The organism is Microvirga sp. RSM25, from assembly GCF_044784385.1.
GTDB lineage: Bacteria > Pseudomonadota > Alphaproteobacteria > Rhizobiales > Beijerinckiaceae > Microvirga > Microvirga tunisiensis.
The window spans coordinates 2,735,624-2,850,966 of the sequence record NZ_CP173039.1; the positions used below are offsets into that span (position 1 = coordinate 2,735,624).

Annotated in this window: 92 protein-coding genes and 7 pseudogenes (1 of these 99 cut by a window edge); 41 read left to right on the plus strand and 58 right to left on the minus strand. The window is 61.7% G+C overall.

Annotated elements, in window-relative coordinates:
• On the plus strand, window positions 1–549 hold the 3' portion of the coding sequence (locus tag ACD578_RS13050) for a polyphosphate kinase 2 family protein (RefSeq protein WP_404285546.1). 276 nt of this gene lie to the left of the window's left edge; the window shows 549 of its 825 coding nt (coding positions 277–825); its start codon lies beyond the left edge, outside the window; it ends in the stop codon at window positions 547–549.
• A gap of 6 nt (window positions 550–555) precedes the next feature.
• Here the strand turns inward: ACD578_RS13050 and ACD578_RS13055 are convergent, their stop codons facing one another.
• Window positions 556–1,608 carry an ElyC/SanA/YdcF family protein gene (locus ACD578_RS13055; RefSeq protein WP_404285548.1) on the minus strand — a complete coding sequence of 351 codons (1,053 nt, stop codon included), beginning with the start codon at window positions 1,606–1,608 and terminating at the stop codon, window positions 556–558.
• A gap of 137 nt (window positions 1,609–1,745) precedes the next feature.
• Here ACD578_RS13055 and ACD578_RS13060 point away from each other — a divergent pair, with 137 nt between their 5' ends.
• A complete protein-coding gene (locus ACD578_RS13060; protein ID WP_404285550.1) occupies window positions 1,746–2,582 on the plus strand; it encodes a universal stress protein in 837 nt (278 codons plus the stop codon).
• 19 nt (window positions 2,583–2,601) lie between these two features.
• Entirely contained in the window at window positions 2,602–3,516 is a 915-nt protein-coding gene (locus tag ACD578_RS13065) for an SMP-30/gluconolactonase/LRE family protein (protein ID WP_404285552.1), read from the plus strand.
• A gap of 29 nt (window positions 3,517–3,545) precedes the next feature.
• Here the strand turns inward: ACD578_RS13065 and ACD578_RS13070 are convergent, their stop codons facing one another.
• Both ACD578_RS13070 and ACD578_RS13075 read right to left on the minus strand, forming a co-directional pair.
• Window positions 3,546–3,932 carry an ester cyclase gene (locus ACD578_RS13070; RefSeq protein ID WP_404285554.1) on the minus strand — a complete coding sequence of 129 codons (387 nt, stop codon included), beginning with the start codon at window positions 3,930–3,932 and terminating at the stop codon, window positions 3,546–3,548.
• A gap of 479 nt (window positions 3,933–4,411) precedes the next feature.
• Window positions 4,412–4,867 (minus strand): PaaI family thioesterase, encoded by a 456-nt coding sequence (locus tag ACD578_RS13075; protein WP_404285556.1) that lies wholly within the window; start codon window positions 4,865–4,867, stop codon window positions 4,412–4,414.
• 82 nt (window positions 4,868–4,949) lie between these two features.
• Between ACD578_RS13075 and ACD578_RS13080 the strand changes: the two genes are divergently transcribed.
• The 7 genes from ACD578_RS13080 (at window position 4,950) to greA (ending at window position 11,572) form a co-directional block, all read left to right on the plus strand.
• A complete protein-coding gene (locus tag ACD578_RS13080; RefSeq protein ID WP_404285558.1) occupies window positions 4,950–5,885 on the plus strand; it encodes a DMT family transporter in 936 nt (311 codons plus the stop codon).
• 326 nt (window positions 5,886–6,211) lie between these two features.
• Window positions 6,212–7,402 (plus strand): substrate-binding domain-containing protein, encoded by a 1,191-nt coding sequence (locus ACD578_RS13085; protein WP_404285560.1) that lies wholly within the window; start codon window positions 6,212–6,214, stop codon window positions 7,400–7,402.
• Between the two features lie 6 nt (window positions 7,403–7,408).
• On the plus strand, window positions 7,409–8,188 hold the full coding sequence (locus ACD578_RS13090) for an ABC transporter ATP-binding protein (protein WP_404285562.1): 780 nt from the start codon (window positions 7,409–7,411) through the stop codon (window positions 8,186–8,188).
• Window positions 8,181–8,906 carry an ABC transporter ATP-binding protein gene (locus ACD578_RS13095; RefSeq protein ID WP_404285564.1) on the plus strand — a complete coding sequence of 242 codons (726 nt, stop codon included), beginning with the start codon at window positions 8,181–8,183 and terminating at the stop codon, window positions 8,904–8,906. Before ACD578_RS13090 ends, ACD578_RS13095 begins: the two co-directional genes overlap by 8 nt.
• On the plus strand, window positions 8,903–9,925 hold the full coding sequence (locus ACD578_RS13100) for a branched-chain amino acid ABC transporter permease (RefSeq protein ID WP_404285566.1): 1,023 nt from the start codon (window positions 8,903–8,905) through the stop codon (window positions 9,923–9,925). Before ACD578_RS13095 ends, ACD578_RS13100 begins: the two co-directional genes overlap by 4 nt.
• Complete coding sequence (locus ACD578_RS13105; protein ID WP_404285568.1) at window positions 9,922–11,040, plus strand: branched-chain amino acid ABC transporter permease; 1,119 nt, start codon at window positions 9,922–9,924, stop codon at window positions 11,038–11,040. Before ACD578_RS13100 ends, ACD578_RS13105 begins: the two co-directional genes overlap by 4 nt.
• 64 nt (window positions 11,041–11,104) lie before the next feature.
• On the plus strand, window positions 11,105–11,572 hold the full coding sequence (greA, locus tag ACD578_RS13110; protein WP_152708899.1) for a transcription elongation factor GreA: 468 nt from the start codon (window positions 11,105–11,107) through the stop codon (window positions 11,570–11,572).
• A 149-nt stretch (window positions 11,573–11,721) separates the two neighbouring features.
• On the opposite strand, the gene ACD578_RS13115 is transcribed toward greA, so the two are convergent.
• The 9 genes from ACD578_RS13115 to ACD578_RS13155 form a co-directional block, all read right to left on the minus strand.
• Window positions 11,722–11,943 (minus strand): hypothetical protein, encoded by a 222-nt coding sequence (locus tag ACD578_RS13115; protein ID WP_404285570.1) that lies wholly within the window; start codon window positions 11,941–11,943, stop codon window positions 11,722–11,724.
• A 12-nt stretch (window positions 11,944–11,955) separates the two neighbouring features.
• Entirely contained in the window at window positions 11,956–12,348 is a 393-nt protein-coding gene (locus ACD578_RS13120) for a GFA family protein (RefSeq protein WP_404285572.1), read from the minus strand.
• A gap of 271 nt (window positions 12,349–12,619) precedes the next feature.
• On the minus strand, window positions 12,620–13,063 hold the full coding sequence (locus ACD578_RS13125) for a RidA family protein (RefSeq protein WP_404285574.1): 444 nt from the start codon (window positions 13,061–13,063) through the stop codon (window positions 12,620–12,622).
• A 14-nt stretch (window positions 13,064–13,077) separates the two neighbouring features.
• The gene (locus tag ACD578_RS13130) at window positions 13,078–14,286 is read right to left on the minus strand and encodes an acyl-CoA dehydrogenase family protein (protein WP_404285576.1); all 1,209 of its coding nucleotides are present in this window, start codon (window positions 14,284–14,286) and stop codon (window positions 13,078–13,080) included.
• A 1-nt stretch (window position 14,287) separates the two neighbouring features.
• Window positions 14,288–15,124, minus strand: a complete 837-nt coding sequence (locus ACD578_RS13135; protein ID WP_404285578.1) for an enoyl-CoA hydratase family protein — start codon at window positions 15,122–15,124, stop codon at window positions 14,288–14,290.
• Window positions 15,121–15,630, minus strand: a complete 510-nt coding sequence (locus ACD578_RS13140; protein ID WP_404285580.1) for a MarR family winged helix-turn-helix transcriptional regulator — start codon at window positions 15,628–15,630, stop codon at window positions 15,121–15,123. The genes ACD578_RS13135 and ACD578_RS13140 overlap by 4 nt, the downstream gene beginning before the upstream one ends.
• 2 nt (window positions 15,631–15,632) lie before the next feature.
• Entirely contained in the window at window positions 15,633–16,400 is a 768-nt protein-coding gene (locus ACD578_RS13145; RefSeq protein ID WP_404285582.1) for an SDR family NAD(P)-dependent oxidoreductase, read from the minus strand.
• Between the two features lies 1 nt (window position 16,401).
• Window positions 16,402–18,756, minus strand: coding sequence for a bifunctional salicylyl-CoA 5-hydroxylase/oxidoreductase (locus tag ACD578_RS13150; RefSeq protein ID WP_404285584.1), 2,355 nt, complete (start codon window positions 18,754–18,756; stop codon window positions 16,402–16,404).
• 102 nt (window positions 18,757–18,858) lie between these two features.
• Complete coding sequence (locus ACD578_RS13155; protein ID WP_404285586.1) at window positions 18,859–20,508, minus strand: benzoate-CoA ligase family protein; 1,650 nt, start codon at window positions 20,506–20,508, stop codon at window positions 18,859–18,861.
• Window positions 20,509–20,905: 397 nt separating this feature from the next.
• Between ACD578_RS13155 and ACD578_RS13160 the strand changes: the two genes are divergently transcribed.
• The 7 genes and pseudogenes from ACD578_RS13160 to ACD578_RS13190 all read left to right on the plus strand — a co-directional run bounded on the left by ACD578_RS13160 (window position 20,906) and on the right by ACD578_RS13190 (window position 27,121).
• Window positions 20,906–22,081: an ABC transporter substrate-binding protein gene (locus tag ACD578_RS13160; RefSeq protein ID WP_404293831.1), complete on the plus strand. Its 1,176-nt coding sequence runs from the start codon at window positions 20,906–20,908 to the stop codon at window positions 22,079–22,081.
• Window positions 22,082–22,217: 136 nt separating this feature from the next.
• Window positions 22,218–23,137 (plus strand): annotated as a pseudogene (locus ACD578_RS13165) (branched-chain amino acid ABC transporter permease).
• A 9-nt stretch (window positions 23,138–23,146) separates the two neighbouring features.
• On the plus strand, window positions 23,147–24,178 hold the full coding sequence (locus ACD578_RS13170) for a branched-chain amino acid ABC transporter permease (protein ID WP_404285588.1): 1,032 nt from the start codon (window positions 23,147–23,149) through the stop codon (window positions 24,176–24,178).
• Window positions 24,171–24,926: an ABC transporter ATP-binding protein gene (locus ACD578_RS13175; RefSeq protein WP_404285590.1), complete on the plus strand. Its 756-nt coding sequence runs from the start codon at window positions 24,171–24,173 to the stop codon at window positions 24,924–24,926. The genes ACD578_RS13170 and ACD578_RS13175 overlap by 8 nt, the downstream gene beginning before the upstream one ends.
• Window positions 24,926–25,624 carry an ABC transporter ATP-binding protein gene (locus tag ACD578_RS13180; RefSeq protein WP_404285592.1) on the plus strand — a complete coding sequence of 233 codons (699 nt, stop codon included), beginning with the start codon at window positions 24,926–24,928 and terminating at the stop codon, window positions 25,622–25,624. Before ACD578_RS13175 ends, ACD578_RS13180 begins: the two co-directional genes overlap by 1 nt.
• 11 nt (window positions 25,625–25,635) lie before the next feature.
• Window positions 25,636–26,457, plus strand: coding sequence for an alpha/beta hydrolase (locus ACD578_RS13185; protein WP_404285594.1), 822 nt, complete (start codon window positions 25,636–25,638; stop codon window positions 26,455–26,457).
• 106 nt (window positions 26,458–26,563) lie between these two features.
• Complete coding sequence (locus ACD578_RS13190; protein WP_404285596.1) at window positions 26,564–27,121, plus strand: histidine phosphatase family protein; 558 nt, start codon at window positions 26,564–26,566, stop codon at window positions 27,119–27,121.
• Window positions 27,122–27,124: 3 nt separating this feature from the next.
• On the opposite strand, the gene ACD578_RS13195 is transcribed toward ACD578_RS13190, so the two are convergent.
• The 3 genes from ACD578_RS13195 to ACD578_RS13205 all read right to left on the minus strand — a co-directional run bounded on the left by ACD578_RS13195 (window position 27,125) and on the right by ACD578_RS13205 (window position 30,790).
• On the minus strand, window positions 27,125–27,352 hold the full coding sequence (locus ACD578_RS13195; RefSeq protein WP_404285598.1) for a hypothetical protein: 228 nt from the start codon (window positions 27,350–27,352) through the stop codon (window positions 27,125–27,127).
• Between the two features lie 100 nt (window positions 27,353–27,452).
• On the minus strand, window positions 27,453–28,070 hold the full coding sequence (locus tag ACD578_RS13200) for a TRCF domain-containing protein (RefSeq protein ID WP_404285600.1): 618 nt from the start codon (window positions 28,068–28,070) through the stop codon (window positions 27,453–27,455).
• A 41-nt stretch (window positions 28,071–28,111) separates the two neighbouring features.
• Entirely contained in the window at window positions 28,112–30,790 is a 2,679-nt protein-coding gene (locus ACD578_RS13205) for a helicase-related protein (protein ID WP_404285602.1), read from the minus strand.
• 121 nt (window positions 30,791–30,911) lie between these two features.
• Here ACD578_RS13205 and ACD578_RS13210 point away from each other — a divergent pair, with 121 nt between their 5' ends.
• The gene (locus ACD578_RS13210) at window positions 30,912–32,297 is read left to right on the plus strand and encodes a murein L,D-transpeptidase (RefSeq protein WP_404285604.1); all 1,386 of its coding nucleotides are present in this window, start codon (window positions 30,912–30,914) and stop codon (window positions 32,295–32,297) included.
• Window positions 32,298–32,320: 23 nt separating this feature from the next.
• On the opposite strand, the gene ACD578_RS13215 is transcribed toward ACD578_RS13210, so the two are convergent.
• Window positions 32,321–32,695 (minus strand): hypothetical protein, encoded by a 375-nt coding sequence (locus ACD578_RS13215; protein WP_404285606.1) that lies wholly within the window; start codon window positions 32,693–32,695, stop codon window positions 32,321–32,323.
• Window positions 32,696–33,342: 647 nt separating this feature from the next.
• On the opposite strand from ACD578_RS13215, the gene ACD578_RS13220 reads away from it, so the two are divergent.
• Window positions 33,343–34,779 carry a protein adenylyltransferase SelO gene (locus tag ACD578_RS13220; protein WP_404285608.1) on the plus strand — a complete coding sequence of 479 codons (1,437 nt, stop codon included), beginning with the start codon at window positions 33,343–33,345 and terminating at the stop codon, window positions 34,777–34,779.
• A gap of 425 nt (window positions 34,780–35,204) precedes the next feature.
• Window positions 35,205–35,795, plus strand: coding sequence for a hypothetical protein (locus ACD578_RS13225; RefSeq protein ID WP_404285610.1), 591 nt, complete (start codon window positions 35,205–35,207; stop codon window positions 35,793–35,795).
• Between the two features lie 118 nt (window positions 35,796–35,913).
• Here the strand turns inward: ACD578_RS13225 and ACD578_RS13230 are convergent, their stop codons facing one another.
• From ACD578_RS13230 to glgA (ACD578_RS13290), 13 genes and pseudogenes are all read right to left on the minus strand, one after another.
• Window positions 35,914–36,483 carry a HupE/UreJ family protein gene (locus ACD578_RS13230; RefSeq protein ID WP_404285612.1) on the minus strand — a complete coding sequence of 190 codons (570 nt, stop codon included), beginning with the start codon at window positions 36,481–36,483 and terminating at the stop codon, window positions 35,914–35,916.
• Window positions 36,484–36,498: 15 nt separating this feature from the next.
• The gene (gene ureG / locus ACD578_RS13235; protein WP_404285614.1) at window positions 36,499–37,122 is read right to left on the minus strand and encodes an urease accessory protein UreG; all 624 of its coding nucleotides are present in this window, start codon (window positions 37,120–37,122) and stop codon (window positions 36,499–36,501) included.
• Window positions 37,119–37,819 (minus strand): annotated as a pseudogene (locus ACD578_RS13240) (urease accessory protein UreF). The gene ureG and the pseudogene ACD578_RS13240 overlap by 4 nt, the downstream one beginning before the upstream one ends.
• Entirely contained in the window at window positions 37,812–38,288 is a 477-nt protein-coding gene (locus ACD578_RS13245) for an urease accessory protein UreE (RefSeq protein ID WP_404285616.1), read from the minus strand. The pseudogene ACD578_RS13240 and the gene ACD578_RS13245 overlap by 8 nt, the downstream one beginning before the upstream one ends.
• Window position 38,289: 1 nt before the next feature.
• On the minus strand, window positions 38,290–40,017 hold the full coding sequence (gene ureC / locus ACD578_RS13250; protein ID WP_404285618.1) for an urease subunit alpha: 1,728 nt from the start codon (window positions 40,015–40,017) through the stop codon (window positions 38,290–38,292).
• On the minus strand, window positions 40,017–40,637 hold the full coding sequence (locus ACD578_RS13255) for an urease subunit gamma (protein ID WP_404285620.1): 621 nt from the start codon (window positions 40,635–40,637) through the stop codon (window positions 40,017–40,019). Before ACD578_RS13255 ends, ureC begins: the two co-directional genes overlap by 1 nt.
• A gap of 9 nt (window positions 40,638–40,646) precedes the next feature.
• Entirely contained in the window at window positions 40,647–41,360 is a 714-nt protein-coding gene (locus ACD578_RS13260) for an urease accessory protein UreD (RefSeq protein WP_338105265.1), read from the minus strand.
• Window positions 41,361–41,475: 115 nt separating this feature from the next.
• Entirely contained in the window at window positions 41,476–42,171 is a 696-nt protein-coding gene (urtE, locus tag ACD578_RS13265) for an urea ABC transporter ATP-binding subunit UrtE (RefSeq protein ID WP_152708922.1), read from the minus strand.
• A 2-nt stretch (window positions 42,172–42,173) separates the two neighbouring features.
• Window positions 42,174–42,926, minus strand: a complete 753-nt coding sequence (gene urtD / locus ACD578_RS13270) for an urea ABC transporter ATP-binding protein UrtD (RefSeq protein WP_404285622.1) — start codon at window positions 42,924–42,926, stop codon at window positions 42,174–42,176.
• 3 nt (window positions 42,927–42,929) lie between these two features.
• A complete protein-coding gene (gene urtC, locus ACD578_RS13275; protein WP_404285624.1) occupies window positions 42,930–44,066 on the minus strand; it encodes an urea ABC transporter permease subunit UrtC in 1,137 nt (378 codons plus the stop codon).
• Window positions 44,063–45,652 (minus strand): urea ABC transporter permease subunit UrtB, encoded by a 1,590-nt coding sequence (gene urtB, locus ACD578_RS13280; RefSeq protein ID WP_404285626.1) that lies wholly within the window; start codon window positions 45,650–45,652, stop codon window positions 44,063–44,065. Before urtB ends, urtC begins: the two co-directional genes overlap by 4 nt.
• Before the next feature lie 66 nt (window positions 45,653–45,718).
• On the minus strand, window positions 45,719–46,975 hold the full coding sequence (gene urtA, locus ACD578_RS13285; protein WP_404293833.1) for an urea ABC transporter substrate-binding protein: 1,257 nt from the start codon (window positions 46,973–46,975) through the stop codon (window positions 45,719–45,721).
• A gap of 312 nt (window positions 46,976–47,287) precedes the next feature.
• Window positions 47,288–48,814: a glycogen synthase GlgA gene (gene glgA, locus ACD578_RS13290; RefSeq protein WP_404285628.1), complete on the minus strand. Its 1,527-nt coding sequence runs from the start codon at window positions 48,812–48,814 to the stop codon at window positions 47,288–47,290.
• A 266-nt stretch (window positions 48,815–49,080) separates the two neighbouring features.
• On the opposite strand from glgA (ACD578_RS13290), the gene treZ reads away from it, so the two are divergent.
• From treZ to glgX, 4 genes and pseudogenes are all read left to right on the plus strand, one after another.
• Entirely contained in the window at window positions 49,081–50,901 is a 1,821-nt protein-coding gene (gene treZ, locus ACD578_RS13295) for a malto-oligosyltrehalose trehalohydrolase (protein WP_404285630.1), read from the plus strand.
• Window positions 50,898–55,747 (plus strand): annotated as a pseudogene (locus tag ACD578_RS13300) (malto-oligosyltrehalose synthase). Before treZ ends, ACD578_RS13300 begins: the two are co-directional and overlap by 4 nt.
• Window positions 55,748–55,884: 137 nt before the next feature.
• Window positions 55,885–58,149 carry a 1,4-alpha-glucan branching protein GlgB gene (glgB, locus tag ACD578_RS13305; protein ID WP_404285632.1) on the plus strand — a complete coding sequence of 755 codons (2,265 nt, stop codon included), beginning with the start codon at window positions 55,885–55,887 and terminating at the stop codon, window positions 58,147–58,149.
• An 80-nt stretch (window positions 58,150–58,229) separates the two neighbouring features.
• On the plus strand, window positions 58,230–60,437 hold the full coding sequence (gene glgX / locus ACD578_RS13310; protein WP_404285634.1) for a glycogen debranching protein GlgX: 2,208 nt from the start codon (window positions 58,230–58,232) through the stop codon (window positions 60,435–60,437).
• A gap of 270 nt (window positions 60,438–60,707) precedes the next feature.
• On the opposite strand, the gene glgA (ACD578_RS13315) is transcribed toward glgX, so the two are convergent.
• From glgA (ACD578_RS13315) to ACD578_RS13330, 4 genes are all read right to left on the minus strand, one after another.
• Window positions 60,708–62,165, minus strand: a complete 1,458-nt coding sequence (gene glgA, locus ACD578_RS13315; protein ID WP_404285636.1) for a glycogen synthase GlgA — start codon at window positions 62,163–62,165, stop codon at window positions 60,708–60,710.
• On the minus strand, window positions 62,162–63,445 hold the full coding sequence (gene glgC / locus ACD578_RS13320) for a glucose-1-phosphate adenylyltransferase (RefSeq protein ID WP_404285638.1): 1,284 nt from the start codon (window positions 63,443–63,445) through the stop codon (window positions 62,162–62,164). The genes glgA (ACD578_RS13315) and glgC overlap by 4 nt, the downstream gene beginning before the upstream one ends.
• A gap of 153 nt (window positions 63,446–63,598) precedes the next feature.
• Window positions 63,599–63,922, minus strand: a complete 324-nt coding sequence (locus ACD578_RS13325) for a DUF2934 domain-containing protein (protein WP_404285640.1) — start codon at window positions 63,920–63,922, stop codon at window positions 63,599–63,601.
• Window positions 63,923–64,133: 211 nt separating this feature from the next.
• Window positions 64,134–64,739, minus strand: a complete 606-nt coding sequence (locus tag ACD578_RS13330; protein WP_162002753.1) for a DedA family protein — start codon at window positions 64,737–64,739, stop codon at window positions 64,134–64,136.
• A gap of 152 nt (window positions 64,740–64,891) precedes the next feature.
• Here ACD578_RS13330 and ACD578_RS13335 point away from each other — a divergent pair, with 152 nt between their 5' ends.
• Window positions 64,892–66,397 carry a phospholipase D-like domain-containing protein gene (locus ACD578_RS13335; RefSeq protein WP_404285642.1) on the plus strand — a complete coding sequence of 502 codons (1,506 nt, stop codon included), beginning with the start codon at window positions 64,892–64,894 and terminating at the stop codon, window positions 66,395–66,397.
• A 2-nt stretch (window positions 66,398–66,399) separates the two neighbouring features.
• Here ACD578_RS13335 and ACD578_RS13340 read toward each other — a convergent pair whose 3' ends face one another.
• The 3 genes from ACD578_RS13340 to ACD578_RS13350 form a co-directional block, all read right to left on the minus strand.
• Window positions 66,400–67,344, minus strand: coding sequence for a UPF0104 family protein (locus ACD578_RS13340; protein WP_404285644.1), 945 nt, complete (start codon window positions 67,342–67,344; stop codon window positions 66,400–66,402).
• Window positions 67,345–67,449: 105 nt separating this feature from the next.
• Complete coding sequence (locus tag ACD578_RS13345) at window positions 67,450–68,217, minus strand: endonuclease/exonuclease/phosphatase family protein (protein WP_404285646.1); 768 nt, start codon at window positions 68,215–68,217, stop codon at window positions 67,450–67,452.
• Between the two features lie 119 nt (window positions 68,218–68,336).
• Entirely contained in the window at window positions 68,337–69,527 is a 1,191-nt protein-coding gene (locus ACD578_RS13350; RefSeq protein WP_404285648.1) for a glycosyltransferase family 61 protein, read from the minus strand.
• 184 nt (window positions 69,528–69,711) lie between these two features.
• On the opposite strand from ACD578_RS13350, the gene ACD578_RS13355 reads away from it, so the two are divergent.
• The 5 genes from ACD578_RS13355 to ACD578_RS13375 all read left to right on the plus strand — a co-directional run bounded on the left by ACD578_RS13355 (window position 69,712) and on the right by ACD578_RS13375 (window position 75,170).
• Entirely contained in the window at window positions 69,712–70,992 is a 1,281-nt protein-coding gene (locus tag ACD578_RS13355; RefSeq protein WP_404285650.1) for an O-antigen ligase family protein, read from the plus strand.
• A gap of 28 nt (window positions 70,993–71,020) precedes the next feature.
• On the plus strand, window positions 71,021–72,040 hold the full coding sequence (locus ACD578_RS13360) for a glycosyltransferase family 4 protein (RefSeq protein ID WP_404285652.1): 1,020 nt from the start codon (window positions 71,021–71,023) through the stop codon (window positions 72,038–72,040).
• A 380-nt stretch (window positions 72,041–72,420) separates the two neighbouring features.
• Window positions 72,421–73,668, plus strand: a complete 1,248-nt coding sequence (gene serA, locus ACD578_RS13365) for a phosphoglycerate dehydrogenase (protein WP_404285654.1) — start codon at window positions 72,421–72,423, stop codon at window positions 73,666–73,668.
• Between the two features lie 388 nt (window positions 73,669–74,056).
• Complete coding sequence (locus tag ACD578_RS13370; RefSeq protein ID WP_404285656.1) at window positions 74,057–74,362, plus strand: hypothetical protein; 306 nt, start codon at window positions 74,057–74,059, stop codon at window positions 74,360–74,362.
• Between the two features lie 205 nt (window positions 74,363–74,567).
• Window positions 74,568–75,170, plus strand: coding sequence for a hypothetical protein (locus ACD578_RS13375; protein ID WP_404285658.1), 603 nt, complete (start codon window positions 74,568–74,570; stop codon window positions 75,168–75,170).
• A 15-nt stretch (window positions 75,171–75,185) separates the two neighbouring features.
• On the opposite strand, the gene ACD578_RS13380 is transcribed toward ACD578_RS13375, so the two are convergent.
• From ACD578_RS13380 to ACD578_RS13395, 4 genes are read right to left on the minus strand one after another with little or no spacing between them, the layout of a single operon-like run.
• A complete protein-coding gene (locus ACD578_RS13380; protein WP_404285660.1) occupies window positions 75,186–76,145 on the minus strand; it encodes an ornithine cyclodeaminase family protein in 960 nt (319 codons plus the stop codon).
• Window positions 76,146–76,158: 13 nt separating this feature from the next.
• Entirely contained in the window at window positions 76,159–77,121 is a 963-nt protein-coding gene (locus ACD578_RS13385) for a pyridoxal-phosphate dependent enzyme (RefSeq protein WP_404285662.1), read from the minus strand.
• A complete protein-coding gene (locus ACD578_RS13390) occupies window positions 77,118–78,515 on the minus strand; it encodes a M20/M25/M40 family metallo-hydrolase (RefSeq protein WP_404285664.1) in 1,398 nt (465 codons plus the stop codon). The genes ACD578_RS13385 and ACD578_RS13390 overlap by 4 nt, the downstream gene beginning before the upstream one ends.
• Before the next feature lie 12 nt (window positions 78,516–78,527).
• On the minus strand, window positions 78,528–79,640 hold the full coding sequence (locus tag ACD578_RS13395; RefSeq protein WP_404285666.1) for an aminotransferase class I/II-fold pyridoxal phosphate-dependent enzyme: 1,113 nt from the start codon (window positions 79,638–79,640) through the stop codon (window positions 78,528–78,530).
• Between the two features lie 189 nt (window positions 79,641–79,829).
• On the opposite strand from ACD578_RS13395, the gene ACD578_RS13400 reads away from it, so the two are divergent.
• Both ACD578_RS13400 and ACD578_RS13405 read left to right on the plus strand, forming a co-directional pair.
• The gene (locus tag ACD578_RS13400) at window positions 79,830–80,945 is read left to right on the plus strand and encodes an aminotransferase class I/II-fold pyridoxal phosphate-dependent enzyme (RefSeq protein ID WP_404285668.1); all 1,116 of its coding nucleotides are present in this window, start codon (window positions 79,830–79,832) and stop codon (window positions 80,943–80,945) included.
• Window positions 80,942–81,583: a transcriptional regulator gene (locus ACD578_RS13405; RefSeq protein ID WP_404285670.1), complete on the plus strand. Its 642-nt coding sequence runs from the start codon at window positions 80,942–80,944 to the stop codon at window positions 81,581–81,583. The genes ACD578_RS13400 and ACD578_RS13405 overlap by 4 nt, the downstream gene beginning before the upstream one ends.
• On the opposite strand, the gene ACD578_RS13410 is transcribed toward ACD578_RS13405, so the two are convergent.
• The 4 genes and pseudogenes from ACD578_RS13410 to ACD578_RS13425 all read right to left on the minus strand — a co-directional run bounded on the left by ACD578_RS13410 (window position 81,574) and on the right by ACD578_RS13425 (window position 86,390).
• Entirely contained in the window at window positions 81,574–82,407 is an 834-nt protein-coding gene (locus tag ACD578_RS13410; RefSeq protein WP_404285672.1) for an inositol monophosphatase family protein, read from the minus strand. The genes ACD578_RS13405 and ACD578_RS13410 overlap by 10 nt on opposite strands.
• A gap of 32 nt (window positions 82,408–82,439) precedes the next feature.
• Window positions 82,440–83,275 (minus strand): annotated as a pseudogene (locus tag ACD578_RS13415) (aldo/keto reductase).
• Between the two features lie 106 nt (window positions 83,276–83,381).
• Window positions 83,382–84,362, minus strand: coding sequence for a S1C family serine protease (locus ACD578_RS13420; RefSeq protein WP_404285674.1), 981 nt, complete (start codon window positions 84,360–84,362; stop codon window positions 83,382–83,384).
• 693 nt (window positions 84,363–85,055) lie between these two features.
• A complete protein-coding gene (locus ACD578_RS13425; RefSeq protein ID WP_404285676.1) occupies window positions 85,056–86,390 on the minus strand; it encodes a protoglobin domain-containing protein in 1,335 nt (444 codons plus the stop codon).
• 290 nt (window positions 86,391–86,680) lie between these two features.
• Between ACD578_RS13425 and ACD578_RS13430 the strand changes: the two genes are divergently transcribed.
• Window positions 86,681–86,866: a hypothetical protein gene (locus ACD578_RS13430; RefSeq protein ID WP_404285678.1), complete on the plus strand. Its 186-nt coding sequence runs from the start codon at window positions 86,681–86,683 to the stop codon at window positions 86,864–86,866.
• A 548-nt stretch (window positions 86,867–87,414) separates the two neighbouring features.
• On the opposite strand, the gene denD is transcribed toward ACD578_RS13430, so the two are convergent.
• The 4 genes from denD to ACD578_RS13450 form a co-directional block, all read right to left on the minus strand.
• A complete protein-coding gene (gene denD / locus ACD578_RS13435; RefSeq protein ID WP_404285680.1) occupies window positions 87,415–88,395 on the minus strand; it encodes a D-erythronate dehydrogenase in 981 nt (326 codons plus the stop codon).
• A 125-nt stretch (window positions 88,396–88,520) separates the two neighbouring features.
• Window positions 88,521–89,531, minus strand: coding sequence for a TRAP transporter substrate-binding protein (locus ACD578_RS13440; RefSeq protein WP_404285682.1), 1,011 nt, complete (start codon window positions 89,529–89,531; stop codon window positions 88,521–88,523).
• A 34-nt stretch (window positions 89,532–89,565) separates the two neighbouring features.
• Window positions 89,566–90,849, minus strand: a complete 1,284-nt coding sequence (locus ACD578_RS13445; protein WP_404285684.1) for a TRAP transporter large permease subunit — start codon at window positions 90,847–90,849, stop codon at window positions 89,566–89,568.
• The gene (locus ACD578_RS13450) at window positions 90,846–91,388 is read right to left on the minus strand and encodes a TRAP transporter small permease (RefSeq protein ID WP_404285686.1); all 543 of its coding nucleotides are present in this window, start codon (window positions 91,386–91,388) and stop codon (window positions 90,846–90,848) included. The genes ACD578_RS13445 and ACD578_RS13450 overlap by 4 nt, the downstream gene beginning before the upstream one ends.
• A gap of 444 nt (window positions 91,389–91,832) precedes the next feature.
• Between ACD578_RS13450 and ACD578_RS13455 the strand changes: the two genes are divergently transcribed.
• From ACD578_RS13455 to ACD578_RS13465, 3 genes are all read left to right on the plus strand, one after another.
• Window positions 91,833–93,032 carry a mandelate racemase/muconate lactonizing enzyme family protein gene (locus tag ACD578_RS13455; protein WP_404285688.1) on the plus strand — a complete coding sequence of 400 codons (1,200 nt, stop codon included), beginning with the start codon at window positions 91,833–91,835 and terminating at the stop codon, window positions 93,030–93,032.
• 67 nt (window positions 93,033–93,099) lie between these two features.
• Window positions 93,100–94,476, plus strand: a complete 1,377-nt coding sequence (locus tag ACD578_RS13460; RefSeq protein ID WP_404285690.1) for an FAD-binding oxidoreductase — start codon at window positions 93,100–93,102, stop codon at window positions 94,474–94,476.
• Window positions 94,477–94,505: 29 nt separating this feature from the next.
• Window positions 94,506–95,282 carry an SDR family NAD(P)-dependent oxidoreductase gene (locus ACD578_RS13465; protein ID WP_404285692.1) on the plus strand — a complete coding sequence of 259 codons (777 nt, stop codon included), beginning with the start codon at window positions 94,506–94,508 and terminating at the stop codon, window positions 95,280–95,282.
• Window positions 95,283–95,767: 485 nt separating this feature from the next.
• Here ACD578_RS13465 and ACD578_RS13470 read toward each other — a convergent pair whose 3' ends face one another.
• The 9 genes and pseudogenes from ACD578_RS13470 to ACD578_RS13510 form a co-directional block, all read right to left on the minus strand.
• On the minus strand, window positions 95,768–96,655 hold the full coding sequence (locus tag ACD578_RS13470; protein WP_404293835.1) for an ATP-binding protein: 888 nt from the start codon (window positions 96,653–96,655) through the stop codon (window positions 95,768–95,770).
• A gap of 114 nt (window positions 96,656–96,769) precedes the next feature.
• Window positions 96,770–97,876 (minus strand): annotated as a pseudogene (locus tag ACD578_RS13475) (response regulator); the annotation flags it as partial.
• The gene (locus ACD578_RS13480; RefSeq protein ID WP_404285694.1) at window positions 97,873–103,722 is read right to left on the minus strand and encodes a HAMP domain-containing protein; all 5,850 of its coding nucleotides are present in this window, start codon (window positions 103,720–103,722) and stop codon (window positions 97,873–97,875) included. The gene ACD578_RS13480 and the pseudogene ACD578_RS13475, both read right to left, overlap by 4 nt.
• 409 nt (window positions 103,723–104,131) lie before the next feature.
• Complete coding sequence (locus ACD578_RS13485; protein ID WP_404285696.1) at window positions 104,132–104,470, minus strand: cupin domain-containing protein; 339 nt, start codon at window positions 104,468–104,470, stop codon at window positions 104,132–104,134.
• An 18-nt stretch (window positions 104,471–104,488) separates the two neighbouring features.
• Window positions 104,489–105,247, minus strand: coding sequence for a 2-dehydro-3-deoxy-D-gluconate 5-dehydrogenase KduD (gene kduD / locus ACD578_RS13490; RefSeq protein WP_404285698.1), 759 nt, complete (start codon window positions 105,245–105,247; stop codon window positions 104,489–104,491).
• A gap of 10 nt (window positions 105,248–105,257) precedes the next feature.
• On the minus strand, window positions 105,258–106,094 hold the full coding sequence (gene kduI / locus ACD578_RS13495; RefSeq protein ID WP_404293837.1) for a 5-dehydro-4-deoxy-D-glucuronate isomerase: 837 nt from the start codon (window positions 106,092–106,094) through the stop codon (window positions 105,258–105,260).
• A 24-nt stretch (window positions 106,095–106,118) separates the two neighbouring features.
• A pseudogene (locus ACD578_RS13500) lies at window positions 106,119–107,400 on the minus strand (TRAP transporter large permease).
• Window positions 107,401–107,404: 4 nt separating this feature from the next.
• The gene (locus ACD578_RS13505) at window positions 107,405–107,944 is read right to left on the minus strand and encodes a TRAP transporter small permease (RefSeq protein ID WP_404285700.1); all 540 of its coding nucleotides are present in this window, start codon (window positions 107,942–107,944) and stop codon (window positions 107,405–107,407) included.
• Window positions 107,945–108,017: 73 nt separating this feature from the next.
• Window positions 108,018–108,999, minus strand: a pseudogene (locus tag ACD578_RS13510) (TRAP transporter substrate-binding protein).
• Window positions 109,000–109,192: 193 nt separating this feature from the next.
• On the opposite strand from ACD578_RS13510, the gene ACD578_RS13515 reads away from it, so the two are divergent.
• Window positions 109,193–109,873 carry a GntR family transcriptional regulator gene (locus tag ACD578_RS13515; protein ID WP_404285702.1) on the plus strand — a complete coding sequence of 227 codons (681 nt, stop codon included), beginning with the start codon at window positions 109,193–109,195 and terminating at the stop codon, window positions 109,871–109,873.
• Between the two features lie 199 nt (window positions 109,874–110,072).
• Here the strand turns inward: ACD578_RS13515 and ACD578_RS13520 are convergent, their stop codons facing one another.
• Window positions 110,073–110,528 carry an Lrp/AsnC family transcriptional regulator gene (locus ACD578_RS13520; protein ID WP_404285704.1) on the minus strand — a complete coding sequence of 152 codons (456 nt, stop codon included), beginning with the start codon at window positions 110,526–110,528 and terminating at the stop codon, window positions 110,073–110,075.
• Between the two features lie 454 nt (window positions 110,529–110,982).
• On the opposite strand from ACD578_RS13520, the gene ACD578_RS13525 reads away from it, so the two are divergent.
• From ACD578_RS13525 to ACD578_RS13540, 4 genes are read left to right on the plus strand one after another with little or no spacing between them, the layout of a single operon-like run.
• On the plus strand, window positions 110,983–111,855 hold the full coding sequence (locus ACD578_RS13525; protein WP_404285706.1) for a MetQ/NlpA family ABC transporter substrate-binding protein: 873 nt from the start codon (window positions 110,983–110,985) through the stop codon (window positions 111,853–111,855).
• Window positions 111,856–111,886: 31 nt separating this feature from the next.
• Entirely contained in the window at window positions 111,887–113,287 is a 1,401-nt protein-coding gene (locus ACD578_RS13530) for an LLM class flavin-dependent oxidoreductase (RefSeq protein ID WP_404285708.1), read from the plus strand.
• A gap of 30 nt (window positions 113,288–113,317) precedes the next feature.
• On the plus strand, window positions 113,318–114,631 hold the full coding sequence (locus tag ACD578_RS13535; RefSeq protein ID WP_404285710.1) for an acyl-CoA dehydrogenase family protein: 1,314 nt from the start codon (window positions 113,318–113,320) through the stop codon (window positions 114,629–114,631).
• A gap of 21 nt (window positions 114,632–114,652) precedes the next feature.
• Window positions 114,653–115,306, plus strand: a complete 654-nt coding sequence (locus ACD578_RS13540) for a methionine ABC transporter permease (protein WP_152708830.1) — start codon at window positions 114,653–114,655, stop codon at window positions 115,304–115,306.
• The last annotated feature ends 37 nt before the right edge of the window (window positions 115,307–115,343 follow it).

A 115,343-nucleotide genomic window follows, 5' to 3' on the forward strand; every position in this document is an offset into this window, starting at 1 on the left:
GTGTCGGTCCATGCCTTCGGTCCGCCCTCGCGGCTCGAACTGGAGCACGATTATCTCTGGCGCGTCCATGCGGCCGCCCCCCGCCGCGGCACCATCGGCATCTTCAACCGATCCCATTACGAGGACGTTCTGATCGGCAAGGTGCACAAGCTTGCGCCTGAAAAGGTCGTCGAGCAGCGCTACGACCAGATCAATGCGTTCGAGAAGATGCTCGCCGAGAACGGCACGACCATTCTCAAATTCATGCTGCACATCTCGAAAGATGAACAGAAGGAGAGGCTTCAAGAGCGTCTTGACGACCCGGCGAAGCATTGGAAGTTCAACCCGGGCGACCTGGAAGACCGGGAGCACTGGGACGATTACCAGGACGCCTACGAGATCATGCTCAATCGCTGTTCGACCAAATGGGCGCCCTGGCACATCATTCCCGCCGACCGGAAATGGGTCCGCAATGCGGCGATTGCGACCATCGTCAAGGCGACCCTCGAGGAGATGGACCCGCAATATCCGGAAGTCTCCTGGAAGCCGGGAGACTTCAAGATCGAGTAAATCAGGCTACTGCTGGATGCCCGGATAGGCCCACAGCCCGGAGACGCGCATGAGATCGCGGTAGATCACCATCCTCTCGTCCTTCGGAACTTTCGCGGCCTCTTCGAGCGAAGGCGCATCGAGAGCCACGATCGGAAGGATCGGCGCGCTGATGTCGTATTGCCGGAAGGCGTCTTCGAGGAGCGTCCGGGCCCGGCGCATGTGGCTGGAGCTGGTCACCAGGATGACCGTGTCGGCGGTGTGGCGCTTCAGGAGATTGGCGACGTTCAGCACGTTGCCGACCGTGTCCTTCGATTTGTCCTCGATCAGGATGCGATCCCGGTCCACACCCCTCTCGACCAGCCACTTGGTCATGACGTCGCCCTCGGTGACGCCCGCCTGGGGCTGCCCCCCAGTGACCATGATCCGGGCCGTCGGGTTGGCATTCGCGGCCTTCAGCGCCATGTCCAGGCGGTCGAGGAGCGGCTTTTCCGCGGTGCCGTCCTTGGCGAGGGCATAGCCGAGGGCGACGATCATCACGCGGCCCGGAACACTCGGCACATCCACGTTCGGACGCTCGGCCATGATGGCCTCGGCACGGGCGAAACGCTGGCGATAGGCCTCCGCCCGCGCCCGGTCGAGACCGGCCAGGGCCTGATCCGTCAACGCGGCCTCGTCGGCATTCCCCTCGATCCGGGCGAGTGCCGCGAGCCAGGCTTGCGCATCGAAGGAAGCCGGGTTTTTGGCGAGGATATCCTCATAGGTCGCGCGGGCGCCGGCAAGGTTCTTCTGCAGGATCTGGGACGACGCGACGGCAAAGCGGAAATCGAGGCGCTCGGGCGCCAGGGAGGAGGCCTCAGCGAACGCTTTTTCCACCACATCGTAGCGGCCGTGCAGGGTGATGCCCTTGAAGACCTCGGCTTCCGCCTTCTTCACGTCCCCGCCGGACCAGTAATACTGCATGCCGGTATCCACGAGTGTCTTGATCCGGCTCGTGTTGCCGGGATCGAAGGCAAGCGCCGTGAACGATGCGGACAACGTGAGGAGAGTGGCTGCGCCGAAGGTCGCGATCTTACGCATTGAAGGCTCCATGATTTGCCGAGCCATTCAAGCTGGAGCCGGCGACGATCGGATGTCAAACCCATTTCCATCCACAGCCCGGGGTGAACTTTCGGATGGTCTTGCCGAGCGAGGGTTTAAGCGCGACAATAATCCTCATGAAAAGCATTCTTGTCCCGATTGAAGACCACGGCATCGTCGAGCCTCAGCTGCAAGTCGCCCTGCAACTCGCCCGGATGTTCGACAGCTATATCGAGGGGATTGCGATCACCCCCGATTATCCGGTGGTCCTGCCGGTGGACATCGCCATCGGCGTGCCCTCCCCCATCACGCCGGAGAACCGCCTCGAAATGGCCCGCGCCTGCCGCGAGCGGTTCGAGGCCTTCATGACGACGCAGCAGATTGCGCGCGCATCTGCGGGTCTTCCCGGCCTGAGTTCCGGCTGGCGGCAGGATGGCCTGATGGAGGACGCCTTCCTCGGCGCCTATGGCCGGGTTTTCGATCTCGTCGTAGTGGGACGACCCGATGGATCGAACGGTCAGACCCGCCTCTCCACCGTCGAGGCAGCCCTGTTCGAGACCGGCCGTCCCGTTCTCATCGCGCCGCCTGCGGTACCCCGGACCTTCGCCGAAACCGCCGTGATCGCCTGGAACCGGAGCACGGAAACGGCCCGCGCGGTCCTGGGGTCGATGCCCCTGCTCAAGAAGGCCCGGCGCATCGTCGTTCTCGAACTCGAAGATTGGGGCGTACCCGGCCCGTCCGGATCGGAGCTTGCGCGGCATCTGAGGATGCACGATCTGCCGGCAGAGGCAGTCACGGTGCCGGATCCGTCGAACAGGGCCGGCGAGACCATCCTGTCCGAAGCCCTTGCTCTCGGCTGCGATCTTCTCGTGAAGGGTGCCTATACCCAGAGCCGCCTGAGACAGATGTTCTTCGGCGGCGCCACCAGCCATATCTTAAGCAACACGACCATGCCCGTTCTGATGGCTCACTGACAGGACATACCGGTTTTTCATGTTCAGAGATGTCGCCGTTGTGCTCGACGATCGCTTCCAGCGTCTGTTCATCGGATCGGCGCGCCTGGAGAAACTAGCGGAAGGCTGCCGCTGGGCGGAAGGCCCTGCCTATTTCCCGTCCGGCCGTTACCTCGTCTGGAGCGACATCCCCAACGACCGCATGATGCGTTTCGACGAAACATCGAACACCGTCAGCGTCTTCCGCCATCCGGCCGGGTACTCCAATGGCAACACCGTCGACCGTCAGGGTCGCCTCGTCACCTGCGAGCACGGCAACAGGCGCGTGACCCGCACCGAGCACGACGGCTCGATCACCGTGCTCGCCAGCCACCATCAGGGCAAGCGCCTCAACTCTCCCAACGATGTGGTGGTGAAGTCCGACGGCTCGATCTGGTTCACGGACCCGGCCTATGGCATCGATTCCGACTACGAGGGGCACAAGGCGGACAGCGAGGTCGGCGCCTGCCATGTGTACCGCATCGATCCTCAGACGGGCGACGTCGCCATCGCGGCCGACGATTTCGTCCGCCCGAACGGGATTGCCTTCTCGCCCGACGAAACGCGCCTCTATGTCGCCGATACCGGCGCAACCCATGTCAAGGACGGACCGCGGCACATCCGGGTCTTCGATGTGGGAGAGAACGGCAGCCTCTCGGGCGGCAGGATCTTCGCCACCTGCACCCACGGCCTGTTCGACGGATTCAGGCTGGACGAGGCGGGACGGATTTGGACCAGCGCCGGAGACGGAGTCCATTGCTACGACCCCGACGGCACCCTGATCGGCAAGATCCTGGTGCCGGAGGGCGTGGCGAACGTCGTCTTCGGCGGGCCGAAGCGGAACCGGCTATACATCTGCGCCACCACATCGCTCTACGCGATCATGCTGCCGGTGAACGGGGCCAAGACGTTTTAGGGCATGGACCTGTTTGAGCCAGCAGATGACTAGATCTGAGCTTCGATGGCCGCCTTATCGATCACCGACCATACTCGCACGATCTTTTCATCCCGAAATTCATAGAAGACGTTCTCGGCGAAGCGAATCCGCTTCCCGTTGACGGGGAGATCAAGGAACGTTCCCTTCGGCGCACAATCGAAACCAAACCGGCTCGCAATGTAAGGCGGGTCGGACATCAGCAGCTGAATGTTGAAACGAAGGTCCGGAATTTCCTGAAAATCCCTCTCCAGCATCTCGCGATAGCCGCGCAACCCGATCCGACCACCGTTATAGTGGACGTCGTCATGAACGAACTGCTCCAACCTCGACCAGTCCTGCTTGTTCAAGCAGGCAATGTAGCCTCGGTAGAGGTCGGAAAGCTCGGTTTTGATCACGGCGATTGCCCCGTGCGTCGACAAGGTCCCTGCTGCAAAGCAGGACGAGATCCAATTTCGCAGTCGAGAAGGCGTGGTTCAAGGGGGAAGGAGGATCTGCCCCTATCATCAGCCGGGCAGGTGAACCTGGATCCCCTTCCCTCGCTCCGCTCGCCGGGGATGACATCCACGACGTCATGGCCGGGCTCGTCCCGGCCATCCACGTCGTCTTCAACTCGGTCCTTATCCTGAGGAGGACCGTTAGGTCCGTCTCGAAGGAGGATTCAGTGCTCTCTGGAACCTCCTTCGAGACGCCTGCTGACGCAGGCTCCTCAGGATGAGGCTTCAGTCAGGAAAGACGTGGATCACCGGCACAAGGCCGGTGATGACGTGAGAGGCGTCATGAAGGGTTGTGCGGAATGAAGGGGAAGTTTCACCCAATCGCTTCACCCTCATCCCAACCCGCTCTCATGAAGAGATCGGGAGACCGGCGCCTCACGTTAATCACTCACGCCGTCGCGCCCTTCCACAGCCATGAGAGTTGCCGTCAGCAGCGCGATCTGCTTCTCACGGCCCTCGTGCACGGCGAACACGTCGGTCTGTGCGAGCGTGAGCGTCCTCCCCGCCTTGATGACCCTACCCCGCGCCGTCATGCGCTCGCCGATCGCAGGCGCCATGAGGTTGATCTTGAACTCGGCGGTGAGAACGCCGGCGCCGGGCGGCATCAGGGTCAGGGCCGCATAGCCGGCCGCGGTATCCACGATGCTGGCCAGCGCACCCGCATGCACGAAGCCGTGTTGTTGCGACACCGCCCTGGAAGCAGGAAGCGAGATCTCGACCAGACCGGGTGAGACCCGGACCAGGGATGCACCCAGCGCCGCCATCAACCCCTGGGATGCAAAACTCGCCCGCACCCGCGCCTCGTAATCGGGATCCTTCGGTGCCGGATCGCTCATGGAGTGTCTCCCAATGTCTACGACCTAAGTCACCTCTCAAAAGCCTTGGAATCAAGTCCATTTTCCCTCATTGATCCGCCCTATGAAGCATTCCGGTTCGTCTTCCACCCCAAAGGTGCGCTCGGGCACGCTTGTCGGCATCGGCCTGATGCTGCTCGGCGTGTTCATGTTCGCCATGAACGACGTCATGGGAAAGTGGCTGGTCGCTACCTATTCCGTCGGTCAGGTCCTGCTCCTGCGCAGCGTCGCGGCCCTGGCGGTTCTGCTGCCCCTGATGCGCGGGCGGAAGGTGCCCTTCGCCATTCCGCCGCAGCCGGGGCTGCACGCGGTGCGGGTCACTCTCTCCACGCTGGAGGTCGCCTGCTTCTACTGGGCCGTCACCTATCTGCCGCTGGCCGACGTGATGACCTATTACCTGGCCGGTCCGATCTACGTGGCGGCTTTTGCGGCCTTCTGGCTCGGCGAAAAGATCGACAAGCCGCGCATCCTTGCCATCGGGGTCGGTTTCGTCGGTGTTCTCATCGCCCTGCGCCCGTCCACCGCCACCCTGTCCCTGCCGGCCCTCATCGCGCTCGCGGGAAGCCTGTTCTACTCGCTCCTGATGATCACCACCCGCAAGCTGCGGGAAACAGACGATGCGACGCTGGTGTTCGGCCAGATTCTCGGCACGCTGATCTTCGGCATCATCGCGGCGCCCCTCGCCTGGGTGACGCCGGGACCGCTCGATCTGGCGGGCCTGTTCCTGCTCGGCATCGTGTCCATGACAGCCCATGTCTGCGTTAACCGCTCGCTGAAGATCGCGCCGGCCTCGGTGGTCGCGCCCTATCAGTACACGCTGATCGTCTGGGCCATCGTGCTGGGCTACCTGTTCTTCGGCGATGTCGTGCAGTTCTGGACCCTGGTCGGCGCCGCCGTCATCTGCGGCGCCGGACTGGTTCTTCTGCTCCTGGAGCGCGAGGCTGCGCGGCGCGGTCGCGAGGCGAAGGACATCGAGACGCCGGTGCTACCGGAGGCGTGATCGAGACGGCTGCATCATGCAGCCTCCCTTCGATGTCCGGCCCGACAACCGGCGCATGCCCAAGCCCTGGCCTTGAGGCTCTCGCTGCGGATTTCACCCTCCACGTCATGGCCGGGCTTGTCCCGGCCATCCCGATCCCGTGAAGCGACGTGCTTTACGAATCGGGATCACCGGCACAAGGCCGGTGATGACGAAGAGGAGGTGAATTTCCGGCCGGACTCCGGGGAGGTCGGAGATCGACCAGCCCGCCTTTCATGGTCCGAGAGTCGAACTTGACATGCTGCACTGCGAAGTCGTCAATGACCCGATAAAACACGGGGAGTTCGATGCGCCTGAAGCTCACGATCGCTGCCGCCACGGCAGGTATTTTCTTTGCATCCGCGGCCTTTGCTCAAGACATCAAGATCGCCCTGATCACCGGCAAGACCGGACCGCTCGAGGCCTATGCCAAGCAGACCGAGGCCGGCTTCATGATGGGGCTGGAATATCTCACGAAGGGCACGATGGCGGTGGGCGGCCGCAGGATCAACGTCATCGTCAAGGACGACCAGCTCAAGGCCGATCTCGCCAAGACCCTGCTGGAGCAGGCCTACAACGACGACAACGTCGATCTCGCCATCGGCACCACGTCATCCGCAGCGGCGCTCGCGATGCTGCCGGTGGCCGAGGAGAACGGCAAGGTGCTGATCGTGGAGCCCGCCGTGGCCGATGCAATCACGGGTGAGAAGTGGAACCGCTTCATCTTCCGCACCTCGCGCAACTCGACCCAGGACGCCTATGGCGCGGCAGCGGCCGTTCCGGCGAACGGTGAGGTGTCCATCGCGACGCTCGCGCAGGACTACGCTTTCGGCAAGGACGGCGTCGCCGCGCTCAAGAATGCGCTTGCCGAGATCCGTCCGAACGCCAAGGTGGTGTTCGAGGAATATGCACCTCAGAACGCCACGGACTTCACCGCGTCCGCCCAGCGCATCTTCGATGCGCTCAAGGACAAGCCGGGCAAGAAGATCATCAACATCATCTGGGCCGGCCAGCATCCGCTGCCGAAGATCGCCGACCTGAAGCCCGAGCGCTTCGGCATCGAGATCGCGCCCGGCGGCAACATCCTGCCGGCGATGCAGATCTACAAGAACTATCCCGGCATGGAAGGCGCTGTGTATTACTATTATGCCTTCCCCAAGAACGCGATGAACGACTGGCTCGTGGCCGAGCACCAGAAGCGCTTCAACGCGCCGCCGGACTTCTTCACCGCAGGCGGTTTCGCGGCGGCCTCCGCCGCCGTCACGGCGATCCAGAAGGCGGGCGGCACCGACACCGAGAAGCTGATCACGGCCATGGAGGGCATGACCTTCGAGACGCCGAAGGGTCCGATGACCTTCCGCAAGGAAGACCATCAGGCCCTGCAGGACATGTATCACTTCAAGGTCAAGGCCAGCGGCAAGGACGCCAACGACCTGCTCGATCTCGTCGCCACCATCCCGGCCGACAAGATGCCGATCCCGGTTCGGAACAAGCGTTAGGCACACGTGACCCTATCGACGACAACGACGCCCGCGCTTGAAACGCGCGGGCTGACCATCCGCTTCGGCGGCCATGTGGCCGTCAACGACGTGTCGTGCCGGTTCACCCCCGGCACGCTCACGGCCATCGTCGGCCCGAACGGCGCCGGCAAGACCACGTATTTCAACCTCATCTCGGGCCAGCTTCGCGCCTCATCCGGGCAGGTCGTCGTCGACGGCGAGGACATCACGGGTCTGGCCCCGTCGGCCCGCACCCGGCGCGGTCTGGGACGCGCGTTTCAGCTCACCAACCTGTTTCCGCAACTGACCGCATTGGAGAACGTGCGTCTCGCGGTGCAGAGCCGCGCCGATGCGGGCTGGTCCCTGTTCAAGGTGTGGAACGCGCGCCGCGACCTGATCGAGAAGGCGGAGGGCATCCTGGAAAGGGTACGTCTCGCGGACAAGCGCCACGTCGCCCCGAAGGCGCTGTCGCATGGCGACCAGCGCAAGCTCGAGGTGGCGCTTCTGATCGCCATGGAGCCGAAGGTCTTCATGTTCGACGAGCCGACCGCCGGCATGAGCGTCGACGAGGTGCCGACCGTGCTCGAACTCATCCACGACATCAAGCAGCGCGGGGATGCGACCGTGCTTCTCGTCGAGCACAAGATGGACGTGGTGCGCTCGCTCTCCGACCGCATCATCGTGCTGCACAACGGCGCCCTCGTCGCCGATGGCGAGCCTGCCGAGGTCATCGCCTCGCCGGTGGTGCAGGAAGCCTATCTCGGCGTGGAGACCGCCCGTGACTGAGCCCCTCCTCCACCTGAGCGACGTGCATACCCATGTCGGCCCGTATCACATCCTCCATGGCGTGGACTTCGCGGTCCCGGCAGGCGAGCTCACCATGCTGCTCGGCCGCAACGGCGCCGGCAAGACGACGACTTTGCGCACGATCATGGGCCTGTGGCAGGCCTCCTCCGGCCGCATCCGTTTCGACGGCCGCGACATCACCAAGGCCCCCACGCCGGACATTGCGCGCTCCGGCATCGCCTACGTGCCGGAAGCGATGGGCATTTTCACCGACCTCACCGTGCGCGAGAACATCGTGCTCGCCGCGCGCAGCGGGCCGGTCGACAGGAACCGGCTCGAGTGGATCCTGGGGCTGTTCCCCGCCATCAAGCGCTTTTGGCACCTGCCGGCGGGTCATCTCTCCGGCGGGCAGAAGCAGATGCTTGCGATCGCCCGCGCCATCGCCGAACCGCGGCGCCTTCTGCTCATCGACGAGCCGACCAAGGGCCTTGCGCCCGTGATGGTGCGTTCCATGATCGAGGCCTTCAAGGCGCTGAAGGCTGCGGGCGAGACGATCCTGCTGGTGGAGCAGAATTTCTACGCCGCCTCGGCGCTCGGCGACAACGTGGTCGTCATGGATGACGGGCGCATCGTCCATTCCGGCATCATGAGCGAGCTGGTCGAGGACAACGCCCTGCAGCAGCGCCTGCTCGGCCTCTCTCTGGATGCGCACCAATGAGCGACATGACCGCCGAAACCTCAAGCCCGGCCGAGCTGCCGCGCGCCAAGACGGATTGGCTCCCGCTCCTCCTCGTTCCGGCGCTCGCCCTCCTGGCGCTGCCCTTCGTCGGCAGCCCCTCGACCTGGGTGACGCTCACGGTGGCGGGGCTTGCCATGGGCATGATGATCTTTCTCATGGCCTCGGGCCTCACGCTCGTCTTCGGCCTGATGGACATCATCAATTTCGGACACGGCGTCTTCATCTCGCTCGGCGCCTACGCGACGCTCCTCGTGCTCGGTCCGCTCGCCGGCTGGGCAACGGCGGATTCCCTGGGACTCAACCTCGCGCTTCTGCTGCTATGCATCCTGGTCGCGATGGCGGTGACCGGTGTCGTCGGCGCGGTCTTCGAGCGCGTCATCGTACGCCCGGTCTATGGCAGCCACCTGAAGCAGATCCTCGTTACCATGGGCGGGTTGATCGTGACCGAGCAGGCGATCCATGCGATCTGGGGCGCCTCGCCCATCCCGATCCCGCTGCCGCAATCCCTGCGCGGCGCCTTCGTGCTCGGCGACATCGTCATGGAGCGCTACCGCGTCGTGGCGGTCGCCATCGGCCTCCTGGTCTTTATCGGGATGCAGTTGCTCCTCAACCGCACCCGCATCGGCCTGCTGATCCGGGCCGGTGTCGAAAATCCCGAGATGGTCGAGGCCCTCGGCTACCGGATCCGCCGCCTCTTCGTCAGCGTCTTCATCGCCGGCTCGGCACTCGCCGGTCTCGGCGGCGTCATGTGGGCGTTCTATCGCCAGACGCTGACCGCCGGCATGGGCATGGAGGTGATGGTGCTGGTGTTCATCGTCATCATCATCGGCGGCCTCGGTTCCGTGGGCGGCTGCTTCGTCGGCTCGATCCTCGTCGCGCTGGTCGCCAATTATGTCGGCTTCATCGAGCCCAAGCTCGCTTTGATCTCCAACATCCTCGTCATGGCCCTCGTGCTGATCTGGCGTCCGCAGGGCCTGTTTCCGGTGGCCCGCCGATGAGCACATCACCCGCTCTCGCCCTTCCCTTCGACGAAACCCGCCGGCGCGGCGGCTTCCTGAGCGCGATCCTGTCGTCGGACATGCCGCGCTCGCGGGTGCTGAGCGTCATCCTGATCGCCATCCTGCTGCTCCTGGCCGCGACGCCGTTCCTGTTTTCCGGCAGCCAGCCGGTGAGCACGGCGGCGAAGATCTGCGTCTTCGTCGTGCTTGTCGCGAGCTACGACCTCCTGCTCGGCTATTCCGGCATCGTGTCCTTCGCCCACACCATGTTCTTCGGCATCGGTGGCTACGGCATCGCCATCGCGCTTGAACGCTTAGGACCGACCTGGAGCTCGGCCGGTATCGGGCTCGTGTCTGCGCTGATGCTGTCGGCACTGCTCGCCGTCGCCATCGGTCTCCTATCGCTGCGGGTGCGCGCCATCTTCTTCTCGATGATCACCCTTGCGGTGGCCTCCGCCGCCGCCGTTCTCGCTTCCCAATTGTCGGATGTGACGGGTGGCGAAGACGGATTGTCGTTTCAGCTGCCGCAGGCCCTGCGCCCTGCCTTCCGGCTCCTGTCCGAGCCTGTCTTCGGCACCGCCGTCAACGGGCGGCTGCTTGCCTACTACCTCGTGTTCTTCGTCTCGCTTCTCGCCTTCCTCGCCCTCTTGCGCATCGTGAACTCACCCTTCGGACGAGTGCTGCAGGCGATCCGCGAGAACGAGTTCCGCGCCGAGGCGCTCGGCTACCGCGTCGTCGCCTACCGCACGGCGGCTTCCGTCATCTCGGCCCTGGCCGCGACGGTCGCCGGCGCAATGATGGCGCTCTGGCTGCGTTATAACGGGCCGGACACCACGCTCTCCTTCTCGATCATGATCGACATTCTGCTCATGGTCGTGATCGGCGGCATGGGGACCATGTATGGTGCTGTCATCGGGGCCACGCTGTTCGTCCTGGCTCAGAGCTACCTGCAGGTGCTGATGGGCGCCGGGAGCGCGGCTTTGGCGGGCATTCCGCTTCTGCCCGATCTGATTCATCCGGATCGCTGGCTTCTGTGGCTCGGCGCGCTGTTCATCATCAGCGTCTATGCCTTTCCGGGCGGCATCGTCGGACGCCTGCGGCAAGCCAAGCAATAAAGGCTAAGCCCGGAAACCTTCGCGAACCTCGAACCGTTTCCTCTGAAAGAGCGGAGGAGACGTAATGAGCCGTGCCTTTGTTCGTGAAACCGAGGGTGGAGAAGCCTTCGAGGACCTTCCCGACCGGATGATCAGTCCGCATCATCTCGTGACGCCCTCGGGGCTGGCCCAGATGGAGGCGGAAATCGAGTCCTTGCAGAAGCGCCTCTCCGAGGCCCAATCCGCCGCCGACAAGGCCGAAGTGGCGCGCCTCACCCGCGACCTGCGCTACTGGTCCGCCCGCCGGGCATCCTCGGAGGTGGTGCCGCCTCCCACGGACGCCGCTCATGTCCGCTTCGGCGCGCGGGTCACTTTTGAGCGAGAAGACGGCCGGCGTCAGACCTACCGGATTGTCGGCGAGGACGAGGCCGACCCGGCCAAGGGAAGCCTGTCCTACGTCTCCCCCTTGGCTCAGGCGCTCATGGGCAAGGAAATCGGCGACGTGGTCCCGATCGGACAGACAACGGCCGAAATCGTCGAGATCGGCTTGTAAAAATTGGCTTGGTCCCAGCCGTCGTCACCGGCCTTGTGCCGGTGATCCCGATTGATTGAAGCACTGCGCCTTTCCCATTGGGATGGCCGGCACAAGGCCGGCCATGACATCGGAGGGTGCAATTCCCGACGGATGGAAAAACGAAGCGCCTACTCAGCGGCTCTCGCATAATACGCCCACTTGGCCTCGCACATCCGAAGGTCGGCGCGCTTGACGACGGCTTCCAGCCTCGCGGCCGGCTGGCTCGTCGCGGCACCCGGGGAGAAGCTGAGGGCCAGGCCGGTATAGAGCTGGTTGTCGACCTCGAGCATCTGGTTCGAGAGGTCGATCAAGGCATACATCTCGGTCACCTCGTAACGGCGCCTTCGCACCGTTCGTACGACCTACTCCTCAAAGCGATCCGTAGCGTCACGATCACGCTCGTATCGTCTCTCGAGCGGAAACGGCGGCAACCAGGACTCGCGACGGACGGTCCAGAGTTCGTAGGTTGGCATCAGTTGGTCAGGCGCATCCAGGGATCCCAGGTTCACTTCGATTTCGTCGGCGGTGCGTGCGAATACCGACGAGCCGCAGCGGGGACAGAAAAATCGCCCGGCATAGTCGCGTGTTTCGCCATCGATCGTCACCGCATCCTGAGGGAACACCGCGGAGGCGTGAAAAAGGGCCCCATGATGCTTGCGGCAGTCGAGACAGTGACAAAGGCCGACCCGATAGGGGAGTCCCGACGCCACAATTCGGACGTTGCCGCACAGGCAACCGCCCGTGAATCGGTCCATGCTGCGTCTCCCCTCAAATCAAGCGGTCGGAAGGTTTGCAACGAACCCCGTCGGGCGTCCACGATGCTCTACCCACTGGGCCACGACGGAGCCATTCCGGGACGCTGCGACGCTCGAGCATTTCGGTGATGGCTACCGCGAGGCGGGTCTTCCCGAGTGACGCACCGGTCAGGCAGAGTAGGAGGTGTCTGAGAAGCAGGCATTCTTGCAACACCGCCGATCTGTCGCATCGGGTTCGTCAGTTCTGCCCGCGCCCGGTGACGGCTCGTTGCTAGCCCTTGCCTGGAACGATGGCCGTCGCTTCGATCTCAATCCGAGCAGCCTTCTCAACGAGCCGCACGACCTGAACGAGAGCCATGGCGGGGTAATGCGCGCCGAACACGTCCCGATAGGCGCGGCCCAGTTCGCGAAGATTGGCGAGATACTCGTCGATATCGACCACATACCAGGTCAGGCGCACGAGATGCCGGGGTTCTGCGCCGCCTTCGGCCAGAATGGCGCGGATGTTCTCGAAGATCTGGCGGGCCTGCGCGACAAATCCGTCGGGGAACGATTCCTTCTCATCCCAGCCGACGATGCCGCCTGTCACCAGGACCCTGCCCTCGGCCATCATGCCGTTGGCATAGCCTTTGGGCGTTCGCCAATGCTTCGGGTTAAGGACCTCCGGTCCATCGTCGATGCCCGGCATGGGAGTGCCTTCCAGAGCGGCTGTCATTGTTGTTCCTCCCTTTATCGATTGGACGCTGTGTCGAGATCCCTGGAGCGCTGGCCCTCCAGCATCTTCACGAGCTCGCGCGCGATCACGACCTTCTGAACCTCGGTGGCGCCCTCGTAAATGCGCAGGGCTCGGATTTCCCGGTAAAGCTCTTCGACCTTCACGCCCTTGGTGACGCCAAGACCGCCGAAAATCTGCACGGCCTTGTCGATGACGCTCTGCGCCGCTTCCGTCGCATACATCTTCGCCATGGCAGCCTCGCGCGTCACGCGCGGCGCACCCTGGTCCTTGGTCCAGGCCGCGCGATAGACGAGAAGCGCGGCGCTGTCCACGCCCGTCGCCATGTCGGCGAGAGAGCCTTGCGTCATCTGCAGGTCGCTGAGAGGCGCACCGAAGAGCTTGCGCGAGGATGCATGCTGCAGCGCCTCGGCCAAGGCGCGCCGCGCCAGCCCAAGCGCAGCCGCTCCGACCGTCGAGCGGAACACGTCGAGCGTCGCCATGGCGACCTTGAAACCTTCCCCCGGACCGCCGATCCGCTTCGCAAGCGGCACGCGGCAACCCTCGAAACGCAGCGTTGCGAGCGGATGAGGCGCAATGACATCGATGCGTTTCTCGATGCTCAATCCAGGATTCTGCGCGTCGACCACGTAGGCGGACAACCCCTTCGCGCCGGGCGCCTCGCCCGAGCGGGCGAAGACCACATAATGATCCGCGATCCCGCCGTTGGAGATCCACGTCTTCACGCCATCGATCCGCACGTGATCCGGCCCGTCCGGCATGGCCGTGGTGCTCATGGCCGCCACATCCGACCCGGCTTCAGGCTCCGAGAGTGCGAAGGCCGCGATGGCATCTCCCCGCGCGACCGGCGGCAGGTACTGCTCCTTGATCGCGTCAGAACCGAACAGGGTGATCGGCCCCGTGCCGAGGCCCTGCATGGCAAAGGCGAAATCCGCCAAGCCCTCGTGAGAGGCAAGGGTTTCCCGTGCCAGGCACAAGGTGCGTACATCGAAGGACGGAGTGAGACCGCCATAGGCCTGCGGCACCACCGCCTTGAGCCATCCGCCTTCGCCCAGGCTGCGCACGAGGCGGCGGCACGAGGCATCCACGTCGTGATGATCGACGAGCGGCTTGACCTCCCTGGTGGCCCAAGCGTTCAGTTCACCGGCAAACTGCCGGTGGCGGTCCTCGAAGAATGGCCAGGAGAGAAAGCTTGCATCGATCACGTCAATCTCCCTTGAAGACCGGCTTCTCTTTCGCCGCGAAGGCGCGGTAGGCGCGGGCGAAATCCTCCGTCGTCATGCACAAAGCCTGCGCGACGGCCTCCGCCTCAATCGCCTCCTCCACCGACATGGCCCATTCCATGGCCATCATGCGCTTCGTCATGGTATTGGCGTAGGTCGGTCCGGTGCCGATTGTACGCGCGAGATTGCCGGCCTCGGTGAGAAGATCAGCGGCATCGACAAGGCGGCTGAAGAAGCCCCAGCGCTCGCCCTCCTCCGCGCTCATGAAGCGTCCGGTATAGAGCAGTTCCGACGCGCGTCCCTGGCCGATGATGCGCGGAAGAATGGCGCAGGCGCCCATGTCGCAGCCGGCGAGGCCGACCTTGTTGAACAGGAATGCCACCTTGGCGCCGGGCGCCGCGAGACGCAGATCGGACGCCATGGCCACGATGGCACCGGCTCCCGCGCAGATTCCGTCGACCGCCGCGACGATGGGCTGCGGCGCGGCGCGCATGGCCTTCACCAGTTCGCCCGTCATCCGTGTGAAGGCGGTCAGGCCCTTGGTATCCATCTCGACGAGCGGACCGATGATCTCGAACACATCGCCGCCGGACGAGAAGTTGCCGCCCGATCCCGCGATGACGATGGCCTTGACGTCGTCGTCCTTGGCGCAGGCATGAAAGAAATCGCTCAGCTCGCGGTAGCTCTCGAAGGTGAGCGGGTTCTTCTTGTCCGGACGGTTGAGGGTGACCGTCGCGACAGGACCATCGACCGACAGCAGGAAGTGGCGCGGCTCGTAGCTTGAAAGCGGAAGCGTGACGGAATTGGCAAACTGCGTCACTGGTCGTCTCCCATGATGGCCCGCCGGGCAGAAAGCTTGGTTTTCGCGAGCAGCCGCATGAGATCGTTGCGATCCTTGCCCGTGAGATCGCCGAAGAGCTCGGCGATCCAATGCTCATGCTCGCCCGCCATCGTCCGGAACTCGGCGCGGCCTTCCTCGGTCAGGCTGATCACCATGGCCCGCCGATCCGTCGGAGACACGGTTCGATCCACATGGCCCGAAGCAACGAGCCGGTCGACGAGACCGGTGAGATTGCCGTTCGATACCATCATCCGCTTCGAGAGATCGGACAGCATCATGCCGTCCGGCGCCTTGTCGAGCTGTGCCATCAGGTCGAAGCGGGGAAGCGTCACGTCGAAGCGCTCGCGCAGGCGGCGGCGCACCTCGCCTTCGATCAGCGTGGAGCAGGTGAGAAGACGCAGCCATAGGCGCAGCTCCTCCCGGTGATCCTCGGGCATCTCGACCGCCTTCGTCTCGGCGTCGAGGGGAATTGCGTGGTCGTCCATTGTCAAATTTCTCCACCAGCCACTACGATGGCCTGCCCCGTTACGGAGCGCGCGCCCTCGCCGCACAGCCAGAGCACGGCATCGGCAATCTCGGAAGGGTCGATCAACCGTCCCTGCGGGTTGTGCTTCACGAGTTCACCGAGGGCCTCGTCACGGGTTCTGTTCGTCTTGGCCATGATGCGCTCGAGGCTCTCGGCTACGAGATCGGTGTCTGTAAAGCCAGGGCAGACAGCATTGACCGTCACACCGGTCTTTGCCGTCTCAAGCGCGAGCGCGCGGATGAGGCCGATGACCGCATGTTTGGCAGCACAATAGGCACTCACATAGGGATATCCTTTGAGACCGGCGGTCGACGCCACGGCGACGATACGCCCGAACCCGCGCTCCGTCATGGTGCCCAGAACGGCCTGGGCCACGTTCGTGACCCCGAGAAGATTCACGTCCAGCATCTGCCGGAAGACCTCCGGGCCCGATTTCATGAACGGCGCGGAGGCGGCTGCTCCCGCATTGGCGATCATCAGGTCGACTGGGCCGTTGCGATCGACCGCGTCCCGAACGGCGCGTTGCACCGCCTGCGCATCCGTCACGTCGGCAACGGCAGCAGCGTGGGCAGCGCCCTGCCCGATCGCCTGCTCGAGCGATGCGGGACTGCGGCCAACAATGGTGACGGTCGCGCCGGCTGTCATGAGCGATGCCGCGATGGCGCGGCCAATCCCGCGACCGCCGCCGGTGACCAATGCATGCCGGCCATTGAGAGGTGTCATGGTCATGTCATTCCGCCGCGAGAGGCTTCTCGCTAGCCTCCATCTTCAACTCCGCCCGGGTCTTGGGCTTTGCCTTCACCTTGAGCTCTTCGAGATCCTGCCGGTCACGCACGGAGTTGCGGAAGACTTGTTCCTTTCCGGCCAGATACTGCGGCGGGCAGTGGATGTCCTTCGCGCCATACCAGGCGGCCGCCTTCATGGTGAAGAACGGATCGACCAGATGCGGCCGTCCGAGCGCGACGAGATCCGCCCGGCCCGCAGCGAGGATCGTGTTCACTTGGTCGGCCGCCGTGATGTTGCCGACGCACATGGTGGCGACCTGCGCTTCGTTGCGCACCTGATCGGAGAAGGGTGTCTGGAACATGCGCCCGTAGATCGGCCGCGCCTCGCGCACCGTCTGGCCCGTCGAGACATCAACGAGATCGACGCCATGCTCGGCGAAGGCACGCGCGATCTCGACCGCGTCGTCGCCCGTCACGCCGCCCTCGGCCCAATCGGTGGCGGAGATGCGCACCGACATGGGCTTGTGCGCGGGCCAGACCTCGCGCATGGCGTCGAACACCTCGAGCGGAAACCGCAGCCGGTTCTCGAGAGAGCCGCCATATTCATCCGTGCGGCGGTTGGTGAGCGGCGACAGGAAGCTCGCCATCAGGTAGCCGTGAGCGCAATGCAGCTCCAGCATGTCGAACCCGGCCCGTTCGCCACGCTTTGCTGCGTCGACGAACTGCGCCCTGATGAGATCCATGTCGGCGCGCGTCGCCTCGCGCGGCACCTGGCTGTCCGGAAAATAGGGAATCGCGGATGCGGAACAGATGTCCCACGCTTCTTCCTCCAGCGGCCGGTCCATGCCTTCCCACATGAGCTTGGTGGCGCCCTTGCGTCCGGAATGTCCGAGCTGAAGGCAGAACTTCGCTCCCGAATTGGCATGGATGAAATCGACGATCCGCTTCCAAGCGGCCTCCTGCTCGTCGTTCCACAGGCCCGTGCAGCCAAGCGTGATGCGGGCCTCCGGCGACACACAGGTCATTTCCGTAAAGATCAGCCCCGCACCGCCTGTCGCGCGTGCGCCGTAATGGACGAGATGGAAATCACCCGGCACTCCATCCTTCGCCGAATACATGTCCATCGGCGACACCACGACTCGGTTCGCAACAACCATCTCCCGCAGACGGAAGGGCTGGAACATGGGTGCGCTCGGATTCTCCACCGAGACGTCGAAACCCTGCTTGCGTACCTGGCTCGCAAAAGTCCTGTCGACGGCCGCCACGAAGTCGGGCGCGCGCAGGCGCAGGTTGTCGTAGGTGATCGCCTTGGCGCGGGTCATGACGCCGAAGGCGAACTGCACCGGATCGAAATCCCAGAAGCGCGCCACATGCTCGAACCAGACCAGGGACACGTCGGCCGCATGCTGGGTCTTCTCGACCTCCTCGCGCCGTCCGGTCTCATAAAGAGACAAAGCACCCGCGACGCTTGGATCGTGGCGGAAGGCGTCAAAGAGCGCGATGGCATCCTCCATCGCGAGCTTCGTGCCGGAGCCGATCGAGAAATGCGCCGAGGCCTTGGCGTCGCCCAGCAGCACCTTGTTGCCCATGACCCATCGCTTGCTGCGGATCATCGGGAAATTGCGCCAGATCGAGCGGTTGGTGAGGATGCGGTGCCCGCCCAGGAACCAGCCGAAGATCCTCTCCATGAGCGCCGCCGACTCGGCCTCGCTCATGTCGTTCAGCCCTGCCCGCTCGAAGGTCTCGGGATCGGTCTCGAAGACCCAGGTCGAGCGGTTCGCCTCATACTGATAGGCATGGGCAATGAAGGGCCCCCACTCCGTCTCCTGGAAGATGAAGGTGAAGGCGTCGAGCGGCTTGGTCGAGCCCATCCAGGTGAATTTGTTGGGCCGCAGGTCCACCTCAGGCTGGAAGTGATCCGCATAGCGCTCCCTGAAGCGGCTGTTGATTCCGTCGGCCACGACCACGAGATCAGCATCCGCGAACAGGTTCTCGTCATCCACATCGACTTCGTAACGCAGCCTGACGCCGAGCTCCTCCGCTCGGTCCTGGAGGATGAGGAGCAGCGTGCGGCGCGAGCAGCCGCAGAAGCCGTTCCCGCCGATCCGATGTTCGCTTCCTCGAAAATGGATTGCGATGTCGTCCCAGTAGGCGAATTCCCTGATGATCCTCTGATAGCTCGGCAGGTCGTATTTCTCGAAGTTGTCCAGGGTCGCATCGGAAAACACGACCCCGAAGCCGAACGTCTCGTCGGCGCGATTGCGCTCATAGACCGTGATATCGGATTCCGGCCGAAGCTTCTTCAGCAGGATCGCGAAATAGAGCCCAGCCGGGCCGCCGCCGATGATCGCCGTCTTCATGAGATTCCCACCCGAGAAAGTACGCTTATTATTTTAAGCTTAAAATAATTTCGGATCAACCTGTACAAGCCAATCCTCTGCCGAAACCTTATCGCCAAGCTGTCAGGCGCTCATCGCCTCCTGGTGGTTCTCGGCTTCCTGAGCGATCTGGCGCAGCGCGAAGCGCTGCAGCTTGCCGGTCTGGGTCCGCGGGAGGGCCTCCACGAACTCGATGAGGCGCGGATACTTGTACGGAGCGATCTCCGCCTTGACGTGATCCTGGAGCACCTTCGTCAGCTCCGCGTCTGGAATGTGGCCGGGATGCAGGACCACATAGGCCTTGACCACCGTTCCGCGCCCATCGTCCGGAGCCCCCACCACGCCGCATTCGGCAACGGCCGGATGCGTGAGAAGCGCGGCCTCGACCTCTGGGCCTGCGATGTTGTAGCCCGCGGAAATGATCATGTCGTCGGAGCGGGCCTGGTACCAGAAGTACCCGTCCTGATCCATGAGGTAGGTGTCACCTGTGATATTCCAGCCATTCTGCACGTACTTGCGCTGTCGCTCGTCCGCGAGATAGCGGCATCCGGTCGGCCCGCGCACGGCCAAGCGGCCGATGCTGCCGGGCGGGAGGTCGCGCCCTTCGTCGTCGACGACCTTCGCCTCGTAGCCCGGAACGGGCTTGCCCGTCGCGCCGGGGCGGATCTCGTCCTCGGTTGCGGCGATGAAGATGTGCAGCATTTCGGTTGCGCCGATTCCATCCATGAGCCGGATGTTCGTTGCGGCCTTCCAGACCTCGAACGTGCCCTTCGGCAACGGTTCGCCGGCCGAGACACATTTGCGCAAACTGGAGATGTCGTAGCCTTCGATCTTCGCCAGCATCGCGCGATAGGCGGTCGGCGCCGTGAAGCAGATGGTGGCCTTGTACTGCATGATGGCGGGCAAAAGATCGTCGGGCCCAGCCTTCTCCAGCAGCACGGTCGAAGCGCCGACGCGCATCGGAAACAGCACGATTCCGCCGAGCCCGAAGGTGAAGGCGAGCGGCGGCGAGCCGATAAAACGGTCGCTCGGCTCTGGCCGCAGCACGTTTCGGGCGTAGCCGTCGCAGATCGCCAGCATGTCGCGATGGAAATGCATGGTGCCCTTCGGCTCGCCCGTCGTACCGGAGGTGAAGCCGATCAGGCAGACATCGTCCGCCGCGGTATCGACCGCACCGAATTCCGGCGAGGCTTCGGCGATCAACGCCTCGAGGCTGTCGGGCTTGCCCGATCCCCAATACACCACATGCTGCAGATCCGGCGCCATCGTCCTGGCGCGCTCCATCTCCTCCGCAAGGCGATGGTCGCAGAAGGCGATCGTGATCTTCGCTTTCTTCAGCGGATAGGCAATCTCCTTGGCGCGCAGCAGCGGCATGGTGGCGACGACCACGCCACCGGCCTTCAGGACCGCCAGATAGGCCGCGACCATCATGGGATTGTTCGCAGAGCGCAGCAGAACGCGGTTGCCCGGCACGAAGCCGAGCTTCTGGACCAACACATTGCAGATGCGGTTCACCCGCTCCTGGAGCGCACGGTAGGTCAGCGTCTCGGTCGGGCTGATGATGCAGGGCTCCTCGCCCCGTCCCGCATCGACCCATCGATCGAGAAAGGCCACGGCGCAGTTGAGCCGCTCGGGATATTGAAGCTCGGGACGAGAGAACCGTAACTCTGGCCATTGATCCCGTGGCGGAAGATTGTCCCTCGCGAAGGTATCCACATGCGCCGTGTCCGCCATCGTCCGCTCCTCTGTTTTTGTGCGGCGCAAGAACAAAGCGCTATGAGTCTGGCTGGTCGGGCGGGGCCTACGCGAAGGCCGCTAGCGATAGCAAACCCCGGTTTCCTGCCTACCCGCCGCCAATCACGCGCTCGTCATTTCGCCTGCCTTCCTCTGCGAAACAATCCGCTTGAAGAACCTGAAAAATATTTTAATCTTAAAATAATCCTTGGCAATCCCAAAGATTGGGCAAAGGTTGGGGATGCCGGGAGGAAAGCTCCGATAAAGGGAGTGTTCGGCAGAAAAGTTTTGCGGCAGAGTATCGCCGACCTGTCCGTCGAGGCGTCTTAACGTCCCGCCGGGAACAATCACGCAGCACAGCAAATGTGCGCAGGGAACATCCACTCGGGAGACTATGATGAACGTGACGATCAAAACCCTTGGCCTTGCAGCGGCCTTCGGTCTGGCTGCGGCACCGGCCATGGCGCAGGAAAAACTGAAGGTCGGCCTGCTGCTGACCCTCTCCGGCCCGTCGGCCGTGCTGGGCCAGCACGCGCGGGACGGCTTTCAGCTTGCCGTGAAGGACCTCGGAGGCAAGCTCGGCGGGCGCGATGTCGAGGTGATCGTCGTCGACGACGAGTTGAAGCCAGACGTGGCGGTGACGAAGGTGAAGGGCCTTCTGGAGCGGGACAAGGTCGATTTCGTCGTCGGCCCGATCTTCTCCAACGTGGCGGTTGCCACGCACAAGCCCATCGTCGATGCCAAGACCTTCTACATCAGCGTGAACGCCGGTCCTTCGAACCTCGCCGGCAAGAGTTGCAGCCCGTATTTCTTCGCGACCTCCTATCAGAACGACCAGAACCATGAGGTTCTCGGCAAGGTGGCGCAGGACCGCGGCTACAAGAAGGTCTATCTGCTGGCGCCGAACTATCAGGCCGGCAAGGATGCGCTCGCCGGGTTCAAGCGCCACTACAAGGGCGAAATCGTCGAGGAATCGTACACCCCCCTCAACACGCTCGACTTCCAGTCCGAGCTTGCCAAGATCGCTTCGATGCAACCGGACGCGATTTTCACCTTCATGCCGGGCGGCATGGGCGTGAACCTGGTCAAGCAGTACCGTGCTGCGGGTCTTGCCGACCGTATTCCGTTCCTCTCCGCCTTCACCGTGGACGAGACGAACCTGCCCGCGCAGCAGGATGCCGCCATCGGCATGCTGAGCGGCTCGAACTGGGCTCCGAACATGAATACCCCGGAGAACAAGAAGTTCGTCGCGGCCTTCGAGGCCGCCTACAACACAGTGCCGGCTTCCTACGCCATGCATTCCTACGACGCGGCGCTGCTGATCGACTCGGCCCTCAAGGCGACCGGCGGCAAGACGGACGACAAGGAAGCGGTTCGTGCCGCCCTCAAGAAGGCGGAGTTCAAGTCGCTTCGCGGCGATTTCAAGTTCGGCGCCAACGGCTTCCCGGTCCAGGACTTCTATCTGGTGAAGGCCGCCAAGCGTCCTGACGGCAAGCTGGAGACGGAAATCGTCGAGAAGGTGTTCGACGATTACACGGATGCCTATGCCAAGGAATGCACCGCCACGAACTGAGGCGCTCTGCACATCCGATCGATCTGCCCCCGCGAGGGCAGATCGATCCGCATCTATGACATCATCATGGCGCTTTCGCATGGGAGCGCCCGAGCGGAGGCTCGATCGATGCAGGCCTGCTGCCAATGACGTGCCGATGAACGCAACACTCCTCTTCGTCCAGGCTCTGAACGGCCTTCAATTCGGCCTCATCCTTTTTCTCATCGCCGCCGGGCTGACCCTGGTGTTCGGGGTGATGGACTTCATCAATCTCGCTCACGGCGTTCAGTACATGGTCGGCGCCTATCTCGTGGCGGCATTCAGCACGTGGACCGGAAGCTTCGGCTGGGCGCTCCTCCTCGCCCTGCCCTCGGCGCTGGTCTTCGGCCTTCTACTCGAAGTGCTGGTCTTCAGACATCTCTATGACCGCGATCACCTCGATCAGGTGCTCGCTACGTTCGGCGTGATCCTGTTCCTGAACCAGGGCGTGAAGTTCGTCTGGGGCGCAGCCCCTTGAGCGTTCCCGTTCCCGAACTGCTCTCAGGATCCGTGGAGATCGCGAACGGCCTGCTCTATCCCGTCTATCGCCTTGCGATCATCGCGGCGGGGCTCGTGGTGGCCGCCCTGCTCTATGTTCTCGTCAACCACACGCGTGTCGGCATGCTGGTGCGCGCAGGAGCCAGCAATGCCTCCATGGTGTCGGCGCTCGGCGTCAACATCCAGAGGCTGTTCATGATCGTGTTCGGCTTCGGTGCCATGCTCGCAGGCTTTGCCGGCGCGATGGTGGCGCCGATCCTCTCGGTCGAGCCGGGCATGGGCGACAACATCCTGATCCTCGCTTTCGTGGTCATCGTGATCGGCGGCATCGGGTCGATCCGCGGCGCGTTTCTCGCGGCCCTCCTGATCGGACTGGTGGATACGGTGGGACGCACCTTCGCTCCGAACCTGCTGCGCCTCGTTCTCGATCCCGCGGCAGCGAGCCAGACCGGACGGGCCATCGCGCCGATGTTGATCTATATCTTCATGGCTGCGGTGCTGTTCTTCCGCCCCTCCGGCCTGTTTCCTGTGAAACGCTAGGGGCCGTTCATGACCGAACTCGCCGAAACGCCCTCCGCTCCCATGCCATCGCTCACCACACGGTTCGAGGTCGTTCCCATCGTCCTTTTCGCGGCCTTCGCGGCAGCACCGCTCTTCGCCATGGTCTCCGGCGCGGAGGGCTACGTCCTGTCTCTGCTCACGCGGGTCATGATCTTCGGCATAGCCGCCATGGCGCTCGACCTCATTCTCGGTTATGGAGCGCTTGTCAGCTTCGGCCATGCGGCCTTCCTCGGGCTCGGCGGCTATGCCGTCGGCGTCCTTGCCAGCCACGGCATCGAGGATGTGCTCGTGCAGATCCCCGTCGCACTCGCGGCGTCCGCCGTCTTCGCTCTCATCACAGGCGCGATCTCCCTGCGGACCAAGGGTGTATATTTCATCATGATCACCCTGGCCTTCGGGCAGATGCTGTACTTCCTTGCGACGTCGCTCGCGGCTTATGGCGGCGACGACGGCATGACCCTGTCGTCACGCAGTCTCCTTGCCGGCTCCAGCGTCCTGGAGAACGATTTTGCCTTCTATTGGGTATGCCTGCTCTGTCTTCTTGGAGCCTATGCGTTCTCCCGATCCGTCGTGGCATCCAGGTTCGGGCGTGTCCTGCGCGGAACCCGGGAAAACGCCATTCGCATGGAAGCCATCGGGTTTCAGCCCTTCCGCTTTCAGCTCGCGGCCTATGTGCTCAGCGGCATGATGGCAGGACTTGCGGGATGTCTGCTGGCCAACCAGGCGGAGTTCGTGAGCCCGGCCTTCATGACATGGCAGCGTTCCGGCGAACTGATCTTCATGGTCGTGCTCGGCGGGCTGGGTTCCCTGCATGGCGCCATCATCGGTGCAGCCGCCTTCCTGCTGCTGGAGGAGTTTCTGCCGGAAATCCTGCACGGCTTGAGCTTCTTCCTGAACGAGGCAACGCGCGCGCACCTCGCGGAGAACTGGAAGATGGTATTCGGTCCCCTTCTCATCCTGATCGTTCTGTTCGTCAGAGGCGGGATCATGGGCCTGCTGCGGAGGCCTCGCCATGGCTGAGCCTCTTCTCGAACTTCTCAACCTGCGGAAAACCTACGGCGCTCTCGTCGTCACCGACGACGTCAGCCTCTCCGTCCAGCCCGGCGAACTGCACGCCATCATCGGCCCGAACGGCGCGGGCAAGACGACCCTTATTCACCAGATCTCCGGCACCCTGGCTTCTGATTCCGGATCCATCCGGTTCGGCGGCGAGGACGTCACGCATTTCTCAATGCCGCAACGGGTCCGGCACGGGCTCGCGCGCTCTTTCCAGATCACCTCGATCCTTCCGGGCTTCTCCGCTCTGGCGAATGTCGCGCTTGCGGTTCAGGCGCGCTCAGGATCGAGCTTTCGCTTCTTCGGTAATGCCGCGCAGGAGAAGGCTCTGAACGAGCCTGCCATGGATTGTCTCGCTCAGGTCGGGCTCGCTGCTCGCGCTCATATCCCGGCTGGCCTGTTGTCGCACGGCGAGAAGCGTCAGCTCGAACTCGCGATCGGCCTTGCGACGGAGCCGAAGCTGCTGCTTCTCGACGAGCCTCTCGCCGGCACCGGCCACGATGAATCCCAGCGTGTTGTCGAGACCCTGCGGCGTCTGAAGGACCGCCTGACCATCGTGCTGATCGAGCACGATATGGATGCGGTCTTCTCCCTTGCGGATCGCGTGTCCGTTCTCGTCTATGGCCGCGTAATCGCCACCGACACGCCGGAACGGATCAGGGCCAATCCGGAAGTTCGTGCCGCCTATCTCGGCGACGAGGAGATAGTCTGATGCTCTCCGTCCGACAGCTCCAGGCATCCTATGGCGCAGCGCAGGTCCTCTTCGACATTTCGCTCGAGATCAACGCCGGCGAAGTGGTGACGCTGCTCGGCCGCAACGGCATGGGCAAGACCACCACCGTGCGTTCGATCATGGGCCTGCTCCGCCCCCGTGGCGGCGAAGTGCGCTTCGATGGCGCGGCCGTGACCGGCCTTGCGCCCTATCGCATTGCACAGACCGGCATCGGCCTCGTGCCGGAAGGCCGGCAGATTTTTCCGACGCTGACGGTGGAGGAAAATCTCGTTGCGACGGCCTCGGCCAGAACCGGCACTCGGCGCTGGACGCTTGATGCGGTCTACGATCTTTTCCCACGCCTGAAGGAACGCCGGAGCAATCTCGGCACGCAGCTTTCCGGAGGCGAACAGCAGATGCTGGCCATTGGCCGCGCGCTCATGACCAACCCGAAGCTGCTCATTCTCGATGAAGCCACGGAAGGGCTGGCGCCGTTGATCCGCGCCGAGATCTGGACATGCCTCAAGCGCCTCAAGGGCGAGCGCCAGTCGATCCTGGTGATCGACAAGAACATCGGCGCACTGGCGAGCTTCGCCGACCGTCACGTGATTATCGAGAAGGGCCGCTCGGTCTGGACGGGAACGAGCGATGAGCTCATGACCGATGCCAGCCTCAAGGACCGATACCTCCACGTTTAAGGATAATCGCGATGGCATCCGAAGAACTCGACCTGGAGGCCGAGTACAACAACCGGACCCGCGTTCCCGATCACCCCGTCCACATCGCGGGCTGGCAGCAGGATTCCGCTGCCTATCGAGAAAGTGCGCACTGCGAGCTGGAACTCGCCTATGGACCGGGCGAGCGCCATCGGCTTGACCTGTTCTACCCGCAGAGCGGCGATGGCGACGGCCCGATCGTGCTGTTCATCCATGGCGGCTACTGGCAGGCGCTCGACAAGTCGACCTCCAGCCATCTGGCCCGTGGCGCCAATGAGCGCGGGCTGACGGTCGCGATCCCCAGCTATACGCTCGCCCCTGCCGCCAAACTCGCCGACATCGTTTCCGAAATCGAGGCCGCCGCGAATTTCGTCATGCGGCGCACGCGCCGCCCGCTCGTCGTGAGCGGTCATTCGGCCGGCGGCCATCTGGCGGCGTGCCTGATGGCTCGCCCGGGCAGATTACAGATGCCTGTTCGCGCCGCCATGCCGGTCTCCGGCCTGTTCGACCTGCCTCCGCTGGTTCCGACTTCGATCAACAAGGCTCTCGGGCTCACCGTCGAGGAGGCGCACCGCCTGAGCCCCCTTGAGTGGAATCCGCCCACGAGTGGACATCTCATCGCGGTGGTCGGCGGGGCCGAAAGCAGCGAATTCCTGCGTCAGTCCCATGCCATCGTCGAGCGATGGAGCCAGGCCGGCGTTGCAACTCGCTGTCACGAGGTGCCCGGAGCGCATCACTTCAACGTCGTCGCCGGGCTTTCCACCCCTAGCGACCCGCTCGTGGACATGCTCGTGGAGTTGGCAGCCGAGGCTTGAAATCAAGCAGGATGCCTCCAGGAATCTGTGCCTTTATCGGACGTTGCGTCTCTCGGTGAGCGGGTGTTCTATAAGAGATAGCGGCATAAGGATCGGCAGGTGACGCATGCCTATCGCGCTGGCATTTCTGATCCTTGTGGCAATAGCCTGGCCTCAAGCCCTTCAGGCATCCGAGGAGGCATGGCAGGCTCTGCGGGACGGCGGCACGATTGCCCTGTTCCGGCATGCTCGCGCTCCAGGAACGGGCGACCCAGCCAACTTCCGGCTCGAAGATTGCGGGACGCAGCGCAACCTCTCGGCCGAGGGCCGTCGACAGGCGCAGGCCATCGGAGAGGCGTTCAGGGCTCGACGGATCTCCGTCGGGCGGGTGCTCTCAAGTCGCTGGTGCCGCGCGCTCGACTCCGCCCGCTTGGCCTTCGGCGACCGGACGGAGTCTTTCCCGCCGCTGGATTCGTTCTTCTCAGGACGGGACCAGGAACCGGCCCAGACGCAGGCCGTACGCCAGACCGTTCAGGACTGGCGCTCAAGCGGCGTCCTGGTGCTCGTCACGCACCAGGTCAACATCACGGCCCTCACCGGCGTCTTTCCTGGCGAGGGAGAAATGCTCGTGCTCCGGCCGAAGCCGGGCACCGGGTTCGATCTCATCGGACGGATTAAGCTCTAGAATTCAACTATCAGCCCTGAGCTGTTCGACCACGCCCTGGCTCATGTAGGGATGGCCAGCCTCGTTGAGGGCTCGATCCAACGCTTCGATGGCCACAAGGATCTTCGTGAGCTCCTCCGCCATCTCGACAGAGGGGAGCGGTGCCTCGGAAATCTGCCGCGCCATCTCCCTGCGTCGCTTCACAAGGTTTTCGCGTGCAGCGTTCAGTTCCTTGATTTCCTCGGACGTCATAGGCTCCTCACGATCAAGACGATTTCAATATTAAGTCCGTTGGGCCAAATCCGTTCACGGGCCATTTTCTTCAGGCAAATCATGACTACTGCGCGGGTGATCACAGTTCGAGAGAGTCCAGCAATTCCAGAATCCGCTTTTGACGCTCCTCTGCCTGCTCACTGGATACCGAGAAGACAAGGCGCTCCTTGCTCCAGTGTAGCATTCCCTGAGAAGCGTCGATCTTCCTTTGCAGAGAGAGCTTCTCCGCTGAGCCGGGTCGAAATGTCAGGGCGATCGCTTGCGGCCCTGCATCGATGCGGGAAATTCCGAGACGTCGGCAGAGTTGCCGCAGGTTTGCGAGCCTCAGAAGATTTTGAACAGGCTCGGGTATGGACCCGAAGCGATCCTCGATTTCCGCCTCCAGCTCATCGATTGCGTCATATAAGTCGAAACGAGCCAGGCGGGCATAGAGATTAATCCTCATCTCGGGCTCATTCACATAGTCTTCCGGAATTGTGCCGGCCAGTCCGATATTGAGCTCAGGTGTCCAGTCATCGCCGAGGGTCTCGCCACGCAATGCATGTTTGAGCATATGCTGGTAGAGGTCGGTGCCGATCAGCTTGACGTGGCCGGTCTGCTCCTCGCCCAGGAGCGCACCTGCCCCGCGCTGATCGAGATCCTGCGCGCTGATGGCAAATCCTGCTCCAAGCCGGTCAAGGGCCGTCAAGGTCCGCAAGCGCTTTTCCGTCGCATTCGGAAGTTCCTGGCCGGGCTCCGTCAGCAGATAGACCGCACCCCTGATGCGCCCGCGCCGCGCCCGACGCGCCCGCGAAGTTGGTGCAGTTGCGATAGTCCGAAACGGTCGGCGCGCCAGACCAGCATGGTGTTGGCACGGGGAACGTCCAGACCGCTCTCGATGATGTTGGTGGCCAGAAGGACATCCCCCTCGCCGTCGGCAAAGCGCACCATCACATCGTCCGTCTCGGCAGGAGCCATCTGCCCGTGAGCAACCATGATTTCCAGTTCCGGAACGAGCTTTGCGAGCCGGTCACGCATCGGCTCGATGTCCTCGACACGGGAGCAGACGACGAAGCTTTGGCCCCGGCGGCGCCGCTCGCGCATGAGCGCATCGCGGATGCTTGCAGGATCGAAAGGCGTCAGGAACGTGCGGATCGGCTGCCGGCGCGCTGGAGGCGTCGCGATGATGCTCAATTCCTGCAGGCCGACCAATGCCGATTGCAGCGTCCGTGGGATCGGCGTGGCGGTCAGGGTCAGTACATGGCCCCCAGCGGCCAGGTTCCTGAGTCTGGCCTTATGCGCCGCACCAAACCGCTGCTCCTCGTCAATCACGACAAGTCCGAGATCCTTGAAGGTCACGCCTTTTGCGGCGAGTGCATGAGTGCCGATGACGATGCGGATCGTGCCATCGGCCAATCCCTTCTTCACGGATCGGGCCTCGGCCGGTGTCACGAGCCGGGAGAGATGCGCAATCTCGATGCCGAGACCGGCAAAACGTCTCTGGAAGCTTCGTACATGCTGGCGTGCCAGAACGGTCGTCGGAGCGACAACGGCCACTTGCTTGCCGGAGAGCGCAGCCGCCGCGGCTGCGCGCAGAGCGACCTCCGTCTTGCCGAAGCCGACATCGCCGCAGATCAGGCGGTCCATCGGTCGCCCCGATGAGAGATCCTCGAGAACATCCTCGATGGCACGAATCTGATCCGCTGTCTCAGAAAAAGGGAAGCGGGCGACGAAGCGTTCATACTCGCGACTCGGTGGGACAAGCGGCTCCAGCTTCACCGCCTTGCGGGCCTCGACCATGCCCATCAAGTGTTTGGCTGTTTCCTCGATTTCTGTTTCGATCCTCTCACGTCGGACCGACCATGCATCGCCTTTCAGCTTATCCAGGAAAATGGAGTCCGACATTGCACCATAGCGCCAGACACGGTCCATCTCGGTTGCGGGAATCAGGAGCGTCGTGCCGGCCGCATAACCGAGTCTGATGGCATCGCCCACGCCGGCATCGCCGGCGGCTATGGTCTCCATGCCCTCGAGCAACCCGATGCCGTGATCGATATGGACGATGGCGTCGCCGATCTGGAACCCAGTATCCGTGAAGTTTGAAGCGGCAGAACTCACCTCCTTCTCGACGCCAGCGCTGATGCGGCTACCCAGGACGTCGGTGGCAGTGATCAGCGCGATGCCATCGCGCTCATCAATGAAGCCCTTCTTGAGATCGGCCTGCAACGCAAACCATCCCCCGGATGGGCCGTCAACGACATCGCTCCAGCTATCAACATTGTCAGGGCGCCCGATGGATTGAACTCGGCGCTTGAGCCTGTTCAGATCCGATCGGGCTGCCGCTGCCAGAGCGATCTTTCGACCGGCACCCGACTGAGTGCGAAGAAAATCCGCAAGGGCCTTGGAAGGCCTCGAGGCGATCACGAAATTCGGCACCGCGCTGAGCGGAGAATCACCCTTCGATGCGGCATGAATGAAGGTAAGACGGCGCTTCGACAGGATGTCAGCCCACTCGTCGTCCTGGATGAAAAGTCGCTCAGGTGACACGGCAGATGCTTTGGGGCCGCCTTGCGTGCGCAAACTCGCCCGACTTCCATAGGCGTCTGCGACCTGCTCCATCACAAGCTGCCGCCTCTCCTCGGACTTTGTGTCCACAACGACTGCCGCATCCGGCCAGTAATCGAAGACGGTATCCAGATGCGTGCAGTATTCTGGCAATTGATGCTCCATTCCGTCGAACCGCTCGATGGATGCATCGCTGTCTCCGGCCTCTTGCAGGATGACCTCCGAAGCCGGTCCAATCAGGAGATGTTCAAACTCCGTTTCGCTCAATTGGGAGATCGGATCATAGGAACGAATGGCCGTGATGGTTTGCCCGTCGTGCTCGGCCCGATAGGGCAAGGGGCTGTCGGCGGGGAAGAGATCGATCACCTGCCCTCGGATAGCGGCCTCGCCGGGCTCATCCACTCTCTCATCGAGGATGTAGCCGGCATGATGGAGGTAGCGCCTCAGGGTATCCGGAGAGAACTCTTCGCCTGTCCGGAGGCTGAAGACGGCGTTCCTCGCGACGGCGCGGGGCGGCACGCGCTGAAGGATCGCTGCAGCACTCGTTACCAGGAGCCGCGGAGTCGTGCTTGCTCCGCTCATGCGCCGGAGAACCGCCATGCGTCGCCCCATAGCCTCCCGCGAGGGCGAAGCACTGTCGTATGGAAGACAATCCCATGGAGGCATGAGGTAAACGGTGAGTTCGGGGGCCAACCCCTTCAATGCCTGCGCCAACTGCTCAGCCCAGCGTTCCCCTCCTGCAACATAGATGATTCCTGCCGGCCCTGCCTCCTTCACCTGTTCGAGCAGCCGCACGGCATGGAGCCCCAAGGAAGACGGCAAGGTAAGATCGATCCGCCTGATATCCTGGGAGGGGGCAGGCTTGGCGCGCATGGGGAACTCGTGTGACGGGGCTCGGGACCGAGGACAACGTTCAGGCGCTGCCGCAGTTGCAAGCACTCGACCGGCAGCCCTTTTCAGCATTTTGTAAACCAACGTCGCTCATAATCCGGACATGACCTATGGGAATGCAAAACGTCTCTGCTTCGGATTGGCTCTGCTCTCATGCTCCTCCCTCGGGAGCAGTTCGGGCGCCTTCGCAGCCGCCGAGAATATTTCCTCAGCCACTCCGGCACAGACTTTGCCGAGCATTCCGGCGCCTCCGACCGGGGGAACGAACCTGCGACCGAAAGCAGCAGCCACGGCACCCATCAAGCCTGTCGAGAAGGCGGCACCCGTGCCTGTGGTTTCGATTTCACAGGATCCACGCCCTACTCTGGACGCGAGCACCTTCATCAACACGATGCGGGCGGCCTGGACCTATAAGCGCATCGCCGAGACGGGAGGATGGCCTAGCCTGCCCGCAGGCACGGTGCTGAAGACGGGCGACAAGGGCCCTCTCGTCGAAATCCTTCGGCAACGCCTTGCCTCGGAGGGCGATCTTTCTGCCGATCTCGGCACAGGCACGAGCTTCGATGCCGAACTGGCAAATGCCGTCAGGCGTTTCCAGGCTCGTCACGGCCTGCCGGAATCGGGCGCTGTGCGGGCGCGAACCCTGGAAGCGCTGAACGTCCCGGCACTCACGCGCCACCGCCAGCTCACGGCTTCCGCTCAACGGCTGGCCGGCTCCACGTTTTCTTTCGGCGAACGCTATGTGGTCGTCAACATTCCATCCACCGCCGTCGAAGCGGTCGAACGCGGACAGGTGGCTCGCCGCTTTGTCGCCATCGCCGGCAAGATGGATCGTCCCTCGCCCGTTGTCGAAACGCGCGTCACCGCCGTCAACCTCAACCCAACTTGGACGGTACCTGTCTCTTTGATCAAGAAGGACATCATTCCCCATGTCCGGAAGGATCCCGGTTATCTGGAGAAGATGAAGATCCGCATTCTCGATGCGAAGGGACAGGAGGTCGATCCAAAGACGCTCGACTGGTCAACGCAGAATGCGGTGAACTACACGCTGCGCCAGGATCCCGGAGCGATCAATTCGCTCGGACAAATCCGCATCGACATGCCGAACAAGCATGCCGTTTACATGCACGACACGCCCAAGAAGCAGCTCTTCGCGCAGGATGCGCGCTTTCATTCTTCGGGCTGCGTTCGCGTGGCCGATGTGGCCGATTTTGCCGAATGGCTGCTGCGCGGGACCAATGGGCAGGGCGGACCATGGACGAGAGAAGGGATCGATACAGCCATCGCCAGCGCGACACGTCAGGACATCCGTCTCGACAAGCCTGTTCCTGTCGCGTGGGTCTATCTGACAGGCTATGCGACGGCAGACGGCGCCGTGCATTTCCGCGATGATGTCTATGGACTCGACATGCCGAGGAGCGATCCTCTGCCGGAGCCTCAAGTCGTGGACGTACCTGCAACGGCGTCGATCAAGCCCAAGCGTCTCTAAGACGGTGCCGGATCAACAACGCGTTAAGGACTTTTCCTGCGCAGCAAGCGTCCGGAGGATGGAATGGCTGTGCGGGCCTTGCGCCATTCGAAAGCGGCGTCCTGGAACATGTCGATGGCAGCAACGGCCTGAGCCCGCAACGCGGCGATCGAAGCAGGGTCGCGTTGGGCAAAGCGGTCCGTTGCCTGGGCCAGTTGACGGCAGCGTTCTTCGACGATGCGCCGCGCTTCCCTCAGCCGGTAGTTCGGTTCATCACAAGTCGTCATCTCATCGCAAAAACGAAGCACGTCCCGGGTCAGGTTCTCGCCCGAATAAAGGCCCGAATAATGATCGATCATGCTGCGGACGAAGCCCAGAGAGTCACGGATCTCTTGCCGTATAATGGTCTCGCTGCTCATCGCACCCTTCCCACAAAAGGAACCGCATCCCGACCTGCATCGGGGATGATGTGGTATGAACCGAAGAGTTCTAAAAAGGTGTTAGCCCGGCTTTCCTGCCTGAGGATCCGCGGGGACCTTGGGCGGAATTGGAAGAGGAGTATCGTTGTTTTGCGTGACCGTCACACGCGACGACCAGACTCTTTCAAGGAGAGGACCTGCAACGATCCCAGCGACGAACGCGAACGCAGCCACGATCAGACCGACCCGGCCGCAAAGGCTCAGCACATCCTTGAATGCCATAAACCTTCCTCCCGTCTGCTTTGTTTGAGGAATCCTAGGGGACCTCTTGGTCGCAGCCAATAGACCAAAGCACAGATTGTCGAAGCGACGACGGGTCGACGCTTGAACAACGAGGCCGAAAGCAAGGAAAAGGCAGAGCTTTTCGTCGCCGTCCTGACAGTGCACTATTTTTTGGCAGGATCGCGTGGTGGCTCAGATTCATCTCATATCGTAATGTTGTATAGATTTATCCGTCGGCCGATCGTGTCCCTCGCCTCCGAACCGAAGCCTTTCAACGACCTCGCCGGGATCGGATTGGTCTATCCCGGCAACTCTGAACATTTCGGTTGCATTGGAATTGAACACGAGTTCACGGGAAATCGGACATGCCCTACTCCGCCGTTTATCGCGCCTCGGCGCAGCATCAGGAACTCGGTTTGGATTTCTATGATGTTGTCCGTCCGGCGGAATTCCCGCAACACATTCTCCGCTACCGCAACCAGCGCTGGGCCGAGCGTGTAGGCCTCGGGTCGCTCACCGATGAGGAGTGGATCGACCATCTCGGACGCTTCGCGCCACTTCCAGGCAGTTTCGAACAGCCCCTCGCGCTGCGCTACCATGGCCATCAATTCCGAACCTACAATCCGCATCTAGGAGATGGGCGGGGCTTTCTTTTTGCCCAACTCCATGATGTGCAGGATGGCAGGCTTCTCGACCTCGGTACGAAAGGCAGCGGACAAACACCGTGGTCTCGCCATGCGGATGGCCGCCTGACCCTCAAGGGCGGCGTGAGGGAGATTCTTGCGACGGAAATGCTCGAGGCGCTCGGCGTCGAAACGTCAAAATCTTTCAGCCTGATCGAAACGGGCGAGGAACTCGAGCGCGGCGACGAACCCTCCCCTACGCGCTCGTCGGTTCTGGTGCGCCTCAGCCATTCCCACATTCGCATCGGAACCTTCCAGCGGTTGCTCTACCTGGATGAGACCGCCAATCTCCGCAAACTTCTCGATTACACCATTCGAACCTACATGCCGGAGACCTGGCGCGATGATGAAGCGGATCGCGCTCCGGCATTTCTGGAAGAGGTGTGCCGACGTGTGGCCCGCATGGGCGCGCAATGGATGGCAGCTGGGTTCGTCCACGGCGTCCTCAACACCGACAACATCAACGTCACTGGAGAAAGCTTCGATTATGGTCCGTGGCGTTTCCTGCCCGTCTATGAGCCCGGCTTCACCGCTGCCTATTTCGACGAGACGGGTCTTTATGCCTTCGGCCGGCAGCCCGACACGCTTTTGTGGAATCTGTTTCGTCTTGCAGAATGCCTGCTTCCCTTAGCCCAGCAGAGCAGTCTCGAGCAGGCGCTCACAATATTCGAGCCCGCTCTTCACCGGGAATTCCCAAGTGCCATTCTGCGCCGCCTGGGTCTGCAATCGAGAGGGTTTGAGCAGGATGGTGCGCTGGCCAAAGCATTATGGACTTTTCTCCACGAGAGCAAAGCCCCGTTCGAGCAAACGTTCTTCGACTGGTATGGCGGACTTCTGAGTGTGCATCGTGCAGAGCAAAGCCCCTCTGCAAACTTCTATGCGCAACCGTCCTTCCAACCCGTCCGTGCGGCTCTCGGAACCTTCGATCCTGCGCCCCAGTTGCAGCTCGACCACCCCTATTTTGCAGGCCCAACACCCTGCACCATGCTGATCGACGAGGTCGAGGCGCTCTGGGCTCCCATTGCCGCTGAGGATGACTGGTCAAGCTTTCAAGCCAAGCTTGCAGAGATCCGCAGCATGGCTGAAGCCTATGGAGCAGAGAAGCTCATCCAATCCTGATGAAAGCATACTGCCAGGCACTGCTGCTCGGATCAGCCGCTCTGACTTAAAGCTTCAACAAAGTTCCCATACTTAGGGACAGATTTTTTTGCCTATATAACGGAACGTTATTCCTAGACCTGCGTCTTTTAGCCAAGCGAGCTGCCTCAACGTAGCTCATCATCCGAATTGGCTTTATGTAGGTGAACACCATGATGCGTTCATACGCTCTTGCTTTGTCCAGCGCTGCCCTCTTCCTCGCACTTGGAACGCCGTCCGATGCTCAGAGCGTCAGGACCGGCCAGCAATGTGTGCCTGCAGTCGCCGATGCCTCCATGTACCGCAACTGCCGACTTCACATTGTGCAAGGTCAGGAAACCTGTCGCTGTGCCATTCGGCCCCAAGCACTTCGCAGAACGGATCGTATTGGAGATCAGAGTGATGCCGTGACCGGCTCCATCGGCAACCGACCTGTCAACCTCCAAGGCTCTGAGAGCCCGGCCCTTGGCGCAGCCGGTGCCGTCAGCAGTGGAACCGCTACTGGCAACACCGGAACTGTCAGCGGCAGTGTGGGTGCGAGCCGCGGCGGAGCCGTCGCTGAAAGCGGCACCACGGCAACCGGCAGCACCGGCGGCTCTCGCAGCGCCGGCAACGCGGGCAGCGTTGGTGGGTCGGTTGATAATGGCAGCGGCGCCGGTGGGACTGCCGGAACGGGCAACACAGGCTCTAGCGGCAGTGTCGGCAATAGCCAAGGCAACAATGGCAGCGGCGCCGGTGGGACTGCAGGAACGGGCAACACAGGCTCAAGCGGCAATGTCGGCAATGGCCAGGACAACAATGGTTCCGGCCGTGGGAATGGCAATGCCGGCGGCCATGGCAACAACGGGCACGGGAATGACGACGACGGCAACGACGCGTCCAACCCCGGCGGCTCCAACAATGGCGACGGCACGGATCAGGATGGTCCTGCCGGGAACGGCGGCGGTAATGGCAACGGCAATGGCGGTGGCCATGGAAACGGCGGCGGGAAACGCTGACCGCGCCTGATCCCGATGCCGAAAGGTCCTTGGCTGCGTCCGTGGCCAAGGACTTTCATGATGCGGCAACCTGACCGGTATCGAGTCAAAAACGCTTCCGGAGCAACGGCCCTTGCGTCTAACCGATCAAGAGAACAACGCCCGCGACCGCGACGGCGGCACCTGCTAGACGACCGGCATATGCTTGACGAGCAGCGGCCGCTCCGAGCACGATGCCCAGTCCGTGCAGAACCGCGCTCGCCAGCGTGAAGCCGAGGCTGTAGAGCGCGGCACCGGCTCCGGCCGGGATTTCAGCACCGTGAGCATAACCGTGGAAGATGGCGAAGACTCCAACAAGCGTCATCGCCGCTCCGACAGGCCATGCCCGACCCAGCGATACAACTGCACCAAGGACGATAATTGAGGCAGCAATTCCGAACTCGACAGCCGGAATCTCAATACTGGCCAAGCCCATCATCCCGCCAACGAGCATCATCCCGACAAAGCTTGCGGGAACGGCCCAGAGAGCCCGTCCGCCAAGCAGAGACGCGAAGAGACCGACGCCGACCATGGCAAGCGTATGATCGAGGCCTGTCAGAGGGTGTGTGAAACCGGCCAGGAAACCTGAGAATGCAGGTTGCCCCGTGTGAGCCAGAGCCGGTGTCGTTGCCGCTATTAGCATCGTGGCAAGAGCCGAGCGTTTGAACATCCTGGAATCCCCCTTTTAGGCCGCGGACGACAGGCCACCGGCCTGTTCGATGAACTGGGCGATGGCATCGACCCCGACGCCGTCGCGGACATTGCTGAACACGTATGGACGCTGGCCGCGCATGCGCTTGGTGTCTTCTTCCATGACCGCGAGATCGGCACCGACATAGGGCGCCAGATCGATCTTGTTGACCACGAGAAGATCGGAACGCGTGATGCCAGGGCCCCCTTTTCGCGGGATCTTCTCTCCGCCGGCCACGTCGATCACGTAGATCGTCAGATCGGCGAGCTCGGGCGAAAACGTCGCCGCCAGATTGTCGCCGCCGGATTCCACCAGCACGATGTCGAGGGCCGGAAAGCGCTTGCGCATGGTGGCGATGGCCGCAAGGTTGATGGAGGCGTCCTCGCGGATCGCCGTGTGCGGACATCCGCCGGTCTCCACGCCCATGATGCGCTCGACCGGCAACGCGCCGGCAACCGTCAGGAGGCGCGCGTCCTCCTTGGTGTAGATGTCGTTGGTGATCGCGCAGATGTCGTAGCGCTCGCGGAACGTCTTGCAGAGTGCTTCCATCAGCGCTGTCTTGCCGGAGCCGACTGGTCCGCCGATGCCGACGCGTAGGGGTCCCGTGTGACAAGTCATGAGCGGAAAAGCCTCGTATACTGGTTTTCATGATGGAAGGAGCCGAGATCGGCCCTGAAGGTCGAGCCACCGATATCGTCGAGCGTGAGAGACATTCCCTGGTGTGCGATGTCCTGAGCCGTGCCGGCCAATGCGGCGGACACGCGGATGCCCGCCGTCTGCCCGATGGGTGCCAGACGGATCGCAGCGGACACGAGCGTCTGCACAAGTCCGAAGAGATAGGCTTGCGATGTAATCGGCAGCGGAACGCCATGCGCTGCCGCGGCCATGCCGATAGCAACAGGAAAGGCAACATCCCCTTCGAGGGGGGCAGATGCGGCGACGGCCAGGCGGCAAGGGTCGCGTCGAGGAAGCTGCGTCCCTGCTGGCTGGTTTCGAGATAGAGCTCGGCGGAGGGCGACAAGGCGAGAGCGAGTTCGTTGACGGTTTCAAGGTCACTGCGATGACCCTGCTCAACGGCCCGGTAGGCGTGGCTCAGAAGAATGGCATCGTTGCGGCCGAGGCCGAGAGTGAGCAGATCGGTCAGCCATGCAACGAGGGTCGTTTCATCGCTGACATCGCCAGCCTCCACCGCCCATTCCAGGGCATGTGAATAGGCATAGCACCCGACAGGATAGGACGGCGAAAGCCAGGCGAAGAGCGGCAGGATTACCGAGTCTTGTCCCAAACCCTGCGCGTTCACGGAGGCGTCATCCATGATCATGTCCGTGGTGAGAGTGCCCGCCATGCTCGTGGTGATGATAGGCGCCGCGGACCGGACGGAAGGGACGCTCGACTATCTCGACCTTGGCGCCGAGCCCGAGCAACATGTCGACCAGCACATGATCGTACGCGATATAGATCGCCTCGCGCGTGATTTCCGCCGGCACGTGCCGGTTGCCGATATGCCAGGCGAGGGTCAGGAGCTCGAGCGGATCCTCCGTCTTGATCTCCACGAGCTTCTCCGGCGCAGCCCTCACTTCGACGAGCCAGCCGCTCTCCAGCCGGATGGCATCGCCATCCTCCAGCACGTCGGCCTTCTCGAGATCGAGCAGGAAGGAAGTGCCGCCATCGGCATTGAGCATGATGCGGCGGCGGTGTCGGTCGCCGTGATCGAGGGTGATGACGTCGACGATGCGGTCCTGCTCGACGGCTTCACGACGGATGATGGATGTGGCGCGGATCATGTCAGAACAGGAAGTAGCGTTGAGCCATGGGAAGGACCGTGGCGGGTTCGCAGACAAGCAGCTCACCGTCGGCACGAACGTCGTAGGTTTCGGGATCGACCTCGATCAGGGGTGTCGCATCGTTGTGCACCATGTCCTTCTTGCCGATTCCGCCGCGGACGTTCTCGACGGCAACAAGCCGCTTCTGGACACCGAGCTTCGCCGCCAACCCATTCTCCACCGCAGCCTTCGATACGAAGGTGAGTGAGGTCGTGGCGAGAGCCCGCCCGTAGGCGCCGAACATCGGCCGGTAATGCACCGGCTGCGGCGTCGGGATCGAGGCATTCGGATCGCCCATCAGGGCCGCCGCGATGGCGCCGCCCTTGAGCACGAGATCGGGCTTCACGCCAAAGAATGCCGGAGTCCAGACCACGAGATCGGCGAGCTTACCGACCTCGACCGAGCCGATATGCCTGGACACGCCGTGGGCGATGGCCGGATTGATCGTGTATTTCGCCACATAGCGACGGACACGGAAGTTGTCGTTGTCGCCAGTCTCGCCGGGAAGCGCGCCGCGCTGAACCTTCATCTTGTGAGCCGTCTGCCACGTGCGGATGATGACCTCGCCGACACGGCCCATGGCCTGGCTGTCGGAAGACATCATCGAGAGCGCGCCGATATCGTGCAGGATATCCTCGGCCGCAATGGTCTCCTTGCGGATGCGACTCTCGGCAAATGCGAGATCCTCCGGAATCGAGGGCGAGAGGTGGTGGCAGACCATGAGCATGTCGAGATGCTCGTCGATGGTGTTCACCGTATAGGGGCGCGTCGGGTTGGTGGAAGAGGGCAGCACATTGGGCAGGCCCGCCACCTTGATGATGTCCGGCGCATGCCCGCCGCCCGCTCCTTCCGTGTGGAAAGCGTGAATCGTACGGCCCTTGAAGGCTGCAATCGTATCCTCGACGAAACCGGACTCGTTAAGCGTGTCGGTGTGGATCATCACCTGCACGTCATAGGCGTCGGCGACGGAAAGGCAGCAGTCGATGGCCGCCGGTGTCGTGCCCCAATCCTCATGCAGCTTCAGCGCGCAGGCACCAGCCTGGATCATCTCTTCCAAAGCACCCGGCTTGGAGGCATTGCCCTTGCCGGTGAAGGCTAGATTCATCGGGAATGCGTCGGCCGCTTCGATCATGCGGGCGATGTGCCACGGTCCCGGCGTGCAGGTGGTGGCGAAGGTGCCGGTCGCCGGGCCCGTCCCACCGCCCAGCATCGTGGTGATGCCAGACATGAGCGCCTCCTCGATCTGCTGCGGGCAGATGAAGTGGATATGCGAGTCGAAGCCGCCGGCCGTGATGATCTTGCCCTCGCCTGCGATGATCTCCGTGCCCGGCCCGATGATGATGTCGACATTGGGCTGCACATCCGGATTGCCGGCCTTGCCGACGGCGACGATCAGCCCGCCTTTGATGCCGATGTCGGCCTTCACGATGCCCCAATGGTCGAGGATCACCGCATTGGTGATGACGGTGTCGACCGCGCCCTCGGCCCGGGTCGTCTGCGCCTGACCCATGCCGTCGCGGATGACCTTTCCGCCGCCGAACTTCACCTCCTCGCCATAGGTGGTGAAGTCCTTCTCCACCTCGATCACGAGAGCCGTATCGGCGAGACGAACGCGGTCGCCTTTCGTCGGGCCGAACATGTCGGCATAGCCGGAACGCGGGAGGGAAGCGGGCTTTCTTGCATTCGACATCACAGCGCTCCCATCACGCCTTGGCGGAACCCATAGACCTCGCGCCTGCCGGAAAGCGGAACGAGCACCACTTCGCGCGTGGAGCCGGGCTCGAAACGCACTGCCGTGCCGGGCGCGATGTCGAGCCGCATGCCACGAGCCTTCTCGCGGTCGAAGGACAAAGCCGGATTGGTCTCGAAGAAATGGTAGTGACTGCCGACCTGGATCGGACGGTCGCCCGTGTTGGCGACGGTCAGCACAATGCGCTCGGCGCCCTCGTTGAAAATGATCTCGCCCTCCTGCGCCATCACTTCGCCGGGCACGTCCTTGGATGCCGCGCCGCGGATCGGATGATGGACGGTGACGAGCTTGGTGCCATCGGGAAAGGTCGCCTCCACCTGCACATCGTGGATCATCTCGGCGATGCCTTCCATGACCTGATCGGCGGTAATGACATGCGCGCCCGCCTCCATCAGCTCTGCGACGGAGCGTCCGTCGCGCGCGCCTTCCACGACCGTATCGGTGATGAGGGCGATGGCTTCCGGATGATTGAGCTTCACGCCACGCTCCAGACGCCGGCGGGCGACCATGGCGGCCATGGCGATCAGAAGCTTGTCTTTTTCACGGGGAGTGAGTTGCATGGTTCGACCCTAGCTGAGCCAGACACGAGGCAGGGGCTCGCCACGAAAGGCGAGAAGAAACGGAACGGCAGCTTTGCGTAAAGACTCGATAGTCATGGCGCAGAAGCGCACGGCGAGAAGTCCGTTCCAGGCACTGGCTGCAGCATCGCAGCCATTGACGGTGGGAATGCACTCGCGCACCGCTTCGAGGCGAGCTTCGGCATCCGGCGACACATGGATGAATGTGGCGAGGACCCGGGCACCCTTCCCGACGCTGGGCTTCCGGAGGAGATCGGCAATCGATCCATCGAGCCGCAGCGTATCGGCATAGACGAGGCGCCCTCCACGCCGGATGCGCCAGCAATCCTCGAACAATCCCTCTGCGATGTTCTCGGCGCGAGCTTCCCGCCCGAACACGACGGCCTCGAACACGGTCAGGCTCGCATCGTCAGGCATCTCGGCAGCGAGATTTCGGCGCAGGCGTGACCTGTCGAACAAAATGGTTTCCTGAGGCAGCCAGTCGAGCCGTGTGCCGGCCTCCAGCCTGAGATCAACCGCCAGCTCCGCAACCGGTCCGTCCGAGCGATAAACCTTCTCGGCCGCAGGTGTCGCAACCGTTACAGCGGCGCCGGATCGCACCTCGATCCCGACTGAGAAGCGATCGCCGCACGCAATGCCCCCCGCCGTATTGACGAGAACGGCATCGAGCCCGCTCCCCTCGCCTTTCGGGAGCCTGATCCGCATGGATCCGCTCTCTTCGATCTGCATGGGCCGGGTACGTCCGCTCAAGCCCGCTGCGCTGAACGCAACACGACCGACGGCACGCTGACGCTGTGGAGACACGGACTGGGAGACACCATCAAATGGCCAAGCGCTGACGTACATCATCTCCCTCAAGCGCAGAGCGGTCGCCATGCTGCACGATCTCGCCGCGCTCCATCACCACGAACCGATCGGCCAAGTCGCGGGCGAAGTCGAAATATTGCTCGACCAGGAGGATGGCCATATCCTTTCGTTCGCGCAAGTAGGTAATCGCCCGTCCGATATCCTTGATGATGGAAGGCTGGATGCCTTCCGTCGGCTCGTCGAGCACGAGCAGGCGCGGACGGGTGACCAGCGCCCGCCCGATGGCCAATTGCTGCTGCTGCCCGCCGGAAAGATCGCCGCCGCGCCGGCCGAGCATGGATTTCAGTACAGGGAACAACTCGAAGACCTCATCGGGAATTTTCTTGTCGCCACGCTTCAGAGGGGCAAAGCCCGTCTCGAGGTTTTCCTTGACGGTGAGGAGGGGAAAGATCTCGCGGCCTTGCGGGACATAGGCGATTCCGAGCGCCGCCCGCTCGAAGGGCTTCAGGCGCGCGATGTCACGGCCCTCGAAGTGGATGCTCCCGCCCGCGATCGGCCGGTGCCCGGCGATGGCGCGCAGCAATGACGTCTTGCCAACGCCGTTCCGGCCGAGCACGCAGGTGACCTCGCCGGTCGAAGCAGTGACGGATATACCGCGCAGCGCCTGTGCGGCGCCGTAATACAGAGAGAGATTGTCGACCGAAAGCATCGTCATCGCCCCAGATAAACCTCGACCACGCGCTCGTTCGCACTCACCGCATCGAGCGTTCCCTCGGCGAGCACCGTGCCTTCATGAAGGCATGTGACCTTCACATCGAGATCGCGCACGAAGGTCATGTCATGCTCCACCACGACGACGGCCTGCGTCTTCGCGATGTCGCGCAGGAGATCGGCCGTGTCGGCAGTCTCCTGGTCCGTCATGCCTGCGGCAGGCTCATCGATCAGCAGGAGCTTGGGTTGCTGCGCCAGCAGCATGCCGATCTCGAGCCACTGCTTCTGACCGTGTGAGAGTTCCCCCGCCTTGCGGTGGCGATGCGCCGTCAGGCGCACCCGCTCCAGAAGCGCCTCGATCCGCTCACGCTCCCGAGCCGTGCGCCGCGACAGAAGCGTCGCGAAGGGAGAGCGGTTTTCCTTGAGGGCGAGGAGAATGTTGTCTTCGACGCTGTGCATCTCGAACACGGTCGGCGTCTGGAACTTGCGGCCGATCCCGAGTTCGGCGATCGCAGCTTCGTCGAGCGCCGTCAGATCGTGAGAGCCCTCGAAGAGCGCCGTGCCTTCGTTCGGGCGGGTCTTGCCGGTAATGACATCCATCATCGTGGTCTTGCCCGCCCCGTTAGGGCCGATGATGGCGCGCATCTCCGCATGATCGACCGCAAGCGACAGTGAATTCAAGGCCCGGAAGCCATCGAAGGACACGGAGACGTTGTCGAGGTAGAGAAGCGTCGGGGTAACGGGTGCGGTCATGACTTACTCCGCCGCCTGTGAGACCGGTTCGGACATGGGCCGGGACTTCAGCCGCTGCCCGGCATGCGCCCAGAGATCCTTGGCCGCGCCGAGGATGCCGCGGGGCATCAGGAGCGTGACGAAGACGAAGAGGCCGCCGAGCGCGAAGAGCCAGAATTCCGGCAGCATCCCGGTGAACCAGGTCTTGCCCGCATTGACCAGAAGCGCGCCGAGAATGGGGCCTGCCAGCGTTCCGCGACCGCCGACCGCCACCCAGATGACCACCTCGATGGAGTTGGCCGGTGCGAACTCGCTCGGGTTGATGATGCCGACCTGCGGGACGTAGAGTGCGCCTGCGACGCCGGCCAGCATGGCCGAGAGCGTGAAGACGGCAAGCTTGTAGTGCTCGACACGATAGCCGAGGAAACGCGTGCGGCTCTCCGCGTCGCGCACCGCCACGAGCACCTTGCCGAACTTGGAACTCACCACCCAGCGGCAGAGCAAGTAGCCCCCGGCAAGCGCCGCGACCGACAGGACGAACAGGACGATCCGCGTCGAGGCGGCCTGGATCGGGAAGCCCAGGATCTCCTTGAAGTCGGTCAATCCGTTATTGCCGCCGAAGCCCATGTCATTGCGGAAGAAGGCGAGCATCAGGGCGAATGTCATCGCCTGCGTGATGATGGAGAGGTAGACGCCCGTCACCCGCGAGCGGAAGGCGAACCAGCCGAAGACGAAAGCGAGGATGGCCGGCACAAGCAGCACCATGAGGGCTGCGAACGGGAACCAGTCGAAACCGTGCCAGAACCAGGGCAACTCCTTCCAGTTCAGGAACACCATGAAGTCGGGAAGGATCGGATCGGCGTAGACGCCGCGCGGCCCGACCTGGCGCATGAGATACATGCCCATGGCATAGCCGCCGAGCGCGAAGAAGGCGCCGTGTCCCAGAGAAAGAATGCCGCAGAAGCCCCAGATCAGATCGACCGAGAGCGCGAGCAGCGCGAAGGAGATATATTTGCCGAGCAGCGGCACAAGGTGATCCGACAGGTGGATCGGAGATCCCGGGTCTACCGCCACGTTCAGGACGGGCACCAGAATGGCGGTCGTCCCCAGCAGAAGGAGTACGATGATGCTCTGACGATCGAGCACGGATTGCGTCTTCATGCTTCGACCGCCCTGCCTTTGAGCGCGAAGAGACCGCGCGGACGCCTTTGGATGAACAGAATGATCGCGACGAGCAGCACGATCTTGCCGAGCACCGCGCCCGCATAGGGCTCGAGCAGCTTGTTGGCGACGCCGAGCGTCATGGCGCCCACCAGCGTACCCCAGAGATTGCCGACGCCGCCGAACACCACCACCATGAAGCTGTCGATGATGTATCCCTGCCCGAGATTGGGGCTGACATTGTCGATCTGCGAGAGCGCCACGCCGGCGATCCCGGCCACCCCCGACCCGAGCCCGAAGGCCAGCGCGTCGATCCGGTTCGTCCGGATGCCCATGGAGCCCGCCATGCGCCGGTTCTGCGTGACGGCGCGGACATAGAGGCCCAGCGACGTGTACCGCAGCACGAGAAGCAGGGTCGTGAAGACCGCAAAGGCGAAGACGACGATGGCGATGCGGTTATAGGTGAGGCTCAATCCGCCGAGCTCCAGCGCTCCGCTCATCCAGGCCGGCGTGCCGACCTCGCGATTGGTCGGGCCGAAGATCGTGCGCACGCCCTGCTGCAGGATGAGGGATATGCCCCAGGTGGCGAGAAGCGTCTCGAGCGGCCGCCCGTAGAGGAAGCGGATGACCGTGCGCTCGATCAGGATGCCGATCAGGCCCGCCACGAGGAACGCGAGCGGCAGCGCGATGAACAGGGAGGCGCCGAAGAGACCGGGTGCATGGGTGCGGATCAATTCCTGCACCAGGAAGGTCGTATAGGCCCCGATCATGACCATCTCGCCATGGGCCATGTTGATGACCCCCATGGTGCCGAAGGTGATCGACAGGCCGATGGCCGCCAGCAGCAGGACGGACCCGAGAGAGATCCCGTACCAGACGTTCTGAACGGCACTCCAGAGCGCCAGTCGCGAGCGAATGCCCTCGGCTGCTTTGGCGGCGGCGTCGGACACGTCGGCCGACGTTCCGGGCGGCAGCGAAGAGAGAAGCGCCAGAGCATCCTGATCGCCGCGGACATGCAGGTTTTCGATGGCTGCCAGCTTCTGCGACGATGAGGCATCCGGTGTGCTCAAAACGATCGCGGCACGAGCGCTCTCGAGAGCATTCCGCAAGCCGGTGTCGCTCTCCTGCGCGATGGCCTTCTCGAGTGCCGGAAGAGCTGCCGCATCGCGCGAGCGGAAAACCGCCCGGGCCGCATCGAGACGGATCGCGGCATCGGGGCTGAGCAAGGTCATGCTGCCGAGAGCCGCCTCGATGGCACGCCGGACACGGTTGTTCACCCGTACTGGCTTGGCGCCGGCGGGAGGCTCGATTGCCTGTCCGGTTGCCGCATCCACGAACTTGCCCGCAGGATCACGGATATAGACCTGCCCCGCAGCGATCATCAGTCGTCCGTCGCGCAGAGCTTCGACGAGGTTCAATGACTGCTCATTCCCACTGCCAGCTACGGCCCCGATGGCGGCCTCGGTGTCGGCATAGCTGTCAGCCGCGAACTTGGGCAGAGCGTCCTCATAAGGTCCCGCCACAGCGGGAGATGCTAGGCCGATCAGCAGAACGAAGGCCTTCAGAATGCTGCGCAAGCTGGTCATGCCATCAACTTTGAACAGAGGAGAAAGCGAGGACGGCCTTCACAGCCGTCCTCGAGCGTCAGGCGATCAGGCGCCGCACTTCTTCGTGACGGTGTTGTAGTTGCCGCACTTGAGATCCTTCCAGTCGGCGATCAGGTCCTTGGAACCGTCGAGGAACTTGGACCAGGCATCGCCCGGAACGAGCGCGTCGGTCTGCGACACGGTCTCGAACTGCCCGTCGTCCTTGATCTCGCCGATGAGAACCGGCTTGGTGATGTGGTGGTTCGGGAGCATCTTGGAGACGCCACCCGTCAGGTTCGGAACCTCGACGCCGACGATGGCATCGATCACCTTGTCCGGATCCGTGGTCCCGGCCTTCTCGACCGCCTTCACCCACATGTTGAAGCCGATCACGTGAGCTTCCATGGGATCGTTGGTCACGCGCTTGTCGTTCTTGGTGAAGGTCTTCCACTTCTCGATGAAAGCCTTGTTGTCGGGCGTGTCGACAGACTGAAAGTAGTTCCAGGCGGCCAGGTGTCCGACGAGAGGCTTCGTGTCGATACCCGCAAGCTCTTCCTCGCCGACGGAGAAGGCCACGACCGGAATGTCCGTTGCCTTCACGCCCTGGTTAGCGAGTTCCTTGTAGAACGGCACGTTGGCATCGCCGTTGATGGTGGAGACCACGGCCGTCTTCTTGCCGGCCGAGCCGAACTTCTTGATGTCCGCCACGATGGTCTGCCAATCGGAATGACCGAACGGCGTGTAGTTGATCATGATGTCCTCGGCCTTCACGCCCTTGGACTTCAGGTAAGCTTCGAGAATCTTGTTGGTCGTACGCGGATAGACGTAGTCGGTGCCGGCCAGAACCCAACGCTCGACCTTCTCTTCCTTGGCGAGATAATCGACGGCCGGGATGGCCTGCTGGTTCGGAGCAGCGCCCGTGTAGAACACGTTGCGCTCGCTCTCTTCACCCTCATACTGCACCGGATAGAAGAGAACGCTGTTGAGCTCCTTGAACACCGGCAGCACGGACTTGCGGGACACCGAAGTCCAGCACCCGAATACGGCCGAGACCTTGTTCTGACTGATCAGCTCGCGCGCCTTCTCGGCAAAGAGAGGCCAGTTGGAAGCTGGATCGACGACGACCGCTTCAAGCTTCTTGCCGAGCAGACCACCCTTCTTGTTCTGCTCCTCGATGAGCATCAGCATGACATCCTTCAGCGTCGTCTCGCTGATCGCCATCGTGCCGGACAAGGAGTGCAGAACACCGACCTTGATCGTCTCCTGCGCTTGCGCCGTTCCCATCACGGCGCCGGAAACCAGCGCGGCGGAGGCCAGCGCCATCAGGTGTCTGCGGGTCATATTCAACATCGACATGGATCCTCTCCCTTGGCTGCCCTGTTTCAGGTGCAGCGTCGGGTCATTACGCAAGAACCATGCCAAGCCCGGTCTTTCATTCTGCCTTAGAGCGACAAGCGTTCCCGACGACCAGTGGCAGGAACAGGGCCAGCGAACATTTGCCTTAAAAAGCAGCACAGGCCCAAGAATAGGGCTGCAACAATATGACCCTGGCGACTAACTTTCGACCTTTGTGGACGAAAAATGGGCTGAACCTGCGTTCAGCCCATTCTCGAAGTCATCACAGCGCAAGAAATGTCACGCGAGCGCCGTCTGGCACGCCCGCTGATAGACTTCCTGATATCGGGACGCGGATCGATCCCATCCGTGTGGCCGCTGCATCGCCGCTCGGCGCATGGCCGTGAGACGGGGACGTGAGCGGAACGTATCGAGGCCCCTCTTGATGGCATCCTTGAAGCGGTTGAGCGAAGGCTCGCCGAACAAGAAACCGTTGACGCCGTCCTCGATAGTGTCGGCAAGGCCGCCCGTCTTGTGCGCAATCGGCAAAGAACCGAATCTCTGCGCATACATCTGGCTCAGGCCGCAGGGCTCGAAGCGCGAAGGCATAAGCAGGAAGTCGCTGCCCGCATACATGCGTCGCGCGTCTCCTTCGTCATAACCGATCTTCACGCCGACGGAACCTGGATGACGATAGGCCAGCGCCTGAAGTTCGTTCTCGAAGCGGGGCTCGCCCTGGCCGATGACGGCAATCTGTCCACCCTGCGAGACGATGGTTTCCGCCGCCGAGATGGCAAGGTCGACACCCTTCTGATGCACAAGGCGAGACACCACGGCGAAAAGCGGTCCGTTCGATAGGGCGAGTCCGAAATTCTTGCGCACGTTATTGGCGTTGGCGCGCTTGCCCCGGCAGTTCTCCGCAGAGAACGGACTTACCAGATACGGATCCGTGCTCGGATCCCAGCTCTCGTCGATGCCATTGATGATGCCGTCCAACCGGCCCTGTTCCGCACAGGTCCGAAGCAACCCATCGAGGCCGCAGCCGAACTCCGGCCGGGTGATCTCATGGGCATAGGTGGAGCTGACCGTCGTGATGTGGGACGAGTAATAGATGCCCGCCTTCAGGAACGAGAGCTTGCCATAGAACTCGACGCCATTGATCTGGAAGGCGGCATCGGGAATCCCGAGATGGGACAGCCGGCTGCGATCGAAGTTTCCTTGGTAGGCAAGGTTGTGAATGGTCAGGATCGTCGGGATATGCTGCCCGCGCCATGCGAGATAAGCCGATGCCAGCCCCGACGGCCAATCGTTGAGATGCAAGAGATCGGCGCGCCAGAGATGATCACCGTTGCCGCAGGCGATGTCGGCGGCGGCAAGGCCGAGGCGCGCGAAGCGGATGTCGTTGTCGCTCCAATCCACGCCGAAGCCGTCGACATAAGGCGAGCCGTCGCGATCATAGAGTTCAGGGCAGAGCAGGACGTAAACCGTCAAGCCGTCCTGCGTCGTGCCACGCCCCAAGCCGCAGGCGGGAATCCCGAAGGAGGCCGGCAGGCGCGCGATTTCCTCCACCGGTCCGATCTGCGAGAGAACCTGGCGATAGCCCGGGATCAGAATGCGCACGTCGTAATGGTGACGGAGCGCACGCGGGAGCGCAGCGGAAACTTCACCAAGCCCCCCGGCCTTGATGTAATCGGCGATCTCGGAGGTGACGAAAAGGATGGATTGACGTCGTTTGACGGAAATGGACGGCTGGGCACTAGCCTGCAATTCGGCGTGCGCCACCGTCGGGAAAGCCACATTGGCTTCCAGTTGAATTGATTCCAGCATGTTCGCTCAGCGGCGCGATCCCCAGCAATCCCCAGCGACAGCCCGCGCCATAGGCAGTCGCGCTGTCTAACTCACTTCCCTGCGGAAAGGTTCCGCAGAAATTTCAGAAAATTTCTGACTAACTCAGACGGCTGGCGCTGCCATTCCGCAATTGCATGGCTACGGTTGCATCAGATCCGAGCTTGGCTGTTTTTTTGATCCATGCTGGAACATTGCCTCACCATTCTCGTTCGCAAGTGCTTTCCTTCAAGATTTCCGGGGATCCGATGCGGCGCGTTCACTCCATGCCCTTTGGGGCTGAGATAACCTCCGATGGTATTCGCTTTGCCTTGTGGGCGCCGACGGCGCGCGAGGTGAGCCTGATGCTCGATGGCGCCGAACGCCCGCTGACCGCAGATCGGGACGGGTGGTACCGCCATGTCTCACAGGAGGCGCGGGCCGGAAGCCGCTACGGCTACAAGATCGATGGCGACCTGGTCGTGCCCGATCCGGCGTCCCGCTTTCAGAGCGATGACGTTCACGATCTCAGTCTCGTGGTCGATCCGCAATCCTACGAATGGTCCAATGCTTCCTGGACGGGCCGCCCCTGGGAGGAAACGGTCCTTTACGAAGTCCATGTGGGAACAGCCACGCCGGAGGGCACCTATGTGGGCTTGATGGGCAAGCTTGACGGTTTGCGCGACCTTGGCATTACGGCGATCGAACTCATGCCGATCGGCGAGTTCCCGGGCCGGCGCAACTGGGGCTATGACGGCGTCCTGCCCTATGCGCCGGATGCAGCCTATGGCAGCCCGGAGGATCTCAAGCGTCTCGTCGAGCGCGCGCACGAGCTTGGCCTCATGGTATTCCTCGATGTGGTCTACAATCATTTCGGTCCGTCCGGAAACTATCTCCATGCCTATGCCAAGACCTTCTTCACCGAGCGCCACCCGACGCCGTGGGGGGCCGGGATCAACGTGGACGGCGAAGGCAGCCGCGCGGTGCGCGACTTCTTCTTCCACAATGCGCTCTATTGGCTGGAGGAATATCATTTGGACGGGCTGCGGTTCGATGCGGTCCATGCCATCACCGATGACGGCAAGCCTCACTTCATCGAGGAACTGGCGAGCCGCATCCGGCAGGCGATCCCCGACCGCCACATTCATCTCGTGCTCGAGAACGAGGCCAACCAGGCGCGCTGGCTTGATCGTGACGGCAATCGGGCGCCGAAGCTTCACACGGCGCAATGGGCGGACGACATCCACAATTCCTGGCACGCCCTCCTGACCGGCGAGAACGAGGGATATTACGAAGATTATGCCGACAAGCCGCTCCAACACCTCGGTCGGGCGCTCGCCGAAGGCTTCGCCTATCAGGGGGATCCATCGCCGCACAAGGACGGCATCGTTCGCGGAGAACCGTCGGGCCATCTGCCGCCTGCAGCTTTCGTGGCCTTCCTTCAGAATCACGATCAGGTCGGCAACCGCGCCTTCGGCGATCGCCTGTCTCATCTGATCCCACCGGAGCGACTCGCTCTCGCCCAGGCGATCTTTCTTCTCTCGCCACAGATCCCGCTGCTCTTCATGGGTGAGGAATGGGCGGCATCGACCCCGTTCCAGTTCTTCGTCGATTTCGAGAACGATCCCGATCTGGCGAAAGCCGTCCGGGACGGGCGGCGTGGCGAATTCAAGCGCTTCAAGGCCTTCACGGATCCGGAGATGTCGCAGAGGATCCCGGATCCAACGGATCGAAAGACGTTCGAGCAATCCAAGATCGACTGGTCGGAGATCGATCGGTCGCCCCATCGGGAGGTTCTGTCACAGACCCGTCATCTGCTGAATCTGCGGCGGACGGACATCGTTCCTCTTCTCAAGAGCCAATATCGGGGCTCGCATTATAATGTCTCGCCGGAGAACACACTCGACGTGACCTGGACCTTTACTGACGGCACCCTTCGCGTTCTTGCGAATTTCGGCGACAATCCAATGAGCTGGGACATCGAGGACGATGCCCGCGTGCTGTGGTCGAGCCAAGGCATCAAGGCGAATGGAAAAAATCTTCAACTTCCACCCTGGTCGGGTGTCATCGTGAAAGGACAATCGGCATGAGCAAGCTGGACGCTCTGTTGGAGCGCATGGCCGCCCTTGTCGGTATTTCCCCTGACTACACCGATGCTTTCGGCAGGAGCGTTCAGACAAGCTCGGCAACCCGGCAAGCGCTGCTGGCTGCACTCGGACTCGACATCTCGTCCGAGTCCGGCGCACGGGAGAGCCTCGCCCGCCTCGAGCGTCTGAAAAAGGGCCCGATCCCGGCTGTCATCACGGTCGATGCGGATAAACCCTGGACGATCGATTTCCGCGCTTCTCCCGGTCAGCCGGGATGGATCCTGATTGAAGAGGACGGCGCGGTCCATGAAGGGCGTCTCGCCGGGGACAACCGCGCCCTGGACCTCCCCGCCCTGCCGACAGGCTATCACCGGCTCCGGCTCGGCGATCAGGAGACGACCGTCATCGCGGCGCCACCCCGATGCTGGGAGCCCGAAGCCTTCCAAGGAGAGGCAAGGCTGTGGGGCGCGACGGCTCAGATCTACTCGCTCCGCTCGGAACGCGATTTCGGCATCGGCGACTATTCCGATGTGGCGCTCTTCGCCGAGAACGTCGGCCGCCTCGGCGGGGCGTTCCTCGGACTCAGCCCCGTTCACGCGCTCTTCGCGTCGGATCGCTCCAAGATATCGCCCTATTCCCCATCCTCGCGCCTGTTTCTCGAACCGATCTACATCGACCCGACATCGGTTGCAGGTTTCGCTGAGAGCGGCGCTCAAGCGCTTCTCGACGATCCAAGCATGCAGGAGCGTCTGGCACGGCTGCGAAGCGCTCAGCTCATCGATTATGCCGAGGTCTGGTCCATCAAGCGCCCGCTTCTGGAGGCCGTCTGGAGGCATTTCCAGGGCTCGGGAGACCACCACGCCTTCGAAGCCTTCCGGCGAGCCGGCGGCGAAGCCCTGGAAGCGCACGCCACTTTCGAGGCGCTCTTCGAGCATCTTCGGGAGCAGGGTCGGTTCTGGGTTGGAGAATGGCCGGAGGAGTATCGCTCCGTCCATTCCGTAGCGGTCAGGCGCTTCCGCTTGGACCATACCGAGCGCGTAACCTTCCATGGCTGGCTGCAATGGCTGGCGGACGCTCAACTGGGCGAGGCCGCCGAGCGGGCTCGTGCCGCCGGCCTCCCCGTCGGCCTTTATCGCGATCTCGCCGTGGGTGCCGATGGTGGTGGCTCCGAGATCTGGGCGACGCCGGAGCGCTATGCCCCGAAACTGTCCATCGGAGCGCCTCCGGATCCGCTTGGACCGCAGGGCCAGGATTGGGGTCTGCCGCCCTTCAACCCGCTCACCCTGGAGGAGCAGGGCCTTGCCGCTTTCCGCGATCTCGTCTCGGCCAATATGCGCCATGCGGGCGCCATCCGGATCGACCACGCGTTCCAGCTGCAACGCCTGTTTCTGATTCCCTCCGGGGCTCCCGCCTCCCAGGGCGCTTATGTCGATTACCCGTTCGAGGCGATGCTCGCGGTCCTGCGCGTGGAGAGTCACCGCGCCCGCTGCCTCGTGATCGCGGAGGATCTCGGCACGGCGCCGCAGGGCTTCTCCGATGCCATCATGGATTCCGGTGTCCTCAGCTATCGGGTGCTGCCCTTCGAGCGGGACGGATCGGCCTTCAAGACGCCGGAGCAATATCCCCGCTCGGCCCTGGCCGTCCTCACCACCCATGACCTGCCGACCTTCACCGGATGGTGGCGCGGCCTCGACATCGACCTGCGCCAGACGCTCGGCATCTTCGAGCCGGCACAGGCCGCCAGCGAGCGCATCGCGAGAGCCGCGCCGACAAACACCACCTGACGAAAGCTCTGGCTGAGGAAGGTCTCCTGCCCTCGTCTCAGATTCCGGAGACGCCGCCGCTTGAAGAAACCGTGCGCTATCTCGCCCGCACATCCTCGGTACTCACGGGCCTGCAGATCGAGGATGCTTCGGGCGAGCTGAACCAGCCCAACATGCCGGGCATGGATGTGGGACATCCCAACTGGCGCCGGCGCCTGTCGAACACGATTGAAACCATCACCTCGCCCGGAAGCCTGATGCTCAAGCTCTCCGTCGCTCTGGCAGAGGAAGGACGGGACGTCCGCTCCCGTCGAAATACCCTCGCCTCCCCGCCACCGCGGGCCACCTACCGACTTCAATTCCACAAGGACTTCACCTTCGACGATGCGGTGAAGATCGTGCCCTATCTGGCGAAGCTCGGCATCAGCCACGTCTATTCCTCGCCGATCCAGACGGCCGCGCCAGGTTCTACCCATGGTTATGACATCGTCGACCATTCAACTATCAACCCGGAACTCGGAGGCGAGGAAGGCTTCCGCCGCCTCTCGGAGGCCCTGAAGGAGCACGGCCTCAAGCTCCTGCTCGACATCGTGCCCAACCATATGGGCGTGGGCGGGAAGGACAATGGCTGGTGGCTCTCGGTGCTGGAATGGGGCCCGCTCTCACCCGTGGCCAAGGCTTTCGACATCGATTGGGAGCGCCCCGGCGCCGATGGCAAGCTGATCGTCCCATCCCTGGGCGGCCTCTACGGGGAAGTCCTGGAGAGAGGCGAACTCCAACTGAAATTCGATCCGGCGGAAGGCTCGTTCAGCGTCTGGCATTGGGAGCACCGCTTCCCGATCTGTCCGACGACCTACCCGATCGTACTCGATTTCGCGCTGGCCGCCCTCAATGATCAGGCAAAGTCTGGCGATCTACGCACCCTCACCGAGCGCCTGCGGGTGCTAGCGGATTGCATCTCTCCACCGGAAGAGGCGGAACAGATAAAGCGCGAACTCGCTCAAGCGGTCGCTGCTGCGCCAGCTTTACGGAAGGCCATCGACAGCGCCGTCGCGATCATCAATGGCGCTTCGAGCCGTCCAGAGAGCTTCAACACCCTGCACCGTCTCCTGGAAGCGCAGGCCTACCGCCTCTCTTACTGGCGCGTAGCATCGAGCGACATCAACTACCGCCGCTTCTTCGACGTCAACACCCTGGCCGGCATAAGGGTCGAGATCCCGGAGGTTTTCGAGAAGACGCACGAGCTCATTCTCCGTCTCGTGGATGAAGGCCTCGTCCACGGTTTGCGCATCGACCATATCGATGGCCTCGCCGACCCGGAGGGCTATACCCATGCCCTCCAGCAGAAGGTGGGACCGGGATTCTTTGTGGCGGTCGAGAAGATTCTGGAGCCGGGCGAGGGATTGCGTCCCTGGCCCGTTGCCGGAACATCGGGCTACGATGTGCTCAACCTGATCGACGGTGTGATGGTAAATGCGGAGGCAGGCGATACGTTCGAGCGCATCTATCGGGACGCCTCGCGCCTTGAGGGCGCCTATGACGCGTTGTTGAAACAGGCCAAGATCGAGATCACCGACAAGAATTTCGCCAGCGAGCTGGAGGTTTTGGTCTCGGACATCAAGAAAATCGCCGACGCCAACCGGCGAACGCGGGACTATACGGCTTTAACCCTGCGCCAGGCCCTTATCGAGATCATCGCGGCCCTTCCAGTCTATCGCAGCTATCTCCGCGACGCGGAACCGGCAGCAGAGGATGCGCGATTGATCGAGGAGACGATCCAGGCGGCGCAACAATCCAGCAGCCTGCCCGACCGCAGCGTGCACGATTTCATCGCCTCTGCCCTTCTCGGCAAGGTGGTCGGCGATCCGACCGATATCCGCCGCTTCCGACGGCGGTTTCAGCAGCTCACAGGTCCCGTCATGGCCAAGAGCCTGGAAGACACCCTGTTCTATCGCTATGGCCGCCTGATCGCGCTCAACGAAGTCGGCGGCGACCCGGGCCAGTTCGGTCTCTCGCCGGAAGCCTTTCACCAGGCGAATGCGGACCGCGCCCGCAACTGGCCGCACGCGATGATCGCCACCGCGACGCATGATACCAAACGCGGCGAGGATGCACGGGCCCGCCTGCTCGCCCTCTCGGAGATGCCGGAGGAATGGGTGCAGGCTCTCGATCTCTGGCGGGAGACTGCCGCCCCTCACCTGTCCGAAGTGAATGGCGCCCCCGCGCCCGACGCCAACGATCAGGTGATCCTGCTCCAGGCGCTTCTCGGTGCCTGGCCCCTGGAGCTTCTGGAAGGATCTGACCGTAAGCAGCTCACCGCTTTTCAGGAGCGCATGGAGGGCTACCTCACCAAGGCTCTCCGGGAAGCCAAGCGGCATACGAGCTGGGTTGCTCCGAACGAGGCCTATGAGGAAGCAGCCCTCAAGCTCCTGCATGCCCTGCTCGATCCGAAAAACCTTTTCCTTGATCGCTTCCAGCCCCTTGCCCGACGCCTCTCCTTTCTTGGCATGCTAAAGGGTCTCTCACGGACCATCCTGAAAATGACGCTGCCGGGCGTGCCTGACATCTATCAGGGCACCGAGTTCTGGGATTTTTCCCTCGTCGATCCGGACAACAGACGGCCCGTGGATTACAGAGCTCGCATCGAGGCTCTCGGCACGGATGAGCCTCCCGCGGGTCCGATGAGGAATTGGCCCGATGGGCGGATCAAGCAGCACATCCTCTCGCGGTTGCTTCATGATCGTGCCGCATCGCCCGCCCTCTATGCCGAGGGCGATTACCGGCCTTTGTCGATCGGAGGCGAGCGGGCGGCTCACCTGCTTGGCTACATCAGGCAGCATGGCGAAGGCGCTCTTGCCGTCATCGTGCCGCGTCACTGGCGCGATCTGACTGACAGGGACGGCCTGTCCCTCGATCAAGCAACTTGGAGAGAGACGACGGTTACCCTGCCCCATGGACGCTGGCGGAACGTACTGACAGGAGAGGATATTCTCATTGACTCGGAGCAACAAATGATTGCGGGGCTTGTGAGCACCCTCCCCTTTGCCGTCCTCAAGTGCGACGGAGACGGAGGCGCTGCGCGTTAACAAAGATTGTCGCAACAGTCTTTAGCGGGCCTCGCTGCTTCTGGTCCGAGCTAGGACCTGCTCCATAATGAAATCTCTAAAAGGATCGTAACGGATCGCCGGGGCATACCGCGCCGGTGGCGTCTATAGGACAGCATATGAAGGGGGATATCCGAATGGATCAGCGCCGTCGTGGATCGCAGAGCGCACCGCCGCGCCCGGCGGAGCCGCCACCGGTTGCCGAAATCGTCAATTCGGGCGATCCCTTCTCCGTCCTCGGCCCTCACGAGATTTCGCCCGGCCTGTGGGAGATCCGCGCCATCCTGCCGGATGCGGATGCCGTGACAGTGCTGGACCGTGATGGAGAGACCGTTCTCGGCGTGATGGAACGGACGCCTCCGGACGGCCTTCTCGTGGCCTCGTTCCGCGCCACGGCACGACCGGACTACAGGCTGCGGATCGAGAGGCAGGGCAACACCGAGATTCGACACGATGCCTACAGCTTCGGCACCTTCCTCTCCCACGACGATCTCATGCGGATCGGCGATCCCACGAGCGATGCCGTCTATACGAAGCTAGGCGCGCATTTTCTCGACTTAGGAGGGATCCAGGGCTTTCTCTTCACCGTCTGGGCGCCCAATGCCCGCCGGGTGAGCGTGGTAGGCGACTTCAATTCCTGGGACGGGCGGTGCCATCCTATGCGCCGCCGCCATGAAGGCGGGATCTGGGAGCTGTTCATCCCGGATGTCACGCCGGATCAGCGCTACAAGTTCGAGATCATCGGCCTTCATGGCAATCTTCTCGCCCTCAAGGCCGATCCCATCGCCTTTGCAGCGGAGCACCCGCCGGCAACAGCCTCCATTCTCAAGGGCACCCCGACATTCGACTGGCAGGACGCGGATTGGATGACCTCGCGGTCCACGCAGAACCACCGCAAGGCGGCGATGTCGATCTACGAGTGCCATCTCGGCTCCTGGGCCCGCGTTCCCGAGGAAGGCAATCGCTATCTGACCTATCGCGAATTGGCCGTGCGGCTCATTCCCTACGTGAAGAATCTCGGCTTCACGCATATCGAACTTCTGCCGATCACCGAATATCCGTTCGACGGCTCGTGGGGCTATCAGCCCATTTCACTTTATGCGCCGACGAGCCGTTTCGGTACGCCGGAGGATTTCGCGGCTTTCGTCGAGGCGGCGCACGCGGCCGGGATCGGCATCATTCTCGATTGGGTGCCGGCGCATTTCCCCAACGATCCGCACGGATTGTCCTATTTCGACGGGACGCATCTTTATGAACATGCCGATCCGCGCCTGGGTTTTCACCAGGATTGGGGCACCTACATCTATAATTTCGAACGCCAGGAGGTGATGAGCTTCCTCGTGGCGAATGCCCGCTTCTGGCTGGAGCGCTATCATCTCGACGGATTACGGGTCGATGCTGTCGCTTCCATGCTCTACCTCGATTATTCGCGCAAGTCGGGCGAATGGATTCCCAACCGCTACGGCGGCAACGAGAATCTCGGCGCCATCGACTTCATCCGCAAGATGAACGAGGTCGCCTATGCCACCTCGCCGGGCGCCGTCACCATCGCGGAAGAATCCACAGCCTGGCCGGGCGTATCGCAGCCGACCTATACGGGAGGTCTCGGCTTCGGATTCAAATGGAACATGGGCTGGATGCACGACACCCTTCGCTACATCAGCAAGGATTCAGTCTTCCGACGCTACCACCATCACGATCTGACCTTCGGTCTGCTCTACGCCTTTTCGGAAAACTTCATCCTGCCGCTGAGCCACGACGAGGTCGTTCACGGCAAGGGGTCTCTCCTCAATAAGATGCCGGGCGATCGGTGGCAGCGATTTGCCAATCTCCGCGCCTATTTCGGCTTCATGTGGGGACATCCCGGCAAGAAGCTCCTGTTCATGGGCGGCGAATTCGCCCAGGAGCGGGAATGGAATCACGATGAGAGCCTCGACTGGCATCTTCTTGACGATTCCTTCCACAAGGGCGTTCAGACTCTGATCGGAGACCTGAACCACGCTTACCAGTCCATTCCCGCCCTGCATGAACGCGACTGCGAGGCAAAGGGATTCGAGTGGCTCGTGGCCGACGATCGCGACAACAGCGTCATTGCCTGGGCGCGGCGCGGAGATGATGAAAAAGCCCTTGCCATTGTCGTGTCGAATTTCACGCCCGTTCCACGTGAAACATATCGCATCGGTGTTCCGCTGCCGGGCTTCTATCGCGAGGCGGTCAATACGGATGCCGTCCAATATGGCGGCAGCAACGTGGGCAATCTCGGCGGTGTGATGGCCGAGGACACGCCGAGTCACGGCCAGCCATGCTCGCTCACCGTCACGATCCCGCCGCTGGCGACGGTCATTCTTGTCCTCGACTCTGGCGGCTCTAGAGCGAACATATAGTTCCGCTTGCACGGGACTTCCCGCAAGCTCGTGCGTTGAACGAATGAACATTTTGCTCCGCTTGTTTTTTGAGATTCTAGATGAACGATAAAGTCGATACCCGTGAGTTCTCGGCAACTCAGATCGTTGCTCCGAACGTGAGGCGCACATCCCGAGTGCGCGAGGGTTTGCCTTACCCGCTCGGAGCGACCTGGGATGGGCTGGGCGTCAACTTCGCCATCTTCTCCGCCAATGCCACGAAGGTCGAACTCTGCCTGTTCGATCTCGAAGGCCGCAACGAACTGGAGCGGGTCGAGCTGCCGGAATACACGGATGAGGTCTGGCATGGCTATCTGCCGGATGCGCGGCCCGGCACGACCTACGGCTATCGCGTTTACGGTCCCTACGAGCCTAAGGACGGCCACCGCTTCAATCCTAACAAGCTCCTGCTTGATCCCTATGCTCGGCAGCTCATAGGCGATCTGGTCTGGAACCCGGCCCTGTTCGGCTACACCATCGGCTCACCGGATGCCGACCTGTCCTTCGACAAGCGAGACAGCGCGCGCTTCATGCCTAAGTGCCGTGTCGTGGAATCGGCCTTCACGTGGGGGCGCATGCGCCGGCCGCAGACTCCATGGGAGCGCACGATCTTCTATGAGACGCATCTTCGTGGCTTCACCATGCAGCACCCGGCAGTTCCCAGGGAGCTGCGCGGCACCTTCTCGGGGCTCATGCAGCATGAGGTGATCGAGTACATCAAGAACCTCGGCGTCACCGCCATCGAGCTGCTGCCTATCCATGCCTTCGTGGACGACAGCTACCTCATCGAAAAGGGGCTGCGAAACTACTGGGGCTACAACACGATCGGCTATTTCGCGCCGCAGCCGCGCTATCTCGCGACCCCCTTCGTAAACGAAGTGAAGGAGATGGTGAGCCATCTTCACGACGCCGGGATCGAGGTGATCCTGGACGTGGTCTACAACCACACGGCCGAAGGCAACGAGCTTGGGCCGACCCTGTCCTTCAAGGGGATCGACAACGCGTCCTATTACAGGCTTGCGCCGGACAAACGCTACTACATCAACGACACCGGCACCGGAAACACGGTCAATCTCAGCCATTCCCGCGTGCTGCAGATGGTGACGGACTCCTTGCGCTATTGGGCGCAGGAGATGCAGATCGACGGTTTCCGCTTCGATCTTGCAACCATTCTCGGCCGCGAACCGCATGGGTTCGACGAGGACGGGCGCTTTCTCGATACCTGCCGTCAGGATCCTGCGCTCAGTCAGGTCAAGCTCATCGCGGAGCCATGGGATTGCGGCCCCGGCGGCTATCAGGTCGGCCGCTTCTCGCCCGGATGGGCGGAATGGAACGACCGGTATCGCGACACGGTGCGGGCCTATTGGAAAGGCGAGGAAGGGAAACTGCCGGAGCTTGCTTCCCGCCTCACCGCATCGGCGGATATTTTCAACAAGCGCGGACGCAGGCCGTGGGCCTCCGTCAACTTCATCACCGCCCATGACGGCTTCACGTTGAACGATCTCGTCTCCTATAACGAGAAGCACAACGAGGCCAATGGAGAGGACAACAAGGACGGGCACGATCACAACCTGTCCTTCAACTACGGCGCGGAAGGCCCGACGGACGATCCGAAGATCCGCACGCTGCGGCTGCGCCAGATGCGCAACATGCTCGCCACGCTGCTCTTCTCGCAAGGAACGCCCATGTTGCTCGCGGGCGACGAGTTTGCGCGTACCCAAGAGGGCAACAACAATGCCTATTGCCAGGACAACGAGATATCCTGGATCGATTGGGAGGGCATCGACGAGGACGGCATCGAGCTTCTCGAATTCACCCGCAAGCTCATCCAGCTGCGTCAGGATCTTCCCATTCTACGCAGAGGCCGGTTCCTGTCGGGTGTCTACAACGAGGAACTCGACGTCAAGGATGTGACATGGCTCACGCCGGCCGGTGACGAGATGACGCCGGAGCAGTGGCAGGACCCGAATGCCCGTTGCATCAGCATCCTGCTCGACGGCCGCGCCCAACCGACCGGCATCCGCCGTCGCGGCACGGACGTGACCCTTCTGCTCATCCTGAATGCGCATCATGATGTGGTGAAGTGCACATTGCCGGAAGTGATCGGCGGCGAAGCCTGGATGTGCCACATCGACACCAATCAGCCCGATCTGGAGGCGCCCACCGAATTCCGGTTCGGCAAGGAATATACTGTGACCGCCCATTCCCTGCTTCTCTTCCAGCTGAAACCGGAGAAGCAGCGGAAACCGGAGAAGAGGAAAAGCGCCTGACGGGCGCATCGTGCAAAAACTGAATCCATCATTCACCGACGCAGGCCTTCGGCTGCGTACATTGGGCCAGGAGACGTTTCAGGACAGTTATCCCCCCTTCCCCGTCATGGCCGGGCTTGTCCCGGCCATCCCGATGCTGAAAAGAGCCGTGCTTTCCAATCGGGATCACCGGCACAAGACCGGTGATGACACAAATGGGCCGGAACGCCTTCAAACCTGGAGCATGATGGGGAGCGCACCCAAAAACTGGGGCCCTTTTTCTCCGATGCCCTAGGGCGAGCGAAGGGAGCGAAGGGAGCGATAGAGATTGGCGTATTGCCTCGCCGCGCGATGCCAGCTCACATCGGCTCCCATGCCATTCTCCTGCAGGCGCTGCCAGGCACTCTTGTCGCGCCACAGGTTCTTCGCCCGATCGAACGCATCCAGAGCCGCGCCGAGATTGACGGGTCCGAACTGGAAACCTGTCGCGGCACCGGTGGCGATGGCCATCTCGTTGGCGTCGATGATCGTGTCGGCCAGCCCGCCTACCCGCGCGACGATGGGGATGCTCCCATAACGCATGGCGCAGAGCTGAGTGAGGCCACAGGGCTCGAACCGCGAAGGCACGAGAAGCGCATCGCTTCCGCCTTGAATCTGGTGAGCCAGCGCTTCGTCATACCCGACGAAGCAGCCGACCTGACCGGGATAGACGATGCGCGCGGTTTGGAAGCTGTCCTCGAGCGCTTTGTCCCCCGCTCCGAGCAGCGCCAGTTGCGCTCCGTCCGCGAGCAGCCGCGAGAGGCCCGCAAGCACGAGGTCGAGGCCTTTCTGCTCCGACAGGCGACTGACGACACCGAACAGGAGCGCCTCGGGATCGGGTTTCAGCCCCAAGCGCTCCTGCAGCGCCCTCTTGTTGTCCGCCCGTGCCGCGAGGTTGTCGCGGTCATAAGGCCGCGCAAGATGCGCATCCGTCGAGGGATCCCACACCTTGTCATCGATGCCGTTGAGAATACCGGACACGATGTTCGAGCGAGCGCGCAGCAATCCGTCGAGTGCCATTCCGCCCTCGGGCGTCTGGATCTCCTTGGCATAGGTCGGGGACACGGTCGTGATGCGGTCCGCAAGCTGCAGGCCGGCCTTCAGAAAGCCGATCTGTCCGTAATATTCGACCCCGTCCACGGTGAAGACACTGGTGGGCAGGCCGAGCTCGAAGAGAAGATCGGCCGGGAAGATGCCCTGGAAAGCGATGTTGTGAATGGTGATGACCGTGCCGGGGCGCGGGCCGTCGGAGAGACTCAAATAAACCGGCACCAAGCCCGCCTGCCAGTCATGGGCATGAATGACATCGGGGACGAACCCTGGAGTCAGTCCCTGTCCGATATCGGCCGCAGCCCGCCCGAGCGCCGCAAAACGCCGGGCATTGTCTGGCCAGTCCCGGCCGTTCGACGCAAGATAGGGTGAACCAGAACGCTCGAAGAGATGGGGAGCATCGATGACGAAGAGGTCGAGGTCTCCTGCCCTGCCGGACAGAAGACGCGCCGTTCCGCCGAAGAAGCCGGGATATTGATGCAGGACTTCGGGGCGTTCCAGAGCCTTCAGCACGGCCGGATAGCCTGGCACGAGCGTGACGACCGTCACGCCCTCCTGCGCCAGCGCAGACGGCAGGGCTCCGGCCACATCGGCCAATCCGCCTGTCTTGATGATGGGAAAGACCTCTGACGTGACCGACAGGACGTTCAGAGGCGTCATTCTTCCAATCTCTCGATCATCGGCTTCGTGATGAGGCAGATGCCCTTGTCGGTGCGGCGGAACCGCTGGGCGTCCTTTTCGGGATCCTCACCGACCACCAACCCGTCCGGAATGCGCACGCCTCGGTCGATCACCACGTTCTTCAGCCGGGCGTTGCGGCCGATCTCGACGAAGGGAAGAATGACGGCCCCCTCCACATCGGCGTGGGAATGCAGATGCACGGCCGTGAACACGAGGGACCGGCGCAGGGCGGCACCGGAGACGATGCAGCCGCTCGAGACCAGCGAGTTGATGGCGTGTCCGCGCCGGCCTTCTTCATCGTGAACGAACTTCGCCGGCGGCCATGTCTCGGAGAAGGTCGAGATCGGCCAGTCTCGGTCATAGAGGTCGAGAGACGGAACGATCGCCGTGAGATCGATATTGGCCTCCCAATAGGCATCGACTGTGCCCACGTCCCGCCAATAGGCCTCCGCATCGCTGCCGCCGGCTTCGGCGCCCGAGCGGACGCAGGAGCGCGTGAAGCGGTGCGCGACCGCTTTTCCGTGCTGAACCAGATAGGGGATGATGTCCTTGCCGAAGTCCCGGTTCGAGCCGGGAGTTTCCGCGTCGCGCCGCAACTGCTCGAAGAGAAACCTCGTGTTGAAGACGTAGATGCCCATGCTCGCCAGCGCCATGTTTGGATTGTCGGGCATCCCGGGAGGATCGGCAGGCTTTTCGAGGAACGAGATGATGCGGTCCGTCTCGTCGACGGCCATCACGCCGAAGCCGGTCGCTTCCATGCGCGGCACCTCGAGACACCCGACGGTGACATCGGCTCCCATGTCCACGTGCTGCCGGAGCATGATCTCGTAGTCCATCTTGTAGACGTGGTCGCCTGCAAGAATGATGATGTATTCGGGGTCGATGCTCGAGATGATATCGATGTTCTGATACACCGCGTCGGCCGTGCCCTCGTACCACATGGTCTCGGACACGCGCTGGCTCGCCGGCAGAATGTCGAAGCTCTCGTTCCGCTCTGCCCGGAAGTAGTTCCAGCCGCGCTGGAGATGGCGAATGAGGCTATGCGCCTTATACTGAGTCGCTACTCCGATGCGCCTGATGCCGGAGTTCAATGCATTCGACAACGCGAAGTCGATGATCCGCGTGTTCCCGCCGAAATAAACCGCGGGCTTGGCACGGATATCCGTCAACTCCATCAATCGGCTGCCGCGGCCACCGGCCAGAACATATGCCATCGCATGGCGGGAGAGAGGTGCGTAGGAAACGCTGGAATTCGGCAAGACCGGGTCCTCACATCAACGGCAGCCACCTGCCCCGTTCTGTAGACGCTGAAACCGGCCGCAAGTTCGCGCTTATGTGTTCCGGCGTCAGTTTTGCTCCTGCCCCTTGAGCCTCCGGCCGCATGGGTCGAAGGCTCACGTCATAGCGTTCGATCAGGTCACGCGGGTCGAGCGCCTGCGCTTCGGAGCCTCGACCGGCGTCTCGCCTCCTTCAGGCGCGGCGACGGGGCTGCGTTTCTTGCGGGTCTTCGGCACCGCCGGGCTGGAGAGTGTTTCGTCCACCGTCATGCTCGTCATGCCCAAAGGCGCGGGATCGATGAGGGGTGCGGCCTGCGTGTCGGCATCCTGATCGCGTTTCCCAACGATCTCCCGCTCGGCCTGATACCAATATTCATCGGCTTGGCCTGGGAGGCTCCCGTGCCGCATCCAAAGCTCATATGCCCGCTCACGGATTCTTTCTTCGAGTTCCTTGTCCATGATCACCCTTCAATCGTGCTGCCATGCCTCGCCCAGACGATACGCCAAGTGAGCCGGTCTCACGTCCCGTCACAAGATTACGCGTTCGTCGGATATGAACTGTGTAAATTATTAGGCAGTTCCCGTGAATAGCAACGGCTGCACTCCGAATCTGCGGCAAATGTTTGCCCAGAGTTGAAGCGTTTCCAGATGAAGATTTCATCGACCTGGATCAGGAGGCCTCCGGTGCCTTGAAACGGATGACCCTGTACGCGTACCAGATCGCCAATCCGGCAAAGATCACGTTCGAAACCGGATTCAGCCATTCCGAGACCCGCTCGTATTGGCTCTGCAGCAGATACCCGGCACTGGTCAGCAGAAGCGTCCATAGAGCCGTTCCAAGCGAACTCCACAGAAGGAAGGTGGAGATCGGAATGCAGTTCACACCGGCTGGGACGGAGATGAGGGAGCGAATGGCCGGAATCAGGCGGCCCAGGAACAGCGCCATGATCTGATAGCGGGCAAAGAAGGCCCTGGCTTGCTCGACTTCATCGGGATGCAGCGTGAGCCAGCGCCCGTGCCGGCCGGCAAACCGCTTCAGGCGTTTCGGGCCGATCCAGCGGCCGATCAGGAACCAGAAATAGGCTCCCGCGAGCGAACCGATCGTCCCCGAAATCACCACTCCGGCGAAGCTGAGCGTTCCTTTGGCTGCCGAAAAGCCCGCCAGCGGCATGATCACCTCCGAGGGGATCGGAGGGAAGATATTCTCCAGGAGCATGAGGAGAGCAATGCCGACATATCCGGCCTTATCGATGAGGCTGACAATCCAGTCGAACACGAGGCTTCACCAAATCCCAAGGGATGAATTGCAGTCCACCGCACAGGCCTGGCTGGGGCTGGATCCACCGGGGCCAACGCTTTAACCCTGCTCTGTTTCCACCCGGAACCTTGGCTTCAGTCCCCGGTTGGTAAGATATTCCGTTTGAGAACATGGCTGACGTGCAACTTCTGGAAGAAACGACGAGCCGGCAAGCACCCGACATCGCCCGCCAGGCGGTGCGATCGCCTGCAGGCCCCATTCTGCATCCGGGGCGGAACTGCTGGCGCGTGGCTCAGGCCGACAGAGCAAGTGTTCTGATCGACGGGGCTCCCTACTTCGCCCATCTCGAAGCTGCTCTGCGGAAAGCCCAGCGCTCGATCCTCATCATCGGCTGGGATTTCGACGGCAGCATCCGCCTGCGCCCTGACGTCCCCGCCGAGGACTCGCCGCCGCTCGGCCCCCTGCTCCGCTCGCTCGTCGAGGAGCGGCCCGGTCTCGAAGTCAGGATCCTCGTGTGGAGCGTCGCCGTCGTCCATGCGCCGGGCGCGCCGGGTCCGCTGATCTTTGGGGCCGACTGGCAGAACCATCCGCGCCTGCAGCTCAAGCTCGACACACATCATCCGCTCTATGCGGCCCATCACCAGAAGATCGTGTGCATCGACGACAGCTTGGCCTTCGTCGGAGGCATGGACCTGACCGTCGAGCGCTGGGACACTCATCGCCATGCCTGTAACGACCTGACCCGGCTGAAGGACGATGGAAGCATCTACGAACCGGTTCACGATCTTCAGATGGCCGTGGACGGCGACGCTGCGCGGTCCATTGCCGAAGTGGGCTATGAACGCTGGAAGTTTGCGACGGGCGAGGAGCTCATGCCTTCTCCGAGCGGATCCGACCCTTGGCCGCCCAGCCTCGCGCCGGATTTTCGCAATGCGCCGATTGCCATCGCCCGCACCTATCCGGCCTGGGGAGAACAGCCTGCCGCCAACGAGGCGGCGGCCCTGACCTTCGACGCACTCTCGGCGGCGCGGAAGACGATCTACATCGAAGCGCAATACATGACGGCACCCTATGTGGGCAACGTTCTGGAACGGCACCTCGCCGATCCTGACGGCCCCGAAATCGTCGTCATCCAGACCCACGAGTCCCACGGCTGGGCCGAGGAGCTTGTCATGGGCACCAATCGCGACCGGCTGATCCGCCGCCTGCGCAAATCCGACCATCATGACCGGCTGCGGGTCTATTACCCCGTCATTCCCAATGGAGAGGGCGGGGAATGCCAGGTTCTGATCCACTCCAAGCTCATCATCGTCGATGACGTGTTCCTCCGCATCGGCTCCTCGAACCTGAACAACAGGTCGATCGGGCTCGACAGCGAATGCGATGCCGCCATCGAGGCCACGACGGAGGAGATGCGCCAAACCATCATCCGGCTTCGGGACCGCCTGATCGCGGAGCATCTGGAGGTCGATCCGGAGACATTCGGCAGGGCTATCGACGGCAACGGCGGGTCCGTCATCGCGGCCATCGAGCGGCTCAATACCGGCCTTCGTGGCCTTCGCCCGTTCGGGGCCATGTCGGACGACGGCCCGGATGTGCCGGCAACGGGCACGGGACTTCTGGATCCGCTCGAACCCTTCGAGCCTCTCTCACTGTTCCGGCGTCGCAAGGAGTGATCTCAGGCCTTCGCCTCCATTCCGGCACCGGCCTGGTAAGCGCTGCTCCTCCGGCGGTAGAACAGTTCCGTCACCGCAAGCAGGATACTTCCCAAGCCGAGCGGCACGAGGAAATAGACGAACCGGAACACCAGAAGAGGCCCGATCAGATCCTTCTGCGGCAGCAGATACATGACCACGCTTTCGATGACCCCCAGACCACCGGGAACGTGGCTGACGAGGGCCGTCGCGTTGGCGATCACATAGACGGACGCCACGCCCGGATAGGCCACCTCGGCAACGGCCGCGAGCGCCTGATGCAGGCAGGCCGCCACGAATGCGAAGTTGATGGAGCCGATCAGAACCTGTCCGATGGCAAGCCGAAGAGGCGGCATCTCGAGCGTCCATCGCCTGATCTTCAGAGGCCGCCGTACGAAGGCCGACAGGACCAGGTACGAGGCGGGAAGCCCAAGGCAGCCGATGCCCAAGGCGATGACGACCGGCTGCGTGAGCCCGGTGATCTCCACCGCCAGCCCGGTGCGCAGCAAAAGCGCCGCGCCACCCAGGACCAGGAGGCCGAGCCCGACGGTGATGCCGCAGAAGACGATCACCTTGGCGACTTCGCCCGTCTTCAATCCCCAGCGGTTGTAGAAACGGTAGCGGACCGCGCCGCTGCTCAAGGCGGCCAATCCGATGTTGTGACCAAGAGACAACGCGGTGAAGGAGGCCAAGGCCGCCTTCGGGTAAGGCAGCGACCGCTTCACATAGTGCAGGGCCAGATAATCGAAGAAAGTCAGGGACAGGTAGCTCGCAGCGGCGAACCCGGCAGCACCCAAGAGCCTTGGCATGGGCACGGCAGTGACGGCGGCGATCAGCTGGTCCAAGCTGTAGCGGCTCAGCGTGCGGTAGAGCAGGAAGACTGCAAGGCCGATGGCAGCCGCAGCAATCACATATTTCCAGTTCCGCATCGCTCTCCTCAATCCCATAGGGCGCGTTCGCTGCGAACGGCTCCGCTCCATGGAGCTAACGCGGTGGAGGGCCCAGCGATCCGCGACTCCTGACTCGCGCGCCTCCTATTCCTGTGCATGGGCAAGGCTGGGCCTATGCCCCTTGCCATGGGCGATCTGGAACTCGACGAGCAACGGCAGGTGATCCGAGGCGATACGGGCGAGAGGAGTCCGCACGGTTTCGACCCGCAGGACGCGGATCGAACGGCTGGCAAAAACATGGTCTATACGCAGGAATGGCAGGCGGGAAGGAAAGGTTGCCTTGGGTCTCGGAAGCCTGGTCTGCGCATCGCAAAGATGCGAGGCCAAGCGCTGATAGGCCCGAGACCGCGGCGTGGCGTTGAAATCTCCTACAAGGATCACCGGCTCCCGGCAGGCCGGATGGCCGAGCCAGTGCGGACCCAGCAGGGTGTCGATCTGGGCCAGCCGCTCGTGTCGGCGCAAACCCAGATGGGTATTGATCACCTGAACCTCGGTACCGCCGATCTGGACCGACGCCCAGAGGGCCCCTCTCGGCTCCAGGCTCGGCCTGCGGGCCCATCCCGGAAGCGCCTCCGCCTTGATCAGCTGCGACGGCCTGTGGGTCAGGATGGCGTTGCCGTATTCCTCCTCGAGAACCCGCAGGCTGGCATGGAAATGCACATGCATCCCGAGCGCCTGTGCGATCGCGTGGGCCTGATCGATCCCGCCCGTCCGGAGACGTCCCACGTCGAGTTCCTGAAGCGCGACCACATCCGGCTCATAAGCGGCGATTACATCCGCGATCCTTGAGGGGGAGAGCCGACCGTCCGTACCAAGGCAGCGGTGCACGTTGTAGGTCAGGATTCGCGGCACTAGGCCCCCTTCTCGTCATGCCTCGCCACGACGGCGTCTCAGCCTCTGGAGGGCACATCCAATACGGTTTGAAGCCAAACACACACCGGAGGGGCTTGGATCCCGCCAAGCCTGACAATTCAGCCCAGCAGGCTTTCCACCTGATCGAGCAGACGCGGCACGTCGACGGAAAAGGCCTGGTTGTGTCCCTCGTCCGACCCGAAGAACGGCTGATGGCTCAGATCATGCTCCGCCGAGAGGTGGAGCATGGAGGTCTTGCGGTGGTTGTTCGGGAACATTTCCAGCACCTTAGTACCAGGGGACGAGAAGATTATGTTGGTCATGCCGGCCCCATGAACGCCGACGACCACCTCCGCCCCTGAGAAGGCGGCAAGCTGTTCCGGATGATTGTCCCATTTCGATTCGAGAACCGCGAAACCCAGCCGCTTCAACCCCGCGATCACCTCGTCCTCATTGACGATCTGGCGCAGTTTGGTCCCGCGCCGGCTGATATAGAGGCGAGGCCCGATGCCTGTAGCTTGGAGGCGGCGCTCCCGATAGGCGGCGGCGAAAACCCGTCGGGCGGTCGGGATTGCTTCGGCCAAGCCGTAGATCCGCTCCAGGTTCGGGCATTGGTTCACCGCAACGAGCAGCCGATCGATCTGCAGGTTCTCGCGGGGCCCGACCTCCACAACCGAGAGATTGGCGCCCTCCTCCCGCAAGCCGTCGATGACGGCATCGATCAGGGGCGGCCTCTTCGATTTGGTGATGATCATTAGGGTCTCATCTCCCCAGGCCCTCAGCCGAGCGGCTTGGATGAGCGGCAGCAGATGCTCCAGGAACAGGTGCCAGTAGTTCCAGAAAGGTGGAACGACGATGGCCGGCTCGGCGATGCGGCGGCTGGAAAAGATGCCGGCGCCCGGATGGGCGAAATTCCAGTTTGAGCGCCCTGAAAGCTCGAAACCGATCTGACGCCATGTCTGGGGATCGACAGGCGTCAGCGTATGCCCCGGCACGATCACGTCCCGGACGATCCCGACGAACCGCCTTACCAGGAAGGGATCCCGATGCTGGATATGGGGCCTGACGATATCCCAGTTGTGGACGGCGAGAACGTCCAGGGCGGGCTTGTAGGCCGGATCGGCGAGCCTGATGCGATAATCGACGGACTCGCTGATTCGGTCGATCCGGTTGGGGAGCGGCGCGATATCCGGATAGAAGCCCAGCCAATGCCGCGAGATGGGCAGAGGAGCCGTGAGGTGGCGGAAAAGCGTATAGGCATGCGGCTTCAAATTCAGCGCTCGGGTAAGCTTCGATTTATGCCGTGCCATTGCTTCTCCACTCTATCGTCCGTATGGAGGCTCCTGTGAGCGCTCATAGTGCGAGCATGAAGCCATCGCAAACGGTTTCTGGATTCTGTTGCCTTCGTTCGCGTAGCGGCATAGAACTGTTGGATTATGAAACTATATTACAAAAATGGGGTCGATCTTGTCGGCCTGATGCCGCGGCTGTGCTATGAAAGCACGTTTTGAGCGCTTTTATCGGTCGCTTGCCGACCGAAGAGCTCATGCTCTCCTGATTTACGTCACCACGGCCACCATTCTTCTCGTCTCGATTGGCGGCATCGTCTCGTCCGCGACCATTGGACTGCTGGTCGTCCTAGGCATCCTCACGCTGGCATTCGATGCGAATGTCCGTGGCGCCTTGCTCGATCCCAAAAGGCTTATGCCTCTCATGGTCCTCATGGGAGGCGTCCTGGTATGGCAATGTCTCGGCATCGCCGTCCGAACCCCGACTGATAAGCAAGCCGCAACGGTCCTGGGCAGCGCCTTCGGAATCGCCATGCTTCTTCCCCTGCTTCTTGCAGCGCTGCAGCGCGACCCGGAATTCCGCAGCCGCCTTTTCGGGGCCCTCCTCGTTCTGGGCAGTATTGCTGCGGCGATCTCGCTGGCACGCTACGCCATCATCCTCGGACAGGACGGACGCTTCTCGATCAACGAGCTTTTGAGAGAGAGACTGGTGCCGATCGGACGGGCCAACCATCAGATCTTGGGCGCCGGCGGATTGACCGCCTGCTTCTTCGCGGGCTTAGCGATCTATCCTAAGGTCACTCTCCGGCAGAAGCGCCTGATCGTGGCAGGCTTGCTCCTGATCGCCATCACGGTGGCGCTCACTCAAAGCAGAGGTCCGATACTCGCCATAGGCCTGGCGCTGGTCGCAACCAGCATCCTCGAGTTGTTCCGGACCCCTGCGACGCGAGTCACAGCAGGGCTCGTGCTGGCTGCACTCTGCTTTGCCATTCCCGTGGTGTTCGTCCTGGCAGAGCCCTGGCTCAAGGCTTGGGCCTGTACCACCCATATCAGCATGTGCAGACCCTCTAACCGGCAGGATGTCTGGGGCCTTGTGTCTGAGATGATTCAGGAGCGGCTCTGGTTCGGCATCGGGCCGAGCTTCCGCTTTCCAGGAGGAGCCGTGTCTCATCCTCACAACGGCCTTCTTGGACTGACCTTCTATTTCGGCCTGCCAATGGCACTTCTGTTCCTCGGTATCATTGCTTTTACAGTGAAACAGGCCGCTGCTGCGCCGCCGAGTCCGAGCCGCACCTTCGCTCTCCTCGGAATCTTCTTCTCGATGAGCTTTGTGGCCACGGACCTTTCGAATCCGTTTGCCTTCGTGAACACCCTCTACCTTTACCTGTGGCTGCCGGTCTGGCTCGGCGCGCTCCTGGTTCTCGCCCCGCACGACGATCCCCCTGTGGCGGCAAGCCCAGGAAATTCCCCGAATCCATCGGTCTGAAGTCCGAAGTCAATAAGGCAATCCCTTTGTGCTGAAGATCGTCGTCGCCTGCCCCACCAAGGCTGAGTTCACCATAGAAGCCCTCACGGATTCCCGTCTCGGCGGACTGGAAACAGCCAATGTCGAACTCTCTCGTGCCCTTGCGGATCGAGGGCATCGGGTCATTCTGGCAACGCGGACCCCGGACACGTTCGAAAGAAGCGGCGTCACGACCGTTCCTCTCGCCACAATCGGGCAGCAGAGCTGCGACGTTCTGATCAGTTCCAACGACGCACGCATGTTCGATCATGCGAAGCCGGGAGCGAGGAAGCTGCTATGGCTGCATAATCCGCTGGCCTTCGAGAAATCCATCCGCAAACATCAGTTGCCGGCCTTCGTCAAGCATCGGCCCGAAGCGGTATTCGTCGGAACGTTCGCCGAAAAGGATATGACGTCTCTTTATCCCTTCCGGTCTCGAAACGTCATTCCACACGGGATCTCAGGCCTCTTCCTGAACAGGAATCTCGAACTCCCCCGCAGAAAGCATTTCGTCTGGGCCTCTCAGCGCCAACGCGGCCTCAAGGAGACTCTGGATACTTGGACACGCCACGTCGCCCCCAAGGTTGCCGATGCGAGCTTCCATATTTTCGGCAGCCTCGCCCAGGACCTCGGCCTGACGGATGCCCAGGCTGCCCAGAACCGGATCGTCTTTCATGGCTCCAAGCTCAAGAGTGAGCTTGCTGATTTCTATGCCACGGCCACGGCGATGATCTATCCCGGGGCCCTCGACGAGACCTTCTGCATCGCAGCTGCCGAGGCCCAGGCCATGGGCCTGCCGGTGATCACGCTGGGCATCGGCTCCCTCTCCGAAAGGGTTCAGCAGGGCGTCAACGGCATCGTCTGCAAGACTTATCGTGAGCTTGGCCTCCACGCCTGCCGGGTTGCCGATGATGAGGAACTCTGGAATCTGCTCCATAAAGGCGCGATCAGCACGGCCAAACTGCTCACATGGCAGAGGACGGCCAAGCTGTGGGAGGCTCTGATGCTGGACGGAATGGCGCCGCGTTGAAAATGGAACGGGAGCCGTGCGTACATCCGGCAACGGCTCCCGCCTCCTTGACCGGCTGCCGCTGCAACCGGATTGGCTCATCATACCCCAGACCCGCTCGGGAGGGGCACGGTGCATAGGGGGTATGAGGTCTTCTCCGATTGAGAGCTTCCTCCCCTCCGAGGCATAGGCTGAATGCATTGAAAGGGACTTCCGCGATCGCTCCGGCACGCCAGGGCATCGTGCGGAACGAGATCCGCGTCAGCGAAAAGCGGTCCCGGTTTTCCGCACGGGACGATGCTCATCTCAAGGGTTCAAGCATCGGATGGATCCCAAAAGTGGTTTCCACTTTTGGGTCCGATGCTCTATGGCATGCCCGCGCATGGCGAATTGGAGCTGACATGTCTGAGATGTTCTCTCTTCAGAAAGACAAGATCCGCGTTCTCTTGCTCGAGGGGGTGAACGACAGCGCTGTCGAACTGATCAGGGGCGCCGGCTATACAAACCTGACCTATCTCAAGACGGCCCTCGACGAGGATCGGCTGATCGAAGCGTTGCAAGGCGTCCATCTGCTGGGCATCCGCTCCCGGACGCAGCTGACGAGCAAGGTCTTGGAGGCCGCGAACAGACTGATCGCCGTCGGCTGCTTCAGCGTCGGCACCAACCAGGTCGACTTGGAAGCAGGCCGGCATGCGGGCATCCCCATCTTCAACGCTCCCTTTTCCAACACCCGAAGCGTGGCCGAACTCGTGATCGGCGAAATCGTCATGCTACTGCGGCGCACTTTTCCCAAATCCATGGGTGCTCATGCCGGGCAATGGGACAAATCTGCCGTCGACAGTCATGAGGTTCGCGGCAAGACCCTCGGCATCGTCGGCTACGGCAATATCGGCTCCCAGCTCTCATACCTGGCCGAGGCCATGGGCATGCGGGTCATCTTCTTCGATCAGACCGACAAGCTTCGGCACGGCAACACGGAGCCCGCCGACAGCCTGCACGCTCTGCTGAGCCAGAGCGATGTGGTCAGCCTGCATGTCCCTGAGACGCCAGCCACCCATGGCATGATCGGCAAAGCAGAGATCGCGGCGATGAAGAAGGGCGCCTATCTCATCAACAACAGCCGAGGCACGGTCGTCGATCTCGACGCGCTCGCTGAAGCTCTGAGAAGCGGCCATCTGCGCGGTGCCGCCGTGGACGTGTTCCCCGTCGAGCCCGCGTCGAACAAGGAGCCGTTCGTCACGCCGCTGCAGGGGCTTGCCAACGTTATTCTGACACCTCACATCGGTGGATCGACGGAAGAAGCGCAGGAGCGCATCGGCGCCGAGGTTGCGAAGAAGCTTGTCGAGTATTCCGATGTCGGCACGACGATCGGAGCTGTCAATTTTCCGCAGGTTCAGCTCTCATCCCGCGCCACCGGCACACGCTACATCCATGTGCATCGGAACGTGCCCGGCATTCTTGGTCGCCTCAACAATGCCTTCTCGCAACGCGGGCTCAACATCACGGGTCAGCATCTGCAGACGGATGGCGAGATCGGCTATGTCGTGATTGAGGCGGAAGGGCTGCCCGAACAGAGTCGGGAAACCCTCCGTGAGATCCGCGCCCTGGAAGGGACCATTCGGGCACGACTGCTCTATGCAAGAGGATAACCTGTCTCGTTCACCCAAGAGCTTCCTGAAGCATTTGCGCTAAAGTCATGGTACCGTCAGGTGCCTTCCTCTCCGAAGGGACAGAGTACAGGTTGGTGGGAGCAGACGTGGAAACGTGATTGTTGATGTTCAGGTGAAGTTGCGTCGTATCTTGCGGCAGACGGTGTCGAAACTCACCCGCGCGACAGGACTGCCCAGGATCACCGCGGATGAGTCCGAGGCCGTGCTTGGTCAACCGACTTCCACGAGGGCCGACGCTCATCCGGAGGAACCGGATCGCGTATTATCCGCACTGCACGCCGTCAGCGTGTCGCTCCGGCACCACGTCGCCGACGACTTTCATCCCCTTCCTCCCTCAAACATCGAAGACTTGGGACGCCCGACCGACATGAACGCTTCCGTGGATACGCTGGCCGAACAGATGCTGACTCTGGTGGAGATCGTTTCGGCCCAGGAAAGAGACATCAAGGCACTCAAGGAGCAATCCCGCCGGCTTGAAGAACACGATCAGGCCATCGCCGTCGCCTTCTCGACTTTTTTCCACGTTCTGTCGGCGGGCCGCGTCGCCAAGCTGAGCGAGATCGCCAATATCCTGAACAACATCATCAAGATTGCGGAACAGGAGGGCCGTCCGCCGGCGTCGATCAAGTTTCTCCAGGATCTCGCAGGCATGCTCCCGGACGATCCGCGCTGAGCAATGATTGAAAATTCTCTGTGACTTGGCAGACAATCTCGCTGGTCTGGCGGAAGTTGGCGCCAGGAGTAACCGTCCATTAACCACGCTCCTCCACCTTGAGGAAACCGCCACATTGGAGCTGCCGGACGTTTCGGCCTGAGCAATTCAGTTCATCCACACGGCCCACTCGTGACCGAAGCACCAGAGGCGAAGGAGGCTGTTGATGTCGACGGACAGGGCTGAGGCCGCGGTCGAAATTGCGATCGCCAAGCACGTTGCCAATTCCTTTCAACGGAACGGGCGAAACAAGGATGACGCGATTGTCGTCCAGGCTCGCAACTGCATCACAGACAGCTTTTCCCTCAGTGAGCTTCAGACCGAACAGGACAACCAGCCGCCTGCGCTCGTGGCGTTTTACCGCCGCATCGCCGCGGCATTCACTCCGATTGCACGAGAGCAGGAAACGCCGGAACGCGCATCGCGCCTGACCGATATCACGGGCTCTCTTGAGAACCTGCGCAGCGCTCTGCCCTCACTGGCGCAGAAGTCCAAGTTGGACCACGCCAAGGCTCATCTGCTGATCGAGCGGCAGCAACTGCTTGTGAAGAACGAGCTGGCGGAAGGGTTTGGGCGGATGGAAGCCTGGATCCTCTCCATCGCGTTTCTGGGTTTGGTTCTCCTGGGTGCACTCAGCATCCTCTGGGCCCTGCCCTTTCTCGGTCTCAGTATCTGCAGAGCCTGGTATCTCGACAAGCAATGCAAGCACCGCCTCAAGAAGATCATGGACATCGATGCTTTGGTCGACCGCATTGGGCGGGCCGCCTGATCGACGGTATCCGCATCACGGCTGCTTCAGAACGGCCGATGCGATCGCGATATCCTGAACGGCCAATCCTGAGAATGTCGAAACGGTAATCTGGTTTGGATTCACACGCCCCTGCGCCGTTCTCATGACGATTTCGCCGATCTCGATCACTCGATTCATGGCAATGCCATCGGAACCATAGGCGTGCCCCAACTCGCCGCGCGACCGGGCTTGGGCCCTGCTGTCCGTCACGACGATATCGGCCTTGCGGATGATCGTCTCATCGAGTTCCTGCTTGTCGGCACTGTCGGCGCCGATGGCAGTAACATGGGTGCCTGGGTGAAGATCGCTCCATTGCAGAAGCGGCGACGGGCTGGCGGTTGCAGTGACGATCAGCCGGCAGCGAGACGCAACCTCCGACGGCGATGACGCGATCTCGACGGAAAAGCCCTTGTCCCGCATCCGTCTCGCATAGGCCGACACACGCTCCGGACTGCGCCCCCAGACCACGATGTAGCGGCACGGACGGACCGATTGCAGCAGTTGCACCTGCAAGTCAGCCTGGATGCCGCAGCCGAGAACGCCGATCGCATCCGCTCTCTCGGGCGCAAGGTGCTTTGCGGCAACGGCGCCTGCCGCAGCCGTGCGCAGATCCGTCAATCGCCCCCGGTCGTTGAGCACCGCCGCGAGCTCGCCACTTTCCTTCCTGAAGACGAGAAGAAGACCGTCGCTGCTGCTGAGACCTCTTGCCGGATTGTTCCAGAACCCGGAGGCAATCTTGATCACATACGTATCTCCTCTGATCAGGTACCCGTATTTGATATGAACTTCGCCAGGCGGATCTACGAGGAGCAGCTCACCGGGCATCGGCACGACCGCCTCGCCACGGGAGAAGGCCGCGAATGCACCCTCCATCAGGCCAACGAGATCGAGATCTTTGACGCGTTCCTCGATCTGCGGAAGATCGAGAAAGGTGATTGGAGACGAAGTCACCATGATGCCTGCAAGCCTAACCGTTCAGGACAGAAAAGATTCTGCTGCGATCGAAATTGGCTCCGCAAAGAACCACGATGTTCTTCTGTCCTTTGCAACGCTCGGCAACCTTGAGAAACCCTGCCAGGGCAAGAGCCGCCGCGCCCTCGACGATCTGGTTCTCCTTGAAAGCCAGTTCCTTGAGGGCTTCAACAATCTCTGCCTCGGTGCATGTGACGACCTCATCGATGACGGAGAGTGCAAGCGGCAGCGTGATGCTGTCCTCGTCCATGCCTCCGGCAACACCGTCGGCGAGGGTGTCGAAATGCTCGGTTGCGACGACGCGCCCCGCCGTCAGGGAGGCGGCGAGAGCGGCCGAATTCCGAGCGGCCACACCGTAGATCCGCGTTCGCGGGCTGAAGCTCTTGAGTACGGATCCGATGCCGCCGATCAGACCGCCTCCGCCCATGGCAACGAAGACATTGTCGATGCTCTCGGCCTGTTCGAGCAGTTCCAGCCCGATGGTCCCCTGCCCGGCAACGATCTCGGGATCGTTATAGGGTGAGACATAGACGAGGCCGCGGGAGCTCGCCTGCTGCTGCGCGTAAAGCTCCGCCGCTCCGCTCTCGGCACCGTGCAGGATCACATTCACGTTGAAGGAGCGGATCCGCTCGAGTTTTGCCTGAGAAACGTTCTCAGGCAACACGACCGTCAAAGCCTGACCGATTGACGCCGCAGCCTGCGCCGATGCGATGCCATGGTTGCCGGACGATGCCGTGATGACGCCTCGGTCGAGCCCGAGCGATGTCATCTTGCTTGCAGCACCCCGGATCTTGAAGGAGCCGGTGAGTTGAAAGTTTTCGGCCTTGAAGGAAACGGAGGCCCCCGTCTCGCGGCCGATCTGGCGGGACGGCAACAAAGGCGTCTCGAAGATATGCTGGCGGATGCGCCGACGCGCCTGAACCGACCGTGCAGCAGCTTCAAGAACGATGCTGTTCATGGTGTCACTCCCTGTATCGGATCGGCTGAATCCAACTCAGCCTGCGGCCTCATTCCGGCCGCTCGCTCCGCAAGACGCCGAAAGAGCGCCGCGGAGCATTCGATCATCGTCTCGAACTGCTCGATGATGACGTTCTCATTCGGCGAATGGAGCATGGCGCCGTGATGGGTGAGACCGATGCCGACGATGTCCGCACCGAGTTGCTCGACGAAGGGATGCGCCGTGCCGGAGGCGGGCGAACTCGGCTGCACGATGACTTGCCGTCCGAAATGCTTCTCCAGAATCTCCTGGGCATCCTGAATGAACCAGTGATCCGTCGACGATCGGACAGGCTTCACATTGGCGTCATGAACGATGAGCTCGACATCTTCGAAGCCGTGCCGATCGAGATGAGCGCGAAGGAGGCCCACGACGTGCTGCGGATCCTGATCCGGCACGAGGCGGAAATCGATTTTGACTGAGCCATCGGCCGGAAGCACGGTCTTGGCCCCCTCGCCTGCATAACCGCCGAAAAAGCCGTTGACGTTCATGCACGGCTCAAAATTCATCGCCGCATAGAAACTGATCTCATCGATGCCGTGCAGAACCTTCTGTCCGCCGGTTGCCTCAACCAGGCTGTCGAACGAGAACGGAGGCTTGGCCGCGAGATTACGCTCATCCTGCGCAGGCTTCCGGATCGTGTCATAGAAACCATCGACCAGAACGCGGCCGGATCTGTCACGCAAGGAGGCCGTTGCGGCGGCAAGCCGCCACAGCGGATTGTCGAAGACCGCACCCAGACTCGAATGCAGATCGGCCCTGGCCGTGCGGCAGCGCAATTCGACGGCCATCACGCCCTTGAAGCCGCAGAGGACGATGGGGCGACCGTTCGAGTCGATCTCGCCATATTCCCACCAGCAGACATCGACCTTCTCATCCTGGAAGCGTGTCTTCAGGAATGCCTCGAGCGAAGGGCTGCCGATCTCCTCCTCGCCGTCGACGAGCCAGACAAGTCTGAAAGGCAGAGGCCCGGGATGTCGTTCTCGGAACAGACGCCAACCTTCGAGGCGGCTGATGAATTCCCCTTTGTCATCGGCAACGCCCCGTCCATACCATCGTCCATGGCGCTCGCTTAGTTCGAACGGAGGACTATGCCACAGGGAAATCGGATCCTCGGGCTGCACGTCGTAATGGTTGTACACCATGATGGTCAGGGGACCATGGCCGATCTCAGCCACGACGAATGGGCCAATGTCCCCAGCGCAGATCTCCGTCTGAAATCCAGCCGCAACGAGCAGGTCGCGAACGGCATGAGCGCACTCGGAAAGGCATTCCCCGCGCGCACTCACCGATGGAATGCTGACAAGGCGCCGGAGATCCTCCCTTGCCCGCACCGAGTGTTCAAGCGGCAGCATGGTCCATGCTCTCTAGGCCATGCCGTGGCGGGAAAGGAATGCGTCCAGGCGGGCCAATCCTTCCACCAGATGCTCGGTCTTCACACCGATGCCGAGGCGGACGTGATTTTCGATCCCAAACCAGCTTCCAGCAACCATGAAGACGCTTTCCTCTTCTCTCAGCTGGTTCGACAACTCCTCCGACGACATGTCGAAATCATAGCGAAGGAACGCCATGCCCCCGGCGGCGGGACGCTGCCAGGACCAGTGGTTCCGCTTCGCGACCCAGCGCTCCACGATATCGGCATTCTCGCTCAACAGGGCTCGCCCCCTTGCCAGAATGCGTTCGCGGTTCTTCGGCTCCATGACGGCAGCCCCGAGGATCTGGCTTATGATTCCGCTTCCGATCGTCGTGTAATCCTGCCGCTTGGCAGCCTCCTCGACCACGCCTTCAGGCCCGACAATCCAGCCGAGACGCAGTCCCGGGCACGCAAAGGACTTGGACAGGCTGCTGGTGACGATAACGCGGGGATACGCCCCATAGAAGGTCTCCGTCTCCGGCCCGTCGATCTCGCCGCCGCGATAGATCTCGTCGACCAGAAGCCAGGCACCTGATTTCTGCGCCGCGTCCAGAAGAGCCTCGCGGCTGCGGCGCGACAGGACTGCACCGGTCGGATTGCCGGGATTGGTGACCGAAATCAGCTTCACGCCGTCCATCGCCTTCTTGAGGGCGTCTGGATCGACCTGCCAGCCCTGATCGGCCAGCAAGGGAAGGCGCTGGATGGTCATGCCCAAGGCACGTCCGAGCCCGTCAACCTGCATGAAGTTGGGAACGGCGAAGAGCACCTTGTCCCCGGGATCGATCATCGCCATCAGCGTGATCATCGTCGCCTCCGATGAGCCGTTCGTCACCAGAACGTTGGAGGCAGAGGCTCCCGGATACCAACTCGCAATGGCGGCCCTGAGATCCGGGCGCCCGTCCGTCCAACCATAGCCAAGGGGCTGCCGCAGCAGCGCCTGGGCCTCGTCCCCCGGCAGGATCTCCTCGATGGTGCAGGGATGCACCCCGCTCTCCGTGAGATTGATTTCGACGCCGTTCTCGAACAGCGTCTGGTTTCGCTCCATCAGGAAAGTATCGAACTGCACCAAATGCTCCAATTCGGGATGGCGTTGAGGCAAGCATAGTGAAATTGCCGCTCCACGGCATCGTCATGGCAGCCGGCAGAGGCGGACCATGGCAGGTCTAGAATTAAACCGTCAAGTCCAACTTGGACTATGAAGTCCAATTTAGTGGTGTTAAAGACCGTACGCATTGCCTTCAGTGCAGGGATTACCATGAAGATCGAAGAATTCACGCTCGAGCGTATTCAGTCGCTCTATGAGAACACGGTTGAGTACAACCTGTCCGACAGCGGCGTGCACCCCTATTCCCTGCGCGAGCTTCTGACGCCCGAGCAGCAAAGCCAGGTGCTCGACGTGGAACTCGGCTATGGCTGGACCAACGGCCGCGTCGAGCTGCGGCAGGCGATCGCCAATCTTCACCCCGACCGCAATGCAGACCACGTGATCGTCACCAACGGCTCGGCCGAGGCGAACTTTCTGCTCGTGATGTCGCTTCTGGAGCCCGGCGACGAACTCGTGGTCTTCGTTCCGAATTACCTGCAGATCTGGGGCTGGGCCCGCGCCATTGGCGTGGATGTAAAGGAGGTCCTGCTCCGCGAGGAACTCGGGTGGACGCCCGATCTCGACGACGTGCGCAAGGCCATCTCGCACCGCACCAAGATGATGACGATCTGCAATCCCAACAACCCGACCGGCAGCGTTCTGTCCCGCGAGACAATGGATGGTCTCGTCGCGATAGCCCGACAGCACGGCATCTACCTCCATGCGGACGAGGTCTATAAAGGCGCGGAGCTCGATCAGGACGAGCCTCCGAGCTTCGCCGACCTCTATGAGAAAGCCATCATCACGAGCGGCCTGTCGAAGGCGATGGCGCTCCCCGGCCTGCGCATCGGCTGGCTCGTCGGCCCGGCTCAGGAAATCTATGCCTCCTGGCAGCGTAAGGACTACACCTCGATCACAACGGGCGCGGTGAGCGAATTCGTGGCGGAGATCGCCGTGCAGCCGGCCAAGCGACAGGAGATCCTCGCCCGCAGCAAGCGCATCCTGCGCGAGAACCTCGCGCTGCTCCAGCGCTGGGTCGATGCCAACGGCGACCTGTTCTCCTTCGTGCCGCCCAAAGCCGGTGGCATGGCCTTCATCCGCTATGCCATGTCCATGAACTCGACGGAGCTGGTGCATCGCTTGCGCGAAGAGCGCGGCATCATGCTTCTGCCGGGCGACGTGTATGGCATGGATCGTTACATCAGGATCGGCATCGGGGCGCCCGCCCATCATCTCGAGGCAGGATTGGATCGGCTCGCTGCCTTCGTGCGTACAGCGATCCAATGAGCCAGACCCGCGAAGCCAACGTCAACGCGACGCTCGCGCCCGAACTGGCGAGCTATGCGCCTGTCTGCGATGCCATTGCCCTGCTCTTCCAGCCTTATGCGGAAGTGGTGCTCCACGATCTTTCGACCGAGACTGTGGTCTACCTGTCCAATCCCTTTTCCAAGCGGGAGCTCGGTGAGCCGTCTCTCCTGCACGAGATCGACTTCAAGCCGTCGGACATCATTATCGGACCTTATGAGAAGGTGAACTGGGACGGGCGGCGCATCAAGTCGGTCAGTGCCGTCCTGCGCTTGAAGGGGAAGGCTATCGGCATTCTCTGCATCAACGTGGACGTCTCGCACTTCCATGCCGTGATGCAGACCTTGTCCGCCCTCGTCGCCGTGCCGCAATCTCTCGAGAAGCCGGCCGCGCTGTTCAAGGAAGATTGGCACGAGCGCATCAACGAATATATCCAGTCATGGACCCGCGAGCGCGGTCTCACCATCGCCGAGATGAGCCGCACGCAGAAACAGCAGCTTGTTACCGATCTTGCCGGCGATGGGGCCTTCGGCGGACGCAATGCGGCGGCCTACATCTCGCGCGTGCTGGGCCTGGGCCGAGCTACGGTCTACAACTATCTCAAGAAGGATCAGGCCTGAGGCGGGAGAAGGGCATCACGCACGGCCTGCCAGCTCTCCTTGTCCGGCGCACTGATGAGACCGCCGCCGCTATTGACGGGACGGTAAGGCGAACCGTCGAAATGCGCCGTGTACCCGCCGGCTTCGCGATGGATCAGCCAGCCGGCCGCGTGATCCCATGGCATCACGCTCGACGAGAACGAGAAGTGAAGGTAACCGGCCGCAATCTGGCGATAGGTATGCGCCGCGCAGCGGAGATCGGCCGCCATAGCGACCTTCGGTAGATTTCCCGTCACGACGGGGCGAAGGTCTTCGGGCAGATAGCGCCATGAAACGTTGCCCGCCATCTGCGACAGGGGCACCGACGAAGCAACCTGAAGCGGGCTAGTGCTGCCGTCCGGACGCTGAATCCAGGCCCCCTCTCCGCGAACGGCCATCGCCCAATCGTCCGAGATCGGGTCCAGGATCACCCCGCAGACGACCTCGCCCTTTGTCACTACAGCGGCCATCACGCCGAAGAGCGGCAGGCCCGAGGCAAAATTCAAGGTGCCGTCGACAGGATCGAGAATGAAGGCGAGCTCGGCATCACCGAGTCCGTCGAGCACGCTCGCATTTCGGCTGACGCCCTCCTCCCCGATGACGATCGCCCCCGGAAACCGGCGCAGGAGCTCGGCCTCGATGACACGCTCGGCGGCCTCATCCGCATCCGTCACGAGGTCGAGTTGCGACGACTTCGTACGGATGGCATCAGCCGACAGATTCCGGAACCGCGGCAGGATCTCGGCTTGAGCCGTCGTTCTGAGAATGTCCGCAACGGCGAGTGCATCGGCTCGGGTGAAGGTCATGGGCTTCTGGTGTCCTGCTTCTGAGTAAACCGTCAGATCATCTCAAGCGGGCGCTTGCGCCTGGGCGGGGGAACTCCGCATCGATGGCCTTAAGATCCTCCGGACTGAGCCGAATCTCAAGCGCTCGATGATTGTCCCGCACGTGATCAGGACTCGAGGCTTTCGGAATCGCGATCACATCCGGCGTTTGAAGAAGCCACGTCAAGGCTATCTGGAACGGGCTTGCTCCGTACTTCTGTCCGATCCTCTGCAGAACACCACCGCGTGGAAGCCTGCCCTGTTCGATCGGGCTGTAGGCCATGAGCGGCATTCGATGCTCGGTCATCCAGGGGATCAGATCGAATTCCGGCCCTCGGCGGGTCACGTTGTAGAGCACCTGGTTGGCTGCGCAATTCTCTCCTGAAGGAACGCGAAGCAGCTCTTCCATGTCATCGACATCGAAGTTGCTGACGCCCCAATGGCGGATCTTGCCGGAGCGGCGAAGCTCCTCGAACCCGGTAACCGTCTCCTCCAGCGGTACGCTTCCACGCCAGTGCAGCAGATAGAGATCCAGCCGGTCCGTCTTCAGACGTCTGAGACTGCGCTCGCACGCCTGCACGACACCCTGGCGGCTCGCATTGTGGGGATAGACTTTGCTCACGAGGAAAAGCCGTTCGCGCTCTCCGACAAGAGCTTCGGCGACGAGTTCCTCCGAGGCGCCCTCGCCATACATTTCGGCAGTATCGACGAGCGTCATGCCAAGCTCGACGCCGAGGCGAAGCGCTTCTATCTCCTGCTTCCGGCGGCTTGCCGTCTCGGCCATCTGCCAAGTCCCTTGCCCGAGAGCTGGTACGATTTCGCCGCTTGGCAACGTAACTTTCAGGCTCATGTCTCAATCTCCACCTGAGGGACGACGCCCGCTCAGGATCTGCACGATTGGTGACGGAGAACAGTGCAGCGGCGAGCGCAACGCACTTGCCACGGACCCTCGATGGTCACTGCAGCCGGGGTCCCTTCATGAAGCGGCCTCGGTCGGCCGACCGAACCGTCACATCGAACATGTCCCCCTCCCGCTCGAGGGTCATTGGGATATCGACGCCTGCGGCGCCCAGAGCCCAGATGGCGCGATAGAACTCCGCCAACGAAGTCACCGGTTGGCCGGCAACCGCATGGATCTGATCCCCTGCCCGCAGGCCTGCCCGCTGCGCCGGCGCATCCCCGGCCAATCCGATGATGGTGATCTGGTCGTCCTCTGCCTCCGCAACATAGAATCCGAGCCAGGGTCTCGGCTGGCTCTTGGTACGTCCGCGGGTCAGGAGATCATCCAGGATCGGCTTCAATAGATCGACCGGCACACTCATGTTGAGGGGCACCACCGTGCCGCCGGAAGCCTGATGCTGGAGTTGGAGCGAACCGATGCCGACCAGATCCCCACGGGGCCCGATCAAGGCCGTTCCACCCCAATTGGGATGAGCCGGCGCGGTAAAGATGGCTGGATCGATGAGATACTCCCAATAACCGGCGAATTCCTGGCAGGCGACGACCTGTGCGGCAAGAGAATGGCTCTGCCCTCCGCTGCCCCCGATCACGACCTGATCGCCAGGTTCGAGGTGGCGGGAATCGCCCAAGGCCAGTACCGGCACGCCCAGGGGTTCGAGCGCCTGCACCAATCCGAAACCGCTCTCATAATCGTAAGCGAGCACATGGGCCTGAACGACCCGGCCTTTGTTGGTGGTCAGCCAGACCTCCTCGGCCTCGGCAATCAGGTAGCCGATGGTGACGACAAGGCCGTCGTCCCGGATGACAACGCCCTGTCCTGCCCGTTCCGTACCGAGCGTCTCAGCGGTGAAGGCATCGTCGGAAACCCGTGCCCGAAGGGAAACTATGGCGGCCAGAGCATCGTTGAGGTCATAGCCGAGGGTTCTCGGATCGGGCTGGTACTCAGGAGGGATTTCCCATTCGTCGGGTGATTGCATGAAATGCTCCTCAGACTCCCGGGAGAGAGTCTGCACCCATTCAAAATGGCAGGAAAGACGGCGCCTTCAACAGGCCTCCCCCTTTTGACGCGCAAAAAGCCGTGAGGCCTGTATCGGATCCGATGAGACGTCTGAGCCTATGGCTCATCCCCGGAGGCGCCGCGGGAAACGAACCTTGCCCGCTTTCGGGGGCAAAAGGCCTCCGTCAGGCCGCCTCGAGGGATCGAGCCGGTGTCACTTCACGCCCATCAGCCCAAATGATCTCTTGCTTCTTTTCAAGCATGCACAGAGCATGCCGAGCATAGAGGCGGAACTCGTGCTTAAGAACCCGCGATGCAGTTTCCCAAGCCCCGGCTTCGTGCCTAGCAACAAAGAATGCCCGAGCGATATGCTCGATTTCCTGGTCCGTCTGATCCACCTGTGCCCCCACACAGAAGCCCCCACGGCTCCGTCAACTGCACCGGAAAGCAATCCCGGTATCAACTGTCGGCAAGGTGTCTGATTTGCGAGGTCGTGTCTGTACCCCAAAAAACACGATTCGGCGGTAAAACTACTTCCGTCGACTTTGTACGGCTCGGCAAGGCAAGTAAATCGGACCCTATCGGTTCTATACCTCTAGGTGCGCCGTGCCAGTCGGACCGACGCATGAATCCGGGAAAGGCCGATGGAGCTCAGCCTTTCTCCGCGCCTTCTTCAGGCAGCCCTTGCCGTCGCGAGGAACTGGTCGATGTCCTGTCTCAGGCGCTGAAGCTGTTGATCCAGGGTATGCTTGGCGCTCGAGACGTGCTGCGCGGCAGCAGCTGCGGAGGCCGTCGATCCGGTCAGAGCCTCGATGCTCCGGACAACCGCGTGGGTATGATCGGTAGTCTGGTTGACGTTCACGGCGATTTCCGATGTCACCGCAGCCTGTTCCTCGACGGCAGCCGCAATCGCCGTGGCAATACCACTCAGCTCCTTCATGATCTGGCCTATATTGTCGATATCGGACACGCTGCGCTGCGTAGCTTCCTGGATCGCGCCGATGCGTGAGCCGATCTCGGTTGTCGCCTTGGCGGTTTGGTTGGCGAGGGTTTTGACCTCCTGCGCCACAACGGCAAAGCCCTTGCCCATCTCTCCAGCACGGGCCGCCTCAATCGTGGCATTCAGTGCGAGCAGATTGGTTTGAGCCGCAATTCGCTCGATCAGATCGACCACATCCCCGATCTGTTTGGCCTGCTCGGCCAATCCGTTGACGGAATCCTTCGTGCGTTGAGAGCTCTCCAGGGCATGTCGCGCGACATCCGCCGAGCGACTGGCCTGCTGCCCGATCTCACGAACGGACGATGCCAGCTGCTCCGTCGCGGCCGCTCCCGATTGCATGTTCGAAGCCGTCAGCTCGGCCGCCGTCGTGACCTGAATGGCAAGGTTACTGGCGCTTCCGGTTGCCTCATCGAGGACCGTCGCACTTTCGGACAGAGCGCCGCTTGCCTGCCCCGAGATCTGCAGGCTCTCCCGCACCGCGTCGGAGAAAGAAGCGACAGCCTGCGACAGGACTTCACCTTTCTTCTGGCGATCCTGGACGAAGGCTTCCTGATACACGGAAATCGCAAAGTCCATGTCCAGCATGACCGCCTGGTTCACCACCGTCAGCTTACGGGCGAACAATGCCCCACCGAAGCGATGTTTCTTCGAGAGAACATGAACCAATTCATTGAGGATGAAGGCATAGCCGCCGATGTACCAGCGAGGCTCCAGGCCGATCTTGTTATGAATGAGACCGATGCGGCGGATACCTTCCACATAGGCTGCATCGAAGCTGCCACTGAAAAGCCTGCCCCAGTGCAGCATCTGAGCTGAAACAAGCCGGGATTGTTGCGTCCCGATCAATTTGGACAGCTGTGGCTGCCGATGCATATGCGTGTAGAAGCGCTCGAGGGTTTTCGGCAGCTCAGGGGATATATCCTTCCATACCGACTGAAGGTCTTGGCAAACCCCGCTATCGATGCCCATGAATTTGAGCCGTTCAGCAAGCAATGAATCGTTTTGCAAAGTTCTTCCCCGAACCGGTAACGGACGAGTCCTCTAGGTCGTCAGTCTTGGCCGAGGCTTGCCGAGCCGCCCCGGCCCAGCCGTTGGACGAGCGACCTGCGTCAGATTGTGCCAATCTTGGCTGCAACCAGGCCGCCGGTTGCGCGTTAATCTAAGCAGTTTTGCGGGGCTTTTCGATGCTTGATAACATTGCGAACCGCTCGGATTTTGTTCAACCGGGCTCTATGGCACTGTCGGCGCGTCATAACGTGCCGCCGCTCCCCCACTCGGTACAGGAACATCTCGGGAAGATGCTGAGAGCCGATTATTATGAACGAGCGGAGAAGCCGCGTTATCTCGGCGATGCCGCCCTTCCGCTCGAGTTCGATCCCTATCTTTACCGTCTCGAGCAGAAAGAGCGGGCTCTCAGGATCATGCGGGTTCGGGAACAGGGTGCGCAGGCTGTTGCCGACGCACTCTCAGGTCTCAATCCCTAAAGCGCATCCGGGCGAAACCGAGCCCGTTCTTCTCCTGACGTGCACCGGACGATGGGGTGCGGATTCAGCTCGCGTTCAATGTCCATGGTCGAGAAAGGCTGAGCCTCGGGGAATTGCAGTCTCTCTTCCGAGGCTTTCTCGGAACTCCTCTCGGCGATGGATATTTCAAAGAGCATGAGACACGAAAGCGGAAGAGCCGTTCTGAGGCAGGCGTTCAGACGTCTGGAGCATGAGGTGCCGGGCAAGGTCGCTCGCATCCTTCGCAGCCTCCGCCATCCGGATTCGCGATGGGTCAGGATTCCGGCGGGAATCCTGCTCATCTTTGGTGGGATCTTCTCGATCCTCCCGTTCTTGGGATTATGGATGCTTCCCCTGGGCCTTCTGTTGATTGCCTATGACGTACCTATATTGCAGAAGCCCGTCGGACGCTTCACGCTTTGGGCAGTTCGTAAATGGGCCTCCTTCAAACAGCGTTACTTTCCGGAACGGCCCCGGGGCTGAGATCCTTCTCTACAGTCGATTGCCTCTATGACTGCACGGAGCACCGGTCACGTTGGAACGACGCCGCCAAGTTCGTCTTCGATATAGATGGATATGATATCGTCAAAGCTGGCCTCGGCACGGAAGCCTAAACTTTCAGCACGACTGGCATCAAAGCGACGTGGCCACCCCTCGACGAAACGTATGATGTTCGGGTCGAGTTCATGACGGATTCGGGCAACAGCCCGCTCGCCGGCAATGCGCCGAAGCGCATCGATCTGCTCACCCACGGTTATCGACACACTCGGCATCGTCAGGGTGCGCCTCGGACCGATCTTGGATGGATCGATGGTCGCCGCATGCATAAGGAAATTGACGGCAGATCTCGGCGAGGCATGGGCATGACGAACATCCATCGAGACTGGCAAGACCGTCTCCTGACCGTTCAACGGTTCGCGGATGATGCTCGAGAAAAAGCCCGAAGCCGCCTTATTGGGCTTTCCGGGCCGTACGCAGATGGTGGGCAGCCGGATCCCTACGCCATCGAAAAATCCGCGTCGCGTGTAATCAGCCAGAAGCAGCTCACCCATCGCCTTCTGCGTTCCATAGCTCGTAAGCGGCGTCAGAAAGAATTCATCCCCGATCGCCTCCGGGAACGGAGCGCCGAAAACGGCGATGGAGGACGTGAAGACAAGTCGTGGCTTGTATCCATCCCCGATGGTGCGGACGGCATCGAACAGAAACCGGGTACCGTCGAGATTGATCCGGTAGCCCTTGTCGAAATCGGCCTCGGCCTCGCCGGAAACGATGGCGGCAAGGTGGAAGATGACATCGGGACGACTTGCAACGAGCTTCTCCGCCTCTCCCGGAATGGAGAAATCGGAGGTCAGCGTATCGATGGCGAAGGATGCCTGAGGGCGCTCGGGCTCGACCACGTCATGCAGAACGAGACGCGTGATCGCGTCTCCCCCCAATCGGCCTTCCTTCACCAAGCGTTCCGTAAGCTTGCGGCCGACCATCCCGGCCGCCCCGAGAATGAGGATCTGCATCGATCAAGAATCTTTTCAAATCGTACCTGGCGGCCTCGAGGGACTTCCAGGTTGGAGAAAATGGGTGGCTACGCCGTTCGAGGTTAACTTCCTCGAACGGCGCAGTTCGGGTCAGGGTAACAGGCTTACTTTTGCCGAACCTTCTCCAGCTCTGTCTGCATCAACTTCACCGTCTCAGGACCAATGGTTGCTGCATGCTTCTCCCAGACCGATTTCGCCTGCTCGCGCATGCGATCCGCCTCCTGGGCATTCAGCTCGTTGACCACAGTTCCTTCGCCCTTGATCTTGTTCAACGAGGCCTGCGAAAGCTCGCGGGAAACCTTGCGCTGCTCGTCGCGAGCCACGACGGCGCAATCGCGCAGAGCTGCCTGTTCATCCTTCGACAGCCCGTCCCACAGCTTCTTGGAGTAGAGAACGAGGAAGGGGGTATAGGCGTGGCGGGTCACGGAGAGGTACTTTTGCACCTCGTAGAACTTTGAGGTGTCGATGGTCACGAACGGATTTTCCTGGCCGTCGATAGCCTTGGTTTCCAGAGCCGTGAAGACCTCGCCGAAAGCCATCGGCACGGCATTGGCGCCCATGTTCTTGAACGTGTCGAGGAACACGTTGTTCTGCATGACACGAACCTTCAGGCCCTTGAAGTCTTCCCACTTCTCCACCGGACGGCGAGAGTTGGTGAGATTACGGAAGCCATTCTCCCAATAGGCAAGGTTGACGAGCCCAACCGTTTCGAGCTTCGTGTCGATATGCTTGCCGAAGCTGCCGTCGAGAACAGTGTCGGCTTCCTTCTCGTTGGAGAAAAGGAACGGCAGATCGAAAACGCCAAGTTCCGGCAGAATGCCGATGAGTGGCGAACTCGATGTGACGACCATTTCCTGGGTGCCGGAGCGAAGCGCCTGCGTGGCCTGGAGGTCTCCACCCAAGGCATTGCCCCAGAAGCCCTGAACCTTCAGCTTGCCTCCGGACTTTTCCGTAAGGCAGGCCCGGAATTTCTCGACACCCTTACCATTGGGGTGATCCTCGTTCACGCCATTGGAGATGCGGATATTGCGCTCCGTGAACTGGGCGGAGGCCGGAACGGCCGCCATGACGGTTGCCGCCACACCGGCAGCAAGAGCGAATTTGAAGGCTTTCATGGTTGTTTCCTCTCTTTTTTAGGTTTCATCCTGCTCACCGTCCCCGTAGCCAGGAAAAGGGAACCATCACCAGGTCGGGAAAGATGATGAGCAAGAAGAGCACGATAAGCTGGGCAATCAGGAACGGGTTCACGCCGCGGATGACGGCCCCCATGGGCACACGGGCGACCCCGCTCACAACATTGAGCACGATTCCGACCGGAGGCGTGATCAGGCCGATGGCATTGTTGATGATGAACAGCACGCCGAAATAGACCGGATCGATGCCCGCCTGTTTGACGATCGGCATGAGGACTGGCGTCAGGATCAGAACCGTCGGGGAGAAATCCAACGCGGTCCCGACGATAACGACCAGGAACATCAGGGCAAACATGAGCAGGGTCTTGTTGCCCAGTAAGGGCTCGATGAGACCGCTGATTTCGCCCGGTATGTTCGCCTGGGTGATGAGCCAGGCGGAAACGAGCGCCGCGGCGACCAAGAACATCACCACAGCCGTCGTCTTCGCGGCGGTGAGGAAGACGCCGTACAACATGGACGGCTTCAGCTCGCGATAGACGAACATGCCGATGATGAGCGCATAGACGGCGGCCAGAACGGCCGCCTCGGTCGGGGTCACGATGCCCCATTTGATTCCGCCCAGGATCATCACGGGCATGAGAAGGGCGTAGAATCCATCGACGAAGGCCTTGCCGCGCTCGCGCATGGTGGTACGGGGCGCCGTCTTCATCTTGTCTCTTCGGCTGACGATAGCCCAGGCGACAACGAGCGATAGACCCATCATTATTCCAGGCGCAACGCCCGCCAGGAAGAGCTGGGAGATCGAAACGTTGGCTGCAACGCCAAAGACGATGAAGCCGATCGAAGGCGGGATCACCGGAGCGATGATGCCGCCAGCCGCGATGAGACCCGCCGCCCGTGGAATATCGTATCCGGCATTCCGCATCATGGGGATCAGAATAGCCGCGAGAGCAGCCGTATCCGCAGCCGCAGAACCGGACAAGGCAGCGAGAATGAGTGCGGCCACAATCGCAACATAACCGAGGCCGCCATGAATGTGCCCGAGACAGGCCAAAGCGAAATTGACGATACGCTTCGACAGGCCGCCAACGTTCATCAACTCGCCGGCCAGCAGGAAGAATGGGACGGCCAGAAGCTGAAAGTTGTCGGCGCCGATGATCATGTTCTGAGCCACGATCTGGCTGTCGAAATTGCCGAGCCAGAGCATGAGCGCGAGAGCACAGACGATCAGTGCAAAGGCAATCGGCATGCCGAGTGCCATGGCTCCGAGAAGCGAGGTGAGGAAGACGACAATTGTCACTCGAGTCGCTCCCTCAGGGCATGGGCTTCATCGCCGCTATAGTCGCCGGCAAAGGCCTTTAATTCATGTTCGCTCACGCGGCCGGTGACGACACGCAGGATCCGCAGGAGTGCCATCAACCCTAGACCGATGCTTGTGAAGAAACCGACCCCGTAGACCCAGAGCATCGAGATCTCGGTGATGGGCGCGTAATTCGTGGCGTTGATCTCGGCCTGCTGCCATGTTCCCCAGAAGAAGACGGCGCAGCAGCCGATGATGAAAAGGTCGGACAGGACCATGCAAACCTTGCGGCCGTTGTCACCCAGCCGGGCGACCAGAGTTTCGACCCCCAGATGGGCGTTCTCGCGTCCCACGACCACAGCCCCGATGAAGGTCAGCCATACGAAGAGGAAGCGAGAGAGCTCCTCCGAAACGTCGATCCCGGTATCGAAAAGGTAGCGCAAGACGACATTGCCGAAGACCATGACGACCATGGCCGCCAGCAGAAGAACCAGCAGGCCTTCCAAGCCTTTGAAGAAGAAGGAAATTATCCTGCTCACGCTCTCTCCCTGCCTTTGGCGCCCTGCGCGACGCTCATTGATTCTGTTCGCCTCCGAGGACTCTTCAAGTCCTCAGAAGGCCAAACATGTTACCCGATCTAAGGCTCAGTCCCATAACGTGTCAATTCAGCGGATAGAACGGTTCCGAAGGCAAACTGCCATGCATGACGGCGAGCGTCGCCCATCCGTGGTTTCGTTCTCTTGTTTTTTCGCCTGGAACAGGATCAATGCTGGTTTTAAGAAGACTATCATCAGATTTTTCGGGAGTGAACGAGCGCAGCCTCTCGATTGCATCTTTGTTACAAATTAGACTTATGAATACCTGCGCGTGCAGAGCATTTCCGTGGATATCGTCAAGACGGCAGCTTCGACGATATCTGGGAGATGAATTGCTCCTTCCGCCTCTGCCGACAATGACAAGAGCGTAGCCACAACGAGGATCCCATGAAGATCACAGGCGTCGAGACCGTCCGTCTCCAGGAATTCGCAAACATCGTCTGGGTCCGCCTCCACACCGACGAGGGCCTCATTGGCCTTGGCGAAACCTTCATGGGCGCAGCAGCCGTCGAGGCATATGTTCACGAGACGGTCGCGGCCAAGCTGATCGGACGCGACCCTCTTCAGATCGAAGGCATCAACCGCGATCTCCAGAACTATCTGGGCTGGCGTTCCGCAGGCGTCGAGACGCGCGGAAACTCCGCCATCGACATCGCCTTGTGGGATCTCTTCGGCAAAGCTCACGGCAAGCCCGTCTGCGACATGCTGGGAGGCCGCTCGCGGGACAAGATCCGAGTTTACAATACCTGCGCAGGGTACCGGTACATTCGCGACAGCCGCGCCCAGAAAGTCGCCAACTGGGGCATCGGTGATGCCGACGGAGCGTATGAAGATCTGGAGGCGTTCCTGCACCACGCCGACGATCTCGCTCATTCCCTCCTGGAACAGGGCATCACCGGCATGAAGATCTGGCCCTTCGATGTCGCGGCCGAGCGCAGCCATGGATACGACATTTCGCCTGACGAACTCCGAACCGCGCTCGAGCCCTTTGCCAAGATCCGCAAGGCCGTGGGCGACAAGATGGACATCATGGTCGAGTTCCACTCCTTGTGGAGCCTGCCGATGGCCAAGAAGCTTGCCTCGGCGCTGACCGAGTTCGAGACCTACTGGCACGAGGATCCCTTCCGCCTCGACAATATCGGCGACCTCAAAGAATACGCGCAGCACTCAAAGGCCTGGGTCTGTGCCTCGGAAACCCTGTCCTACACCCACGCCTTCCGGGAATACCTCGAAACCGGCGTTGCAGGTGTGGCCATGCTCGACCTGTCCTGGTGCGGCGGGCTGACAGAGGCGCGAAAGATCGCAGCGCTGGCGGAAGCTTGGCATGTGCCTGTCGCACCCCATGATTGCACGGGTCCCGTGGTCTACGCCGCATCCTGCCACTTCTCCCTGCATGCACGGAATGCTTTGATTCAGGAGAGCGTCCGGGCCTTTTATACCGGCTGGTATACGGAACTCGTGACGGAGTTGCCGACCGTAACAGGAGGAGAGGTCACGGTGAACATGAAGCCGGGCCTTGGACTTGAATTGCTGCCGGAACTCTGGAAGCGCCCGGACGCGATTGTACGGCTGACCAAGGAGCCCTAGCAAACTGGGAACCACGCACGGCTACTTCTTTCGACCGGGACCATTTTAGAGCTTGAGTTAGAACACGATGAGCAATGTGATTGATGCCCTTGTTGCAGCCCTGGGATCGAAGATCCGCACCGGCCCCGACATTCCCTCCCGAAATCATACCGATGCCAGCGGTCTCCAACCCGCAGTTCCCCAGGCCCTCATCCTTCCTCAGACTACGGAGGATGTCTCAACGGCCTTGAGGCTCTGCCATCAGCATCGCCAACCCGTCGTGACGCAAGGTGGCCTGACTGGACTTGCCGGCGGTGCTCACCCGCAAACGGGAGAAATCGCACTCTCCCTGGAACGGATGAACGGAGTCGAAGAGATCGACACCGCGAGCGCAACCCTCACGGCCCTCGCCGGAACACCGCTCGCGGTCGTGCAGCAGGCAGCGGACGAGGCGGGCTTCCTGTGTGGGATCGACCTTGGAGCGCGCGGAACCTGCACGATCGGCGGCAACATCGCGACCAATGCCGGCGGCAACCAAGTGGTGCGTTATGGCATGGCCCGGCGCAACACTCTTGGCCTCGAAGTCGTTCTTGCGGACGGCACCGTGGTTCGCTCGCTCAACAAGATGCTGAAGAACAACGCGGGCTACGATTGGACGCAGCTCTTTATCGGCAGTGAGGGAACGCTCGGCGTCATCACACGGGCAGTGATTGGCCTGCACTCCAAACCTCAGGGTCTTCAGACGGCTCTCTGCGCCGTCAGCAGCTTTGAGGATGCACTCGTCGTCCTGCGCCGGTTCCAGCAGGCTCATCCGGGACGTCTCCTGGTCTTCGAGGCCATGTGGCGGGAGTTCATGACGGTCGCAACCAAGATCTGCGGCCTTGCGCCTGCGTTCGAGGCCGAGCACGACGTGACGCTCCTGATCGAGGCCGATATGGGGGCGGATCCGGCAGGAACAGAAGCCTTCTCTCTCCTCCTCAGTGAGTTCTACGAGCAGGATCTCATCAAGGATGCCGTGGTCGCTCAGTCCAGAGCCGACAGGAACCGGTTCTGGGCCTATCGGGAAACACCCTACGAGTACGGCCGCTTCCTGCCGGAAGAAATCCGCTTCGATGTGAGCGTACCCCTGAATCGCATGACGGAAGCGGTCGCTCATCTGCGCCAGGAAATGCCGAAGCAGTGGCCGGATGCCGTTTACGTCGTCTTCGGGCATGTGGCAGACAGCAACATCCACATCAACGTGGCGATCCGCGACATGAACGATGGCATCAAGAAGGGCGTTCAGGGGCTCGTCTACGATCTCGTCGCGAGGCTCGGTGGATCCATATCCGCGGAGCACGGGATCGGACGCATCAAGCGCCCCTATCTTCCCTTGAGCCGCACAGAGCCTGAGCTCGCCTTGATGAGGAAGATGAAGCAGACGCTCGATCCTGAAGGCATCCTCAATCCAGGTCGCATTCTCTGAGATTGTATTCGCTCGTTCGGGAGCTGAGAATGAAGGTGAAAATGTCGAGTCTCTTCGATCTTTCCGAGCATATCGCCCTTGTGACAGGATCGAGCGCGGGCATTGGCTCTGCTCTTGCATTTGGTCTCGGACGAGCCGGAGCGCGTGTCGTTCTGAACGGGCGCCAGCCGGACAGGGTCGCCGCTGCGGCACAAAAGCTTCGAGATGACGGCTTGCAGGTATTCGAGATGCCCTTCGATGTGACGGACAGCACCGCCGTCAAGGCTGCAGTCGAACAGATCGAAGGCAATATTGGTCCCATTGATATTCTGATCAACAATGCGGGAATGCAGCGCCGGGGCCCGCTCGAGGACTATCCGGAGGAAACCTGGCACGAGCTGATGACGACGAATGTCGATAGCGTCTTCTATATGAGCCAGGCGGTTGCCAGAAAAATGATCCCGCGCGGCCGGGGAAAGATCATCAACATCTGCTCGGTTCAAAGTGAACTCGGCCGCCCTTCGATCGCGCCCTATACGGCAACAAAGGGAGCCGTGAAGATGCTGACGAAAGGCATGGCGATCGATTGGGGCCAGTACGGTCTTCAGGTCAACGGCATCGGGCCAGGCTATTTCAAGACGGAACTCAATCAAGCCCTGGTCGATGACAAAGCCTTCTCCGATTGGCTCATTGCCCGTACCCCTTCCCGTCGCTGGGGCGAACTGGAAGATCTTATCGGCACTGCGGTCTTTCTCGCCTCGGATGCCTCCAACTTCGTCAATGGGCAGATCATCTATGTTGATGGAGGCGTGACGGCCTCTCTCTGAATCCGCCTCGAAACCCATCCTTAATGTTTGACGTCATAAATCCTCATTCGCGGTTGCCATATCCGTCCAGGACGGTTAGCAACTGCACCTGTGATTTGCCAGAAAAGCTACTTGGGAGGTGCTTCATGCCCCACGGAGCATACTGCGTTGCATTTAAGCATAATCGTTGGACGGTTTCTCAATTTGGTAGAGATCTCGGATCGTTCTATTTTCGTGCAAAAGCTTTGAAATTCGCCGTCGAATCTGCCTGCTGGTCGGCCATGTCGAGCAGGCCCACTGTTTTTGTTCTAGACCGGACCGGAGATTTCTATACTGCCTGGTGTGATGGGCGGGACAGCCTCAGCGCCGAGATGTAAGTGCTTGTCTCAAGCTGCGATGAGGGAACAGGATCTGGAAGATCTGATTCACAGCCGGTAACGACCGAGACCAGGCCACGTGACCGTTCAAAATTCAAAGTTTGTTTCCAGCGCACTGCCGGAGCGAAGTCATGCAACGGCAGCGGCTTGATGGATCATTGCATTTTCGAATTCGATCTCTTGTGGAGACCTCATCAGTGATTGAATCTTTTCTGCAAGGTCGGTTGCCCGATAGGGCTTGTAGAGAAGATTAAGATCCTCGAGCTTGTCTTCCCCGTCAAAATAGCCTGTCGTCAGAAGCACCTGGATGTCCGGCTGCTCTCGCTGAATAAGACGGGCCAAGTCTATGCCGCTGAGTTCTCCCGGCATCCTGACATCGGAGAGAACGAGTTTGATATCTTTCTTCATCTTCAGAAGGTGAGCAGCTTCATCACCAGTCTCAGCCTCCATCACCTTGAAGCCAAGAGAATGAAGGGTTGAGAGCGCCACCTGACGAACAGCCGGATTGTCTTCAACCACAAGCACCATACGCCCCTCACCGAAAGGGTGGGCGACGGCCGACTGGTCGTCCGGCGCACTTTCTGCAACCTCATGAGAGCGAGGAAGGAAGATGCGGATCGTCGTGCCTGCATTGGGCGCGCTCTCGACCTCCACATGGCCATGACACTGCTGCACGAAGCCATACACCATGCTAAGTCCCAAACCAGTGCCTTTTCCGCTTTCCTTGGTGGTAAAGAACGGCTCGAAGACCTTCTCCAACACCTCCGGCGGCATGCCGATTCCTGTATCGCTCACGGAAATCACGACGAACTCACCGCTGGGTCCGGATCTCCCCTCCTCCACCGCTTGGTTCTCGACGCTGATCGTCAGATCGCCTCCATCGGGCATTGCATCACGGGCATTGACCGCAAGATTTAAGAGGGCCGCCTCGAACTGAGCCCGGTCGACCTGGATCGGCCATATACCGTCGCCAGAACGGAAGTCCGCATTGATATGCTCGCCAAGCGTCCTGCGCATCAGCTCCATAAGGCTCGGCATCAGGCTCGTGACATCGATCGTTGAGACCTGCAGGGCTTGGCGCCGTGAGAAGGTCAGAAGCCGATAGGTAAGATCGGCGCAATGCTGAGCACTCTCCAAGGCCATGCGCACACGCCGCTCGGCCTTCTCATTGCCCTGAATGGATTTCTTCAAGAGATCGAGATTACCGATCACGACACTCAGCATGTTGTTGAAATCATGTGCGATTCCGCCCGTGAGGCGGCCAACCGCCTCAAGCTTGCTGGCGTGGAGCAGGTTCTGCTCCATCTGCTTGCTCTCGGTGATATCAAACCACATACCGAAGAATTCGCGCGGATGACCGCCCTCATCCTTCATCATGACCGTCTGATCGAGAAAATGCCTTTCGACACCGTCGGCGCAACGCCAGCGATACTCGAGATTGACGGAACCCTCTTCCTCCAATCGCTTCAACTGGGCCAGGACGCGCTCCCGGTCATCCGGATTGATCCGAGAGGACCAGAAATCAGAGCGCTCAAGGAAAGCCTCCGGCCGAAACCCCGTAATGCGCTCGATACTCTCGTTGGTGAAATGGAGCTGTCGATGATCCTCCTCAACGGAGGCTGTATAAAGCGCAATCGGAAGCGATTGCAGAACGATCGACTGATGTTCCTCGCGGCGCCGCAGGGCCTGCTCCGCCTTCAATTTCTCGCCGCGGACGTGAAGGTTGTCCATCAGCAGGCGGCGCTCCTGCTCTGCCTGCCGGCGGATCTCCTCCGTCTTTCGGTAAAGATCGACGAAGATATCGACCTTGGATCTGAGGATCAAGGGCTCGATGGGTTTGAAGACGTAGTCGACAGCGCCCGCCGAGTATCCCTTGAAGACGTGCATGTCGTCCTTGTTGAAAGCCGTCAGAAACAGAATCGGCACGCGTGATGAACGCGGCCGATTCCTGATCAGACTGGCAACTTCATATCCGTCGAGCCGCGGCATCTGCACGTCGAGAAGAATGACAGCGAAGTCATCCTTCAGAACGTGGCGCAGAGCCGCCTCGCCGGAATCCGCAGTCACGATTTCCACACCAGGAGACCGGAGTACCTCCTCGACGGCAATAAGATTTCTCGGGTCGTCATCGACCACCAAAATCTTGGCTGGGATCGGATCCGACTGCGGACGGGCCGAAACCAGATGAAAATCATCCAGGTTCGGGCCCGACTCCCCTCGCCTTACGTCGTCCGTCATGAGTTCAACCCGGTCTCTGCCGCACCATTGGGAGCAATTCTCCCGTCTGGGATATATGTGCTCCGACTAAGTTGAACGCGCAAGACAGCCAGAAGTTGATCCACATCGACAGGTTTCGACACGTAGTCGGTCGCACCTGCTTCGAGGCACTTCTCCCGATCGCCCTTCATGGCCTTTGCAGTCACCGCGACCAGAGGAAGGTCACGGTAACGCGGGATGTTCCGGATTTCCCGCATGGTCTCATAGCCGTCCATCCCCGGCATCATGATGTCGACCAAGGCCACATCGACATCCGGGTTGGCCTGGAGCTTTTCGATGCCTTCCAACCCGTTCTCGGCGAAGACGACAGAAATTCCGTGCTGCTCGAGCGCGCTCGTCAGCGAAAAGATGTTGCGCATGTCGTCGTCGACGATCAGAACCTTCCGGCCATCGAGTGAGCCGTCGGCCCGCCTTTCGACAATGATGTGCTTCTCTTCGGGAATGGCGCTGATCGCCCGGTGCAGGAACAGAGCCGTGTCGTTGAGAAGGCGCTCGGACGAGCCCTCGCCTTTGACGATGAGCGTTGCAGCGATGCCCTGCAATCGACGCTCCTCGGACTTTGCCAGGTCCTGTCCGGTATAGATGACGATCGGCAACTCCTCACCGCCCTTCGTCTTGCGAATGCGCTCGATGAGTTCGGCTCCCGGAAGATCCGGCAGGCCCAGGTCGACAATGGCGCAGTCGAAGTGCCGTGCCTGGATGACCTCCAGTGCACTCTCGGCCGTTCCCACCGCCGTCACGTCGACCTGTTCGCTCTTCATGAGTTCGGACAGGCTCATGCGTTGATTGTCATCATCCTCGACGAGAAGCAGCTTCTTCACGGGTCGGTCGATGAACTCCTTCGTGCGATTGAGCGCTCCCATGAGAGCCTCTCGGTCAACGGGCTTCTCCAGGAAGCCGAAGGCACCTGCCCTGAGACCGCGCTTCTTTTGGTCATCGACCGAGATCACATGGATCGGCACATGGCGGGTTCGCGGATCATGCTTCAACAAGTCCAGGAGCGCCCAGCCGTCCATATCGGGAAGCCCGATATCGAGAGTAATCGCATGTGGCTTGTACCGATGCGCGAGGGCAAGCGCCGAAGCGCCGTCCATGGCAATCAGTCCCCTGAAGCCCTCCTCACGGGCGAGCTCCAGCAACACCGAGGCGAACATCGCATCGTCCTCGATGATGAGCACCACCCGATCTCCGTTGGTGATCGCGTGCCGATCATCCAGGGAAGCCGAGAGAGCCATCGCGGCCGATGGTTGACGGATCATCGTTCCCGTCGAATCGTCGGAAGTGCCGTACTGCCCTGAGCCGTCACCGTTTGACCGCACGGAGGATCCTGCTCCGGCAGCCCCATGGCTTGCAGGTGGTTCGACAGGCACGAAGAGCGTGAAGGTCGAGCCGCTTCCCGGCGTGCTCGACACCACGATCTCGCCGCCGAGCAGACGGGCGATTTCACGGCTGATCGACAGGCCGAGACCAGTCCCGCCATACTTCCGGCTCGTGGTGCCATCCGCCTGCTGGAAGGCCTCGAAGATGATGCGTTGCTTTTCCTCCGGGATGCCGATGCCGGTATCGGTCACCGACATGGCGATCCACTGGCTGCCGGCCCGCAGCGGCGTTCCCTCGGCCGACCCGATCTGAAGCGTCACGCCTCCCCGCTCCGTGAATTTGAAGGCATTCGAGAGCAGGTTGCGCAGCACCTGCTGCAACCGCTTCGAATCCGTCCTGATCGCCAGCGGCAGTTTCGGATCGACCTCCACGTGGAAGTCGAGCTTTCTTTCCTCTGCAATCTGGCGGAAGGTCCGCTCCATGTTCTCGACGAGATCCTTGAAGCCGACGCTCGACACTTCCATGCTGACGGTGCCGGACTCGATCTTGGACAGGTCCAGAATATCGTTGATGAGCGAAAGCAGGTCCGAGCCCGCCGCATGAATGGTCTTGGCGAACTCCCTCTGCTTGTCGGTCAGATTGCCGTCGGAATTCTCGGTCAAGAGCTTCGACAGGATCAGGAGCGAGTTCAGCGGCGTCCTCAACTCGTGGCTCATATTGGCCAAGAACTGCGACTTGTAGCGCGACGTCAGCGAGAGTTGCTCGGCCTTCTCTTCCAGGGCCGTCTTTGCGACGGAGACTTCCTGGTTCTTCGTCTCGACTTCCCTCTTCTGGAGTTCGAGCAGCCGCGCCTTGTCCTCAAGCTCCTCGTTCGTCTTCTGAAGCGCTTCCTGCTGTTGCCGCAGGAGCTCTTCCGACTGACGCAGGGTTGCAGCCTGCTGCTCCAGCCGGTCGTTGGTGTTCCTCAGCTCTTCCTGCTGGCTCTGCAGCTCGGTGGTCAGAAGCTGGGACTGCTTCAGAAGGCCTTCCGTCCGCATGTTCGCGGCAATGGTGTTCAGAACGATACCGATCGATTCCGTGAGCTGCTCGAGGAAGGATTGGTGCGTCTCGGAGAACCGACTGAACGAGGCAAGTTCGATCACCGCCTTTACCTCCTGCTCGAACAGGACCGGAAGCACGATGATGTTGAGTGGCGGGGCCTCTCCGAGAGCCGAACTGATGGTGATGTAGTCACCCGGCACGTTGGTGAGGAGAATCCGCTTCCTCTCGTAGGCGACCTGGCCAACAAGTCCTTCGCGGAGGCGGAAGCGGTTGTTGAGATGCTTTCTCTCCGTAAAGGCATAGGAGGCGACCATCTCCAACATGGGCTCGCTGCCATCGCTCCCCACCGTATAGAAGACGCCCTGCTGCGCGTTCACGAGCGGAGCGATCTCCGACAGGATCATGTTGGACACGGTGGTGAGATCGCGCTCGCCCTGCAGCATGCGGGTGAACTTGGCGAGGTTTGTTTTCAGCCAATCCTGCTCCGCATTCTTGAGCGTCGTATCGCGCAAGTTGCGGATCATCTCGTTGACGTTGTCCTTGAGCGACGCCAGCTCGCCCGAGGCTTCCACCGAAATCGACCGGGTCAGATCGCCCTTGGTCACGGCGGTGGCCACGTCGGCGATGGCTCGCACCTGGGTGGTCAGGTTGGCGGCGAGCTGGTTCACGTTGTCCGTGAGATCGCGCCACAGGCCGGCCGCACCAGGCACCCTCGCCTGACCGCCGAGCTTGCCTTCCACACCCACTTCGCGGGCAACGTTCGTCACCTGATCGGCGAAGGTCGCCAGGGTATCGATCATCTCGTTGATGGTCTCGGCGAGTGCCGCGATTTCGCCCTTGGCATCCACGATCAGCTTGCGCTTGAGATCGCCCTCGGCGACCGCGGTCACGACGCTGGCGATGCCTCGCACCTGACCGGTGAGATTGTTCGCCATCATGTTGACGTTGTCGGTCAGGTCCTTCCAGGTGCCGGCCACGCCGCGCACCTGCGCCTGTCCGCCGAGTTTGCCCTCGATGCCCACTTCGCGCGCCACGCGCGTCACTTCCGAGGCGAAGGAGTTGAGCTGGTCCACCATGGTGTTGATGGTCGATTTCAGCTCCAGGATCTCGCCACGCACATCGACGGTAATCTTCTTCGAGAGATCGCCGTTCGCGACCGCCGTCGTAACCTCGGCGATGTTACGCACCTGACCGGTTAGGTTGGCGGCCATCATGTTGACGTTATCGGTCAGATCCTTCCAGACGCCGCCGACGCCACGCACCTGCGCCTGTCCGCCGAGCTTGCCTTCGGTGCCCACCTCACGCGCCACGCGCGTCACCTCGCCGGCGAAGGAGTTGAGCTGATCGACCATGGTGTTGATGGTCGACTTCAGCTCGAGGATCTCACCTTCAACGGCAACTGTAATCTTTTTCGACAAGTCACCGTTGGCGACCGCGGTCGTGACTTCGGCGATGTTACGCACCTGACCCGTCAGGTTGGCCGCCATCATGTTGACGTTGTCGGTGAGATCCTTCCAGACGCCGCCGACGCCACGCACCTGCGCCTGTCCGCCGAGCTTGCCCTCGGTGCCCACCTCACGCGCCACACGCGTCACTTCGCCGGCAAAGGAGTTGAGCTGATCGACCATGGTGTTGATGGTCGATTTCAGTTCAAGAATCTCGCCGCGGACATCCACAGTAATCTTTTTCGAGAGGTCGCCGTTGGCGACCGCTGTCGTGACCTCGGCGATGTTACGCACCTGCCCGGTGAGGTTCGCCGCCATGAGGTTCACGTTGTCGGTGAGATCCTTCCAGGTTCCGGCAACACCTTCCACTCGGGCCTGACCGCCGAGCTTGCCTTCCGAGCCCACCTCCTTGGCGACGCGTGTCACCTCGCCTGCGAAGGAGTTCAGCTGGTCCACCATGGTGTTGATGGTCGATTTCAGCTCCAGAATTTCGCCGCGCACCTCCACGGTGATCTTCTTGGACAGATCGCCATTGGCGACCGCCGTGGTGACCTCGGCGATGTTACGCACCTGGCCGGTCAGGTTGGCCGCCATCAGGTTCACATTGTCGGTCAGATCCTTCCAGGTTCCGGCGACGCCACGCACCTGGGCTTGACCACCGAGCTTGCCCTCGGAGCCCACTTCCTTCGCAACACGCGTCACCTCGGAGGCAAAGGAGTTGAGCTGGTCCACCATGGTGTTGATGGTGTTCTTGAGCTCCAAGATTTCGCCGCGCACCTCCACGGTGATCTTCTTGGAGAGATCGCCGTTCGCGACCGCCGTCGTCACGTCCGCAATGTTACGAACCTGCGCGGTGAGGTTCGAGCCCATCATGTTCACGTTCTCAGTCAGATCGCGCCAGACACCGCCGACGCCCTCGACCTGCGCCTGGCCGCCGAGCTTGCCTTCCGAGCCCACTTCCTTCGCGACGCGCGTCACCTCGGAGGCGAACGAATTCAGCTGGTCCACCATGGTATTGATGGTGGACTTGAGAGCCAGAATCTCGCCCTTCACATCAACGGTGATCTTCTTCGACAGATCGCCCCGGGCGACCGCAGTCGTGACTTCGGCGATGTTACGGACCTGCCCCGTCAGGTTGGCCGCCATCATGTTGACGTTGTCGGTGAGGTCCTTCCAGACGCCGCCGACGCCTCGCACTTGCGCCTGCCCTCCGAGCTTGCCCTCTGAGCCCACTTCCTTCGCAACGCGCGTCACCTCGGAGGCGAAGGAGTTGAGCTGATCCACCATGGTGTTGATGGTATCCTTGAGCTCAAGGATTTCACCCTTCACATCGACAGTAATCTTCTTGGACAAGTCGCCATTGGCGACCGCCGTGGTGACCTCGGCGATGTTACGCACCTGACCGGTCAGGTTGGCGGCCATCAGGTTCACGTTCTCGGTCAGGTCCTTCCAGGTGCCGGCAACGCCCTTGACCTTCGCCTGCCCACCGAGCTTGCCTTCGGAACCCACCTCGCGCGCCACGCGGGTCACTTCTGAGGCGAAGCTGCCGAGCTGCCCCACCATGGTGTTCACGACCTTGCCGATGCGCAGGAACTCGCCGCGCAGGGGCCGTCCGTCCGTCGCGAGGTCGATCGTCTGGCTCAGGTCGCCCTTCGCCACGGCGCCGATCACGCGGGCCACCTCGATGGTCGGCTGGACGATGTCGCCGATCATGGCGTTGACGGAGTCGACGCACTCGCTCCAGCATCCGGTCGCGCCTGCCAGCCGCCCGCGCTCCTCGATCCGCCCCTCTTTGCCGACGACCTTGGCGACGCGCTCCAGCTCCTGTGCGAGGCCGTGGTTGAGATCTGCAATATCGTTGAAAGCTTCGGCGATCTCGCCATCGATGCCTGTCAGATCGGACGGCAGACGGACGGAGAAGTCACCTTTTTTGAAGGCACGCAATGTCTTGAGAAGCAGCTTGGAATCAAGCTGCGAAGTGGCGGTTTCGACTTGTGACATAAGGCCCCCCGTTACGCTGTCCCAGGCTTACTCTACCTGGGTCCCCATGTGCCGACGTCCCAAAAGCTATTGTGTTCGTCTTCAGATGGAATTCGACCCCGTTTAACGCATTTCAAGGGTCAGAGTTCCGGGAAGGGGAGAATTTTGTGGCGCCTCGGTTAACGTAAAACATAATAACGTAAATACGTCGCATCCTGCTTCGGAGCCGACGGGTTCGCCTCTATTGCTCGCTTATGCAGTGCAGGATTTGGCGGAGGAAACCGCAATAGGCCGAGGGTCTCGGCTCCATGTATATTACGCTACGGCATGCCCGTCGCCCGAGAGCCCGTAAGCCCATAGCGGAACAAGCCGCAATCACTCGTATTGCGGCTTGCGGTGTGAGCAATGATCGGAGGTCTCAGAGTCGAGATCAGACGAAGTCTTCGCGCATGGGAGTGAAGACATCGAGAAGCACACCAGCTTCTATGGCGATGGCCCCATGGACGGCATTTGGCGGGACGAGGAAGCTATCGCCTTGCTTGAGACGTTCGGTACGACCGGCAATGGTCACGTCGAAGACACCGGCCTCGACGAGGCTGCACTGGATATGGGGATGCGAGTGAGGGGTACCCACGGCTCCAGCCTGGAAGGCCACACGCACCATCATCACCTCAGAATTGTAGGTGAGGATTTTGCGGTCGATGCCCTCGCCTGCGGGCTCCCAGTCGATGTTGCTGTCAAAGGCGAAAGGCTGATTGATACGGTTCATGGTTCCTCCGGAAAGATTTCAGCGGGCAAGCCATCCACCGTCCACCGGCAGAACGACGCCGTGGATGTAGTTTGCCGCAGGTGATGCCAGGAAGACGGCAGCGCCGCCGAGGTCTGTCGGTTCGCCCCAGCGACCGGCCGGGATTCGTCCGAGAATTTCGCTGCTTCGCTTCGGGTCGTTGCGGAGCGCCTCGGTGTTGTTGGTCACGAAGTAGCCGGGCGCGATGGCATTCACATTGATGCCCTTGGCGGCCCACTCGCAGGCCAGCAATCGCGTGAGGCCGGCAAGACCGCTCTTGCTCGCCGTGTAGGAGGGAATGCGGATGCCCCCCTGGAAGGACAGGAGCGAGGCGATGTTGATGATCTTGCCGCCGCCCTCATCCGCCAGCATGGTGCGCGCCACGGCCTGAGACAGGAAGAAGGTGGACTTGAGGTTGACGTTCATCACGTCGTCCCAATCCTTTTCCGTGAACGCGATGGCATCGGCACGACGGATGATCCCGGCATTGTTGACCAGAATGTCGATCCGGCCGCTGACCGATGCAGCCTCGCTGACGATCCGTTCGATCGGCTCAAGGCTCGACAGATCCGCCTGCACGGCATGGAAGCCCGCACCCGTGTCGCGGCACAGGCGCTCGGTCTCTTCCATGGATGAGCGCCCAACGGCGACGATGGATGCCCCGGCTTGCGCCAGCGCCACCGCGATTCCCTGACCGAGCCCCGTATTGGCGCCGGTCACGATGGCAGTCTTGCCGGTCAAATCGAGAGAGAATGTCATCGCAACGCCCTCACCGCAGCGCGTCCATGGGCACCATGTCCATGTCCGTGAAGTCCTGGTTGTCGCCGCCCATGGCCCACACGAAGGTGTAATTGCTGGTGCCGACGCCGGAATGGATCGACCAGCCGGGAGACAGGATCGCCTGCTCATTGGCGACGACGAGGTGCTTCGTCTCGTCCGGTTCGCCCATGAAGTGGAAGACGCGCGTGTCGGGCTGCATGTCGAAATAGACATAGACCTCGGAGCGGCGATCGTGCAGGTGAGCCGGCATGGTGTTCCACATGCTGCCGGGCTTCAGCTGCGTCATGCCGAGAACGAGTTGCGCTGAGCGGCACACCTCCGGGTGGATCATCTGGAAGATCGTGCGGACGTTTCCGTTCGCGGCATCGCCGAGATCGACCCGACGGGCCCGGTCAAGGCCGATCTTCACCGTCTCGAAGCGGGCATGCGCCGGCGTGCTGACGAGGTAGAACTTCGCTGGAGTGCCTGCATCGAGGCTCTCGAAGCGGACCTCCTTCGTGCCCATGGCGACATAGAGAGCATCACGAGGCTCAAGATTGTGAACCTCTCCATCCGTGTGGACGCGCCCGGGCCCGCCGAGATTGACGACGCCCAGCTCCCGTCGATCGAGGAAATTAGGCGAGCCGATCTGCTTGTGCGATTCCAGCTTGATCGCCCCGGTGGTCGGCGTCGCACCGCCCACGACCAGCCGGTCGATATGGCTGTAGGTCAGCTTGACCTCGCCAGGTACGAACAGCGTCTCGATCAGGAAATGGCGGCGCAGTTCGGTCGAACTGAAATGGCGCACGGCCTCAGGATGGCAAACCTGCCGGATTTCGATGGTCATCATTACCTCTTTGAATGCGATGGATCAGCGGAACAGGGCCGGAAGCCAGAGCGACAGGCCGGGAATGTAGGTGACGAGCAGCAGCACGGCGATGCTTGCGCCCAGGAACGGCCAGATGGTCTTCATGGCCTCGCCGATGGTGATCTTCCCGACCGCGCAACCGACGAAGAGCACCGAGCCCACCGGCGGCGTGTTGAGGCCGATGCCCGCATTGAGGATCAGGATCACGCCGAAATGAACCGGGTCGATACCGAAGGCCTTGATCACGGGCAGGAAGATCGGCGTGCAGATGATGATCATCGGCGCCATGTCCATGAAAGTGCCGAGCACCAGCAGGATCACGTTGATGAGCAGCAGCACGACGATCGGGTTGTCTCGACAGCGTCTTCATGAGAGCGATTGTCGCCTGCGGCACCTGCAGGAAGGCCATGAGCCACCCGAAGGCGCTGGCCGTGCCGATGACGAGCAGGACCATCGCCGTGGTGCGCACGGCACCGAGCGTCGCCTCGACGAAGCTCTCCCAGTTCATCTCGCGATAGACGAAGAGCGTGACGAGCAACGCGTAAACGACGGCGATGCACGAACTCTCTGTTGCCGTGAAGATCCCTGAGCGAACACCGCCGAAGATGATGAAGATCAGCAGGATGCCGGGCACGGCCGAGACGAAGAAATAGGCCAGCATCCGAAAGCCTGGGAACGGATCGGCAGGATACCCGCGGCGCACGGCCACCACATAGGCGGTGATCATCAGAGCGGCAGCCAAAAGGAAGCCTGGAACGACGCCGGCCGTGAACAGGTCCGCCACCGAGATCGTGCCGCCGGCCGCGATCGAATAGATGATCATGTTGTGGGACGGCGGGATCAAAAGCGCAATGATGGCGGCGTTCACCGTCACGTTGACGCTGTAATCTTTGGCATAGCCCCGCTTTTCCATCTGCGGGATCATGATGCCGCCGATGGCGGAGGCGTCCGCGATCGCGGAACCTGAAATGCCCCCGAACAGGGTCGAGGCTACCACGTTCACCTGCCCCAGGCCGCCCCGCAGATGGCCAACGAAACCCGCAGCCAGCCGGATCAGGCGATCGGCGATGCCGCCGCGCATCATCAGATCGCCCGCATAGATGAAGAACGGAATCGCCATCATGGCGAAGGCGTTCATGCCGGAGTTGATCTGCTGGAACACCACGACAGGCGGCAGCTGCATGTAGAGCACGGTCGCCAGCGATGCGATGCCGAGACAGAACGCAACCGGCGTGCCGATGATGAGCAGGAGCGTGAAGACGCCGAAGAGAACCCAGATCTCCATTGTCTCAATCCTTCACGGCAACGAGATGAGGCTCGTCCACGCGCACCATGGGCGCATCGTCTCCGACCAGCAGGAGGCGAACGAGCTTTTCGAGGGAAAAGAGAGCAATCAGCACGCCGCCGACGGCAAGCGGCACATAGTCGAACCCCTGCGGGATCGGCAGGCCGGGCATCGCGGCGGACCAGGTCTCGACCGCAAGCGCCGTGCCGTACCAGGCCATGGCGCCGCCGAAGATGAACACCAGCACCTCGGTGACGGCCAGCATGGTCTGACGCAGTCCCTGTGGGGCATAATGAAGGGCAATCTCGAAGCCGAGGTGGTTGCCGTCGCGCACACCAACGGCGGATCCCAGCAGGATGAACCAGCTCATGAGGAGCAGGGAGGCGGGCTCCGTCCAGCTCGGCGACTGGTTCAGCACATAACGGCCGAACACCTGCCAGGCGACGAAGATGGTCATGAGGACAAGGCCGATCCCTGCAATCCAAAGAGCCGTCCGGTTCACGACGGCGAGGATGCGGGATAGCGCGGCAAGTTCAGCGCGCATCGGTAAAGGTCTCCAATGAGGCAAGAGACGGACCGGCCGGAGCCGGTCCGTTAATCCATCAGCCTGATATGGCTCAGTTCATGGCCTGAATGCGGGAGACGAGCTCCTTCACCTTCGCATCCTTGGCGTATTTCTCGTAGACCGGCTTCATGGCATCGATGAAGGGCTGCTTGTCGACATTGTTGATCTGGCTGCCGCTCGCCCGGATCTTCTTCTCGGCTTCCTTCTCGCGGGCTTCCCAGAGCTCACGCATCTTCACGACGGATTCCTTGGCCGTCTCGCGTACCGCCTTCTGGTCTTCCGGTGACAGCTTGTCGAAGCTCTTCTTCGACATCACCAGCACTTCCGGCGACATGGAATGCTCCGTCAGCGAGTAGTATTTCGCCACTTCGAAATGGCGGAAGGAATCGTAGCTCGGCCAGTTGTTCTCGGCTCCATCGACGACGCCGGTCTGGAGTGCGGAATAGACCTCGCCCGGAGGCATCGGCGTCGCATTGGCACCGAGCGCGTTCACCATGTCGAGGAACAGGTCGGACTGGATCACGCGCACCTTCATGCCCTTGAGATCCGCAGGCGTGTTGATGGCACGCTTTGAATTGTAGAACGAGCGCGCGCCCGAATCGTAGAAGGCCAGCGCCACGAGTCCATGGGGCTCGAACGACTTCAGGATCTGATCGCCGACGGGACCATCCATGGTCTTGCGCATATGGTCGACCGACCGGAAGATGAAGGGCAGCGACGGGACCAATGTCTCGGGGATGAGATTGTTGAACGGTCCCATGTTGATCCGGTTCAGGTCGATCACGCCGAAACGGGTCTGCTCGATCGTATCCTTTTCCTGACCCAGCTGCGCGGAGTGGAAGACCTGCACTTTGTATCGGCCGTTGGTCTTCTTTTTCGAGCAAGGAGCCGAAATACTTCACGGCTTCGACGGTGGGATATCCATCCGGATGGATATCGGCGGAGCGCAGTGTCGTTTGGGCGCTTGCTGTGCCACTCATAAAGGCCGCCCACACGCCGAGAGCGGTTGCGGCGAGAGTTCTCCTGGTCAACATCATGTTCCTCCTTAGGCTTCCTCAGGTGCTTTATTGTTTCAAACCAGACCTTCAGCCGGCTTGTCCGGCGCCCCGAGTCCATGCGACCCATCGGGGCGGGACCAGACGCTGCTTGCCGCGGCTTACCTGGTCGACGATTGTATGGTAGTATGCACTTATATGTTACGCAACCCGCCAAAAGAATGAGATCGCCGTGAACACGCCCTTCCCTGTCGGCCATGGCTCAGCCGCCCAGCGCATCGAGAGCGAGTTGCGCCGCCTGATCATCGCCTTGGAGCTTCCGCCGGGGAGCCGGCTCTCGGAGCAGGATATTGCCGAGCGCCACGGGGTTTCACGGCAGCCGGTTCGGGAGGCGCTGATCGGCCTGGCGCGAACGCGTCTGGTGGAAATCCAGCCGCAGCGCGGCACCACGGTGGTCAAGATCTCAGTGCGGAAGATGATGGAGGCCCGGTTCGTCAGGGAGGCGATCGAGACGGCGGTCGTGCGCCGCGCCTGCTCGTCCTTCGACCAGCAGAGCCGTGAGCGGATCAACGATCTCCTGGCGATGCAGGATCAGGCCGCCCGGCGGGACGACCACGATGCCTTCCAGCGTTACGATGAGCTTTTCCATATCGCGCTGGCCGAGGGCGCCGGGTGCCCCCTGGCTTGGGAGGCCGTTCAGGACATCAAGGCCCACATGGATCGGGTATGTCAACTCACCCTCCCCGGACCGGAGGCGATGCTGCCGCTGATCGATCAGCACCGTGCCATCATGGCCGCCATCGATGCCCGCGACGAGGAGGCGGCCGCCGAGGCGATGCGCCGGCATCTCACGGAGATCCTGCGCGCCCTGCCCCGGGTCGAGATCGAGCATCCGGAGCTGTTCAGTTCTTAAGGGGACGACCGGGCATTCACCTTTTTCGTCATCACCGGCCTTGTGCCGGTGATCTCGCCTGGCGAAGCGACGCGCTTTACGGCATCGGGATGGCCGAGACAGGCCCGGCCATGACGCCACTATTTATTCACACAGGATGGTTGAACCCTGGCTTTCTGACTTCAGCCAGAAACTCAGGATGGGTTGGTACCCTTCCCCCTCAGGCCCGCAACGCGAACGCCGTCGTCGACTTGATGCGCTCCATCGCGAACCTCGATGTGACGTTCTTGAGCGGGATCGCCTTGACGAGCTGCTTATAGAAAAGGTCGTAGGCCGCCATATCGGGCACGACGACACGCAGGATGTAGTCCACGTCGCCGGCCATCCGGTAGATTTCCATGACCTCGGGGATCGTCGTGACGAAATCCGCGAACTGCCGCATCCAGGCCTCGGAATGATCGTGGGCCTCCACGGCCACGAAAGCCGTCAGGCTGAGGCCGACCTTCTCCGGATCGACGAGGGCCACCCGCCTTTTGATGACCCCGGACGCCTCCAGCCGCTGGATCCGCTTCCAGCACGGCGTCTGAGACAGGTTCACCCTTTGGGCGAGCTCCGCCACAGAGATGCTCGCATCCTCCTGCAGGAACCCTAAGATCTTGGCATCAATTGCATCCATCAGCAGACCTGCGCAGCGTTTCGCTTCACCTGTTATGTTCTTTATATAGAACGAGGTCAAGCCGACCAGTCCCCTCAGCCATGCCGAAAGGTAACCTGCCCTTAGCGCCCATATCTCTTGAGAAGCTGGGCTGAGAGAAAATCAGAGCTGTCGCAGGAAATTTATTGCTGCCACCTTCCAGTAAGGAAGAAGTTTTTTCTTCACCTCCACGTTCTAAAAAAAGAACAATCTAATTGACCCGGGCCCGTCCTCTAGGCACCATTCCTACAAGTCTCCGAAGCGCAGCATGTGCCGGGGGTGGAAGCAAACGAAGCATCTGCCGTCCAAAACGCAGATCTTCAAAGCTGTCAAAACTCGTCATCTCCCAAGATGACGACCACTCATCCTGTTGTTTGTCCGATCCGGAGACAGGAAACGCAAGCCTATACTTCCGTTAAACATAAGGGACCGTCCGATGCCGATTAAGTTTCTGTCTGAATGGAGCCGCCGTCGATCAAGCTCCAAATCCTTTGCGGTCCTGGCGTTTCTCGCCGCATCCACCTGGGCGCTCGTTCCAGGCGCGGCTCAGGCCGCGTCGCCCTTGAGGATCGGCATCAATTCCGGTCTCTCGGCCGATGCCGTTCATCAGGCCGCCAAGGAGGCCAAGGAGCAGGGCCTCGACGTGAAGGTGATCGAATTCACCGACTGGATCACGCCCAATGCGGCGCTCGCCAACAAGGACATCGACGCCAACTACTTCCAGCACATCCCCTTCCTGGAAGATGCCAAGAAGGCGCGAGGCTATGATTTCGTCTCCATCGGCGTCGGCACGATGTCGAAGGTCGGCCTCTACTCGAAGAAGTACAAGAACGTCGCGGATCTTCCCAATGGCGCAAAGGTCGCCATCGCCAACGACCCGGTGAACGGCGGAAGAGGGCTCGTTCTTCTCGAGCGGATCGGTCTGATCAAGCTCAGGGAAGGCTTGGAATACAAGGCGACGGTCGCCGACATCGTCTCGAACCCGAAGAACATCAAGATCACCGAGCTCATCGCCCAGCAATTGCCGACGGCGCTCGATGACGTGGATCTCGGACAGGGCTATCCGGCGACCCTCAAGCAATTCGATATCGACCCGAACTCGGCCCTGATCTTCGACGACGTCCAGAAGCGCTTCGCCATCCAATGGGTCGTCCGCCCTGAAGATGCGAAGGATCCGCGGATCAACAAGTTCGTGTCCATCTATCAGAACTCACCCGAGGTCAAAGCCATCCTCAAGAAGCACTTCGGCGACATGACCGTTCCGGCGTGGGAGCCCGCGCCGAGATCCGACACCAATCCGACGAACTGAATATCAGCTGACGATCGAGCCGGGTGAGACAATGACCAAGAAGATCAACATCTATGCCTTCGACATGAACTGCGTGGGCCACATCAATCACGGGATGTGGACCCACCCGCGCGATCAGTCCTCGTCCTATACGAGCCTGGACTATTGGGTGAACCTCGCGAAGATCGCCGAGCGGGGCAAGCTCGACGGCATCTTCCTCGCCGACATCGTGGGCGTCTACGATGTCTACAAGGGAGGGCCGGAGGCGGCCATCGCCGCCGGTGCGCAGGTTCCCGTCAACGACCCGATGCTCCTCGTGCCGGCCATGGCGCATGCCACGAAGCATCTGGGTTTCGGCGTCACCGTCAACACGACATACGAGCAGCCCTATCTTCATGCCCGCCGCATGTCGACGCTCGATCATCTGACCAAGGGCCGCATCGGCTGGAACATCGTCACCGGCTATCTCGACAGTGCGGCGCGCGGCATGGGGCTTTCCGAACAGCTCGACCACGATCACCGCTATGACATCGCGGACGACTATCTCGATGTTCTCTACAAGCTCTGGGAAGGCAGCTGGGACGACGATGCCGTCATCCGCGACCGCGCCCAAGGCATCTATGCGCGTCCCGAGAAGGTCAGGTCGATCAAGCACGACGGGCCCTATTATCAGATCGACGCCGTTCACCTGAGCGAACCGTCTCCTCAGCGCACCCCCGTTCTGTATCAGGCCGGATCGTCGACCCGCGGACGGGAGTTTGCAGCCAAACATGCCGAATGCGTGTTCACCGGGGGGCCCAACCCGAATGTCGCCCGTGACATCATCGCCGACATCCGCGCCCGGGCGGCGAGCTACGGCCGCAGCCCTCATGACGTGAAGGTCTTTGTCGGCATGAGCCTCGTGGTCGGCCGCACGGAGAAGGAGGCTCAGGACAAGCTGGAGGAGTATCGCCGGCACGCAAGCGTGGAAGGAGCTCTGGCGCATTTCTCGAGCTCATCGGGCGTGGACTTCTCGAAATACGATCTCGATGAGCCGATCCAGTATGAGAAGAACAATGCCAACAACTCGACCCTGGAGGCCATCACCACGCGGAGTGCCGGCACGGTCTGGACGGTTCGCAAGCTGATCGATCAGATGATCCTGGGAAGCCGGCAAAAGCCGTTCGTCGGCACGCCGGAGCAGATCGCCGACCACATCGCCTCTTGGGTCGAGACCGCCGATATCGACGGCATCAACCTGCCCCGCACGGTGGCCCCGGAAAGCCTGGCCGACTTCGTCGATCTGGTCGTGCCGGCGCTCCAGGAGCGGGGCCTGTTCAAGGCCGATTATGCCGACGGCACCCTGCGCGAAAAGCTGTTCGGCGAGGGCCGCAGCCGTCTTCCCTCCGAGCACTGGGGGGCTCGTTATCGTTCGAACGCGGTGCAGCCTGCTCCCGCCAGAAAAATCGCCTGATCCCCTCTCTCCATTCGAACGGAAGCAACGATGTCTGCCGCCACGATCCTTTTTGCACCAGACCCGCATGTCGGACCTGCCAGCGCCCTGCACCGGTTTGCGTCCCCGCCGATCTCCTATGACGAGCTGGCGCAGCGCTTCCGGCCGATTTTCGCAAGGATCGCCGAGGGAGCCATTGCACGGGAGCAGTCGCGCGCCTTGGCCTTCGAGGCAGTGACCTGGCTGCGCGAAGCGGGCTTTGGCGCTCTGCGCATTCCGCAGGCTTATGGCGGCCTCGGCGCCAGCCTGCCCCAGGCGTTCCGGCTTCTCATCGAGCTGGGCGAGGCCGATTCCAACCTGCCCCAGATCTTCCGCGCTCATTTCGCCTTCGTCGAGGAGCGGCTCAACGGCCGGGACGAGGCCGACCGCCAGCGATGGTTTTCCCTCATCGTCGACGGCGCCCTCTTCGGCGCCGCCATGGCCGAGAAGACGGAAGGCACCGAGACGACCGTCACCCTCACGAAGGACGGCGATCACTGGCTTCTCGATGGGTATAAGTTCTACAGCACCGGGACGATCTATGCGACGTGGATCGTCGCGGTCGCCCTGGAGGGAACGGAGTATGTCTCCCTCGTCCTGCCGACGACGGCTCCGGGTGTCGAGATCGAAGACGATTGGGACGGCTTCGGCCAACGCCTGACCGGCAGCGGCACGACACGTTTCAACCGGGTCGAGATCGGGGCGGATCAGATCCTGCGCCGGGTCTCCGTCGAACAGCCGCCCAAGACATCCTACATCATCGCGTATTACCAACTGTTCCACCTGGCCGCCCTCGCGGGCATTGCGCGGGCTGTCCTGAAGGACGCCATCGAGTTTACCCGGGCCAAGACCAGGACCTTCGCGGTTCCCGGCAAGTCCAGCCCGCGCCATGACCCGCTCGTTCAGAGCGTGATCGGACGTCTCGCGAGCCTCTCCTTCACGGCGGACACGCTGGTGGAAGGTGTCGCCGATGCGATTGAGAACTCCTACCAGACCACTCTCAATGGCCAGGACGCGACGGAGCTTCATACGTCAGCGAACATCAAGGCCTATCAGGCGCAGCAGATCGTGATCGAGCAGGTGCTCGAAGCGACGACCTTGCTCTTCGAGATCGGCGGCGCATCCGCCGTAAGCGAGACGCGGCGCCTCGACCGCTACTGGCGCAATGCCCGCACGCTGGCATCCCACAATCCCGCCATTCAGCGCGAGCGTGCCATCGGCGATTACTGGCTGAATGGCACCCCACCCGTCGGCGTTCTCCAGGCCGTCATCCAGAGCGAAGCCCAGGCGAAGAACGCCGCCGACGTTTCGGCGCGTAATCCATAACCAGAGACGGGATCATCAGCCATGCCCACAAACTTCCTCCCGATGTTCTGGGATGCATTCCTCGAGAGCCTGATCATGGTCGGCACAGCGGGTCTGGTCGCTTTCGCGGCCGGGATTCCCCTCGCCGTCGTTCTCGTCACCACCAGCATCGGGGGCATCTACGAGATGCCCCGTCTCAACCGGGTCTTAGGCAGCGTCATCAACGGCTTCCGCTCGACGCCCTTCATCATCCTTCTGGTCGCCCTCATCCCGTTCACGCGCCTGATCGTCGGCACATCGATCGGGCTCTGGGCCGCGGTCGTACCGTTGAGCATCGCGGCAACACCGTTCTTCGCCCGCATCGCTGAAGTCAGCCTGCGCGAAGTAGATCATGGCCTCGTCGAGGCAGCACAGGCCATGGGCGCGAGCCGCTGGCAGATCATTGTCCATGTGCTTTTGCCGGAAGCTCTGCCAGGCATCATCCGGGGCTTCACCATCACATTGGTGTCGATGATCGGTTCCTCGGCCATGGCAGGGGCCGTGGGTGCCGGCGGACTGGGCGATCTTGCCATGCGCTACGGCTATCAGCGCTTCGACACCACGGTCATGGTCAGCGTCATCGCCGTCCTGATCGTCATCGTCACGGTGGTCCAGTCTACGGGGGACCTCATCGCAAGCCGCTTCGACCGGCGCTGACCGGAAAGCCGTTGCCTCGAGCAGGACGTTGCGCTCT

Excerpts from the sequence above, each read along its gene's own strand:
- ACD578_RS13055 (WP_404285548.1), bottom strand. The coding sequence starts at position 1,608 with ATGCGTAAGATCGCGACCTTCGGCGCAGCCACTCTCCTCACGTTGTCC.
- ACD578_RS13060 (WP_404285550.1), top strand. The coding sequence starts at position 1,746 with ATGAAAAGCATTCTTGTCCCGATTGAAGACCACGGCATCGTCGAGCCT.
- ACD578_RS13065 (WP_404285552.1), top strand. The coding sequence starts at position 2,602 with ATGTTCAGAGATGTCGCCGTTGTGCTCGACGATCGCTTCCAGCGTCTG.
- ACD578_RS13075 (WP_404285556.1), bottom strand. The coding sequence starts at position 4,867 with ATGAGCGATCCGGCACCGAAGGATCCCGATTACGAGGCGCGGGTGCGG.
- ACD578_RS13080 (WP_404285558.1), top strand. The coding sequence starts at position 4,950 with ATGAAGCATTCCGGTTCGTCTTCCACCCCAAAGGTGCGCTCGGGCACG.
- ACD578_RS13085 (WP_404285560.1), top strand. The coding sequence starts at position 6,212 with ATGCGCCTGAAGCTCACGATCGCTGCCGCCACGGCAGGTATTTTCTTT.
- ACD578_RS13100 (WP_404285566.1), top strand. The coding sequence starts at position 8,903 with ATGAGCGACATGACCGCCGAAACCTCAAGCCCGGCCGAGCTGCCGCGC.
- ACD578_RS13105 (WP_404285568.1), top strand. The coding sequence starts at position 9,922 with ATGAGCACATCACCCGCTCTCGCCCTTCCCTTCGACGAAACCCGCCGG.
- greA (WP_152708899.1), top strand. The coding sequence starts at position 11,105 with ATGAGCCGTGCCTTTGTTCGTGAAACCGAGGGTGGAGAAGCCTTCGAG.
- ACD578_RS13120 (WP_404285572.1), bottom strand. The coding sequence starts at position 12,348 with ATGGACCGATTCACGGGCGGTTGCCTGTGCGGCAACGTCCGAATTGTG.
- ACD578_RS13125 (WP_404285574.1), bottom strand. The coding sequence starts at position 13,063 with ATGACAGCCGCTCTGGAAGGCACTCCCATGCCGGGCATCGACGATGGA.
- ACD578_RS13140 (WP_404285580.1), bottom strand. The coding sequence starts at position 15,630 with ATGGACGACCACGCAATTCCCCTCGACGCCGAGACGAAGGCGGTCGAG.
- ACD578_RS13145 (WP_404285582.1), bottom strand. The coding sequence starts at position 16,400 with ATGACCATGACACCTCTCAATGGCCGGCATGCATTGGTCACCGGCGGC.
- ACD578_RS13150 (WP_404285584.1), bottom strand. The coding sequence starts at position 18,756 with ATGAAGACGGCGATCATCGGCGGCGGCCCGGCTGGGCTCTATTTCGCG.
- ACD578_RS13155 (WP_404285586.1), bottom strand. The coding sequence starts at position 20,508 with ATGGCGGACACGGCGCATGTGGATACCTTCGCGAGGGACAATCTTCCG.
- ACD578_RS13160 (WP_404293831.1), top strand. The coding sequence starts at position 20,906 with ATGAACGTGACGATCAAAACCCTTGGCCTTGCAGCGGCCTTCGGTCTG.
- ACD578_RS13170 (WP_404285588.1), top strand. The coding sequence starts at position 23,147 with ATGACCGAACTCGCCGAAACGCCCTCCGCTCCCATGCCATCGCTCACC.
- ACD578_RS13175 (WP_404285590.1), top strand. The coding sequence starts at position 24,171 with ATGGCTGAGCCTCTTCTCGAACTTCTCAACCTGCGGAAAACCTACGGC.
- ACD578_RS13180 (WP_404285592.1), top strand. The coding sequence starts at position 24,926 with ATGCTCTCCGTCCGACAGCTCCAGGCATCCTATGGCGCAGCGCAGGTC.
- ACD578_RS13185 (WP_404285594.1), top strand. The coding sequence starts at position 25,636 with ATGGCATCCGAAGAACTCGACCTGGAGGCCGAGTACAACAACCGGACC.
- ACD578_RS13190 (WP_404285596.1), top strand. The coding sequence starts at position 26,564 with ATGCCTATCGCGCTGGCATTTCTGATCCTTGTGGCAATAGCCTGGCCT.
- ACD578_RS13195 (WP_404285598.1), bottom strand. The coding sequence starts at position 27,352 with ATGACGTCCGAGGAAATCAAGGAACTGAACGCTGCACGCGAAAACCTT.
- ACD578_RS13205 (WP_404285602.1), bottom strand. The coding sequence starts at position 30,790 with ATGCGCGCCAAGCCTGCCCCCTCCCAGGATATCAGGCGGATCGATCTT.
- ACD578_RS13210 (WP_404285604.1), top strand. The coding sequence starts at position 30,912 with ATGACCTATGGGAATGCAAAACGTCTCTGCTTCGGATTGGCTCTGCTC.
- ACD578_RS13215 (WP_404285606.1), bottom strand. The coding sequence starts at position 32,695 with ATGAGCAGCGAGACCATTATACGGCAAGAGATCCGTGACTCTCTGGGC.
- ACD578_RS13220 (WP_404285608.1), top strand. The coding sequence starts at position 33,343 with ATGCCCTACTCCGCCGTTTATCGCGCCTCGGCGCAGCATCAGGAACTC.
- ACD578_RS13230 (WP_404285612.1), bottom strand. The coding sequence starts at position 36,483 with ATGTTCAAACGCTCGGCTCTTGCCACGATGCTAATAGCGGCAACGACA.
- ureG (WP_404285614.1), bottom strand. The coding sequence starts at position 37,122 with ATGACTTGTCACACGGGACCCCTACGCGTCGGCATCGGCGGACCAGTC.
- ACD578_RS13245 (WP_404285616.1), bottom strand. The coding sequence starts at position 38,288 with ATGATCCGCGCCACATCCATCATCCGTCGTGAAGCCGTCGAGCAGGAC.
- ureC (WP_404285618.1), bottom strand. The coding sequence starts at position 40,017 with ATGTCGAATGCAAGAAAGCCCGCTTCCCTCCCGCGTTCCGGCTATGCC.
- ACD578_RS13255 (WP_404285620.1), bottom strand. The coding sequence starts at position 40,637 with ATGCAACTCACTCCCCGTGAAAAAGACAAGCTTCTGATCGCCATGGCC.
- ACD578_RS13260 (WP_338105265.1), bottom strand. The coding sequence starts at position 41,360 with ATGCGGATCAGGCTCCCGAAAGGCGAGGGGAGCGGGCTCGATGCCGTT.
- urtE (WP_152708922.1), bottom strand. The coding sequence starts at position 42,171 with ATGCTTTCGGTCGACAATCTCTCTCTGTATTACGGCGCCGCACAGGCG.
- urtD (WP_404285622.1), bottom strand. The coding sequence starts at position 42,926 with ATGACCGCACCCGTTACCCCGACGCTTCTCTACCTCGACAACGTCTCC.
- urtC (WP_404285624.1), bottom strand. The coding sequence starts at position 44,066 with ATGAAGACGCAATCCGTGCTCGATCGTCAGAGCATCATCGTACTCCTT.
- urtB (WP_404285626.1), bottom strand. The coding sequence starts at position 45,652 with ATGACCAGCTTGCGCAGCATTCTGAAGGCCTTCGTTCTGCTGATCGGC.
- urtA (WP_404293833.1), bottom strand. The coding sequence starts at position 46,975 with ATGGCGCTGGCCTCCGCCGCGCTGGTTTCCGGCGCCGTGATGGGAACG.
- glgA (WP_404285628.1), bottom strand. The coding sequence starts at position 48,814 with ATGCTGGAATCAATTCAACTGGAAGCCAATGTGGCTTTCCCGACGGTG.
- treZ (WP_404285630.1), top strand. The coding sequence starts at position 49,081 with ATGCGGCGCGTTCACTCCATGCCCTTTGGGGCTGAGATAACCTCCGAT.
- glgB (WP_404285632.1), top strand. The coding sequence starts at position 55,885 with ATGAAGGGGGATATCCGAATGGATCAGCGCCGTCGTGGATCGCAGAGC.
- glgX (WP_404285634.1), top strand. The coding sequence starts at position 58,230 with ATGAACGATAAAGTCGATACCCGTGAGTTCTCGGCAACTCAGATCGTT.
- glgA (WP_404285636.1), bottom strand. The coding sequence starts at position 62,165 with ATGACGCCTCTGAACGTCCTGTCGGTCACGTCAGAGGTCTTTCCCATC.
- ACD578_RS13325 (WP_404285640.1), bottom strand. The coding sequence starts at position 63,922 with ATGGACAAGGAACTCGAAGAAAGAATCCGTGAGCGGGCATATGAGCTT.
- ACD578_RS13335 (WP_404285642.1), top strand. The coding sequence starts at position 64,892 with ATGGCTGACGTGCAACTTCTGGAAGAAACGACGAGCCGGCAAGCACCC.
- ACD578_RS13340 (WP_404285644.1), bottom strand. The coding sequence starts at position 67,344 with ATGCGGAACTGGAAATATGTGATTGCTGCGGCTGCCATCGGCCTTGCA.
- ACD578_RS13350 (WP_404285648.1), bottom strand. The coding sequence starts at position 69,527 with ATGGCACGGCATAAATCGAAGCTTACCCGAGCGCTGAATTTGAAGCCG.
- ACD578_RS13355 (WP_404285650.1), top strand. The coding sequence starts at position 69,712 with ATGAAAGCACGTTTTGAGCGCTTTTATCGGTCGCTTGCCGACCGAAGA.
- serA (WP_404285654.1), top strand. The coding sequence starts at position 72,421 with ATGTCTGAGATGTTCTCTCTTCAGAAAGACAAGATCCGCGTTCTCTTG.
- ACD578_RS13370 (WP_404285656.1), top strand. The coding sequence starts at position 74,057 with ATGAACGCTTCCGTGGATACGCTGGCCGAACAGATGCTGACTCTGGTG.
- ACD578_RS13375 (WP_404285658.1), top strand. The coding sequence starts at position 74,568 with ATGTCGACGGACAGGGCTGAGGCCGCGGTCGAAATTGCGATCGCCAAG.
- ACD578_RS13380 (WP_404285660.1), bottom strand. The coding sequence starts at position 76,145 with ATGGTGACTTCGTCTCCAATCACCTTTCTCGATCTTCCGCAGATCGAG.
- ACD578_RS13385 (WP_404285662.1), bottom strand. The coding sequence starts at position 77,121 with ATGAACAGCATCGTTCTTGAAGCTGCTGCACGGTCGGTTCAGGCGCGT.
- ACD578_RS13390 (WP_404285664.1), bottom strand. The coding sequence starts at position 78,515 with ATGCTGCCGCTTGAACACTCGGTGCGGGCAAGGGAGGATCTCCGGCGC.
- ACD578_RS13400 (WP_404285668.1), top strand. The coding sequence starts at position 79,830 with ATGAAGATCGAAGAATTCACGCTCGAGCGTATTCAGTCGCTCTATGAG.
- ACD578_RS13405 (WP_404285670.1), top strand. The coding sequence starts at position 80,942 with ATGAGCCAGACCCGCGAAGCCAACGTCAACGCGACGCTCGCGCCCGAA.
- ACD578_RS13410 (WP_404285672.1), bottom strand. The coding sequence starts at position 82,407 with ATGACCTTCACCCGAGCCGATGCACTCGCCGTTGCGGACATTCTCAGA.
- ACD578_RS13420 (WP_404285674.1), bottom strand. The coding sequence starts at position 84,362 with ATGCAATCACCCGACGAATGGGAAATCCCTCCTGAGTACCAGCCCGAT.
- ACD578_RS13430 (WP_404285678.1), top strand. The coding sequence starts at position 86,681 with ATGCTGAGAGCCGATTATTATGAACGAGCGGAGAAGCCGCGTTATCTC.
- denD (WP_404285680.1), bottom strand. The coding sequence starts at position 88,395 with ATGCAGATCCTCATTCTCGGGGCGGCCGGGATGGTCGGCCGCAAGCTT.
- ACD578_RS13440 (WP_404285682.1), bottom strand. The coding sequence starts at position 89,531 with ATGAAAGCCTTCAAATTCGCTCTTGCTGCCGGTGTGGCGGCAACCGTC.
- ACD578_RS13455 (WP_404285688.1), top strand. The coding sequence starts at position 91,833 with ATGAAGATCACAGGCGTCGAGACCGTCCGTCTCCAGGAATTCGCAAAC.
- ACD578_RS13460 (WP_404285690.1), top strand. The coding sequence starts at position 93,100 with ATGAGCAATGTGATTGATGCCCTTGTTGCAGCCCTGGGATCGAAGATC.
- ACD578_RS13465 (WP_404285692.1), top strand. The coding sequence starts at position 94,506 with ATGAAGGTGAAAATGTCGAGTCTCTTCGATCTTTCCGAGCATATCGCC.
- ACD578_RS13470 (WP_404293835.1), bottom strand. The coding sequence starts at position 96,655 with ATGCGCAGGACGCTTGGCGAGCATATCAATGCGGACTTCCGTTCTGGC.
- ACD578_RS13480 (WP_404285694.1), bottom strand. The coding sequence starts at position 103,722 with ATGTCACAAGTCGAAACCGCCACTTCGCAGCTTGATTCCAAGCTGCTT.
- ACD578_RS13485 (WP_404285696.1), bottom strand. The coding sequence starts at position 104,470 with ATGAACCGTATCAATCAGCCTTTCGCCTTTGACAGCAACATCGACTGG.
- kduD (WP_404285698.1), bottom strand. The coding sequence starts at position 105,247 with ATGACATTCTCTCTCGATTTGACCGGCAAGACTGCCATCGTGACCGGC.
- kduI (WP_404293837.1), bottom strand. The coding sequence starts at position 106,094 with ATGACCATCGAAATCCGGCAGGTTTGCCATCCTGAGGCCGTGCGCCAT.
- ACD578_RS13505 (WP_404285700.1), bottom strand. The coding sequence starts at position 107,944 with ATGCGCGCTGAACTTGCCGCGCTATCCCGCATCCTCGCCGTCGTGAAC.
- ACD578_RS13520 (WP_404285704.1), bottom strand. The coding sequence starts at position 110,528 with ATGGATGCAATTGATGCCAAGATCTTAGGGTTCCTGCAGGAGGATGCG.
- ACD578_RS13525 (WP_404285706.1), top strand. The coding sequence starts at position 110,983 with ATGCCGATTAAGTTTCTGTCTGAATGGAGCCGCCGTCGATCAAGCTCC.
- ACD578_RS13530 (WP_404285708.1), top strand. The coding sequence starts at position 111,887 with ATGACCAAGAAGATCAACATCTATGCCTTCGACATGAACTGCGTGGGC.
- ACD578_RS13535 (WP_404285710.1), top strand. The coding sequence starts at position 113,318 with ATGTCTGCCGCCACGATCCTTTTTGCACCAGACCCGCATGTCGGACCT.
- ACD578_RS13540 (WP_152708830.1), top strand. The coding sequence starts at position 114,653 with ATGCCCACAAACTTCCTCCCGATGTTCTGGGATGCATTCCTCGAGAGC.